The 113,476-nt window shown below is 73.4% G+C and carries 109 protein-coding genes, 2 pseudogenes and 1 riboswitch (2 of these 112 running past the window's edge); of the genes and pseudogenes, 57 read left to right on the top strand and 54 right to left on the bottom strand.

The genetic code is table 11. The features are described 5' to 3' along the window. The 4 genes from EV384_RS14955 to EV384_RS14940 form a co-directional block, all read right to left on the bottom strand. A protein-coding gene (locus tag EV384_RS14955) for a glycosyltransferase family 4 protein (RefSeq protein ID WP_130333898.1) crosses the window boundary here: on the bottom strand, positions 1-430 show its 5' end (the start). The gene continues 1,115 nt to the left of window position 1, outside the view; the window shows 430 of its 1,545 coding nt (coding positions 1-430); the start codon lies at positions 428-430; its stop codon lies beyond the left edge, outside the window. Positions 431-726: 296 nt separating this feature from the next. Further along, positions 727-2,196 (bottom strand): glycosyltransferase family 39 protein, encoded by a 1,470-nt coding sequence (locus tag EV384_RS14950; RefSeq protein ID WP_130333896.1) that lies wholly within the window; start codon positions 2,194-2,196, stop codon positions 727-729. A 99-nt stretch (positions 2,197-2,295) separates the two neighbouring features. Next, a complete protein-coding gene (locus EV384_RS14945; RefSeq protein WP_130333894.1) occupies positions 2,296-2,745 on the bottom strand; it encodes a hypothetical protein in 450 nt (149 codons plus the stop codon). Next, positions 2,693-2,986 carry a hypothetical protein gene (locus EV384_RS14940; protein ID WP_130333892.1) on the bottom strand — a complete coding sequence of 98 codons (294 nt, stop codon included), beginning with the start codon at positions 2,984-2,986 and terminating at the stop codon, positions 2,693-2,695. The genes EV384_RS14945 and EV384_RS14940 overlap by 53 nt, the downstream gene beginning before the upstream one ends. Before the next feature lie 488 nt (positions 2,987-3,474). Here EV384_RS14940 and wecB point away from each other — a divergent pair, with 488 nt between their 5' ends. Then, the gene (gene wecB / locus EV384_RS14935; protein WP_130333890.1) at positions 3,475-4,563 is read left to right on the top strand and encodes a non-hydrolyzing UDP-N-acetylglucosamine 2-epimerase; all 1,089 of its coding nucleotides are present in this window, start codon (positions 3,475-3,477) and stop codon (positions 4,561-4,563) included. 61 nt (positions 4,564-4,624) lie between these two features. Here wecB and EV384_RS14930 read toward each other — a convergent pair whose 3' ends face one another. Genes EV384_RS14930 through EV384_RS14915 form a run of 4 tightly spaced genes read right to left on the bottom strand, consistent with a single transcriptional unit; the run spans position 4,625 to position 8,338 of the window. Continuing rightward, the gene (locus EV384_RS14930; protein WP_130333888.1) at positions 4,625-5,236 is read right to left on the bottom strand and encodes a hypothetical protein; all 612 of its coding nucleotides are present in this window, start codon (positions 5,234-5,236) and stop codon (positions 4,625-4,627) included. Then, complete coding sequence (locus EV384_RS14925; protein WP_165439942.1) at positions 5,233-6,621, bottom strand: glycosyltransferase; 1,389 nt, start codon at positions 6,619-6,621, stop codon at positions 5,233-5,235. The genes EV384_RS14930 and EV384_RS14925 overlap by 4 nt, the downstream gene beginning before the upstream one ends. Beyond that, entirely contained in the window at positions 6,618-7,184 is a 567-nt protein-coding gene (locus EV384_RS14920; protein ID WP_130333886.1) for a hypothetical protein, read from the bottom strand. The genes EV384_RS14925 and EV384_RS14920 overlap by 4 nt, the downstream gene beginning before the upstream one ends. A 29-nt stretch (positions 7,185-7,213) precedes the next feature. Beyond that, entirely contained in the window at positions 7,214-8,338 is a 1,125-nt protein-coding gene (locus EV384_RS14915; protein ID WP_130333884.1) for a glycosyltransferase, read from the bottom strand. 224 nt (positions 8,339-8,562) lie between these two features. Here EV384_RS14915 and EV384_RS14910 point away from each other — a divergent pair, with 224 nt between their 5' ends. Further along, positions 8,563-10,215, top strand: coding sequence for a glycosyltransferase (locus tag EV384_RS14910; protein WP_242624068.1), 1,653 nt, complete (start codon positions 8,563-8,565; stop codon positions 10,213-10,215). Positions 10,216-10,270: 55 nt separating this feature from the next. Here the strand turns inward: EV384_RS14910 and EV384_RS14905 are convergent, their stop codons facing one another. The 3 genes from EV384_RS14905 to EV384_RS14895 all read right to left on the bottom strand — a co-directional run bounded on the left by EV384_RS14905 (position 10,271) and on the right by EV384_RS14895 (position 13,215). Next, positions 10,271-11,314, bottom strand: a complete 1,044-nt coding sequence (locus EV384_RS14905; protein ID WP_130333880.1) for a Gfo/Idh/MocA family protein — start codon at positions 11,312-11,314, stop codon at positions 10,271-10,273. Further along, entirely contained in the window at positions 11,311-12,420 is a 1,110-nt protein-coding gene (locus EV384_RS14900; RefSeq protein WP_130333878.1) for a DegT/DnrJ/EryC1/StrS family aminotransferase, read from the bottom strand. Before EV384_RS14900 ends, EV384_RS14905 begins: the two co-directional genes overlap by 4 nt. Before the next feature lie 162 nt (positions 12,421-12,582). Continuing rightward, entirely contained in the window at positions 12,583-13,215 is a 633-nt protein-coding gene (locus EV384_RS14895) for a TetR/AcrR family transcriptional regulator (RefSeq protein ID WP_130333876.1), read from the bottom strand. A gap of 166 nt (positions 13,216-13,381) precedes the next feature. Here EV384_RS14895 and EV384_RS14890 point away from each other — a divergent pair, with 166 nt between their 5' ends. The 4 genes from EV384_RS14890 to EV384_RS14875 all read left to right on the top strand — a co-directional run bounded on the left by EV384_RS14890 (position 13,382) and on the right by EV384_RS14875 (position 18,474). Then, positions 13,382-14,284 (top strand): ABC transporter permease, encoded by a 903-nt coding sequence (locus EV384_RS14890; RefSeq protein WP_130333874.1) that lies wholly within the window; start codon positions 13,382-13,384, stop codon positions 14,282-14,284. After that, positions 14,277-15,077, top strand: coding sequence for an ABC transporter ATP-binding protein (locus EV384_RS14885; RefSeq protein WP_130333872.1), 801 nt, complete (start codon positions 14,277-14,279; stop codon positions 15,075-15,077). The genes EV384_RS14890 and EV384_RS14885 overlap by 8 nt, the downstream gene beginning before the upstream one ends. Before the next feature lie 139 nt (positions 15,078-15,216). Continuing rightward, positions 15,217-16,728 (top strand): bifunctional cytidylyltransferase/SDR family oxidoreductase, encoded by a 1,512-nt coding sequence (locus EV384_RS14880; RefSeq protein ID WP_130333870.1) that lies wholly within the window; start codon positions 15,217-15,219, stop codon positions 16,726-16,728. Positions 16,729-16,758: 30 nt separating this feature from the next. Further along, on the top strand, positions 16,759-18,474 hold the full coding sequence (locus tag EV384_RS14875) for a CDP-glycerol glycerophosphotransferase family protein (protein ID WP_130333868.1): 1,716 nt from the start codon (positions 16,759-16,761) through the stop codon (positions 18,472-18,474). A gap of 39 nt (positions 18,475-18,513) precedes the next feature. On the opposite strand, the gene uppS is transcribed toward EV384_RS14875, so the two are convergent. The 7 genes from uppS to EV384_RS37245 all read right to left on the bottom strand — a co-directional run bounded on the left by uppS (position 18,514) and on the right by EV384_RS37245 (position 24,877). Further along, positions 18,514-19,296: a polyprenyl diphosphate synthase gene (gene uppS / locus EV384_RS14870; protein ID WP_341273633.1), complete on the bottom strand. Its 783-nt coding sequence runs from the start codon at positions 19,294-19,296 to the stop codon at positions 18,514-18,516. A 44-nt stretch (positions 19,297-19,340) separates the two neighbouring features. After that, positions 19,341-20,093, bottom strand: coding sequence for an alpha/beta fold hydrolase (locus EV384_RS14865; protein WP_130333866.1), 753 nt, complete (start codon positions 20,091-20,093; stop codon positions 19,341-19,343). A 122-nt stretch (positions 20,094-20,215) separates the two neighbouring features. Further along, positions 20,216-21,037 (bottom strand): C39 family peptidase, encoded by an 822-nt coding sequence (locus tag EV384_RS14860; RefSeq protein ID WP_130333864.1) that lies wholly within the window; start codon positions 21,035-21,037, stop codon positions 20,216-20,218. Between the two features lie 228 nt (positions 21,038-21,265). Continuing rightward, positions 21,266-21,407, bottom strand: a riboswitch (cyclic di-AMP (ydaO/yuaA leader). A 287-nt stretch (positions 21,408-21,694) separates the two neighbouring features. Continuing rightward, complete coding sequence (locus EV384_RS14855) at positions 21,695-22,486, bottom strand: hypothetical protein (RefSeq protein ID WP_130340566.1); 792 nt, start codon at positions 22,484-22,486, stop codon at positions 21,695-21,697. 151 nt (positions 22,487-22,637) lie between these two features. Then, positions 22,638-23,195: a hypothetical protein gene (locus EV384_RS34805; RefSeq protein ID WP_165439830.1), complete on the bottom strand. Its 558-nt coding sequence runs from the start codon at positions 23,193-23,195 to the stop codon at positions 22,638-22,640. A gap of 178 nt (positions 23,196-23,373) precedes the next feature. Further along, complete coding sequence (locus EV384_RS14845) at positions 23,374-24,576, bottom strand: acyltransferase family protein (protein WP_130333862.1); 1,203 nt, start codon at positions 24,574-24,576, stop codon at positions 23,374-23,376. 124 nt (positions 24,577-24,700) lie between these two features. Then, complete coding sequence (locus tag EV384_RS37245) at positions 24,701-24,877, bottom strand: hypothetical protein (protein WP_242624066.1); 177 nt, start codon at positions 24,875-24,877, stop codon at positions 24,701-24,703. 51 nt (positions 24,878-24,928) lie between these two features. Between EV384_RS37245 and EV384_RS14840 the strand changes: the two genes are divergently transcribed. The 3 genes from EV384_RS14840 to EV384_RS14830 all read left to right on the top strand — a co-directional run bounded on the left by EV384_RS14840 (position 24,929) and on the right by EV384_RS14830 (position 27,412). Then, positions 24,929-25,330: a hypothetical protein gene (locus EV384_RS14840; protein ID WP_242624065.1), complete on the top strand. Its 402-nt coding sequence runs from the start codon at positions 24,929-24,931 to the stop codon at positions 25,328-25,330. A 10-nt stretch (positions 25,331-25,340) separates the two neighbouring features. After that, entirely contained in the window at positions 25,341-25,976 is a 636-nt protein-coding gene (locus EV384_RS14835) for an alpha-ketoglutarate-dependent dioxygenase AlkB (RefSeq protein WP_130333860.1), read from the top strand. A gap of 92 nt (positions 25,977-26,068) precedes the next feature. Continuing rightward, a complete protein-coding gene (locus EV384_RS14830; protein ID WP_130333858.1) occupies positions 26,069-27,412 on the top strand; it encodes a uracil-xanthine permease family protein in 1,344 nt (447 codons plus the stop codon). A gap of 75 nt (positions 27,413-27,487) precedes the next feature. On the opposite strand, the gene EV384_RS14825 is transcribed toward EV384_RS14830, so the two are convergent. The 6 genes from EV384_RS14825 to EV384_RS14800 form a co-directional block, all read right to left on the bottom strand. Further along, on the bottom strand, positions 27,488-29,977 hold the full coding sequence (locus EV384_RS14825; RefSeq protein WP_130333856.1) for a DNA gyrase/topoisomerase IV subunit A: 2,490 nt from the start codon (positions 29,975-29,977) through the stop codon (positions 27,488-27,490). Positions 29,978-30,009: 32 nt separating this feature from the next. Further along, positions 30,010-32,067, bottom strand: coding sequence for a DNA topoisomerase IV subunit B (locus tag EV384_RS14820; RefSeq protein WP_130340564.1), 2,058 nt, complete (start codon positions 32,065-32,067; stop codon positions 30,010-30,012). Positions 32,068-32,335: 268 nt separating this feature from the next. Further along, on the bottom strand, positions 32,336-33,055 hold the full coding sequence (locus EV384_RS14815) for a nucleoside/nucleotide kinase family protein (protein ID WP_130333854.1): 720 nt from the start codon (positions 33,053-33,055) through the stop codon (positions 32,336-32,338). Between the two features lie 267 nt (positions 33,056-33,322). After that, on the bottom strand, positions 33,323-34,123 hold the full coding sequence (locus EV384_RS14810; protein WP_130333852.1) for an alpha/beta fold hydrolase: 801 nt from the start codon (positions 34,121-34,123) through the stop codon (positions 33,323-33,325). Positions 34,124-34,231: 108 nt separating this feature from the next. Beyond that, positions 34,232-34,864, bottom strand: a complete 633-nt coding sequence (locus EV384_RS14805; RefSeq protein ID WP_130333850.1) for a class I SAM-dependent methyltransferase — start codon at positions 34,862-34,864, stop codon at positions 34,232-34,234. A gap of 52 nt (positions 34,865-34,916) precedes the next feature. After that, the gene (locus tag EV384_RS14800) at positions 34,917-35,354 is read right to left on the bottom strand and encodes an RrF2 family transcriptional regulator (protein ID WP_130333848.1); all 438 of its coding nucleotides are present in this window, start codon (positions 35,352-35,354) and stop codon (positions 34,917-34,919) included. A gap of 162 nt (positions 35,355-35,516) precedes the next feature. Here EV384_RS14800 and EV384_RS14795 point away from each other — a divergent pair, with 162 nt between their 5' ends. The 6 genes from EV384_RS14795 to EV384_RS14770 all read left to right on the top strand — a co-directional run bounded on the left by EV384_RS14795 (position 35,517) and on the right by EV384_RS14770 (position 40,818). Further along, the gene (locus EV384_RS14795; protein WP_242624064.1) at positions 35,517-36,737 is read left to right on the top strand and encodes a globin domain-containing protein; all 1,221 of its coding nucleotides are present in this window, start codon (positions 35,517-35,519) and stop codon (positions 36,735-36,737) included. Between the two features lie 243 nt (positions 36,738-36,980). Continuing rightward, positions 36,981-37,241, top strand: coding sequence for a hypothetical protein (locus EV384_RS14790; RefSeq protein ID WP_130333846.1), 261 nt, complete (start codon positions 36,981-36,983; stop codon positions 37,239-37,241). Further along, a complete protein-coding gene (locus tag EV384_RS14785) occupies positions 37,226-38,443 on the top strand; it encodes a glycosyltransferase (RefSeq protein WP_130333844.1) in 1,218 nt (405 codons plus the stop codon). The genes EV384_RS14790 and EV384_RS14785 overlap by 16 nt, the downstream gene beginning before the upstream one ends. A gap of 94 nt (positions 38,444-38,537) precedes the next feature. Further along, a complete protein-coding gene (locus EV384_RS14780) occupies positions 38,538-39,401 on the top strand; it encodes an alpha/beta hydrolase family protein (protein WP_130333842.1) in 864 nt (287 codons plus the stop codon). 238 nt (positions 39,402-39,639) lie between these two features. Beyond that, positions 39,640-40,269 carry a hypothetical protein gene (locus EV384_RS14775; protein ID WP_130333840.1) on the top strand — a complete coding sequence of 210 codons (630 nt, stop codon included), beginning with the start codon at positions 39,640-39,642 and terminating at the stop codon, positions 40,267-40,269. Between the two features lie 153 nt (positions 40,270-40,422). After that, entirely contained in the window at positions 40,423-40,818 is a 396-nt protein-coding gene (locus EV384_RS14770; protein ID WP_130333838.1) for a hypothetical protein, read from the top strand. A 166-nt stretch (positions 40,819-40,984) separates the two neighbouring features. Here the strand turns inward: EV384_RS14770 and EV384_RS14765 are convergent, their stop codons facing one another. Both EV384_RS14765 and EV384_RS14760 read right to left on the bottom strand, forming a co-directional pair. Continuing rightward, the gene (locus EV384_RS14765) at positions 40,985-41,245 is read right to left on the bottom strand and encodes a hypothetical protein (protein WP_130333836.1); all 261 of its coding nucleotides are present in this window, start codon (positions 41,243-41,245) and stop codon (positions 40,985-40,987) included. A 70-nt stretch (positions 41,246-41,315) separates the two neighbouring features. Next, positions 41,316-42,215, bottom strand: coding sequence for a DUF72 domain-containing protein (locus EV384_RS14760; protein WP_130333834.1), 900 nt, complete (start codon positions 42,213-42,215; stop codon positions 41,316-41,318). Positions 42,216-42,348: 133 nt separating this feature from the next. Between EV384_RS14760 and EV384_RS14755 the strand changes: the two genes are divergently transcribed. Together EV384_RS14755 and EV384_RS14750 are read left to right on the top strand one after the other, a co-directional pair. Then, the gene (locus EV384_RS14755; protein WP_130333832.1) at positions 42,349-42,855 is read left to right on the top strand and encodes a DinB family protein; all 507 of its coding nucleotides are present in this window, start codon (positions 42,349-42,351) and stop codon (positions 42,853-42,855) included. A 116-nt stretch (positions 42,856-42,971) separates the two neighbouring features. Next, the gene (locus EV384_RS14750; protein WP_130333830.1) at positions 42,972-43,727 is read left to right on the top strand and encodes a hypothetical protein; all 756 of its coding nucleotides are present in this window, start codon (positions 42,972-42,974) and stop codon (positions 43,725-43,727) included. 91 nt (positions 43,728-43,818) lie between these two features. Here the strand turns inward: EV384_RS14750 and EV384_RS14745 are convergent, their stop codons facing one another. After that, complete coding sequence (locus EV384_RS14745) at positions 43,819-45,036, bottom strand: S8 family peptidase (protein WP_130333828.1); 1,218 nt, start codon at positions 45,034-45,036, stop codon at positions 43,819-43,821. Positions 45,037-45,321: 285 nt separating this feature from the next. Between EV384_RS14745 and shbA the strand changes: the two genes are divergently transcribed. From shbA to EV384_RS14730, 3 genes are read left to right on the top strand one after another with little or no spacing between them, the layout of a single operon-like run. Beyond that, on the top strand, positions 45,322-45,894 hold the full coding sequence (gene shbA / locus EV384_RS14740; protein WP_130333826.1) for an RNA polymerase sigma factor ShbA: 573 nt from the start codon (positions 45,322-45,324) through the stop codon (positions 45,892-45,894). Beyond that, a complete protein-coding gene (locus EV384_RS14735; RefSeq protein ID WP_130333824.1) occupies positions 45,891-47,183 on the top strand; it encodes a hypothetical protein in 1,293 nt (430 codons plus the stop codon). Before shbA ends, EV384_RS14735 begins: the two co-directional genes overlap by 4 nt. After that, positions 47,180-47,959, top strand: a complete 780-nt coding sequence (locus EV384_RS14730) for a Pr6Pr family membrane protein (RefSeq protein WP_130333822.1) — start codon at positions 47,180-47,182, stop codon at positions 47,957-47,959. Before EV384_RS14735 ends, EV384_RS14730 begins: the two co-directional genes overlap by 4 nt. A gap of 40 nt (positions 47,960-47,999) precedes the next feature. On the opposite strand, the gene EV384_RS14725 is transcribed toward EV384_RS14730, so the two are convergent. Continuing rightward, on the bottom strand, positions 48,000-50,057 hold the full coding sequence (locus tag EV384_RS14725) for an amylo-alpha-1,6-glucosidase (RefSeq protein WP_130333820.1): 2,058 nt from the start codon (positions 50,055-50,057) through the stop codon (positions 48,000-48,002). After that, positions 50,054-50,431, bottom strand: a complete 378-nt coding sequence (locus tag EV384_RS14720) for an SCP2 sterol-binding domain-containing protein (RefSeq protein ID WP_130333818.1) — start codon at positions 50,429-50,431, stop codon at positions 50,054-50,056. The genes EV384_RS14725 and EV384_RS14720 overlap by 4 nt, the downstream gene beginning before the upstream one ends. Before the next feature lie 229 nt (positions 50,432-50,660). On the opposite strand from EV384_RS14720, the gene EV384_RS14715 reads away from it, so the two are divergent. Further along, positions 50,661-50,975 (top strand): hypothetical protein, encoded by a 315-nt coding sequence (locus tag EV384_RS14715; RefSeq protein WP_242624063.1) that lies wholly within the window; start codon positions 50,661-50,663, stop codon positions 50,973-50,975. On the opposite strand, the gene EV384_RS14710 is transcribed toward EV384_RS14715, so the two are convergent. After that, entirely contained in the window at positions 50,959-51,468 is a 510-nt protein-coding gene (locus EV384_RS14710) for a mycothiol transferase (protein ID WP_130333816.1), read from the bottom strand. The genes EV384_RS14715 and EV384_RS14710 overlap by 17 nt on opposite strands. Positions 51,469-51,549: 81 nt before the next feature. Here EV384_RS14710 and EV384_RS14705 point away from each other — a divergent pair, with 81 nt between their 5' ends. The 4 genes from EV384_RS14705 (at position 51,550) to EV384_RS14690 (ending at position 54,575) form a co-directional block, all read left to right on the top strand. After that, positions 51,550-52,065: a 2'-5' RNA ligase family protein gene (locus tag EV384_RS14705; protein WP_130340560.1), complete on the top strand. Its 516-nt coding sequence runs from the start codon at positions 51,550-51,552 to the stop codon at positions 52,063-52,065. A 99-nt stretch (positions 52,066-52,164) separates the two neighbouring features. Beyond that, on the top strand, positions 52,165-52,662 hold the full coding sequence (locus EV384_RS14700; RefSeq protein WP_130333814.1) for an SRPBCC domain-containing protein: 498 nt from the start codon (positions 52,165-52,167) through the stop codon (positions 52,660-52,662). Between the two features lie 126 nt (positions 52,663-52,788). Then, complete coding sequence (locus EV384_RS14695; protein ID WP_130333812.1) at positions 52,789-53,616, top strand: MEDS domain-containing protein; 828 nt, start codon at positions 52,789-52,791, stop codon at positions 53,614-53,616. Further along, a complete protein-coding gene (locus EV384_RS14690) occupies positions 53,613-54,575 on the top strand; it encodes a sensor histidine kinase (protein ID WP_130333810.1) in 963 nt (320 codons plus the stop codon). Before EV384_RS14695 ends, EV384_RS14690 begins: the two co-directional genes overlap by 4 nt. Positions 54,576-54,616: 41 nt before the next feature. Here the strand turns inward: EV384_RS14690 and EV384_RS14685 are convergent, their stop codons facing one another. Genes EV384_RS14685 through EV384_RS14675 form a run of 3 tightly spaced genes read right to left on the bottom strand, consistent with a single transcriptional unit; the run spans position 54,617 to position 57,496 of the window. Continuing rightward, on the bottom strand, positions 54,617-55,243 hold the full coding sequence (locus EV384_RS14685) for a LutC/YkgG family protein (protein WP_130333808.1): 627 nt from the start codon (positions 55,241-55,243) through the stop codon (positions 54,617-54,619). Continuing rightward, a complete protein-coding gene (locus EV384_RS14680) occupies positions 55,240-56,694 on the bottom strand; it encodes a lactate utilization protein B (protein ID WP_130333806.1) in 1,455 nt (484 codons plus the stop codon). Before EV384_RS14680 ends, EV384_RS14685 begins: the two co-directional genes overlap by 4 nt. Before the next feature lie 25 nt (positions 56,695-56,719). Next, complete coding sequence (locus EV384_RS14675; RefSeq protein WP_130333804.1) at positions 56,720-57,496, bottom strand: (Fe-S)-binding protein; 777 nt, start codon at positions 57,494-57,496, stop codon at positions 56,720-56,722. Positions 57,497-57,617: 121 nt separating this feature from the next. Between EV384_RS14675 and EV384_RS14670 the strand changes: the two genes are divergently transcribed. Then, the gene (locus EV384_RS14670; protein ID WP_130333802.1) at positions 57,618-58,892 is read left to right on the top strand and encodes an MFS transporter; all 1,275 of its coding nucleotides are present in this window, start codon (positions 57,618-57,620) and stop codon (positions 58,890-58,892) included. 180 nt (positions 58,893-59,072) lie between these two features. Then, on the top strand, positions 59,073-60,488 hold the full coding sequence (locus tag EV384_RS14665) for a coiled-coil domain-containing protein (RefSeq protein WP_242624062.1): 1,416 nt from the start codon (positions 59,073-59,075) through the stop codon (positions 60,486-60,488). 65 nt (positions 60,489-60,553) lie between these two features. Here EV384_RS14665 and EV384_RS14660 read toward each other — a convergent pair whose 3' ends face one another. From EV384_RS14660 to EV384_RS14650, 3 genes are all read right to left on the bottom strand, one after another. After that, positions 60,554-61,138 (bottom strand): hypothetical protein, encoded by a 585-nt coding sequence (locus EV384_RS14660; protein ID WP_130333800.1) that lies wholly within the window; start codon positions 61,136-61,138, stop codon positions 60,554-60,556. 77 nt (positions 61,139-61,215) lie between these two features. Beyond that, the gene (locus EV384_RS14655) at positions 61,216-62,544 is read right to left on the bottom strand and encodes an MFS transporter (protein ID WP_242624061.1); all 1,329 of its coding nucleotides are present in this window, start codon (positions 62,542-62,544) and stop codon (positions 61,216-61,218) included. A gap of 126 nt (positions 62,545-62,670) precedes the next feature. Beyond that, complete coding sequence (locus tag EV384_RS14650) at positions 62,671-66,090, bottom strand: ATP-binding protein (protein ID WP_130333796.1); 3,420 nt, start codon at positions 66,088-66,090, stop codon at positions 62,671-62,673. A 133-nt stretch (positions 66,091-66,223) separates the two neighbouring features. Here EV384_RS14650 and EV384_RS14645 point away from each other — a divergent pair, with 133 nt between their 5' ends. Both EV384_RS14645 and EV384_RS14640 read left to right on the top strand, forming a co-directional pair. Beyond that, positions 66,224-67,102, top strand: a complete 879-nt coding sequence (locus EV384_RS14645) for an alpha/beta fold hydrolase (RefSeq protein ID WP_165439940.1) — start codon at positions 66,224-66,226, stop codon at positions 67,100-67,102. Between the two features lie 163 nt (positions 67,103-67,265). Beyond that, complete coding sequence (locus tag EV384_RS14640; protein WP_130333794.1) at positions 67,266-68,522, top strand: MFS transporter; 1,257 nt, start codon at positions 67,266-67,268, stop codon at positions 68,520-68,522. Between the two features lie 33 nt (positions 68,523-68,555). Here EV384_RS14640 and EV384_RS14635 read toward each other — a convergent pair whose 3' ends face one another. The 10 genes from EV384_RS14635 to EV384_RS14590 form a co-directional block, all read right to left on the bottom strand. Next, on the bottom strand, positions 68,556-69,314 hold the full coding sequence (locus tag EV384_RS14635) for a hypothetical protein (RefSeq protein WP_165439939.1): 759 nt from the start codon (positions 69,312-69,314) through the stop codon (positions 68,556-68,558). A gap of 193 nt (positions 69,315-69,507) precedes the next feature. Further along, positions 69,508-70,683, bottom strand: a complete 1,176-nt coding sequence (locus tag EV384_RS14630; protein WP_130333790.1) for a zinc-dependent alcohol dehydrogenase — start codon at positions 70,681-70,683, stop codon at positions 69,508-69,510. A 7-nt stretch (positions 70,684-70,690) separates the two neighbouring features. Then, a complete protein-coding gene (locus tag EV384_RS14625) occupies positions 70,691-71,638 on the bottom strand; it encodes an SRPBCC family protein (protein WP_242624060.1) in 948 nt (315 codons plus the stop codon). 215 nt (positions 71,639-71,853) lie between these two features. Then, entirely contained in the window at positions 71,854-73,488 is a 1,635-nt protein-coding gene (locus EV384_RS14620; protein ID WP_130333786.1) for an MFS transporter, read from the bottom strand. Then, complete coding sequence (locus tag EV384_RS14615; protein WP_130333784.1) at positions 73,482-74,177, bottom strand: SDR family NAD(P)-dependent oxidoreductase; 696 nt, start codon at positions 74,175-74,177, stop codon at positions 73,482-73,484. The genes EV384_RS14620 and EV384_RS14615 overlap by 7 nt, the downstream gene beginning before the upstream one ends. 276 nt (positions 74,178-74,453) lie before the next feature. After that, entirely contained in the window at positions 74,454-75,017 is a 564-nt protein-coding gene (locus tag EV384_RS14610) for an alpha-ketoglutarate-dependent dioxygenase AlkB (RefSeq protein ID WP_130333782.1), read from the bottom strand. Between the two features lie 94 nt (positions 75,018-75,111). Continuing rightward, entirely contained in the window at positions 75,112-75,693 is a 582-nt protein-coding gene (locus EV384_RS14605; RefSeq protein WP_130333780.1) for a type 1 glutamine amidotransferase domain-containing protein, read from the bottom strand. Between the two features lie 130 nt (positions 75,694-75,823). Beyond that, on the bottom strand, positions 75,824-76,606 hold the full coding sequence (locus EV384_RS14600) for an FkbM family methyltransferase (RefSeq protein ID WP_423202896.1): 783 nt from the start codon (positions 76,604-76,606) through the stop codon (positions 75,824-75,826). A gap of 69 nt (positions 76,607-76,675) precedes the next feature. Beyond that, entirely contained in the window at positions 76,676-77,773 is a 1,098-nt protein-coding gene (locus tag EV384_RS14595) for a DNA glycosylase AlkZ-like family protein (RefSeq protein WP_130333778.1), read from the bottom strand. Positions 77,774-77,948: 175 nt separating this feature from the next. After that, on the bottom strand, positions 77,949-79,403 hold the full coding sequence (locus EV384_RS14590) for an MFS transporter (RefSeq protein WP_130333776.1): 1,455 nt from the start codon (positions 79,401-79,403) through the stop codon (positions 77,949-77,951). Positions 79,404-79,725: 322 nt separating this feature from the next. On the opposite strand from EV384_RS14590, the gene EV384_RS14585 reads away from it, so the two are divergent. The 4 genes from EV384_RS14585 to EV384_RS36725 all read left to right on the top strand — a co-directional run bounded on the left by EV384_RS14585 (position 79,726) and on the right by EV384_RS36725 (position 83,380). Next, a complete protein-coding gene (locus tag EV384_RS14585; RefSeq protein ID WP_130333774.1) occupies positions 79,726-80,307 on the top strand; it encodes a TetR/AcrR family transcriptional regulator in 582 nt (193 codons plus the stop codon). Between the two features lie 303 nt (positions 80,308-80,610). Then, positions 80,611-81,177 (top strand): sigma-70 family RNA polymerase sigma factor, encoded by a 567-nt coding sequence (locus EV384_RS14580; protein WP_130333772.1) that lies wholly within the window; start codon positions 80,611-80,613, stop codon positions 81,175-81,177. Between the two features lie 89 nt (positions 81,178-81,266). Then, positions 81,267-82,022, top strand: coding sequence for a zf-HC2 domain-containing protein (locus EV384_RS14575; RefSeq protein ID WP_130340554.1), 756 nt, complete (start codon positions 81,267-81,269; stop codon positions 82,020-82,022). Between the two features lie 386 nt (positions 82,023-82,408). Further along, entirely contained in the window at positions 82,409-83,380 is a 972-nt protein-coding gene (locus EV384_RS36725) for an intradiol ring-cleavage dioxygenase (protein ID WP_278045600.1), read from the top strand. A gap of 38 nt (positions 83,381-83,418) precedes the next feature. Here EV384_RS36725 and EV384_RS36720 read toward each other — a convergent pair whose 3' ends face one another. Both EV384_RS36720 and EV384_RS14565 read right to left on the bottom strand, forming a co-directional pair. Beyond that, positions 83,419-83,553, bottom strand: a complete 135-nt coding sequence (locus EV384_RS36720) for a hypothetical protein (RefSeq protein WP_278045599.1) — start codon at positions 83,551-83,553, stop codon at positions 83,419-83,421. Between the two features lie 17 nt (positions 83,554-83,570). Then, positions 83,571-84,062, bottom strand: coding sequence for a DUF998 domain-containing protein (locus EV384_RS14565; protein WP_242624059.1), 492 nt, complete (start codon positions 84,060-84,062; stop codon positions 83,571-83,573). Between the two features lie 131 nt (positions 84,063-84,193). Here EV384_RS14565 and EV384_RS14560 point away from each other — a divergent pair, with 131 nt between their 5' ends. After that, entirely contained in the window at positions 84,194-85,486 is a 1,293-nt protein-coding gene (locus tag EV384_RS14560) for a sensor histidine kinase (RefSeq protein WP_130333770.1), read from the top strand. Next, positions 85,474-86,157: a response regulator gene (locus EV384_RS14555; RefSeq protein WP_130333768.1), complete on the top strand. Its 684-nt coding sequence runs from the start codon at positions 85,474-85,476 to the stop codon at positions 86,155-86,157. The genes EV384_RS14560 and EV384_RS14555 overlap by 13 nt, the downstream gene beginning before the upstream one ends. A gap of 77 nt (positions 86,158-86,234) precedes the next feature. Here EV384_RS14555 and EV384_RS37240 read toward each other — a convergent pair whose 3' ends face one another. Continuing rightward, positions 86,235-86,603 (bottom strand): alpha/beta hydrolase fold domain-containing protein, encoded by a 369-nt coding sequence (locus tag EV384_RS37240; RefSeq protein ID WP_130333766.1) that lies wholly within the window; start codon positions 86,601-86,603, stop codon positions 86,235-86,237. On the opposite strand from EV384_RS37240, the gene EV384_RS14545 reads away from it, so the two are divergent. The 6 genes and pseudogenes from EV384_RS14545 to EV384_RS14520 all read left to right on the top strand — a co-directional run bounded on the left by EV384_RS14545 (position 86,506) and on the right by EV384_RS14520 (position 91,559). After that, complete coding sequence (locus tag EV384_RS14545; RefSeq protein ID WP_130333764.1) at positions 86,506-87,435, top strand: hypothetical protein; 930 nt, start codon at positions 86,506-86,508, stop codon at positions 87,433-87,435. The two genes, EV384_RS37240 and EV384_RS14545, sit on opposite strands and share 98 nt — an antisense overlap. Beyond that, the gene (locus EV384_RS14540; RefSeq protein WP_130333762.1) at positions 87,432-87,887 is read left to right on the top strand and encodes an ABA4-like family protein; all 456 of its coding nucleotides are present in this window, start codon (positions 87,432-87,434) and stop codon (positions 87,885-87,887) included. The genes EV384_RS14545 and EV384_RS14540 overlap by 4 nt, the downstream gene beginning before the upstream one ends. Before the next feature lie 4 nt (positions 87,888-87,891). Then, positions 87,892-89,157: a sensor histidine kinase gene (locus EV384_RS14535; RefSeq protein ID WP_130333760.1), complete on the top strand. Its 1,266-nt coding sequence runs from the start codon at positions 87,892-87,894 to the stop codon at positions 89,155-89,157. Then, complete coding sequence (locus EV384_RS14530; protein WP_130333758.1) at positions 89,154-89,780, top strand: response regulator transcription factor; 627 nt, start codon at positions 89,154-89,156, stop codon at positions 89,778-89,780. Before EV384_RS14535 ends, EV384_RS14530 begins: the two co-directional genes overlap by 4 nt. 68 nt (positions 89,781-89,848) lie before the next feature. Then, positions 89,849-90,378 (top strand): annotated as a pseudogene (locus EV384_RS14525) (GNAT family N-acetyltransferase). Between the two features lie 113 nt (positions 90,379-90,491). Then, complete coding sequence (locus EV384_RS14520) at positions 90,492-91,559, top strand: zinc-dependent alcohol dehydrogenase family protein (RefSeq protein WP_130333756.1); 1,068 nt, start codon at positions 90,492-90,494, stop codon at positions 91,557-91,559. Here EV384_RS14520 and tnpB read toward each other — a convergent pair. After that, complete coding sequence (tnpB, locus tag EV384_RS14515; protein ID WP_130333754.1) at positions 91,542-92,969, bottom strand: IS607 family element RNA-guided endonuclease TnpB; 1,428 nt, start codon at positions 92,967-92,969, stop codon at positions 91,542-91,544. The genes EV384_RS14520 and tnpB overlap by 18 nt on opposite strands. Continuing rightward, positions 92,966-93,541 carry an IS607 family transposase gene (locus tag EV384_RS14510; protein WP_130333753.1) on the bottom strand — a complete coding sequence of 192 codons (576 nt, stop codon included), beginning with the start codon at positions 93,539-93,541 and terminating at the stop codon, positions 92,966-92,968. The genes tnpB and EV384_RS14510 overlap by 4 nt, the downstream gene beginning before the upstream one ends. A gap of 264 nt (positions 93,542-93,805) precedes the next feature. Here EV384_RS14510 and EV384_RS14505 point away from each other — a divergent pair, with 264 nt between their 5' ends. Then, the gene (locus EV384_RS14505; RefSeq protein WP_130333751.1) at positions 93,806-94,099 is read left to right on the top strand and encodes a hypothetical protein; all 294 of its coding nucleotides are present in this window, start codon (positions 93,806-93,808) and stop codon (positions 94,097-94,099) included. 17 nt (positions 94,100-94,116) lie between these two features. Here EV384_RS14505 and EV384_RS14500 read toward each other — a convergent pair whose 3' ends face one another. Together EV384_RS14500 and EV384_RS14490 are read right to left on the bottom strand one after the other, a co-directional pair. Beyond that, the gene (locus EV384_RS14500) at positions 94,117-94,374 is read right to left on the bottom strand and encodes a hypothetical protein (RefSeq protein ID WP_130333749.1); all 258 of its coding nucleotides are present in this window, start codon (positions 94,372-94,374) and stop codon (positions 94,117-94,119) included. A gap of 358 nt (positions 94,375-94,732) precedes the next feature. Next, positions 94,733-95,764 carry a sensor histidine kinase gene (locus EV384_RS14490; RefSeq protein WP_242624058.1) on the bottom strand — a complete coding sequence of 344 codons (1,032 nt, stop codon included), beginning with the start codon at positions 95,762-95,764 and terminating at the stop codon, positions 94,733-94,735. Between EV384_RS14490 and EV384_RS14485 the strand changes: the two genes are divergently transcribed. Continuing rightward, positions 95,757-97,052, top strand: a complete 1,296-nt coding sequence (locus EV384_RS14485; protein ID WP_165439937.1) for an IS256 family transposase — start codon at positions 95,757-95,759, stop codon at positions 97,050-97,052. The genes EV384_RS14490 and EV384_RS14485 overlap by 8 nt on opposite strands. 427 nt (positions 97,053-97,479) lie before the next feature. Here the strand turns inward: EV384_RS14485 and EV384_RS14480 are convergent, their stop codons facing one another. Further along, a complete protein-coding gene (locus EV384_RS14480) occupies positions 97,480-98,697 on the bottom strand; it encodes a PP2C family protein-serine/threonine phosphatase (RefSeq protein WP_242624057.1) in 1,218 nt (405 codons plus the stop codon). A gap of 475 nt (positions 98,698-99,172) precedes the next feature. Here EV384_RS14480 and EV384_RS14475 point away from each other — a divergent pair, with 475 nt between their 5' ends. From EV384_RS14475 to EV384_RS14410, 14 genes and pseudogenes are all read left to right on the top strand, one after another. Further along, positions 99,173-99,388, top strand: a complete 216-nt coding sequence (locus EV384_RS14475; protein WP_130333745.1) for a hypothetical protein — start codon at positions 99,173-99,175, stop codon at positions 99,386-99,388. Positions 99,389-99,531: 143 nt separating this feature from the next. Continuing rightward, a pseudogene (locus EV384_RS14470) lies at positions 99,532-99,974 on the top strand (phage holin family protein); the annotation flags it as partial. 71 nt (positions 99,975-100,045) lie between these two features. Continuing rightward, positions 100,046-100,171 (top strand): hypothetical protein, encoded by a 126-nt coding sequence (locus EV384_RS35960; protein WP_242624056.1) that lies wholly within the window; start codon positions 100,046-100,048, stop codon positions 100,169-100,171. Positions 100,172-100,579: 408 nt separating this feature from the next. Further along, complete coding sequence (locus EV384_RS14460) at positions 100,580-101,623, top strand: fatty acid desaturase family protein (RefSeq protein WP_130333743.1); 1,044 nt, start codon at positions 100,580-100,582, stop codon at positions 101,621-101,623. A 760-nt stretch (positions 101,624-102,383) separates the two neighbouring features. Then, the gene (locus EV384_RS14455; protein ID WP_130333741.1) at positions 102,384-103,208 is read left to right on the top strand and encodes a DUF5994 family protein; all 825 of its coding nucleotides are present in this window, start codon (positions 102,384-102,386) and stop codon (positions 103,206-103,208) included. Then, a complete protein-coding gene (locus tag EV384_RS14450; RefSeq protein WP_130333739.1) occupies positions 103,205-104,215 on the top strand; it encodes a glycosyltransferase family 4 protein in 1,011 nt (336 codons plus the stop codon). The genes EV384_RS14455 and EV384_RS14450 overlap by 4 nt, the downstream gene beginning before the upstream one ends. A 194-nt stretch (positions 104,216-104,409) precedes the next feature. After that, positions 104,410-105,549, top strand: a complete 1,140-nt coding sequence (locus EV384_RS14445) for a glycosyltransferase (protein ID WP_130333737.1) — start codon at positions 104,410-104,412, stop codon at positions 105,547-105,549. Then, complete coding sequence (locus tag EV384_RS14440; protein ID WP_207232326.1) at positions 105,546-106,601, top strand: glycosyltransferase; 1,056 nt, start codon at positions 105,546-105,548, stop codon at positions 106,599-106,601. Before EV384_RS14445 ends, EV384_RS14440 begins: the two co-directional genes overlap by 4 nt. Next, a complete protein-coding gene (locus tag EV384_RS14435) occupies positions 106,598-108,076 on the top strand; it encodes a glycoside hydrolase family 130 protein (RefSeq protein ID WP_130333735.1) in 1,479 nt (492 codons plus the stop codon). The genes EV384_RS14440 and EV384_RS14435 overlap by 4 nt, the downstream gene beginning before the upstream one ends. 392 nt (positions 108,077-108,468) lie before the next feature. Continuing rightward, positions 108,469-109,134, top strand: a complete 666-nt coding sequence (locus EV384_RS14430; protein ID WP_130333733.1) for a response regulator transcription factor — start codon at positions 108,469-108,471, stop codon at positions 109,132-109,134. Next, complete coding sequence (locus tag EV384_RS14425) at positions 109,131-110,195, top strand: sensor histidine kinase (protein ID WP_130333731.1); 1,065 nt, start codon at positions 109,131-109,133, stop codon at positions 110,193-110,195. Before EV384_RS14430 ends, EV384_RS14425 begins: the two co-directional genes overlap by 4 nt. A 447-nt stretch (positions 110,196-110,642) precedes the next feature. Further along, positions 110,643-112,166: a threonine ammonia-lyase gene (locus tag EV384_RS14420; RefSeq protein WP_242624055.1), complete on the top strand. Its 1,524-nt coding sequence runs from the start codon at positions 110,643-110,645 to the stop codon at positions 112,164-112,166. Further along, complete coding sequence (locus EV384_RS14415) at positions 112,163-113,293, top strand: D-alanine--D-alanine ligase family protein (RefSeq protein ID WP_130333729.1); 1,131 nt, start codon at positions 112,163-112,165, stop codon at positions 113,291-113,293. Before EV384_RS14420 ends, EV384_RS14415 begins: the two co-directional genes overlap by 4 nt. Further along, positions 113,290-113,476, top strand: partial view of a M15 family metallopeptidase gene (locus EV384_RS14410; protein ID WP_130333727.1) — the start only. 449 nt of this gene lie beyond the right edge of the window; the window shows 187 of its 636 coding nt (coding positions 1-187); the start codon lies at positions 113,290-113,292; its stop codon lies beyond the right edge, outside the window. Before EV384_RS14415 ends, EV384_RS14410 begins: the two co-directional genes overlap by 4 nt.

The raw sequence follows: 113,476 nt of genomic DNA, 5'->3' as shown, positions 1-113,476 counted from the left end.
TGCGCCGGGTCCGCGCGTTGGTGAGCGACCAGTACCGCAGGGAGACCCACCTGCCGGTCGCCTTCGCGGCCAGCTCCTGGGCGGTCAGCGCCGCTTCGCGCAGCCCGCCACGGCCGGCGACCGCGAGCTGCGCCCGCCGCACGGCGAGGTCGGCCTGCCACGCCTTGACCGCCTGCGCGCGGTGGGCGGCGATCCCGGTGGGCGGGTATGCCAGCGGCCAGCGCAGCCAGGCCCTGCGGAACTCGTGCCGCCGCTTGGCCAGCGGATTCGGCATCTTCAAGAGGCGGACCTGGGCCTCGCCGAGCTGCCAGTGCCGTTCCTCACCGACCGGGGAGCGGCCGAGCAGGATGACCTCCCAGCCGGCGTCGGCCGCCGAGCGGGCGGCCTTCTGCACCCGGGAGTCACCGTTGACCCCGTTGTCGACCAACATGACGACCCGACCACGCGCGTGTGGCCGGGCGGCAGCCCCGTCAAATGCCATCGTGCCCGTATCCGCCTCTCTGCGGGCTCTGGTGCGTTTCGGAGTGGTTCGTACCGGAGCGCGGCCGCCAGGTTCGGCGCGGAGCCCCGCCCAACGAGCCTCCGCGAGTCTACGACAGGACAGCGCCCACCCACCGCCGCCTCACCCTCGGCCGGGCGCCCCGTCGCCGTCCGTCCGCTGCCACCGCGTCTCTGCAGCTCAGTGACGTCGGACACGACTCGACGGGCGAGGTTCCCGGCGAGGGGTCAGAAGAAGTTGTTGTAGAGCCCCTGAATCAACACCGCCTGTCCGACCGACAGCAGCACCAGGCCGGCGACCACGGCCCCACGTAGCCAGCGCCGGCCGAACCCGGCGGTCCACCGGTCGACGACCAGCCCGGCCGTGGCGGCGACCAGTGGGTACAGGAACGTCCAGGTCCGCTCGACCTCGCCGGGGCGCAGCTTGGTCAGCTCGGATGGCAGCGCGGCCCACAGGACCATGAAGAGGACCAGCACCACCAGGAGCAGCGGCCGGCGGGCGCCGGGCACCCGGCGGAACAGCCCGGCGACCCCGAGGGCGGCCAGCGGCAGGCCGGCGTAGATCAGCCACGCGGCCGGGCTCGCCACCATCCAGTACGTGGTGGAGTAGCCAGAGACCCGGGGTGAGGCCTGGTACGAGGCGAGGACGTCGAAGCCGAGCGTCAGCCAGGCCAGGCCCAGCACGGCGGCCCCGCCGGCCGCGGCGGCGCCGAGCAGCCGCGCCCCGGTGCGGACCCCGGTCTGGATCACCACGGCCACCGCCGCCGAGATGACGATGAAGGAGGTGGCGAACGTCATCAGGGTGCCCAGGCCCAGCACCGCACCGGCGGCCGCCGCGACCGGCACCGATCGCCGGTGCACGGCGAGCACGAAGAGCGCCACGCTCATGGTCATCGGCACCGCGAAGACGGTGTCGAGGTTGCTGTAGGCCAGCATCAGCGGCCCCGGGGCGGCAGCGAACAGCACCGCGCCGATCCGGCCCGCCCGCTCCCCGCCGAGTGTGCGACCGATCAGCCAGGTAGCGACCGCCGAGCTGGACGCCACAACGGCGATGACGACAGCGATCCACATCTCGTGCGAGGCGCCGAAGATCCGGAACAGCAGGTAGAGGAAGACCAGCACGCCGGCCGGGTGGGTCCGGGAGTTGTACGAGTGGAACAATTCGCTCAGCTCCGCGTGCCGCTCGACGAAGTCGCGCAGCCCGAGCTCGTAGACGAAGTGCAGATCCGAGGTGTAGTAGGGCGACTTCGGGCCGGTCGAGATGCCCCGGGTGAGGTCGCCGACCTCGCCCCGGACCAGGGCGATCGTGGTGGCGGCTGCCGCCCCGGCCAGCACCACCAGGAGCAGGGCGGCCCAGGTGGGCAGGCGGCGCCACGAGGTGATCAGCCAGGCGACTCCGGCGAGCAACACACCGGCGGGGATCACCCAGAGCGCCAGTTCGTCCCAGATCGGAATGAACTTTCCGTAGATGGGCCGCCGAGCGAAATAGCCCCATCCGAGCGGCGGCAGGGTCTGGCTCCACCACCAGAAGGCGTAGAGGCCGGCGCCGACGGCCGCCATTGCGAGCACCGGCCACCAGCGCCAGCGCGGCGCGGCCGCCTCCCTGACCTCCGGGCGGGACGCAGCCAGCACGGTGGTGACGGACCCGCCCTGCCCGTCGCCGCCTGCGGCCACGTCGTCAGCGCGCCGTTCGTCCACGTCAGCTCCCCTGTCATCGAATGGTGGTGCCGACCCACCAGCACCACCGGTCACTCGGCGCTGAACACTGTAGGGGACCGAGCTGGGCAGCGGGGAACGTCAACCACTCTGCGTCGATGTCCACGGCGGCTCGGCCCGCCGGCCCGGTCCGGCCGGGTGTCCCACGCGGCGCTCCGCCACCCGGTCGAGCGCCGCGTCGAGCGCGCCGAACACCAGGAGCAGCAGGCTGATCCGCAGGTAGAGCGATTCCTGGATGCCGAACCGACCGAACTCCCCCGCCGACAGCATCAGGCTGGCCACGACGCTGGCGAGGCTGGCGAGGCTGACCGCCATACCGAGCACGCCGGCCATCATCAGCCGGCGTCGGTGCCGCCACGCCCCGGCGGCCGAGCCGGCGAGCAGTGCCAGCAGGCCGACGGCGGCGAGCAGCGCCAGCGCCAGCGCCAGCCGCGGTACGGGTGCCCCACCCGGCGGACGTTCCAGGAGGTCTGGGCGGTCACCCGCTCCAGCGGCGGGCAGACCGGCATGCCGAGCTCTTCGTAGCCGCATCCGCCGGTCGTCCATCACCCCGCGTCCGGTAGAGGAACGTCAGCCCGGCCACCACCGCCCGCCGATGCGGACGGCTGCGTCGGGCGAGCCCGGCGAGGACCAGCAGGACCAGCCCGACGAACAGCAGCACGTCCTGCCGCGTGAACATCCACCAGAGGGCGGTCACCGGCATCGCGGCGGCGGCGACCACGGAGCGGGTCCGCACCCAGATCGCCAGCAGTCCGAACGTGAGGAGGCCCATTCCCCCACAGTCGCGGGGCGTGCCCGGTGAAGGAGAGGGTGGCGGTGGGATCGGGTCGATCCAGCATCCCGGCGTACGACCGGGAGTCGAAGGTGCGGAACGGCTCCGCCCGGGCCGCTATGCTCGTCCGGGCGGCGACGTACGCGACCACCAGCGCGGGGAGGACGAGCTGCCGCGGCCGCCCGGGAAACCTCAGCCGCAGCTTGTCGGCTACGGGAGGACGGCCTCCCGTAGCTGGTTCGGCGACAACCTGTCGCTCAGTGGCCACGGGCGGTCCTCATGCTCTCGGGGAGAGCGGCCTTGCCGCCGTGCGGCAGGACGACGCGGTGTTAGCCTAAGCCGCCTCCAACCCGACGAGACGGACACCACGCCCGATCTGACTCCTGGTCAGCGGGGTGCCGACGGTCGTCGACGGCCGATGCGGTGAACTGGGGGCGCTGGGGCCGCACCGGCCGACCGCGGACAGGAAAATCGGAGGAACCATCCAGATGAAGGTCGTCAGCATCGTCGGGGCCCGGCCGCAGCTGGTCAAACTCGCGCCGATCGCAGCGGCGTTCGCCGCCACCGACCATGAGCACGTCATCGTGCACACCGGCCAGCATTACGACGCGGACCTCTCCGACGTCTTCTTCTCCGGTCTGGGCATTCCCGACCCGGACGTGCACCTGGGCATCGGCTCGGGCAGCCACGGCGTGCAGACCGGCCGGACCCTGGCCGCCCTCGACCCGGTGCTGGCCGAGGAGAAGCCCGACTGGGTGCTGGTCTACGGCGACACCAACTCGACGCTGGCGGGCGCGCTCTCCGCGGTCAAGATGCACCTGCCCGTCGCCCACCTGGAGGCCGGACTGCGCTCGTTCAACCGGCAGATGCCCGAGGAGCACAACCGGGTGCTCACCGACCACTGCGCGGACCTGCTGCTCGCCCCCACGGAGGAGGCGATGCGGCACCTGGCCGCCGAAGGGCTGGCCAAGCGGGCGGTGCTGGCCGGTGACGTGATGGTCGACGTCTGCCTGCGGGTCCGCGAAACCGTGCTCGCCACCGGGCACCCCCGCCCCGAGCTGCCCGAGGGGATCGACCCGGACGCGCCCTACCTGCTCGCCACGCTGCACCGGGCGGAGAACACCGACGACCCCCAGCGGCTCGCCATGCTGGTCGCCGCCCTGGCCGACCTGCCCGTGCCGGTCGCCCTGCTGGCCCACCCCCGGCTGCTGGCCCGGGCCGAGGAGCACGGCATCAAGCTGGCCGGCGGGTCGCTGCACGTCGGGCGGCCGCTGCCGTACGCCGGCATGGTCGCCGCGGTGCTCGGCTCGGTCGGCGTCGTGACCGACTCGGGTGGCCTGCAGAAGGAGGCGTACCTGCTCGACCGGCCGTGCACCACGCTGCGGCCGGAGACCGAGTGGGTGGAGACCCTGCACGACGGCTGGAACCGGCTCGTCCCGGACCCGACCGCGCTGGGCCGGTCGGGCTGGCTGGAGACGGTGACCCGGCCTGCGCCGAGCGCCACCCGGGGCACCCCGTACGGCGACGGCCGGGCGGCCCGGAACGTGGTGCGGATCCTCGCCGAGCACGCCCGCTGAGCCGGAGACGACGTCCGGGGGGTGGTCGCGACTGCGGCCACCCCCCGATTCGTCTGCGCCGTCAGGGCCGCGACGCCAGCTCGGCGACCGGGGGCGGGTCGAGCGAGGTGGTGGCGATCGCGTGGGGGAAGCGGCGGGCCAGCTTCCAACCGAGCGTCACCGAGAGCGCGTCGGAGGCCACGATCATGTCCACGTTGTCGAGGCCGAACGCCGGCAGGCGCTTGTCGAAGATCCGGGACAGCACCAGCGGCCGGAAGTTGGCGTAGGTCTTCATGAAGACCCGGCGGTGGAACGCCCTGCTCACCCGCGTGTGCCCGCGGCTCAGGACGCGCACCGGGCGGCCGGCGGCACCGTCCCCGGTGAGCCGGCCGAGCCCGTTGAGCACCTTCTCCGGGGCCCGGGTGACCAGGATCCGCTCGACCCGCAGCACCGGGTGCCGCTTCTCCGCGCCGTTGAGGGCGAGAACACGCAGACCGGGACGGTCGGCGAAGTCGGCCCAGTTCTTGTCGCTGAGCACCAGCAGGTCGACCCGGGCGCCCTCGTCGAGCAGCCGCTCGGCCAGCGCCACGACCCGGTCGTGCGGACGCATGTTGAACGAGAGCAGCAGCACTCTCGGTTGCCGATCGACCGCCACCTCTGCAGACCTCTCCTCGTGTTCCTGGACGGTGGTCACGATGCCGTCCCTCCACCCGCGACGCTCCGCTTGACCATGCCGCGCAGCCGCGCCTCCAGCGGGGTGGTCACCGCCTCCCGGGTGAAGGTGGCGGCGTGCGCCCGGGCCACGGCCCGCTGCTCCGGGGACATGTCCCGGGCGGCCTTGCCGGCGGCGATCATCGCCTCGGCGATGTCGTTCACGTCCAGGCTGTTGGGGTTGAACCAGAGTGGATAGCCGGCGAGCACATCCTGGGCGGCGATGCCGGGGGCGTGCACCGACACGATCGGGCTGCCGCTGGCCATGTACTCGAAGATCTTGCCCGAGGTGACGTACCGGGCACCGCCGGCGAGGAAGACCAGGACGTCGCTGTCCTGGTAGACCGCGCCGACCTCGGTCTTGGAGACCGGGCCGCGGTAGTGGATGCCGGTGTCCGGCACGGAGCGCCCATGCTCCCCGCCGGGCAGTCCGAGCCGGCCCATCAGCTCGGCCTGGCTCTGCTTGAAATAGCCCAGGTGACCGTAGATGTTCAGCTCGGCGTCGGCCAGGTCAGGGTGGCGGCGGGCCAGCTCGAAGGCCTCGGCCAGCTGCTCGACCGGCTGGGTGTTGTTCATGGTGCCGAGGAAGCTGAAGCGCAGCGGGCGGGAGTCGTCCTGAGGCGTCGTGGCGCCGCCCGGCTCCAGCTGGGTGAGCAGGTCCGGGTCCCAGCCGTTCGGCACGACCATCATCCGGTCCGCCGAGTCCGGGTAGCGCTCGGCGTACCAGGTCCGCAGCGCCTGGTTCACGAAGATCGACGCGGAGGCGTCGCGCATGATGCGCTTCTCCCACTTCCAGGCCGGGTGGTCCGGCTCGTACGCGTCCTCCTCGGTGAACATGTTCAGCGTCCAGGCGTCCCGGTAGTCGACCGCGAACGGCACGCCGGTGATCTTGTGGATCACCCAGGCGGCGGCGAACGACGCGAACGGGTTGCCGGTGGCCAGCACCACGTCGAACCGGCGCCGGGCGTGCATCTTCAGCGCCTTGCGGACCGCCGCGGCAGCCCAGGAGAGGTAGTGCTCGGGGAAGATCTTCTTGAGCCCGAAGTTGTAGATGTTGCGGGCCAGGATCGGGGACATGCCCCGGAACCGGCTGAAGTGCCGCAGGTCACGTTCCCAAGCGAAGTGGCTCAGGTTGGGTCGCTCCACCTGGATGCTCGGGTCCACCGTCTCGGCGAGCTGCTCGTCCACCGAGCCGATGACCTTGTGCAGAAACTTCAACGGCGAGGCGAACGCCGTGACCTCCCACCCGTGCGCCGCCAGGTAGTTGGCGGTGGCGCGGGCGCGGTAGACCCCGCTGGCCCGCGACGGCGGGAAGTAGAACGACAGGTAGAGAATGCGTGGTCGGCGCGGTTCCCGCGTCCGATTCATGAGTTGTCCCCCTGGACGGCATCCGGAACTGACCGGTGCTGACGTTTCGGCCCCTCACCAGAGTAGTCGTAGCTGAAGCAGACCCTCGGCGCCGACGCGGCGGGAGCGCCGGTCACCAGGCGGGCGGCGTACGGCATCGCCACCGGATCCGTGACAACCAACACGTCCACCGGCCTACCCCGCCGGACCAGCGCGTCCACCAGCCTGGGACGGGCGTCACCCCGCATCCGGAGGAAGGCCCGGTGCGCCCGTGCGGCGATCCGTCGCTCGTACGACTTCTCCGCCCGCTTGGCGAGGCGGCGCAGTGGACCACGGCCGACCGTCCGCAGCACCTTGCGGGGCGCCTTGTACAGCACGGCCTGCTCGACTCGCAGCGCCGGCTGGCGCTGCTCGAGCCGGGCCAGCTCGACGACCGTCACGCCCGACGCGAAGGTCTCCCTGGTCCAGGTCGCGGCCCGGTCCACGACCACCGTCGCCGCGCCGCCGTCGGCGACGACCTGCGCCGACTCCTCCACCACCGCGCGCCGTCGGGTCCCCCCGACGGACAGGAAAAGAACGTGCATCTCACTCCATCAGCTGTGGTCGCGTCGGCTCAGGCCGGCGGGGCCGCCTCGTCGGAGAACCAGAGACGGTGGTGGGTGCGGGCGACCGCACTGTACCCGTACCGGTCGGCCAGCACCTTGCGGGCGAGTGCAGAGTCGAGAGCGTGCGGGAGCCGGGAACGCAGCGTCCGGTAGCCGGCCACGATGGTCTCGGGATCGTCCGTCACGTCGATCATGACCCCGGCCGCATCCTCGACGCCGGCCAGCGTCCGCTCCGGGCCGCCGCAGCGGGTGACCAGGATCGGCAGCCCGGCGGCGACCGCCTCGATCACCGCGACGCCGAAGGTCTCCCTCCGGCTCGGATGCACCAGCAGGTCGTGCTGGCGCATCAGGCGCAGCGCCTCGTCCGGCGGGATCGCGCCGGTGAAGGTGACCGCGTCGGCCACCCCCAGCTCGGCCGCCCGCGCGGTCAGGCCGGCCTGGAGCACCCCCTCACCGACCAGGGTGAGGGTGAGCGCGGGGTCGTCCGCCCGGCACCGGGCGAACGCCTCCAGCAGCAGGGGTACGCCCTTGAGCTCGGAGAGCGCGCCCACGAAGAGCCAGCGGCGCAGCTCGGTGACGGGCTCGGGCCTCGGCTGGTCGAAGGCGATCGGGTTGGAGATCGCGCCGATCCGCTCGGCGTGGTGCGGGAACGCCTCGACCAGCGGCCGGCGCACCCCCTCGCCGACGGCCAGGAAGCCGGTGCAGCGGTGCAGCACCTCGTCGTACATCTCCCGGCCGCGCGGTGTCTCCAGCACCTTGTCGAGGAAGCTGGCGTGCTCGGTGACGAAGATTTTCGCGTCGGGACGGGCGTTGCGGATCGCCGCCCAGCCACTGGGCAGCCCGACGTGCGCGTGGACCACCGGGGCGTCGATCGGGCGGCCGCCGAGGGCGGAGCGCAGCGCCACGTCGTGCCGGTCGGCGATCTCCGGGTGCCCCTGGCCGCGCGGTACCGGGACCGGCACGAAGACCAGCTCGGCCCCGCCCACGGTCGGGTTGCGGGGCAGCGCGTGCGGCATCAGCGCGCGGTGCGCGGCGAGGACCGCCCGGTCGGCGGGCTCGTCGAGCGCGGCCACCCAGGCGTCGCAGTGATAGACGGTCATCCGGTCGCAGCCGGGGGCGGTGGCGTCGACCATCGCTCGGACGAACGCACCCCGGAACGGGAGCTCCCGCGTCGGGTACCAAGGGGTGAGAACAGCGACGTCCCGGTCAGATGATGCAGGCACCCGAACCTTCCCTGCCGTTTTGTCCAGACCGATTGACGTTAACATGCACGCTGTCGATCACGCTCAGCCGGCCGCGCCCGGCGGGGCCCTACGCCAAGCGACCGGAGATGCCCCGTGACCCGAGACGGCCAGCCATGAAGGGCCCGCTGGATCCGGTGCTGCGCCGGGTCACCTCGCCCGCGGTCGTGCGCCACCGCGTCGCGGCCCGATTGCTGCGCGGGGTCGCTGCCGCGCCGGTGCTGCCGACCCGGGCCCGGGTCACCCTGGCGAAGCGGCTGCGGAGCGGGATGACCCGGGCCGGCTGGCCGCCGGCGGAGGCCCGGGCGGCGCTGGCCGCGGTGGCCCGCACGGTCGATCCCGACACCCGGGCGGACCTGCTCATGCAGGAGGCGACCGGCGAGCTCAAGGCCGGCCGGACGCCTCCGCACCTGACCGAGGCGGTCCGTGCCGAACTGGACGCGGCCGACGCCGCGTACGCCCGGGGCGACCGCCCGGCGGCGGCCCGGCGGCTGCACCGCGCGCTGCGCACGCTGTTCCACCGGGCCCTGCACTTCGACCACCTCACCTCGCCGCTGGCCGACGATTCGGCCGCGTTCCTCGCCCCGCTGCGGGACAGCGTGGTCGGCCGGCGCCTGCTGGCGCCGCGGGGCCGGTCCGTTCCGGCCGCGCCGGCCCCGACCGACCGGCCGCTGCGGCTGCTGCTGATGACCAACGGCAACGACCACTTCCTCCGGGAGATCCGGGACCGGTACGCCGACCACCCCGGCGTGGAGTTCCGCTACCTGCACCTCGCCGACGACCCGGTCGCCGCACCGCTGACCCGCCGGCCCGACGCGATGGCGGCGGACCCGGTGCTCGGCGGCTCGGAGTACGGCGAACAGGTGGAGCGGTGGCTGCGGCCGCACCTCGACTGGGCGGACACGCTCTTCGTGGACTGGGCGGTGGCGACCGCGGCGATGGTCACCCTGGTCGACCCCGGCGACACCCGGATCGTGGTGCGGCTGCACAGCTTCGAGGCGTTCAGCTTCTGGCCCCACCTGATCGACTTCACCCGGGTCGACGACGTGGTCTTCGTCTCCGACCACCTGCGGGACCTGGCCACGGCGGTCTCGCCCGACCTGGTCGGCGACCACGCACCCCGGCTGCACGTGATCAGCAACGCGATGGACCTGCACGCCTATCCGCGGCCGAAGGAGCCGTCCGCCCGGTTCACCCTCGGGCTGGTGGGGATCAGTGCCGTGGCCAAGGATCCGCGGTGGGCGATCGAGGTGCTCCGGCTGCTCCGGGCGGAGGACGAGCGCTACCGGCTGCTGCTGGTCGGCGACGGCCCCAACCCGGCGGCGGGCGAGGCGGTCCGGCAGTACCAGGAGGCGCTCGACGCCGACCTCGCCGAGCTGGAGCCGGCGGGCGCGGTGGTCCGGGTCGGCCAGGTCACCGACGTGCCGGAGGCGCTCACCGGGATCGGCGTCATCCTGAGCACCTCCGTCCGGGAGAGCTTCCACTGCGCGGTGGTGGAGGGGGCGGCGAGCGGCGCGGTGCCGGTGATCCGGGACTGGCCGTTCTTCGCGGCGCGGGAGCACGGCGCGCACACCCTCTTCCCGGCCGGCTGGGTGGTCCGCACCCCGGCGGAGGCGGCGGCCCTGATCCGGGCCGAGACCGCCGACGAGGGGCGCTGGCTGGCCGCCGGGAAGGCGGCCGCCGGGCACGCGATCGCGACCTGGGACTGGACCGTCACCCGCCGCGGGTTCGACGCGCTGCTCGGCCTGGACGACCCGACCGCTCGGTGACCGCGAAAAGGGCCGGACCGCCGTGCGGTCCGGCCCTTTTCGGGTACGTGTCGGGTCAGCCGACGGCGACCCGGCCGCTCCGCTCGCTGTTGTCCAGGGCGGACGAACCGACGTTGACCGTGACACCGTCGGAGGCGGACTCCAGCAGGCCCGCGGCCACCTGCACGGTACGCAGGCCCTGTCGCAGGGTGACGATGTCGCTCTGCTTGCCCTCGACCGCGTCGCGGAACCGCTCGTGCTCGACGAGCAGCGGCTCCCGCTTCGGGATCGCGTAGCGGACCATGTCGCCCTCGGCCACCCCGCGGAACGCGCGCAGCGCCTCCCACTCGGTGTCGATCGCGCCGTTGGCGTAGAAGGTCAGGTCGGCGGTAAGCGTGTCGGCGACGAAGCAGCCCCGGTCACCGGTGATCACCGTCGACCGCTCCTTGAGCGGGCTGAGCCAGTTGACCAGGTGGTTGACCATCGTGCCGTCGGTGAGCTGGCCGACGACGGCGACCATGTCCTCGTGCAGCCGGCCGCTGCGGGAGACCGTGCGGGCCGACACCGAGCTGTATTCCTGGCCGGTCACCCAGCTGGTCAGGTCGATGTCGTGGGTGGCCAGGTCCATCACCACGCCGACGTCGGCGATCCGGTGCGGGAACGGCCCCTGCCGCCGGGTGACGACCTGGAAGACCTCGCCCAGCTCGCCGGCCTCCAGCCTGGTACGCAGGTTCTGCAGGGCCGGGTTGTAGCGCTCGATGTGCCCGACGCCGGCCACCAGACCGGCGGCCTCGAAGGCCTCGACCAGCCGGGTCGCCGCGGCCACCGACTGGGCCAGCGGCTTCTCGATCAGCGCGCAGACACCGTTGGCCGCCAGCTCCAGGCCGACCTGCTCGTGCAGCGCGGTCGGGCAGGCGACCACGGCGTAGTCGATGCCCATGGCCAGCAGGTCACCGAGCTGCGGCACCACCGGGGCGCGCAGCGTGCCGGTCACGTCGCCGGCCGGGTCGACGATGCCGACCAGCTCGACGCCGTCCAGGTTGGACAGCACGCGGGCGTGGTTGCGCCCCATCGCGCCGAGGCCGATCAGGCCGGCGCGCAGCTTGCGTCCGCCGCTCATCGGGCACCCCCGGCGAGGTTGGCGGCCTCGGCGATCCGCTCGAGGTCGGCCTGGCTCAGCGACGGGTGGACCGGCAGCGAGACCACCTCGGCGGCGGCCCGCTCGGTCTCCGGCAGCTCCCACGGGCCGGGCTTGCCGTCCGCGGTGAGGTACGGCTTGAGCCGGTGGATCGGGGTCGGGTAGTAGACGGCATTGCCGATGCCCAGCTCGGTCAGGCGCGCCTGGGCGGCGTCCCGGTTGCCCCGCACCCGCACCGTGTACTGGTGGTAGACGTGCTTGGCCGCGTCCGCCACCGGCGGGGTGACCATGCCGGTGATGTTGGAGTCGAGGTACTTGGCGTTGGCCCGGCGCTGCTCGGTCCACTCGCCGAGCTGACCGAGCTGCACCCGGCCGATCGCGGCGGCCACGTCGGTCATCCGCATGTTGGCGCCGACGATCTCGTTGGCGTACCGCTGCTCCATGCCCTGGTTGCGCAGCAGCCGCAGGGTGCGGGCCAGCTCCGCGTCGGCGGTGGTGACCATGCCGCCCTCCAGGGAGTGCATGTTCTTCGTCGGGTAGAAGCTGAAGCAGCCGGCGGTGCCGAAGGCGCCGACCGGGGTGCCGTGCAGGCTGGCGCCGTGGGCCTGGGCGGCGTCCTCGACGACGGCGAGGCCGTGCTGCTCGGCGATGGCCATGATCCGGTCCATCGCGGCCGGGTGGCCGTACAGGTGCACCGGCATGATCGCGACGGTCCGCGGGGTGACCGCGGCGGCCACGGCCTCCGGGTCGACGCAGAAGCTGCCCGGCTCGATGTCCACGAAGACGGGCTCGGCGCCGACCAGCCGAACGGCGTTGGCGCTGGCGGCGAAGGAGAACGAGGGCACGATGACCTCGTCGCCCGGGCCGAAGCCGAGCGCCATCAGGGTGAGCTGGAGAGCGGACGTGCCGGAGTTGACGGCCACGCAGTGCCGGCCGCTGACCAGCTCGCCGAACTCCTCTTCGAACGCCGCGACCTCCGGGCCCTGCACGACCCGGCCGCTCCGCAGCACCCGGACAGCCGCCTCGATCTCGGCCTCACCGATGATCGGTCGTGCTGGGGGGATGAACTCTGAGTGCGGCCCAGCCATGGGGCTTCCTCCTGTCGACGATGTGCTCATTGGGGGGTTCCGGCTTCCGAGGGGGATAGTAGCTGGTTCACGTGAATTATCGCTGGTCGCCGCATTTGTCCGACCAGGCAGGTGGATCAACGTGCGTTCGGTGCGGCTGGTCGCGGACGACGGCGCCGGGGGTCAGATTTCCACCTCGTCGCGGACAGGCCCCACGCATGCTACCCGGAGCGCCGCGACGATCGCGGCGGCCATTCGGGGCACCTCGTCCATGCTCAGCGGCGCCCGGGCGATCGCCAGCCGCCAGTAGATCGGACCGACGATCAGGTCGACCGCGGCCCGCGGATCGGTCTCCGCGGCCAACTCTCCGCGTTCGACCGCCCGGCCGATCAGGATCCGGCCGACTGCCTGCTGGTAGTCGTCCAGGGCCAGCTGGAGCTTCTCGCCGATCTGCGGATTGCGGGCCGCCTCGGCCAGCAGGTCCGGGATGATCTGCGAGGCCAGCCGGTGCCGCAGCGCCCGGGCCATCACGTGCAGCAGGATCTCCAGATCGCCCAGGAGGCTGCCGGTGTCCAGCAGGGGCAGGTTGCGACCCGCCACCGCGGAGACCATGTCCAGCACCAGGTCGAGCTTCGAGCGCCAGCGGCGATAGATCGCCGTCTTGCTCACGCCGGCCCGGCGGGCCACCGCCTCGATCGAGAAACGGCCGTAGCCGACCTCGGCCAACTCCTGCATGACGGCAGCGCGGATGGCCGTGGTGATCTCGCCGCGCAGCACCGCCGCACCGGCCGGCGCACGCCTCTTCTCGGTCGTCACGTGGAACAATGTAGCGCAACGACGGTACGGTTGCGTCCCGACGTGTTTTGGACTACCTTCCACGCAGCAGCGAGGCGGCCTCGCCGCCCCGGCACGCTAGATTTCATCGCTGCGACACCTTCCCTTCACTGCTCCCCATCGGCACGAAAGATCGGAGCACCTGACCATGGCCAACACCGCGGTGGCCGACCCCGACTCCGGGCTGAGCCAGGCTCAGCTCGCCGAGCGGTACGGGCTGCGGATCGCCGGGGAACGCCCGCCCCTGGCCGACTACACCCGCAAGCTCTGGGCCTACCGGCACTTCATGACCGCGTACTCGCGGGCCAAGGTCGCCTCCTCGTTCAGCAACACCCAGCTCGGGCAGCTCTGGCAGGTGCTGACACCGCTGACCAACGCGGCGGTCTACTTCCTGATCTTCGGGCTGATCCTGAACCAGCACCGGAACGTGTCGAACTTCATCGCGTACCTCTGTACCGGTGTCTTCATCTTCATGTTCACCCAGACCGCGGTGACGAACGGCACCAGCGCGATCACCTCGAACCTGGGGCTGATCCGGGCGCTCCAGTTCCCCCGGGCGGCGCTGCCGATCACGGTCACCCTGGTCCAGTTCCAGCAGCTGCTGATGTCGATGGTCGTGCTGGCCGGCATCGTCCTGTTCACCGGCGAGCCGATCACCTTCCGCTGGCTGCTGATCGTCCCGACGCTGCTGCTCCAGACGGTGTTCAACGTCGGGCTGACCATGGTGATGGCCCGGGTCGGCGCGAAGGTCACCGACCTCAAGCAGGTCATGCCGTTCGTCATGCGCACCTGGCTGTACGCCTCCGGCGTGCTCTATCCGGTCGCACTGTTCCGGGAGCACCTGCCCCCGTGGGCGGCCACCATCCTGGAGGGCAACCCGGCGCTGGTCTACATCGAGCTGGCCCGGCACGCCCTGCTGGAGTCGAACCAGCAGAACCTGGTCTCCTCCCCCACCCAGCTGTGGCTGCTGGGGACCGCCTGGGCGGTACTGGTCGGCATCGGTGGGTTCATCTACTTCTGGCGCGGAGAAGAGGAGTACGGCCGTGGCTGAGCAGACCCAGGCGGCGGGCGCCGCCGTCGCGGCGGACACCGGACGCGTCCCCACCGTGGTGGTGGACGACGTGCACGTGGTCTACCGGGTCCACAAGGGGGCCACCGGTGGCGCCAGCCCGGTCTCCGCGCTCAAGCGCATCGTGAACCGGACCAACGCCCCGAACATCACCGAGGTGCACGCGGTCAAGGGGGTGAGCTTCACCGCGTACCAGGGTGAGGCCATCGGCCTGATCGGCAGCAACGGCTCCGGCAAGTCGACCCTGCTGCGGGCCATCGCCGGCCTGCTGCCGGTGAACAAGGGCGCGGTCTACACCCTGGGCCAGCCCTCGCTGCTCGGCGTGAACGCCGCGCTGCTCAACGACCTCTCCGGTGAGCGCAACGTGGTGCTCGGCTGCCTGGCCATGGGCATGCAGCCCGAGGAGGTCAAGCGGCTCGCCCCGGAGATCATCGAGTTCTCCGGGATCAACGAGCGGGGCGACTTCGCCTCGCTGCCGATGCGCACCTACTCCTCCGGCATGGGCGCCCGGCTGCGGTTCGCCATCGCCGCCGCGAAGAAGCACGACGTGCTGCTGATCGACGAGGCCCTCGCGACCGGTGACCGGAAGTTCCGTCGCCGCAGCGAGCAGCGGGTCCGCGAGCTGCGCGAGAGCGCCGGCACCGTGTTCCTGGTCAGCCACTCGCTCAGCTCGATCGTCGACACCTGCGAGCGGACGATCTGGCTGGAGAGCGGCGTGCTGAAGATGGACGGCCCGACCGACGAGGTCATCGCGGCGTACGAGAGCCAGCAGTAGGGCCGTGGAGCGCACCAGCCGGGCTGCCCGGTCGGTGCGCTCCGTCGTACGCGTTAAGGTTTTCTGGTTGCCGGCGAAAGTTCACCACCCGGTCATCCACCCGTAAACCCACCATCCCCCGCAGAAGTGAGGAACGGCAATGACGCAGGACCGCACCACCGCACCGGACGCCACGCCGGCGAGCCCGGCGCCCTGGCGCCCCTCGCGGACGGTGGCCGTGATCCTCGCCGGGGGGACCGGGACCCGCCTCGGGCTGGGCATCCCGAAGCAGCTGCTGAAGATCGCCGGCAAGCCGATCATCGAGCACACGCTGGCCGTCTTCGACGCCGCGCCGGAGATCGACGAGATCATCGTGCTGATGGCCACCGGCCACGTCGCCGACGCCCAGCGGATCGTCGCCAACGCCGGGTTCCGCAAGGTCAGCCAGGTGATCGAGGGCGGCGACACCCGCAACGCCACCACCCGCATCGCGCTGGACGCGGTCGGCGAGGGCGACGTCAACATCCTCTTCCACGACGCGGTGCGGCCGCTGGTCAGCGCCCGGATCGTGCGGGAGTGCGTGAACGCGCTCTGGAGCTACTCCGCGGTCGACGTGGCCATCCCCTCGGCCGACACGATCATCCAGGTCGACGAGGACGACTGCATCACCGACATCCCGGTCCGCGCCACCCTGCGCCGCGGGCAGACCCCGCAGGCGTTCCGCTCCGGCACCATCCGGGAGGCGTACCGCCGGGCCGAGGGCGACCCCGATTTCGCCGCCACCGACGACTGCGGCGTGGTGCTGCGCTACCTGCCCGGCACGCCGATCAAGGTGATCGACGGCTCGGACGAGAACATCAAGGTCACCCACCCGGTCGACGTGCACCTGGCGGACAAGCTCTTCCAGCTCGCCGCCGCGCAGGCGCCCCGGCTGACCGACCACCGCAGCTACACCGAGGAGCTGACCGGCCGGACCATCGTGGTCTTCGGTGGCAGCTACGGCATCGGCCACGACCTCGCCGAGCTGGCCCGCCGCTACGGCGCCCAGGTCTTCCCGTTCAGCCGCTCCACCACCGGCACCCACGTCGAGCGGGCCGAGGACGTGGCGGCCGCGCTGAAGACCGCCTTCGAGGCCACCGGCCGGATCGACCACGTGGTGGTCACCGCCGGCATCCTGGAGAAGGGCGCCCTCGTTGAGATGGACGAGGAGACGATGGACCGGCTCCTGCACGTCAACTTCGTCGGCCCGGTCACCATCGCCCGGCAGTCGCTGCCGTACCTCCAGCAGACCAAGGGTCAGCTGCTGCTCTACACCTCCAGCTCGTACACCCGGGGCCGGGCCCGGTACGCGCTCTACTCGGCCACCAAGGCCGCCCTGGTCAATCTGACCCAGGCGCTCGCCGACGAGTGGGCGGAGTTCGGCGTACGGGTCAACTGCGTCAACCCGGAGCGCACCGCGACCCCGATGCGCACGAAGGCGTTCGGCGAGGAGCCGGAGCACACCCTGCTCTCCTCCGAGGCGGTCGCCCAGGCGTCGCTGGACGTGCTGATCTCCGAGCTGACCGGCCAGGTCATCGACGTCCGCCGGGCGCCCGGCGAGCAGGTCGCGGCGGTGCCCGCCCAGCCGGGCGCGCACCCGTCCGAGCAGCTCCCCGCCGACGTCGACGCCTGACCCACCCGATCCGCGGAACGGACGACCGACATGCGTGGTGACCTGGTCCGGAAGCTGCTCGCCCGGGTGCTGACCACCGGGCTGGCGGTGCTGGCGTTCCTCGTCGTGGCACTCACCGGGGCGACCGGGTGGGGGCTGGCGATCGCGGTGGCCGCGCTGGCCGCCGCCGCGGTGGAGCGCCGGATCCGGCCGGGCGCCGACGGCGTCGCCGAGTCGGTCCTGATCGCCGCTGGCATCCTGGTCGGGTACGCCCGCCGGCTCGACGACGGCTTCGACCCGGCGCTGGCCGCCACCGCGCTGATCCTGCTCGGCCTGGTCCTGCTGGCGGGGCCGCTGCGCGCCGCGGGCGCTCTGGAGATCCGCGCCGCGAACCTGCCGGTGCGCACCTGGGCGCCGCTGGTCACGGAGCGGCTCGGCGACGCGCTGCTGGTGCTGCTCGGGCTCGTCGCGGTCGCCGCCGGCGCCGCCCTGCCCGCGTGGCTGCCGCTGGTCGCCGCCCTGCTGGTCGGGGCCGGCTGCGCGGCGGTCGGCCTGGACCTCGCCCGACGGCGGTTCCGGCCGCCGGCCGGCGGCGGTCCGGTGGGCCGGGCGCTGCGTCGCCACCAGCCAGAGTTCGTGCTCTACTTCTCGGCCCCGCCCGGGTCCGAATACCAGGTCACCATGTGGCTGCCCTACCTGGAACGGATCGGCCGACCGTTCCTGGTGCTGCTGCGCGAGCCGGAGTTCCTGCCGACCGTCGCGGCCGCCACGAGCGCCCCGGTCGTCTTCTGCCCGACGCTGAAGACGATGGACGAGGCACTGGTACCGAGCCTGCGGGCGGCGTTCTACGTCAACCACGGCGCGAAGAACAGCCACTGCATCCGTTTCCAGCAGCTCACCCACGTCCAGCTGCACCACGGCGACAGCGACAAGGCCCCCAGCGCCAACCCGGTCTCGGCGATCTTCGACCGGATCTTCGTGGCCGGGCCGGCCGCGATCGACCGGTACGCCCGGGCCGGCGTGGAGATCCCCGCGGAGAAGTTCGTCGTGGTCGGCCGCCCCCAGGTCGAGGCGATCGAGGTACGCCGGGAGCCGGCGCGCGGCCTGGCCGCCCCGACGGTCCTCTACACCCCCACCTGGACCGGGCACCACGCCGACGCCAACTACTGCTCGCTGCCGGTGGCCGAGGCGGTGATCCGCCGGCTGCTCGACCGGGGCGCCACGGTGATCCTGCGGGCCCACCCGTACACCTCGCAGAACCCGACCTCGGCCCGGCAGCTCGCCCGGCTGACGGAGCTGCTCGCCGCCGACCAGGCCCGGACGGGCCGGGCGCACCTGTGGGGCGCGGCGGCCGCCCGCGAGCTGACCCTGACCGAGTGCGTCAACCGCTCCGACGCGCTGGTCTCGGACGTCTCCGGGGTCATCTCGGACTACCTCTACTCCGGCAAGCCGTACGCGGTCACCGACATGGGCGTCGACGGCGAGCACTTCGTCGAGCGGTTCCCGCTGGCCGGCTCCGGTTACGTGCTGCGCCGGGACATGTCCAACGTGGACGAGGTGCTGACGCAGCTGCTCGACACCGACCCGAAGGCGGCCGACCGGTCGACCACCCGGAGCCGCTACCTCGGCGACTTCCCGGCCGACTCGTACGCGGAGGCGTTCCTCGACGCCGCCCGCCGGCAGCTCGAACCGGACTGGAACCCGCCGGCGCCCCGGACCGCCGACGCCGTCGCCCAGGACGGGTCACGCCTCTCCCCCACGCCCTGACCACTCAGGGGCAAGGTCCGACGGCGCCCGTCGGGGTCGTCACGCTCCGAACCGTCGACCGCGAGCGGAGTAGGAGCGCAGGGCGCGGAGGAAATCGATCTTCCGGAAGCCGGGCCAGTACACGTCACAGAAGTACAGCTCGGAGTAGGCGGCCTGCCAGAGCAGGAACCCGGACATCCGGCGTTCGCCACTCGTGCGGATGACCAGATCGGGGTCGGGCTGGCCGCCGGTGTACAGACGCGCCGCGATGGCGTCGGCGGTGAGGCGTTGCGCGACGTCGTCGAGGGTGGCGCCCGCTCTCGCCTCGTCCTCCAGCAGGGCACGAACGGCATTGACGATCTCCTCGCGGCCGTCGTAGCCGATGGCGACGGTGAGGTGGAAGTCGGTGGCCCGCTCACGGGTGGCGTCCTCGGCGAGCTTCAGGGCGTGGCGGGTCGAGTCGGGCAGCACGTCCGCGCGGCCGGCCAGGTGGAGCTGCCACGGGTTGGCCGGACGCAGGAGTGGCTCCGCCACGACGTCCTCGATCATCCGCATCAGGTTCGCCACCTCGTCGGAGGCTCGTTTGCGCATGTTGTCGACGGAGGCGACGAACAGGCTGACGTGGCGGATACCCAGCTCGGCACACCAGCCCAGCACCTCGTGGATGTGCTCCGCGCCGTACCGGTGGCCCAGCCCGGGGTCGTCGAAGCCCATCTGCCTGGCCCACCGGCGGTTCCCGTCCATCACCATCGCGACGTGGCGCGGCAGCGACGTGTGGGCCAACTGGGCGCGGAGACGGCGGGCGTAGAGCCGATAGGCCGCGCGGCGGACGGGCTGCATCATGATCAGATCAAACCACCGCGGCGAGCCCCCTACCGGCCCGCGGGTCAGTGGTACGGGTCGAGGAGGGCCAGGACGGCCTCCGGGTCCTCGACGTGGGCGTTGTGCCCGAGGCCGGGCAGGGTGGCCACCGGGACGCCGAACTCCTTGAGCTGGGCATCGGTCACCATCGGATCCTGCTCGCCCCGGGCGAGCAACACCGGCACGTCGGTCGCCGCGAGCAGGGCCGCCAGCTTCGGCTCCCCCACCCCGAACGCGGCCGGGTCCATCGCCAGCCGCCAGCGGCCGTCCTCCCGGCGCAGCCCGGCGTCGACCACCGGATGGTCCGGGGCGAAGAGGCCGGCGAGGCCGGAGACGCGCAGGTAACGGCGGGCGGCCTCGTCCCGGCTGGCTAACCAGGTGACCGGCCGCTCGGCCAACTCCCGGGCCTTGTCCAGCTCGGCGGGTGACCAGACCGCCTTGATGCCGAGCCCGACCACCGCGTCGACGGGCAGGCCGAGCTGCCGCGCGGCCAGCGCCAACGCCACCACCCCGCCGAGCGAGTGCCCGAGCACCACGAGGCGGTCCCGCGGCCCCAGCCGGTCGGCGACCGGCCCAAGGCCCGCCACCACCCGTTGGGCCAGCGCCGCGAAGGTGTACGCCGGTAGCGGCGGCGACCAACCGTGCCCGGCCAGGTCGGGGGCGAGCCAGCGCCCCGCCCAGCGGCGCTCCAGCAGCGGCGCCCAGGGCAGCCACACCTCGCCGGTGGCGCCCAGGCCGTGCAGCAGCAGCAGCTGGCGGGTACCCGTCTCGTCGCCCATACGGCGCAGTGTGCCACCGGTCGGACACCAGGCGCGAGAGCCGGCGGCGGCCCGGTGCGTCGGGCATACGACGTCGGGCACCGGCTCAGAGAGCCGGTGCCCGACGGGTGACGCGGAGTGGATCAGGCGGAGTAGCCGCGGGTGGACATCCAGTTCGCCAGGTCGATGGTGGTGACCCAGTACGCCGGGTATGCCGGGTTCGCCGAGTCGGCGATCCGCACGGTCCGGCCGTCGTTCTTGTAGCCGACCACGGCGATGTAGTGGCCGCCCGGGAAGGAGTGCCAACCGCCGTCGGTGTCGGTGGCGTCGCCCGCGATGTTGGCGACGACGCCCCGCCCGTCGGTGATCGCCTTCACCACGTCGGCCTGCAGCTGGTCCATCTGTGCGGGGGTGGCCGCGCCCGGGATCATGTGCGTCCGGTACGGGTTGCCCTTGACCATCTGGTTCAGCCCTCGGGTGGTGTCCTCGGCCGAGTTGGTGCCCATCTCGGTGGTGCCGAGCGGGCCGGCCAGCGCGTCCTGGGTCGTCTCGATGCCGGTCGCGCTGAGCGCGTTCCGGACCGCGGCCGGGCCGCAGTTGTAGTAGTAGAGCTGCGCCTCGTAGTTGTAGTCCAGGACCTTGGTCGACGGCGGCTTCGGCGCCGCCTTGCGGGTCAGGTCCGGGTCCGGCTTCGCCGAGGTCGCCTTCGGCGACGGCTTGGCGCTGGGCGAGGTCGACGGGACGGCGGCGATCCGCTCCTGGCTGCGGGTGGCCACGTCGCCGAGGCGCGGGGCCAGCTCCGCGACGGCGGCGGCGGTCTCCTGGCGGACCGGCGCGTCGCCGGTGCCGGTGAGCAGGGCGCCGGTGCCGGAGGCCAGCACGAGGGCGGCGGCGGAGCCGGCGACGATCTGGTACGGGCGCTCGGTGGCGAGGCGCCGCAGCTGCCGCTTCAGGGTGTGCTTCACGTTGGTCCTCCACGGGGCGGGAGCGGCGCACGCCGGCCCGACGCGCGGAGTTCACGCGCGATGACAGGTCGTGGGCGGGGGTGGCCGCGGAAACGGGGGGCGCGCCCGGGTCAACCGGGCGGCAGGGCGGATACCGGAATCGGCTCACCGGTCAGGCGAGCGACGGCACCGCGGCGCCGTGGAGGCGGGGGGACGAACGAGGGGTGGGATCAGGTTGCACGAGGATGGAACTCCTTCCGACACCGCCTACCGGGTTAGCTGACGGATTCGGGCGGGAAGATCGCCCTACCGCGAGCCGTGGCTCGCGGATTCACCCCGGACGTGCACTGGGTCCCCGGTTCGTGAGATCACGATTGAGCGGGTCGGCGCGGCGTCGCCTCTTGCGATCGGAAACCGCACCGGACGCGATGACACTACCGGCGGGTACCCGCCCTGCCAAGCGCTCCTAGCTGCGTAAACCTCGGTCACCATTACTGTGACCGGAACAGCCCGTCACTGACGTCACTCAATGGGACGAGCAGTTATGAGGGAACCGCCGGGCGACAATCGGACATCGGGTGGCGAGCGGCCGGAAATTGCGGTGCTCGATCACCCCGACTGACCCCGATGACCGTTTCCCGATTCGCGTGACCAGGCTCACCGAATTCAGGTCACAATTCAGCCAACCCGCGCCGGGCGCCAGCGCGCCGGCCGGGCCGGGGCGGCGCCGGTCGCCACCGGGGCGAGGGTCTGGGTGGGCGCCTCCGCGCGGCGTCCCGGGACCGGGCCGGGGCGCAGCGCCGCCGCGGCGGCGTACGCCTCCACGGCCAGCGCCCGGGCCGCCTCGGCGGCCAGCTCCGCGTCCCCCCAGGCCCGCTGCTCCCGCTCGGTCGCCGCGCGGTAGCCGGCCAGCCGGCCGTCGCGGACCACCCGGGCGAGGACGATCTCCTGCTCGGCCGGGTGCCGGCGCGGGTCCCACCCGTTCCGGTGCGCGAGGACGTCGGCGAGCTGCCGCGCCGACAGGTCGCCCCGCCAGTGCGCCGCCATCGCGGCGTGGCGCAGCCACCGTTCCCGGGCGGCGTACTCCGTCGGCGTCCGCGGGGTACGCGGCGCGGGCAGCACGGCGGCGCCGGCGAGCCGACGGGCGGCGCTCTCCGCCTCGTCGTACGCCCGCCAGGCCCCGTCGACCTCGTCGTGGGCGCGCAGCCACTGCTCCCGCCGTCGGCGCGCGGTCTGCGCGGCCCCGGCGGCGGCCACCGCCACCTCGTCGGCGTACCGCCGCAGATCGGCGAGGCGGGCCGCCTCCTCGGCGGCCGGGTCGGGGACCGGCTCGGCGTCGGACGGTGCGTCCCGCTCCGGGCGGGCGACCAGCACGGCGAGCACGGCCAGGGCGAGCAGGAGCAGGGCCGACCAGATGGCGGCGGCCTGCGGAACCTCGATCAGGAACTGGTAGAGAACGGTCTGCATGATCGGCACCTCACGGGAGCGATGTGGCGGAGGAGAGGTCCGCACGCCCCGGTGCGGCGGGGCGCGACCGGAACGGGCGCCACCGGGCCGCCGTCGGGCGGGGTGCGGGGGTGAGGTTCGGTGGAGAGCGGCTGCGGGCGTGGTCCGCGGAGGGTCAGCGGGCGGGCGGGGCCCGGGAGCCGAGGGCCGCCGGGACGGTCCCGCCCGGGGCGCGGTCCGCGGCGGCCGCGACGATCACGGCCCGCGGAGCTGCCGCCGGGGAGCCGACGCCGACCGGCTGGGCCTGCTGGCCCGTCCCGGCCACGAGGTCGCCACCGGCCGCGCCGACCGACCCCCGCACGGCACGCCCCCGGTCGGCGGTCGCTCCAGGCATTACGCGGCCCGCGTCGAGGACAGCAGAGCCGTTCGTGACCCGGCCCGGGTCGAGTGCGGCTGCGCCGATCAGGGCGGGGCCCGCGGCCCCGGACTGGTCATCGGGCTCGGGAACGGCGCGGGCCCCGACGCGGAGGGCCGGTGCGGCCGCCGACCGGGAGGCTTCCGGGGCGGCGGGGGTGAACGCCTCGACCGGGGCCGCCTGGGCGGCGGCGGCCGCCCCGACGGGCAGGGTGGCGGCGCCGAGCGAGCAGGCGACCACGACGGCGAGACTGGCCAGCATGCGGGCGGTCCAGCGCGCCACCCACCACATGGGACAGGTGAGCGCGACCGGGAGCACGGTCCCACGCTACCGCCGACGGCACCCCGCCGCATCGCCGCCGGGCGTGTCGCCCCGCTCCGGATCGCGGCACCGACCAGGGTGGACACAGCGCGGCAGCGCATCCACGCCAGCACCACGACAGGCCCGGCGAGCTGGTGACGAAGACGAGTCACCGGCGCCTCGCCCGCCGGTCGGCTCAGGCCGGGTCGCGCCGCCCGGCGTACTCGATCGGTCTGGCCTGCCCGGCGCGGGCGGCGGCGGGTCCGACCTGGCCCGGCACGGCGGCGGCCGGGGCGGTCCGCGCGCGGGCCCGGCGGGGCGGTCCCAGCCGGCGCATCATCGGCGTCTCGACGTACCGGTGCAGGGCGCCGGCGAGCACCAGGTTCACCAGCAGGAAGCCGAGCACGGCGAGGGGGCCCCACCAGCCGCGCAGACCGACACCCCAGTGGCCGGTCAGCCGGAGCACGGTGACCATCACGAAGACGTGCACCAGGTAGAAGGCGAAGGAGACCTCACCGAGCCAGACCATCGGCCGGGACCGCCACGGGGTCCGCCGGCCGCGCACGTCCGCGTCGGCCGCGGCCGTGATGACCAGCAGGTACGCCACGGCAAGCAGGCCCGCCCAGAGCTCCGACCGGATCCACTGCGCGGCCACCGCCCAGGTGGCCACGAAGAGCAGGCTGGCGGCGGTCAGGCCCGGCCCCCGCCAGCGCCCCCGGCGCATCAGCTCGGCGGCGGCCACGCCCATCCAGAACTCCAGGGACCGCACCAACGGGAAGACCTGGGTGAACCACCACCGGCTCTCCTCGGGCAGCAGGCGCTGCCCGGGCCAGAGCGCGACGATCAGCAGCGGCGCGGCGACCACCACCGCCCACAGCGCTGCGGGGCGCAGCCGGCGCAGCACCGGCAGCACGAACGGCAGGCAGAGGTAGAAGAAGAGCTCGCAGGAGAGCGACCAGCTGACCGTGTTGACGCTGTAGAAATAGCCGGGGGTGGGGTTCCAGGCTTGTACCAGGGCCAGGTTGCCGAGCGCCGCCCAGACGTTGACCGGGTCGGCGAACCAGAGCCCGACGAGGAGCACCACCCCGAACATCAGCAGATGGTTCGGGTAGATCTTGGCGAGCCGGCGGCGCAGGAAGGTCCTCCGGCGCTCGCCGTCCCGGTACGACCAGACCAGCACGAATCCACTGAGGATGAAGAAGAACTCCACGCCGGAGAGGCCGAGGGTGAACAGCCAGTCGACGACCGCCTTGTAGTCCGGCTCGGCCACGATCCGCATGGTGCCGACGTGGAAGCCGAAGACCAGCAGGGCGGCCACCCAGCGCAGCCCGGTCAGGGACGGCAGCCGGCCGGCGATCGCGGGAGTCGGGGCGGCGGCGGTGGTCGGGGCGCCGGTCATGCGGGGGAACCGACCGTCACCAGGGTCACCAGCACGCGCGTCTCCTCCTCGGCGGGGTCGTCGACGGGCGGACCACCGGGACCACCCACGACGGCGCCCAGGGTCGACGCCGCCGCCGGGCACCCTACCGGTTGGTACCTCCGACCGCCTCCGGGCCGACCTGGCGGTCGGCACGCGGGATGTTCGTGGACCCGTGGACCTGGATGGAGTACCTCTCCGGGTTCGACTTCGCCTTCGGCACCCGGATCCACGGCACCAGCACCGCGCTGGTCTCCGAAACCCCGGGTACCTCTTCGCGCACGACTCGCGCACCCTGGAACTGGCCCGCTACTTCGGCATCCCGCACCGGGCGATGCGCGACGTCCCCGCCGACGTCGACGCGGCCCGGCTCTACGAGGAGGCCGACTACACCGCGCTCAACGACGGCCACAAGGCCCGCTTCGAGGCGATCACCGGGTTCCTCGCCCGGCACGACCTGGGCCACTCGTTCGCCGACGGGGACAGCGCCGCGCGCTTCGACCGGCGGGTCCGCGAGACCACGTTCCCGCCGGCGGTGCGGCCGGCCACGGCGACCGCCCCGCCGGACCTGCTGACCCGGATCCGGTGGCTGCGCGACCAGAACCGGACGCTGCGGGAGACCGTCGAGACCCACCGCGCCCAGCAGCTGCGCGAGCGGCTGCGCCAGGCGGTCGGCGGCCGGGTCCGCCGGATGCTGCGCCGCCGACCGTCGTACGCCTGTTCGAAATGTTGGTAGGATCTGCGTCGTGTCCGACGTCGCCTACCAGCCCTCGATGCTGGACTTCGCCGAGCAGGGCGCCAGCCTGGGCCCGCTGGCCGGCCGGCTGCGCCGGCACGAGCTGAGCCGGGGCGCCTGGGTCGACCACCTGCCCGGCTGGGTGCGGGGCTCCGACACGGTGCTCGACATCCTGCTGCACGAGGTGCCCTGGCGGGCCGAACGCCGCACCATGTACGACGCCGAGGTCGACGTCCCGCGCCTGCTCTGCTGGTACGCCGCCGGCCGGCCGCTGCCCCACGCCGTGCTGACCGGGGCGCGGGAGGCGCTGACCCGACACTACGCGCCCGAGCTGGGCGAGCCGTTCGTCACCGCCGGGATGTGCCTCTACCGCAGTGGGCGGGACAGCGTCGCCTGGCACGGCGATACCATGGGCCGCTCCGCGCACACCGACACGATGGTCGCCATCGTCTCGTTCGGCTCGCCGCGTCCGCTGCTGCTGCGCCCCCGGGGCGGCGGGGCCAGCCTGCGCTTCCCGCTCGGCCACGGCGACCTGGTCGTGATGGGCGGCTCCTGCCAGCGCACCTGGGAGCACGCCATCCCCAAGACCAGCCGCCCGGTCGGCCCCCGGGTCAGCGTCCAGTTCCGCCCCACCGGTGTCTCCTGACCGGCCGATACCGGGCGGCGGCCGGGTTCGTGCTAGAAACAACTCTCAGGGTCGATCACGCCCCCGTCACCTGACGACGCGAAGGGCGCACCATGACCCAGTCCCCCACCGCACCGCGGTCCCGTCGGTCGCCGTGGAGCCTGCACGGCGACGGCCGGTCGATCCGACCGGGCGACGTGGTCCACCCCGGTGAACGGCTCTCCTGGCCCCGTACGGTCGGGGTCGGCGTGCAGCACGTGGTCGCGATGTTCGGCGCCACCTTCACCGTGCCGCTGATCACCGGCTTCCCGCCGGCCACCACGCTCTTCTTCTCCGGGATCGGCACGCTGCTCTTCCTGCTGATCACCGGCAACCGGCTGCCGTCGTACCTCGGCTCGTCGTTCGCCTTCATCGCGCCGGTGCTGGCCGCGAAGGCCGGCGGCGACATCGGCCCGGCGCTCGGCGGCATCGTGGTGGCCGGCGCGGCGCTGGCGCTGGTCGGCGTGGTGGTGCAGCTCGCCGGGGCCCGGTGGATCGACGCGCTGATGCCGCCGGTGGTCACCGGCGCGATCGTCGCGCTGATCGGGCTCAACCTCGCGCCGGTCGCCTGGGACGGCGGCGGCAACGGCGGGGTGAAGGCGCAGCCGCTGATCGCGGTGGTCACCCTGGTCGCGATCCTGCTCGCCACGGTGCTGTTCCGGGGCTTCCTGGCCCGGCTCTCCATCCTGCTCGGCGTGCTGGTCGGCTGGGTGCTCGCCGCCGTCCTCGGCGAGCTGGACCCGAAGGCGGTGACCGGGCTGAAGGAGGCCGCCTGGGTGGGGCTGCCCGAGTTCCACGCGCCCAGCTTCAGCCTGCGGGCGGTGGTGTTGGTGATCCCGGTGATCCTGGTGCTGATCGCGGAGAACGCCGGGCACGTCAAGGCGGTGGCCGCGATGACCGGCAGCAACCTGGACCGGGACATGGGCCGGGCGTTCCTCGGCGACGGCATCGCCACCGTGCTGGCCGGCTCGGGCGGCGGCTCCGGCACCACCACGTACGCGGAGAACATCGGGGTGATGGCGGCGACCCGGGTCTACTCGACGGCGGCGTACTGGGTGGCCGGGGTGGCGGCAGTGCTGCTCGGGCTCAGCCCGAAGTTCGGCGCGCTGATCCTCACCGTGCCGGCCGGCGTGCTGGGCGGGGCCACCACGGCGCTGTACGGCCTGATCGCCATCCTCGGCGCCCGGATCTGGATCGAGAACCGGGTCGACTTCCACGACCCGGTCAACCTGATGACCGCCGCCGTGGCGCTGATCATCGGCGCCGCCAACTACACCCTGACGGCCGGCGACCTCTCCTTCAACGGCATCGCCCTGGGCACCGTCGCCGCCCTGGTGATCTACCACGGCATGCGCCTGATCGCCCGCCTGCGCGGCACCACCCCCGACTCCCGCCGAGGCCCCGAACCCGAACTCTGACCCGGTGGTCAAGAGGTTTGCGTCACCAGAGAGCCTCTGGATGACGCAAACCTCTTGATCGACACGGGCCGGCGGTCAGTCGCGGTCGACGCGGTGGCCGACAACCGTGGGGCCGAGCATGACGGCGAAGCCGGAGCCGTCGCGGCGCGGGTCCGCCGGGGGCAGCTCGACCGGGTCGCCGGTGGCCGTCGCGCCGACCGGGCGCGAGCCGATCCAGGCCACGGCCAGCTCCAGCTCGCCCTTGAGGAACCGCTGCGCGCGGACCCCGCCGGTCGCCCGCCCCTTCGCCGGGTACGCCACGAACGGCGTCACCTTCACCGTGGCCCCGGTCGAGGTGACCACCATCGGCTCACCGTGGCCCGGGTCGTCGGTGCGGACCGCGCCGAAGAAGACCACCCGGGCCCCGTCCGGCAGGTTGATGCCGGCCATGCCGCCGCCCTTGACGCCCTGCGGCCGGACCACGGAGGCGGCGAAGCGCAGCAGGGACGCCTCGGAGGAGACGAAGGCGAGGGTCTCCGCGCCGTCGGTGAGCCAGGTCGCCCCGACCACCTCGTCCCCCTCGCGCAGGGAGATGACCTCGAACTCGTCGGAGCGGACCGGCCACTCCGGGGCGCAGACCTTGACCACGCCCTGCCGGGTGCCCAGGGCCAGGCCCGGCGAGCCCTCGGCGGACGGCCCGAGCGGCGCGAGGCCGACCACCGTCTCGCCCGGCTCCAGCGGCACCAGCTCGGCCGCGGACATGCCGCCGCGCAGCGACACCGTGCCGGACTGCTCGGGCAGCACCGGCAGCGGCAGCACGTCGATCTTGAACGCCCGGCCGGCGCTGGTCACCACGAGCACCCGGCCGCGCGCCGTGGAGTGGACGACCGCGCGTACCGCGTCGTGCTTGACCCGGCCGCTGCGTCGCCGCCCCTCGGCGGCCTCCTCCGACTCGGCCGCGGTCCGGGCGACCAGCCCGGTCGCGGAGAGGATCACCTGGCACGGGTCGTCGGCGACCTCCAGCGGCCCGGCCGGCGCGGAGGCGGCCAGCACCTCCTTGAGGTCGCCGTCGACCAGGGTGGTCCGGCGCGGGGCGCCGAACTGCTTGACCACGGCGGCCAGCTCGTCGGAGACCAGCTTCCGGAGGACCTTCTCGTCGTCGAGGATGGTGGAGAGCTCGGCGATCTCGCCGCGCAGCTTCTCCTGCTCGGCCTCCAGCTCGATCCGGTCGTACTTGGTCAGCCGGCGCAGCGGAGTGTCCAGGATGTAGGTGGCCTGGATGTCGGAGAGCTTGAACTGGCGCATCAGGCCGTCCTTGGCGGCCTGGGCGTCGTCGCTGCCCCGGATCAGCTTCACCACCTTGTCGATGTCGAGCAGGGCGATGAGCAGGCCGTCAACCAGGTGCAGCCGCTCCTCGCGCCTGCGGCGGCGGTAGGAGGTGCGCCGGGTCACCACGTCGTACCGGTGGGCGAGGAAGACCTCCAGCAGCGCCTTGAGCCCGAGGGTCTGCGGCTGTCCGTCGACCAGGACCAGGTTGTTCACGCCGAAGGACTGCTCCAGCGGGGTGAGCCGGTAGAGGTCGGCCAGCAGCGCCTGCGGGTTGACACCCACCTTGCACTCGATGACCAGCCGGGTGCCGTTCTCCCGGTCGGTCAGGTCCTTGACGTCGGCAATGCCGGTGAGCCGCTTGGTCTTGTTGACCTCGTTGGTGATCGCCGCGATGACCTTCTCCGCGCCGATGCCGTACGGCAGCTCGGTGACCGTGATGGCCTGTCGGCCGCGGCTGCCCTCGAGCGGGCCGATCTCCACCCGGCCGCGCATCCGGACCACGCCGCGCCCGGTCTCGTACGCCCGGCGCACCTCGTCGAGGCCGAGCAGCAGCCCGCCGGTGGGCAGGTCGGGGCCGGGGACGAACTCCATGAGCTTGTCCAGGTCGGCGTCCGGGTGGTTGATCAGCCAGCGGGCGGCGGAGACCACCTCGCCGAGGTTGTGCGGGATCATGTTGGTCGCCATCCCGACCGCGATCCCGGACGCGCCGTTGACCAGCAGGTTGGGGAAGGCGGCCGGCAGCACCGTCGGCTGGGTCAGCGAGCCGTCGTAGTTCGGCTCGACGTCGACCGTGTCCTCGCCCAGCTCGCCGACGAGCAGCATCGCCTCGCGGGACATCCGCGCCTCGGTGTAGCGCGCCGCAGCCGGTCCATCGTCCGGACTTCCAAAGTTGCCGTGCCCGTCGATGAGCGGCGCGTTGAGCGAGAAGTCCTGGGCGAGGCGGACCATCGCGTCGTAGATGGCGGTGTCGCCGTGCGGGTGGTACTTGCCCATCACGTCGCCGACCACCCGGGCCGACTTCACGTGGCCCCGGTCCGGGCGGTAGCCCTGCTCGTACATCGACCAGAGGATCCGCCGGTGCACCGGCTTGAGGCCGTCCCGGGCGTCGGGCAGGGCCCGGGAGTGGATGACCGAGAAGGCGTACTCCAGGTAGGAGTCGGAGACCTCGGTGACCAGCGGGTTGTCGAAGACCCGCGCGCCGGCCTGGTCGAAGGCGGACAGGTCCGCCTTGGTGCGGTCTTCCTTGCGGCGTGCCATGACTCAGCTTTCCTTCCGAACGAACCCGGTGGTCATGCGTCGATCGCCTCGCGGTCGACCCGGTCGGCCGAGTCGATCAGCCAGTTGCGGCGGGGTTCGACCTTCTCCCCCATCAGCAGTTCGAGGATCCGCTCGGCCGCCTCGACGTCGTCGAGGGTGATCCGGCGGACCGCCCGGGTGGCCGGGTTCATGGTGGTCTCCCAGAGCTCGTCGGCGTCCATCTCGCCGAGGCCCTTGAACCGCGGGATCGGGGTGACGATCTGCTTGCCGGCCTTCTCCAGCTTGCGGACGGTCGCCGCCATCTCCGCCTGCGTGTAGGTGTAGATGGTCTGCGGGTTGCGCCCCTTGGTGGTGATCTTGTGCAGCGGCGGCATGGCGGCGAAGAGCCGGCCGGCCTCGATCAGCGGGCGCATGTACCGGGCGAAGAGCGTGATCAGCAGGGTGCGGATGTGCGCGCCGTCGACGTCCGCGTCGGCCATGATCAGCACGCGGCCGTACCGCAGCGCGGAGAGGTCGAAGGTCCGCCCCGAGCCGGCGCCGAGCACCTGCACGATCGCGGCGCACTCGGCGTTGTCCAGCACCTGCTGGAGGTTCGCCTTCTGCACGTTGAGGATCTTGCCGCGGATCGGCAGCAGCGCCTGGTACTCCGAGGAGCGGGCCATCCGGCTCGTGCCGAGCGCGCTGTCTCCCTCCACGATGAACAGCTCGCTGCGGTCCACCCCGGTGGCCCGGCAGTCGACCAGCTTGGCCGGCATCGACGCGCCCTCCAGGGCGGTCTTGCGCCGGGCCGCGTCCTTCTGCTGCTTCTGGGTCAGCCGGACCCGGGCCGCGTCGACGATCTTCTGCAGCACCGTCCGCGCCTCGGCCTTGGTGCGCCGGTCCTCCAGCCAGGCCTTGAGGTGCTGCTCGACCAGGCCCTGGATCACCTTCGTGATGCCGGCGGTGGAGAGCTCGTCCTTGGTCTGCGAGGTGAACTGGGGCTCCGGAATGCGGACGTGCACCACGGCGGTCATCCCCTCGAGGACGTCGTCCAGGGTGGGCGCGTCCTCCTTGGGGCGGAGCATGCCGCGGGTGTTGCGGGCCGCCTCGGCCAGGGTGCGGACCAGGGCCCGCTCGAAGCCCTTGCGGTGGGTGCCGCCGTGCGCGTTGCGGATGGTGTTGGTGAAGCACTCCACGGTGCGCTCGTAGCCGGTGCCCCAGCGGAACGCGACCTCGATCTCGGCCCGGCGCTGCACGTTGGACTGCATCACGCCGTTGGCGTCGGCGGCGTTCTCCCGGTACGTCCCCTCGCCGGTGATCAGCAGTGTGCCGGAGACCGGCCGGTCGCCGGCCGGGGCGAGGAACTCCACCATGTCGCTGAGGCCGTTGGGGAAGTGGAAGCCCTCCTCGGTGGGCTCCTCCCCCGTCTCGTCGCGCAGCCGGTAGGCCACGCCGGGGACGAGGAACGCCGTGTTGCGGAGCTTGAGCCGGACCGCCTCGGTGTCCAGCCGGGCGCCGGTCTCGAAGTAGCGGGTGTCGTGCCACCACCGGATCGAGGTGCCGGTCCGCTGGCCGCGCTTCATCGCGCCGACGATCTGCAGGCCCGGACCGGGGGTGAAGGGCGCGTCCGGGCCGGGCCCGTCGAAGATCCCCGGTACGCCGTGCCGGAACGACATCGCGTGGACCTTGCCACCGCGCCGGACGGTGACGTCGAACCGCCGGGAGAGGGCGTTGACCGCGGAGGCGCCCACGCCGTGCAGCCCGCCGGAGGTCTTGTAGCCCGAGCCGCCGAACTTGCCGCCGGCGTGCAACCGGGTGAGCACCAGCTCGACGCCGGAGATGCCGGACTTGGCGTGCACGTCGGTGGGGATGCCCCGGCCGTCGTCGTCGACCTGCACCGAGCCGTCGGCGTGCAGGATCACCTCGACCTTGGTGGCGTGACCCGCGACACCCTCGTCGGTCGAGTTGTCGAGGATCTCGTTGACGAGGTGACCCACGCCACGGCTGTCGGTCGAGCCGATGTACATGCCGGGGCGCTTGCGGACGGCGTCCAGCCCCTCGAGGTGCGTGAGGTCGTCGGCCCCGTACAGGGTCTCAGGCTGTGCGGTCAACTGGTCGTACTCCCAGGTCTCGGCGGTGTGGTGCCGCTCACGTGTCGATCTCACCCACTCGACCGCCACGCGCGGCGCGCCGCAGCGAGCCTAGCCCGGCGCTGTGACAACGCCGTGGCACCCGCCGGGTGTGCCGTTACGTCACCCTCGCACGGGGCCTGCGCCGACCCGCGGCGGGGCGCGGGCGGGGCGGGCGTCCGTGGACGACAACGACCTGCCCCACCGGTTGTCTTCCCGACCCGCCCGGTCCGCGGGCAGGGAATACGGCTCAGCCGTGCAGCAGGCGCGGTCGGCCGAAGTCGCTGTTGTCGACGACCACGTCGGCCCGGCGGACCGGGTCCGCCTCGGCCAGGTAGACCTGCTCGGCGGCGAGGTAGCGGTCCCGGTGCAGCCGCTCGGCCGCCTCGGCGCCCTCCCGGTCGGCGTCCCGGGCCACGCCCCGGCGCACCGAGAGCTCGGCCGGCACGTCCAGCCAGATCCGGTGCTCCCAGAGGTCGTCCAACTCGGGACGGAAGGCGAAGACGCCGTCGACGACGAGCACCGCGTCCGGCGCGGCCGGCGTGACGACGTCGGCGTGGTCGAGCTGGGTGAGCGGGTCGCGCAGGCAGAGCACGCAACGCCCGGAGCCCGCCTGGCCGGCCGGCGCCAGCAGCAGGTCGCGGATCGCGGCCAGGTCGAAGGCGTTGCGGTAGTAGCCGGGGCCGGAGAAGCGGTCGTACCGGTGCCGGTCCCGCCAGGGACGCTTGAAGTCGTCGAGGCTGGCCCGCAGGACCGGGCGGCCGGCGACGGCGATCCGCTCGGCGAGCTCGTGCCCGAGCGAGGTCTTGCCGGCGGCGGTGAAGCCGTCGACGCCGATCCGCAGCCGACCGGGGCCCGACTCCAGGATCCGCGCCGCGAGCAGGTCGACCAGGGCCTGCCGGGCCGGTGACGCGACCGGTGGCAACGGCTGCTGCCAGGTGGAGACCGATTGGTGCACGAGGGCTGCCATCGACCGATCGTATGTCCGGCCGTTGACGGCCGGCACACGCGCGTTGGCCCGATCGCCGCCCAGAGGATTCCATGGCTGGACGGAGGCCGCGCATGTCCGTGCTCCGTCGAACCGTGCTGGCGGCGGCGCTCGCCGTCGCCTCGGCCGCGCTGTCGGCCGCCGTCGCCCCACCCGGGGCCGCAGCGGCCGCCCTGCCCACCGCCGCCGTCGCGCTGGCCGACAGCTTCATCAGCGGCGGCGGGCGGGCCGGACGGCCGCCGCTGACCGTCAGGCGCTTGCGGGCGCGGCCACGCCGAGGAAGTCGTCCACCATCGCGGCGATCCAGTCGGCCCGCTGCATCATCCCTACGTGGCTGGTGCCGGGGAGCATCGCCAGCCGGCTGCGGGGCAGCCCCACCGCGTCGCCGGCCACGCCCCCGCCGAGCAGCCGGAAGAGCTCCACCGCGTGCTCGGGGCGGACGATGTCGGAGTCACCGACCACGATCAGCACCGGGGCCGCGAGCCCGCGGACCTCGTCGGCCGGCACGTCCGGCAGGTTGCGGTCCATCTCCTTCACCTTCGCCACCAGAGTGGGGAAGTCCTCCGGTCGCGGGGCCAGCCGCAGGTACCCGGCGTGGTACGGCGAGCCGTGCAGGTGCTCGGGCTGGAGCTGCTCGATCCCGTCGAGCAGCCCGGGGTGGAAACCGGCGCTGTCGTACGTGATGGAGGCGAGCACCAGGCGGTCCACCAGGTCGGGGTGGCGCAGGCCCAGTTGCAGGGCGACGCCGGCGCCGACGCTGAAGCCGAAGACGTCGACGGGTCCGACGTCGAGGTGACGGAGCAGCTCGGCGCAGTCCGCGGCCAACTGCTCGATGGTCAGCGGACGGTCGATGTCCGCGGTGCGCCCGTGGCCCTGGAACTCGACGGCGATCACCCGGCGGCCACGGGCGAGCAGCGGCAGCAGGTCGCCGAAGTCGGTGGTGATGTCGGAGAAGGCGCCGTGCAGCAGGAGCAGCGGCCGACCCTCGCCGTGGATCTCGTGGTACATCCGGAGCCCGTTCACCGGCGCGTACCCGGTCGTCGCGGTCATCCCCGTGTCTCCTTCCGGTCGACGGCGCCGGAGCCCCCGCCCCGGGCCGGCGTGCTGTCGGCCGCCGTGCCGCCCCGGGTCACTGCGGTACCGCCGCGCCGCCCCGGGTCACGGCCGCACCGCCGAGCCGAGCACGTGCGGCGAGGCCGGCATCGTGATGCCGGTCGGTGGGAAGCGGAACCGGTCCAGCTCGACGACGGTGAAGCCGGCGGCGCCGATCGCGCCGATGGTGTCCCGCCCGGTGTGGCAGCCGCCGCAGACGGCGGGCCAGATCGTCGCGTCGGCCCAGCGCTGCGCCCGGCGCAGCCCCGGGGTCTCCGCGACCACGTGCTCGTAGAAGCGCAGCTGCCCGCCCGGGCGCAGCACCCGGCGCGCCTCCCGCAGGGCGACCGCCTGGTCCGGCACCGAGCACAGCACCAGCGACAGCACCACCGCGTCGGCGGCGGCGTCGGCGGCCGGCAGGGCCTCGGCGAGCCCGGCCACCACGCTGACCGGCACCGGGGCGTCGGCCGCCGCGGCGTGGGCGGCGGCCCGCAGCCGGGGCTCCGGCTCGACGGCCAGCACCTCGGCCACCGTCGGCGGATAGTGCGGGAACATCCGGCCGTTGCCGGCGCCCACCTCGACCACCTTGCCGGTCAGCCCGGCGACCAGCCGATGCCGGTGCTCGGCGGCGCCGGCGCGGTCCATTGCGACGCTGGCCCGCGCGAAGACCCGCGCGAACACCGGATGCGAGACGGACATCGATCCTCCCCACCGCCGGGACCAGTCATCCCGCAGCCTATGCCGGGCGGCCTCAGCCGTGTGCCCCCGGCGCGCCGAGGGTGAGCAGCAGGGGGCCGGCGGGGCCGTCGACGAGGTCGCCGAGGCGGACGCCGTCGAGGACGCCGAGGAAGGCGGCCTGGGCGCGGCGCAGCTCGCCGCGCAGCCGGCAGCCGGCGAGCAGCGGGCAGGCCGGCTGCTCGCAGGCGACCACCTCGGCGTCGCCCTCGAAGGCCCGGACGACGTGGCCGACGGTCAGCTCGCCAGCGCGCTCGGCGAAGGCCACCCCGCCGGAGCGCCCCCGGATGGTGACCAGGACGCCGATCCGCTGGAGCCGCTGGACGACCTTGGCGACGTGGCTGCGGGGCAGCGCGAGCTGGGTGGCCAGCTCGTCCACCGTGGTACGCGCCGAGGACGCGGCGGTGAGCATGGCGATCCGCATGGCCATGTCGGTGGACCGGTTGAGCTTCACGGCACCGACCCTAGCCAGCGCGAACGGCTCGCGACACGGGCCGATGAGCCGGTCAGCGGATGTGATTCAGACGACCCCGGACCCGGGACCTTCGACCTAGAAGGGGACTTTCAGATTCCTGTTCAGTGGTGATCGCCAGAACGGATCACTGAAGGAGTAGTCGTGCTCTCGGAATCATCAGCAGCAGTGGTGAAGGCGACCCTGCCCGTCGTGCAGGCGCATGGAGAGGCGATCACCGGCCGTTTCTACCAGCGAATGTTCGACGCCCACCCGGAGCTGCTCAACATCTTCAACCGCGGCAACCAGGCGACCGGGCAGCAGAAGGCCGCGCTCGCCGCCGCCGTCGTGGCGTACGCCGAGCACCTGGCCGGCCCCGGGACGATGCCGTGGGGGCCGATCCTGGACCGGATCGCGCACAAGCACGTCTCCCTCGGCATCACCGCCACCCAGTACACGATCGTGGGCCGGCACCTGATGGCCGCGATCGGTGAGGTGCTCGGCGACGCCGTCACCCCCGAGATCGCGGCGGCCTGGGACGAGGTGTACTGGCTGCTGGCCTGCGAGCTGATCGCCCGGGAGGCACGCCTCTACACGCAGGCCGGGGTCCCCGAGGACGGCTCGGTGTGGCGGGACTGGCGGGTGACCGGGAAGGTGCGGGAGACCGCCGACGTCGTCTCGTTCACCCTGGTCCCGGTCGACGGCGGCCCGGTGCCCGGCTTCACCCCCGGCCAGTACACCTCCGTCGCCGTCGACCTGGACGCCGGGCGCGGCCAGCAGATCCGGCAGTACAGCCTCTCCGGACGTCCCGGCGCCGACCACTGGCGGATCACGGTGAAGCGGGTACGCGGCACCGGGGACGCACCGGACGGGATGGTCTCCGGTTTCCTGCACGACCGGGTCGCGTTCGGTGACACGCTGCGGCTCAGCCCGCCCTTCGGCGAGGTCAGCGCGGTGGCCGGCGACGGCCCGCTGCTGCTGGTCAGCGCCGGCATCGGGCTCACGCCGGCGATGGCCGCGCTGGAACACCTCGCAGTCGCCGAGCCGGAACGCCCGGTGGTGCTGGTGCACGCCGACCGCACCGGGGCCGCGCACGCCCTGCGCGACGCCCTCCCCCGGCTCCAGGAGCGGCTGCCCCGGCTGCGGCTGAACCTCTGGTACGAGGACGCCGCCGACGGGGAGCTGGCCGGGCTGAAGGCACAGGTCGCCACCGGCCTGGTGGACCCGGAGCTGATCCCGCTCTCCCCCGACGCGCACGTGCACCTCTGCGGGCCGCTGCCGTTCATGAACGCGGTCCGCGGCGGCCTGCTGCGCCGGGGCGTACCGGCGGACCGGATCGCCTACGAGGTCTTCGGCCCGGGCATGCTCCGCGACGAGCGGGTCTGACCCACCGGAGGTGCCCGGCGGCGGGGACGCCGCGCGCCTGCCACCGGATCCCTGCGCCGGAACAGGCCCGCCGGCGCAGGGATCCGGCGTGACGGAGAGTGGACGACCGTGTACCGGCCGGCCGGGCGCGGGAAGCCGGCGACGGTCAGCCGCGGGCGACGAATTTCCACAGCCGACGATCGGCTCCCGGCAGAAGTCGATGACGCACAGGTTAGGGCGCGGAGGCGGGGGTAGGGACTGCTCATGCGCGTCCTTGGCATCAACGCGATCTTCGACGACCCGGTCGCCGCCCGGGTGGTCGACGGGACGGTGGCCGCCGCCGACGAGGAGCGGTTCGGCCGCCGCAGGCACGGCAGGCGACCCGTGCCGTGCTCCGAGGACCGCGACGCGGCGTACCGGCTGGGGGCGCGGGCACGTGAGGTGACGAAGGAACGCTTCGGGCTCGACCGGTTCCGCGCCCACCGGGACCGGCTGATGGAGGAGGAAACATGCGCATCGCGATGATCTCGGAGCACGCCAGCCCGCTCGCCGTCCTCGGCGAGGAGGACGGCGACGGGCAGAACATCCACGTGGCGGAGCTCGCGTCCGCGCTGGTCGGCGAGGGGCACGACGTCCGCGTCTACACCCGCCGGGACTCCGCCCGGCTGACCGAGTCGGTGTCCACCCCGGACGGCTACCAGGTCTGGCACGTACCGGCCGGGCCGGCCAAGCGGGTGCCGAAGGACGAGCTGCTGCCGTACATGGGCGAGTTCGGCGGCTGGCTCGCCGACCGGTGGCGGCACGGGGACTGGACCCCGGACGTGGCGCACGCGCACTTCTGGATGAGCGGCCTGGCCACCGTGCACGCCGGACGGCGTACCGGGGTGCCGACCGTGCTGACGTACCACGCCCTCGGCACGGTGACGCGACGGCACCAGGGCGGCCGGGACACCAGCCCACCAGGGCGGGTCGGCTACGAGCGGGCGCTGGGCCGGGCCGCCGACCGGGTCGTCGTACAGTGCGCGGACGAGGTCGCCGAGCTGGTCCGGATGGGGGTGCCCCGGTCCCGGATGGCGCTGGTGCCCTCCGGCGTCAACCAGGACGTGTTCCGCCCGGACGGCCCGGTCGCCCCGCGCGACCCGGCCCGGCCGCGGATCCTCACCGTCGGCCGGATGGTGGAGCGCAAGGGCTTCCTGGAGGTGGTCCGGGCGATGCCGGCCGTGCCGGACGCCGAGTGCGTGGTGGTCGGCGGCCCACCGGCCGAGCTGCTGCCCGCCGACTCCTTCGCCCGCCGGCTGTCCGCCCTCGCCGAGTCCTGCGGCGTGGCCGACCGGGTCAAGCTGGTCGGCGGCGTGCCCCGCGAGGAGATGGCCTCCTGGTACCGCTCGGCCGACGTGCTGGTCGCCGCCCCCTGGTACGAGCCGTTCGGGCTCGCCCCGCTGGAGGGCATGGCCTGCGGGGTACCGGTGATCGGCACCAATGTCGGCGGCATCGCCGACACCGTCGTCGACGGGCTCACCGGCGACCTGGTCCCGCCGCGCGACCCCCGCGCCCTGGGCGCCGCGATCCGCCGGCTGCTGGCCGACAAGGTCCGCCGCTTCGCGTACGCCACGGCGGCGCTGGACCGGATCCGCAGCCGCTACTCGTGGAAGCGCTGCGCCGAGCAGCTCGGGGCGATCTACGCGACGGTGGGCACGGTAGCCCGTCCGGCCACGGCGGCAGCCTGATCACCGGGCAGCTCGCACACTCCGGCCGTGGAGCGGCGGGGACCTGTCCACACCCCTGCTACCCGCCGGTAGCTTCCGGCCGTAGGCTGGGCCGGTGAGCGGGGAGCCCGAGTACAGCCAGGAGTACATCGACGTCGACGGCACCCGGATCGGCGTGCAGACGTACCCGGATCCGGACGGCGCGCCGGACGCGCCGGTGGTGGTGATCTGGCCGGCGATGGGCGTCCGGGCCCGCTACTACCGGCCGTTCGCCACCGCGCTGCGCGCCGCCGGCCTCGGCGTCGTCGTGGCCGACCTGCGCGGCACCGGCGCGAGCACCCCGGTCCCCAACCGCTCCTGCCGGTACGGCTACGCGGAGCTGGCCGGCGATGTCGGCGCCGTGCTGGCGGCGCTCAAGCCCCGGCTCGACGGGCGGACCCGGCTGCTGCTCGGGCACTCCCTCGGCGGTCAGGTGGCGGTGCTGCACCAGGCGCTGCACGACGCGGACACCGTCGACGGGCTGGCCCTGGTCGCGGTCGGCGTGCCATGGTGGCGCGGCTATCCGGGCCTGCGCGGCTGGGGCGTGCTGCCGTACACCCAGGGGATCGCGACGACCGCGCGGCTGCTCGGCGTCTGGCCGGGTTGGGGGTTCGGCGGCCGGCAGGCGCGCGGGGTCATCCGGGACTGGGCGTACACCGCACGGACCGGCCGCTTCCCGATGCTGGACGGGGTGGACGTCGAGACGGCCGTCGGGTCGGTGCGTACCCCGGTGCTGGCGGTCAGCGTCGACGACGACCAGTACACCCCGCACGCCACCCTGGACCACCTCTGCGCCAAGCTCACCGCCGCGCCGGTCATCCGGCACCGGTACACGGTGGCGGAGGCGGGCGCGCCGCTGGACCACTTCACCTGGGTCCGCGCCGCCGCGCCGCTGGCCGCCCGGGTGGCCGGGTTCGCCGCCGGGCTGCCCCGGCGCTGACCCGCCCGGCGGCCCCCGGCGCCGGCCGGTGACCCGCGGGGCCAGCAGGGCGATGGCGGTCGCCCGGTGTGTCGACCCACCCTCGTCCGTTCCCGGCACGTCGCTGTTCCCCCGTCCCGATCGTGCCCGCTTGCCCGGCGCGCCGACCCGGCATGCCTCGACATGGGCGATCCGCCGTGCGTAGCGGCCCGGATGGTGGGTAAGCCGCACCGCCCGAACACGGCGGAGGGGGATCCAGATGTCAGAACGGCACACCGCACTGCGCTCGATGCACGACCTGGGCCTGGCGGCCTGGTTCGGCGGCTCGCTGATGGGAGCGCTCGGCGTCAACGGCGCGGCGGCACAGGTCAACGATTCGACGCAGCGGCTGCCGGTGGCCTCGGCCGGCTGGGCCCGGTGGACCCCGGTGAACGCCGCGGCGATCGGCGCCCACCTGGCCGGCTCGGTGGGCGAGCTGGTCACCGAGAGCCCACGCGTGGCCGCCCAGTCCGGGGTGGCGAAGATGAGCGCGGTGAAGACGGCGCTGACGGTCGGCGCGCTCGCGGTGACCGGGTACAGCCGGTTGCTCGGCATGCGGTTGCAGAAGGCCGGCGGCCCACCCGTTGAGGGGGCCACCGAGCCGAGCTACCAGACACCGGCGAACGTCGCGTCCTGCCAGCGGCAGATGAAGATGCTGCAGTGGGCGATCCCGGCGCTGACCGGCGCGCTGGTGGTGGTGACGGCGTACATGGGCGAGCAGCAGAAGCCGGGGCAGGTGTTCCGGGGGATGCTCGACCGGGCCGGTGGCCTGATGGCCGCGCCGAAGACGATGGGCAAGGTGGCCGCCGTGGCCACGGCCAAGCGGCGCATGGCGATGTCCGGCCGCTGACCCGACCGGGCGCAACGGCCGGCAGCCCCGCCGGGATGCCGGCCATCCGGCGCTGCGCCGCCGCCCGCGATCCGCCGTCGAGGTGGGCGGCATGACCGACGCGGTGGCGGGCAATCAACGCCGGCACGGGCTGACCGACCAGGCGAGGTGGCCATGACCAGCAACGACGGATCGGGCAAGGGTGACAAGCGGCGGGGGCCGGAGTCGACCGAGCCGTGGGGCACGACCGACGGGTTCGACGCCGACGCGCCGTGGGGCGCGGGCGAGGACTCGCCGATGGACGAGGGCAGCGAGGAGAGCGCGGTGCCCGAGGGCCGGCGCGGTGAACGCCGGGCCGGCGCCCCGGCCCCCGACGGGAACCCGGCCGGGCGGCACGGTTTCGGCCCGGTCGAACCGACCCGCACGCCGGAGGCGGGGCCCGGCGGTCCGCCCGACCCCGCGCCGAGCGCGCGGACCTTCCCGGACGACCGGGCCGGCGAGGACCTGCCGGACAACGCCCTGGAGGAGTCGACCGGCATGCACCCGGAGGGGGTCAGCTGGCGCGGCTGAGGTCCCGGAACAGGGCAACGGCCCGACCGCACCGGCGGTCGGGCCGTTGTCGGGTACGTCAGCGCTGGCCGGCGTCCGGCTCCGAGGCGACGGGCCCGGGTCGTGCAGCCCGGCCTGGGTAGACATCGGACGCCGGGCGGTGACGACCCCTCCGTCGTACCGCCGGTCAGGAGCCGGTCCCGTCCTCCCCCGGCGTCCCCATCGCGGACGGCTCGGGCGCGGTCTGCGGCGCGGGCGGCTCGGGCGCGGTCTGCGGCGCGGGCGGCTCGGGCGCGGTCTGCGGCTCGGGCGGTCCGGTCACCGGGTGACCGGTGTCGTCCACCAGGCCGGGTGCCATGCTGCCGCCGTGCGCCTCCTCGGCCTCCCGGGTCGCCCGGGGGTCCCGGTCGTCCGGCCGGCCCGTCGCCGCCTCGTCCCGTTCGCTCACGCGTTTCCCCTCCGTCGTGCCTCGGCACCGCCGGTACCCGACCCGGAACCGGGGAAACCTCCGGCGACGGTCAGGAGGCGGGGGCCGGCGCCCGGGCGACGTCGACGCCGAGCAGTCCGGCGAGCCGGGCGGCGTCGCGCTGGGCCTGGTCGCCGCAGCAGTTGTTCATCAGCACGTGCAGCTCGGCGCACTGGTCGGCCAGCTCGGTCAGCAGCACCGCCCAGCGGCGCAGCTCCTCCTCGCCGTAGGCGTACCGGAACTTCTCCTGCTTGTCGCCGCTCTCCCAGGCGGTGCTGTGCCCGTGGAACCGGATGACGGCGAGGTCGGCGGTGGCGATCAGGATCGGCGGCACCGAGGAGACGTGCCCCTGCGGCATGTCGACGCAGACGTAGGTCAGCCCGTGCTCGCGCAGGAAGGTCACGGTCTCCACGACGGCGTCCTCGGTGAACCAGGAGGAGTGCCGCAGCTCGACGCTGACCCGCCAGGGTCGGCACCGCCGGGCCAGCTCGACGATCCGCCGCTTCGCCGCCGCGCTCCGGGCCAGCCACGGCGGGAACTGCAGCAGCACCGCGCCGAGCCGGTCGGCCGCCGCGATCGGCGCCAGCGCCGCCCGGAACCGGTCCCAGAGCTCGTCGTATGCCCCGGCGGGCAGGTCGCGCCAGCGGATCCGGCTCGGGCCGCCGACCGGGCGCAGGTCCGGCGGCAGCGCCGCCACGGGCGTGTGGTGGCCGGTGAAGAGGCTGAACGCCTTGACGTCGAAGGTGAAGCCGGGCGGGGTGGCCGCCACCCAGCCCTCGGTGGTCTCCGGCAGCGGGATCGCGTAGTAGGAGGTGTCCACCTCCACCAGCCCGAACCGCTCCGCGTACCAGCCGAGCCGGCCGGCCGGGGTGTTGACCGCCCGCGGGTACCAGCCCGAGCGCACCAGCTGCTGGTCGGCCCAGGACGAGGTTCCCACCTTGACTACACCCATGTAGTTCAGTGCACCGCGTACCGGGCGGATCGGCAACCGCTGGGGACGGCCGGGCGCGTCCGCTGTGGAACGGACCGGGACTGTCGGTGGCCGGTCCTATCGTGGTCGCAGTCGTCACAGAAGGGCAGGCACCATGAGCATCTCCGACCAGGTCGTCACCGGTGAGCGGGCGGATCTGCTCGCCACGCTACGTCGGCACCGCGGCTTTCTCCGGCAGACCGTCGACGGGCTGACCGACGAGCAGGCGGCGCGACGCAGCACGGTCAGCGAGCTCTGCCTCGGCGGCCTGATCAAACACGTCGCGGTCGTCGAGGAGCGCTGGATGCGGTTCGCCGCCGGCGGCGCCGAGGCCATGCAGAGCCAGCCGGTCGACTGGGCGGGCCAGTTCCGGATGCAGGAGGGCGAGACGCTCGCCGGCCTGCTCGATGAGTTCGACCGGGTGGCCCGCGCGACGGACGAGCTGCTCGCCACGCTCGACCTGGACACCGCGCACCCGCTGCCGACGGCGCCCTGGTTCGAGCCGGGCGCGAGCTGGTCGGTGCGGCGGGTGCTGCTGCACCTGATCGCGGAGACCGCCCAGCACGCCGGGCACGCGGACATCCTCCGCGAGTCGATCGACGGGGCGAAGACCATGGGCTGAGCCGGGGCCAACCGCCCGTTCCGGGGCCCAGGTGATCCATTTCACCTGCGCGATCAGGGGCGTACGCAGGGTTCCGATGTGACGTCGCGTGGAGCGGCGGCGCTGAGGGACACGAGATGAACGCACACCGCATGGACCAGGAGACCGTCGAGCGACTGCTCGTCGGTCCCGTCGCCGACCCGCAGAACGGTCCGGAGGCGCTCGTCCGACTCCTCACCGCCGTCCGGGCCGCCCCGCGCCCGCACGAACTGACCGGCGAGCGGGCCGCCATGGAGGCGTTCCGAACGGCCCGGGCCGGTGCCGTTCCGGCGCCGGCCGCCCGCCCCGAGCGGCGGATCCTCGCCGGACTGCTCAACGCGAAGGTCGCCCTCGCTGCCCTGTTGGCCGCCGCCGCCACCGGCGGCGTGGCGCTGGCGGCGGCCACCGGCAACCTGCCAGGCTCCCTGGGCGGCGCCGACGACAGCACGACGGCACCGAGCGCGAGCGCCGGTGGGCATCCCACGCCGACCAGCGGCCCGGGGGTCTCCCCCACCCCGGACGTCGGCGCGTCCGCCCGGCCGACCGGCTCACCCGCCCTGGTCGGGCTCTGCACCGCCTACCAGGCGGAGGCGAACGGCAACCGGTACCGGGCGCTGGAGAGCCCACGCTTCGCGGAACTGGTCTCGGCCGCGGGCGGCCGGGAGAAGGTGCCCGGGTACTGCGACGGGGTGCTCGACCCTGGAAACAACCAGGGCGGCCGGACGACCGGCCCCGGTGGCAGGCCCGGCGGCGAACCGACCGGCCGGGTCACCGGCCGCCCGGACCACGCACCGTCCACGCCGGACACCCCTGAGGACCCGGCCGGGCGGCCCACTGGCCCGACCTCGCACTGAGCCGAGGCGGGTCGGCCGCCCGTCGTGCGGACGGCCGACCCGGATGGTGCGGCCCGGCCTGCCGGCACGGTCGCGCCGGCGCGGTCGAGGATCAGAACGTGGCGACGTTCAGCAGCTTCTCCTGGATCCCGTCCGGGTCGCCGGCCGAGCTGTAGTTGGTCGTACCGGCCGACTGGAGGGCCGACTTGACGGCGCTCGGGGTGGCCGTCGGGTGGGTGGCCTTGTAGAGGGCAGCGCCACCGGCGACGTGCGGGCTGGCCATCGAGGTGCCGGAGATGGTGTTGTAGGCGCCGCCCTTCCAGGTGGAGTAGATGCAGACACCCGGGGCCATCAGGTCGACGTCGGCGCCGTAGTTGGAGAAGTCGGCGATGGTGTCGTCCACGTCGCTGCGGCAGGTGGCCGCCGCGCCGCCGCCGGGCAGGCCGTTGAAGTCGGCGAGCGCGCTGACCGTGATGACCTCGTCGTACGCGGCCGGCACGTGGTTGGCGGCGTTGTCGGTCTCGTTGCCGGCGGCGACGACGTACGTCACGCCGGCCGCGACGGAGTTGCAGATCGCCTCGTGCATGGCGTCCTTGTTGCTGCCGCAGGCGCTGTCGGTGCCGGAGCCGCCGAGGCTCATGTTGGCGACCTCGATCTCGCTCGCGTGCGCGGTCACGTAGTCGATGCCGCAGATGATGGCCGAGAACGTGCCGCTGCCCGCGTTGTTGAGCACCCGGACCGGCCAGAGCCGGGCACCGGGGGCCATGCCGACCACGCCGACGCCGTTGTCCAGCGCGCCGATCGTGCCGGAGACGTGCGAGCCGTGGCCGTTGCCGTCGTTCGCGCTGGTGCCGGTGGAGCAGTTCTTGGCCCCCACGGTGTAGACGTTGAGGTCCGGGTGGGTGAGGTCGATGCCGGTGTCGATGACCGCCACGTCCACGTTGACCCGCTCGTCCGCGCCGTTGATCTTCGCGGTCGGGCTCAGCTCCGCGTCGGCCCGGTTGATGCCGGTCGGCGTGGTCTGGGCGTCCGCCGTCACCACCCCGTCGGGCTGGACGAAGAGCACCCGCGAGTCCCGGGCGATGCGGGCGGCGGCCGTCGCGCTCATCTGGGCCGAGTAGCCGCGCAGGGCGTACTGGTAGATATGGCCGACGCTGGCGCCGTTGGCCCTGGCCTGCTCGGCGGCGACCGACGACGAGTTGGCGTCGGCGCGGAGGACGACGATGTAGCCGCTCTGCGCCTCGGCGCGCGGCGCGGCGGTGGCGCCGGTGGCCGAGGCGGCGGCGACGACGATGCCGGTGAGCATCGCGACGCCCAGTGTCTTGCGCATGGGGGTTCCTCTCCACGTGCGGTAGGGGCGGGTTGGCCCATGCCGAGGTTGTCGCAGCCGGCGCTGTCCGGACCAGGGGATGCAGCCATTCGTTATTGGAAATATATAAATTAGTAGGAAAAGCCGCATACCGACTGACCCGACGTCGATGACGCCAGGTCGTCGGGCGACCGCCCTCCTGCCGGGTTATCGCCGCCGGGCGTCGCGGTGTTTCACCCCCTTGGCGGTACGGCGGACGGCGGATACCGTCGATCCATCCACAGCGGAAGGGCCTCGTTGACCTCGATGGACACACCGGACCCCGACCTCGTGCGTCGGGCCGTCACGGGCGATACCGGGGCGGTGTCCCGGGTGCTGGCGCAGATCAGGCCGATCGTCGTGCGCTACAGCCTGGCCCGGTTGGGCCATGTCGGCGCCGGGGGCGCGACCGCGGAGGACGTCGCCCAGGAGGTCTGCGTCGCGGTGCTCCGCGCGCTGCCCCGCTTCACCGACCAGGGTCGGCCCTTCCTCGCCTTCGTCTACGGCATCGCCGCCCGCAAGGTCGCCGACGCCTGCCGCGCGGCGAGCCGGGACCGGACGGACAGCGTCGCCGACGTGCCGGACACCGCCGACCCCACGCCCGGGCCGGAGCCTCGGGCCCTCACCGCCGACCTGGGCGCCCGCCTCGGCGAGCTGCTGGCCCACCTGCCGGCCACCCACCGGGAGATCCTGGTGCTCCGGCTGGCGGTCGGCATGACCGCGGACGAGGTCGGTACGGTGCTCGGCATGACCGGTGGTGCCGTACGGCTGGCGCAGTACCGCGCGCTCACCCGACTGCGCGCCGTCGCCGGGGACACCCTGACTGCGGTGATCCGGTGACCGCCGACCTTCCTCCCCCACCCGACGACCCGGTGCGGCGGGACGACGAACTGCTCGACGCGATCCGTCGCGGCGAGCCACCGTCCGCCGACGACCCGGTGGCCGCCCTGCTGACCGGCTGGCACGCCGAACTGGAGGCCCGGGCCGCAGCGCTCGACGCCGCCGCGCCGGAACCCGTCGCCGGACCGGACCAGCTGCCGGCGAGCCGGGAGACCGCCAGGGCGGCTGGAGGGAGGCGCGACGACGCGACGACGGCGGGCGCGCGACCCGACCCGACGCGCGGTCGGCGGGGCCGTACGCCTGCCCTGCCACCCGCCACCGGCGTGGTGCCGGCGGCGGGGCGGGAACGACCGCGCCCCGGGCGGGCGCCGCGACGGCACGGGCGGGTCTTCGCCGGATCGGCGCTGGCCCTGCTGACGGTGACCGGCGGTCTCTGGCTCGGCTCGGCCAGGGCGGAACCGGGCGGCCTGCTCTGGCCGATCACCGAACAGATCTGGACCGAGCGGGCCGAGTCGCTGCGCACCGAGCAGGAGATCGGGAGGATGCTGGACCAGGCCCGACGCGACCTGACCGCCGGCCGGTACGCGGACGCCCGCGCCCACCTGGAGCGGGCGGCGGCGCTGCTCGCCGCACTCGGCGACGACGAGCACCGGGCCCGGCTCCGGGTCGACATTGACGACCTGCGGCGACGACTGCCCGCGGCCGACTCCCCGACGCCGTCACCGAACGCCCCGACACCCTCCGCGTCGGCGACACCGCCCGGCGCCCCGTCGAGCCCGGCGACGACCGGGCCGGACGACGCGGGCGGCGACACCGGCGCACCGCCCATCGTGATGATCCCGTCCGCCACCGAGCCCTCGGCAGAGCGGACGCAGCCGGCCCTGCCGACGCGGCCCGACCGCCCGTCCCGGCCCGCTCCGGCCACACCCGGGGCGGCGCCGGGCGCGACGACGCCGGCGAGCGGAGGTGCCGCGCCGGAGCGGAAGCCCCCGGCGACCCCGCGGCGGCGCCCACCGGCCGCGTCGGAGCGAACTCCTTCGACGGCAACGGGCGGTACCGACCGTTCCCGCCGGTCGAGCACGCCACCGGCGCCGTCCGGGCCGCCGCCGTCAGGCCACCCGACCGCCGGCCGAGCCTCGGCCGGGACCGGAACGGGGAACCGTACGACGGCCGCTCCGGCCACGACGGGGACCCGGCACGCCGGTACCGGGACCGGCGGAACCGCGCCCCCGAAGGCCGGGACCGGCAGCGCCGATGCCGGCGCAGCGGCTGATAGCTTGCCCCGATGAGCGTGCGGCGTCGACGGTTGGCGGTCAGCTTCCGCCTGACGATCGTGATCAGTGTGCTGGCCGGGATCGTGCTCACCGCGCTCGGCCCGGCCACGGTGGCCGGCCTGCTGCCGTACTTCACCATCCAGAGCAACGTGGCGGTCGGGCTCTTCGCCGGCTACGCCGCCTGGCGGGCCTGGCAGGACCGCCCCGAACCGCCCACGGCGCTCAAGGGCGCGGTGACCCTCTACATCACCATCACCGGCGTGGTCTACCACCTGGTGCTGGCCAACCCGGCCAGCCCGTTCGCGATGGTCCAGCCGGACCGCGCGCTCGGTGAGGCGCTGGGCAACCAGTTTCTGCACACCATCGTGCCGCTGCTCGCGGTCGCGGACTGGACGCTGTTCGACCGGCGCGGCCGGCTACGCCCGCGGTACGCGGCCTGGTGGCTCGCCTTCCCGCTGGCGTACCTCGGGTTCGCCCTGGTGCGCGGGCTGATCGTGCACCGCTACCCGTACCCGTTCATCGACGCCGGACAGCTCGGCTACCCCGGTGTCGGGCTCAGCTCGCTCTTCTTCGCGGTCGCGTTCTGGCTGCTCGGTCTGGTCTTCGTCGGCGTCGACCGGGGGCTGGCCCGGCGCGGCGCGAACCGCCCGGCGGCCGTCGCCGACGAACCGGCGCCGGTGGCCGCCGCGCCCGGCCCGGCCGCCGCCCCCGACCTGGCCGCCGCGCCCGGCCCGGCCGCCGCGCCCACCGCCCGGTCGGAGTCCGAGGAGACGGCCGCCGGGCAGCGGTGACCGCCGTTCTCGTGCTCGCCGTCGAGGGCTGACCGACGGCTCAGCGCATCCGGGGTCGGCGGCCGGGCGCACGGTCCCGCCCGTAGGCGTCGGCGCGCCCCCAGCGGCCCGGCACGTCGAGCAGCTCAAGCTGGCCGAACCCTGCCGGCATCGCCGGGTTGACCAGCAGGTTGTCCCCGCACGGACGCAGCCCGAGGATGGTGCCCAGCAGCATCAGCAGCGCCCCCGACGACCACGACTGCGGCCGACCGGCGGTCGGGAGCTGGACCGGGTACTTCGTGACCTGGCGGGGATACCCGGCGACCACCTCGGGCAGCGAACCGCCGAGCGTCTCCGCCACCGCGAAGATGCCGGCCGCGATCCGGGCCGCCTCGGCGTCGTACCCGTAGCGGCGCAGGCCCGTCGCGATCAGCGCGTTGTCCGCCGGCCACACCGCGCCGAGGTGCGCGCCGACCGGGTTGTACGGACGCTGCCCGTCGGCGTACGTCCGCACGCCCCAGCCGCTGAAGAGTTCCGGCCCGGACAGGTGGGCGGCCAGCGCTCCGGCGCGTTCCGGCTCCACGATCCCGCTCCAGAGCAGGTGGCCGAGGTTCGAGGTGAGCGCGTCGACCGGGCTGCCGTCCGGCTCCAGCGCCAGCGCGTAGTACTCCCGATCCGGCAGCCAGAAGTCCCGGTTGAACCGCTGCCGCAGCCGCGCGGCGTCGGCCTCCAGCCGGTCGGCGTACGCCGGGTCGTCCCAGACCTCCCGGGCGAGCCGGGCCCCCCGGATCTTCGCGTCGTACGCGTACCCCTGCAGTTCGCAGGTGGCCCGGGGGAAGGCGGGCTGCCGCCCGTGCCGGTCCACGATCGCGTCGGGCGAGTTCCGCCAGCCCTGGTTGACCAGCCCGTTGCGGGTGTTGCGGCGCTGGTAGCGCAGGTAGCCGTCGCCGCACGCATCGCCGTAGTCGTCGATCCAGTCCAACGCCATCCGGGCCGGGTGGCGCAGTTGCCGGACCAGCGCGGCATCCCCGGTCCACCGCTCGTACTCGTCGAGCAGAATGACGAAGAGGGGGGTGGTGTCCGCGGCGCCGTAGTAGGGCCCGGTGGGCTGGTCGCCGAAGGCGGCCGCCTCCCCGTAGCGCAGCTCGACCAGGATCTTGCCCGGCTCCTCGTCGTGCTGGTCGTCGAGCTGGCCGCCCTGGGCCAGGGCGAGCAGCCGGAGCGTGGCCGGGGTCAGTTCCGGGGTGAACGGCAGCGTCTCCAGGCAGGTGATCATGGCGTCCCGGCCGTAGAGCGCCATCGCCCAGGGCAGTCCGCCCACCGGCACCCGCTCGGCGTACGCCAGCGGCGTGTAGCGCAGCACGGCCAGGTCGCCCAGCGCGCACTCGTACGCCGACGCCACCGAATCGCGTTCGGCGACGAGCTGTGGCGCCCGGTCGAGCCAGCGCGCCAGGTCCTCCCGCCTGTCCGGACGCACGGCGCGCCGCTGGGACTGCAGGCTGGCCCGCAGGTCCCGACCGCCGGCGCCGTGGATCACCGTGTCGACGTGCAGGTCGGTGCTCCACTCGCCGTCGGCCGCGACCCGGATCCGGAACGTCATCCCGCCCTGGTCGACGCTTCCGGACGTGGTGCTGGAGACGACGGTCTCCCGGGTGAACCGCTCCCGTTGGTAGCACAGCCGTAGCTCGCCCCGGTCGGAGTCGACCTCGGTCATGACCCGGCGGGGCGCCGGGTTGCGGATCTCGGCGGTGTCGGCGAAGTCGCTGGCGACCTCCATCCGCAGGACGAACTCGGCGGGCTCGGCGGCGTGGTTGAGCACGGTGATCCGCTCGTTGAAGCCGTCGTTGATGGACCGGTGCCGGATCACCGACACGTCGGCGTCGACGTAGTGGCTGGCGGCGCCGGGCACCAGCACGAACCGGGTCTCGAAGTAGGCCATGTCGTCGCGGGAGAGGGCGTGCAGCCGCTGTCCGTCGAGGGTGAGCACCCAGCGGGACAGGAACCGGGTGTCGAAGGAGAAGAGCCCGATCGGTGCGTGTGGGTCCACCTCCATGTCGCCCTGCGCGTCGCTCAGCGCAAACGAGTTGCCGGCGATGACGTGCACCAGCTCCTGTTTCATGCCGTGCCACCCCGCCCGCAGGCCGCGTCGCGCGGGTGCCGGGCGCCCGGCGGGCCCGGGAAGAGCCGGCGCAGCGTCAACAGCAACCGGAGGTTTCCCTGCGCGGTGAGGTCGTTGCGCAGCAGCCCCGCCACCACGTGGAGCTGGCCGGCCGCCAGCCGGTCGAAGACCTCGCGGTCGGCGCGGACGATCAGCTCGGCCTCGTCGGGGGAACGGGCCACCTCGACGTTCTGGTGGTCGATGGTCAGGTACCAGTGCTCGGTGTGCCCGCCGTCGCGCAGGTCGAGGCGGAGCGTGCCGGCGGTGTTCTCCGGCAGCTCGGGATGCCGGCCCGCGACCCGCCGTTCCAGGTGCTCAACCGCCGAGACGCCCATCCGGTCCCCTCCCGTCCCCGGTCGTCCCCGCAGAGTCCCCGGCGGTGGGGTGAGTCCAACTCACCCGATCCGGGTGAGCCGGACCGTCCGGCCTCGCCGGTCGGGCAGCTCCCCGACCAGCTCGGTGGGACCGGCCACGGCCACCGCTCGCGTTTCGGCCGGGGTGGTGGAATCGTCAGGCCGGAGGTAGTGCGAGGGATGCGATGACCGACGGGCGACCACCGACCGGGTGCTGACCGCGCTGCTCGCCATGCAGCGCCAGTCGTGGGAGCAGGGGGTGGCCGGGCCGGCGCTGCTGGACCTCGGCCTCGACGAGTTGGCCGTGCTGATCGCCGACGGCTGGCTCGCGCCGTCCTGGCTGGACGTCGGGGCAGACCTGCTGGCCGCGGCGGACCGGCGGGTCGACCGGTACGGCCGGGTGACCGGGGTGAGCGGGGCGCCGGAGTTCGCCGGGCCCGGCACCTCCCCCGAGGCGCAGGCGTTCCACCTGCTCGCCCACGCCGCGCTGGACCGCGCCCGGGCGGCGGTCAACCCCGCTCGATGAGCCCCCGCACGTAGCCGGCCTGACCCGCGTGCTGGAGGTCGTCCTCCAGCAGGCTGACCAGCCGGACGCCGACGGTCACCGGCGGGTCCCAGTTCTCGTCCACCACCCGGTCCAGGTCCGCCGGCCGCAGCCCGCGCAGGTACGCCCCGGTCCGCTCGGCCACCGCCCGGTGGTAGTCGACGAGCGCCCGCCCGCTCTCCGGGCGGACGGCGAGGACCTGCTCCGCCGTGTACCCGAAGCCGGTGTCGCCCGGGTCGGCGGTCAACCCGAACCGGCCCGCCCAGTCCCCGGAGACCCAGACCTGCTCCGCACCGAGCAGGTCGGCGACGCCGCTGTCCTGCATCCGGGTCAGGTGCCAGACCAGCCAGCCCACCGTGGTGGCCCCCGGCGCGGGAGGCTGCCGCAGCTGTTCGGGACCGAGCCCCTCGACCGCCGAGTCGACCAGGTCGGGCAGCCGACCGTACGCCTCGGCCAGCAGGTCGTTCACGTCCACGGTCCACGCTCCTCCACCTCGGTGCCACCTGGGCAGTACCGCCCACCGGGCCGGGCAAACCTCACCTCTAGGGTGAGCGACGTGGTCGCGGCGCTGGAGCTGTATCTCGACACCGACGCCACCCGGCGGATCCGGGTGCTCTGGGACGCGTTGGAGTCCGAGGGCGTGCAGAGCATGCGGTCGCTGCTGGAGCAGCGGCACCGCCCGCACGTCTCGCTCGCCGTCGCCGCCCGCTTCGACCCCGACCAGGTCGCCGACGCCCTCGCCGGGATGGTGGTGGCCGCGCCGCTGCGGCTGGAGTTCCAGCACGCCGGCCAGTTCGTCGGCCGGGTGCTCTGGCTCGGGCCGACGCCCACCGCCGAGCTGCTCGCCCACCACGCCCAGGTGCACCACCGGCTGGCCCGCGCCGGCATCACGCTGGTCGAGCACTACCAGCCGGGTCGCTGGGTGCCGCACTGCACGCTCTCCATGCGGGTGCCGAACGTGCTGATGGCCGCGGCGGTGCGCCGCTGCCTGGAGGTGCTGCCGCTGACCGCCACGGTGGTCGGCGCGGCGATCACCGACCACGCCCGGGGCATCTCCCACCCGCTGCCCTGAGCGTCGCCCGCCCCCGCCGCGTGCATCACCGCGATTCGAAGTCGAGGACGAAGGTCGGACACGCCGGCTGCTTGCGACGTACCGGGCCACTACCCGGGAATGACGCACTACGGGGTGGACTGCTGTTCGCGGGACACCTCGACGTACTGGACGGCGTTCCGGATGTTCGGCCTGGCGTTCGGCAAGGTCCGCGCCGCGTACCCGGGGATCCGGCTGCTCGTCCCCGAGAACGGGCTGAGCCGGACTCACCACCGACCTCACCGGCGGCGGCCGGGCGCAGGCGCTCCGGGACCACGTCACCTGTGGGAGGAGAACGACTCCGGCGAGGTCTGCACGTGGGGCCGGGTCCTCACCTGGGACCCGCCCCGCACCTTCGCCTTCACCTGGCTGCTCGGCCCCGACTGGCAGCCGCCCGCCGCGGACGCGGCCGGCAGCCGGGTCACCGTCACCTTCACCCCCGTCGACGGGGGCACCCGGGTCGACCTGGTGCACGACCGGCTGGAGGCGCACGGCCCGGGCTGGGAGCGGGTCCGCGACGCCGTGGCCGGCGACGGCGGCTGGCCGGGCCTGCTGCGGCAGTACGCCGCCACGGTCTGACCCCGGGGGCTCCGGCCCGGCCACCCCGGCCGGACCGGAGCCCGCCGGGCGGGACCGGGCCGCGGCCCACCGCACGAATGGCCCTTCCAGCAGGGCCGCCTAGACTGGCGCCATGAGGACCCCCGCTTGACCGGCGACGCCGCGCCCCCGGCGTACGGTCACGTCTGCTGGGCCTACGACGACCCGGCGGTGCTCGACTCCCGCGCCATGGCTTTCCTCGCCGCCGGTCTCGCGGCCGGCGAGCGGGTCTGGCTCGCCGCGCCGAGCACGCCCGACTCGCTGACCCGCCGCCTGGACGGCCACCCCGGCCTCGCTGACGCGCTGCGCAGCGGGGCCGCCCGGATCGTGCACGTCGACGACGCCTACCGCGTCGACGAGGTCATCGACCCGGAGACCCAGGTGCGGCACTACGCGGCCGCCACGGCGGATGCGCTGGCCGACGGCTACACCGGGTTCCGGGTGGTGGCCGACGCGACCTCACTGGTCCGCACTCCCGCCCAGCGGGACGCGTTCACCCGGTACGAGCACCTCATCGACCGCTACATGCGCGCTCATCCGATGTCGGCCGTCTGCGCCTACGACCGGCGCGAGCTGGGCGAGCCGGCCATCGCCGAGCTGGCCTGCCTGCACCCCGAGACCAACGCCGACGTGCTGTTCCGCCTGCACGCCGCCGACCCGGGCGAGGCCGCCTTCGCCCTCGTCGGCGAGCTGGACCCGTCCAACCCCCGGCTCTTCGCCACCGCGCTGGACCGCGTCGACCCGCACCCGGTCGACGGCCGGCTGGTGGTCGACGGGGCCGGCCTCCAGTTCATCGACCACCGCTGCCTGATCCACCTGGGCGAGCACGCCCGGCGGCGCGGCGCCATCGCCGTCCTGCGCACCACCCGGTCGGCCGCGGCCCGGCTGGCCGAACTGCTGGAGCTCCCCCACGTGCGGGTCGAGGTCACGCGATGAGGACGGGTGCCGCCGCCGGCCACGTGGGCTACTACCACGAGGCCGTCCTGTTCGACTCCGACGAGCACCTGCTCGCCGTGGTGCTGCCCTTCCTGCTGGGCGGCGTCGAGGCCGGCGAGCCGGCCGTGGTGGGCTTCGGCGGGCGCCACGCCGAGCTGGTCCGGCGGGCCCTGCCCGCCGGTTCGGGCGTGACGTTCCTGCCCGGCGGCGACCTCTACGCCCGGCCGACCGCCGCGATCCGCTCCTACCGCAACCTGCTCGCCTCGTACCTGGCCGACGGCGCCCAGCAGATCCGCATCGTTGGTGAGCTGCCCCCCAGCGCGCTCGGCTCGACGTGGGACTGGTGGGCCCGGTACGAGTCGGCCATCAACCACGCCTACGACGACTTCCCGCTCTGGAGCATGTGCGCGTACGACACCCGGATCGCCCCGGCCCGGGTGCTGGCGGACGTGGAGCGTACCCACCCCCGGGTCGCCCGGCCGGACGGCAGTCACGTCCCGACCGGCGTCTACACCGAGCCGACCAGCTACCTGACCGAGTCGCGGCCGATGCTGCCGGACCCGCTCCAGCGGACGGCGCCGGTGGTCGAGCTGACCGACCCGACGCCCGCGGAGGCCCGCGCCGCCGTCCACGCCACCGACCGGGGGCAGCTCCCCGCCGACGACGTCGAGGACCTGGTGGTGGCGGTCAGCGAGATGGTGACCAACGCGCTGCGGCACGGTCTCCCGCCGGCCCGACTGCGGCTGTGGAGCGGCGCCGACCGCATCGTGGCCACGGTGAGCGACGGCGGCGACGGGCCGAAGGACCCGTTCGCCGGCCTCCTCCCGGCGACCACCGGCTCGGCCGGTGGGCTGGGCCTGTGGATCTCCCACCAGTCCCGCAACCACGTGGTGCTGCACCGCGGTCCGGACGGCTTCACGGTCCGGCTGACGGCGGGCAACCCGCACTTCCCGGTCTGATCCGGGCCGTCCGGCGCAGCCGCTCGTCCGGCGCCGACCGGTCAGCCGTCGGTGACGACGACGTGCAGGCGGCGCGGGCCGTGCACGCCCTCCACCCGGTTCAGTTCGATGTCGCTGGTGGCCGAGGGGCCGCTGATCCAGGTCAGCGGGCGGTCCGGGGTGAGCCGGGCGAGGGCCTCCGGCACGGTGGCCACCACCTGCTCGGCGCGGACCACGCAGACGTGCCGGTCGGGCAGGAGGCTGATGAGCCGCCGGCCCTGGTCGGCGGCGGCGTCGAGGACGATCGTGCCGGTCTCGGCGACGGCGACCGCCGCCGCGGTGACCACGCCGTCCAGCTCGGCCAGCCGGTCGGCGGGCAGGTCGTCGTCGACCACCAGCTCGACCCCGCCGGGCCGCCAGCCGGCGGGCAGCCCGGGCGGCACCACGACCGCGGCGGCGCCCTCGGCGGCGAGGATGCCGGCGACCGTGTCGGCGACGGTGGCCTCGGTGGCCCGGTGCACCTGGGCCCGGTAGTCGGTCAGCCGCTCGGCGAGCAGGTCCACCAGCTCCGGGTGGCCGGGCGGCAGCTCCCCCTGCCGGCGGTGGCCCGGCCGGTGGTGTACCGGCGCGGGCGGCGCGCCGGCCAGGGCGGCCCGCAGCCGGGCCAGCACGACGTCGCGGGCGGTCATGACCGGCTCCGCTCCGACCACCACTGACGGAAGGTCTGCGGCGGCGCGGCCGGCACGTCCCGGCTCGCGGTCCAGCCGTTCAGCGGCGGTGGCAGGGCGCGCCCGGCGATCCGGCCCAGCCCCGCGGCGCGCTGCGCGGCCGCGTACAGCCGGGGATGGTCCATCGTGTACGCGGCCGCGGCCATCGCGACCGCCTCGGCGCTCGGCGTCCGGCGCGCCGCCCGCTGCTCGGCCACGTGCCGGGCGCGCAGGTGGACCAGGACGGACGGAATGTCGATCATCACCGGGCAGGCGTCGAAGCAGGCCCCGCAGAGCGACGACGCGTACGGCAGGGAGGCATTCTCCTCGACCCCGGTGAGCTGCGGGGAGAGCACCGCCCCGATCGGCCCCGGATAGACCGACCCGTACGCGTGCCCGCCGGTGCGCTCGTACACGGGGCAGACGTTGAGGCAGGCGGAGCAGCGGATGCAGTGCAGCGCCTGGCGGCCCACCTCGTCGGCGAGCACCGCGCTACGGCCGTTGTCCAGCAGCACCAGGTGCACCTGCTGGGGGCCGTCGCCCGGGGTGACCCCGGTCCACATCGAGGTGTACGGGTTCATCCGCTCCCCGGTCGACGCCCGGGGCAGCAGTTGCAGGAAGACCCCGAGGTCGTCCCAGGTGGGGATGACCTTCTCGATGCCCATCACGGTGATCAGGGTCTCCGGCAGGGTGAGGCACATCCGCCCGTTGCCCTCGGACTCGACGACCGCGAGGGTGCCGGTCTCGGCGACCGCGAAGTTCGCCCCGGAGACGGCCACCTTCGTGCTGAGGAAGGTCGCGCGCAGGTGCCGGCGGGCCGCGGCGGCGAGCGCGGCCGGCTCGTCGGTCAGCGCCGGGTCCACCCCGGGCATCTCGCGCAGGAAGACCTCGCGGATCTCGGCCCGGTTGCGGTGGATCGCCGGAACCAGGATGTGGCTGGGCCGGTCCCGTCCGAGCTGGACGATCAGCTCCGCGAGGTCGGTCTCGACCGGTTCGATCCCGGCCGCCTCCAGGGCCTCGTTGAGGCCGATCTCCTGGGTGGCCATCGACTTGACCTTCATCACCCGGTCGGCGCCGGTGGCCCGGACCAGGTCGGTGACGATCCGGTTCGCCTCGACCGCGTCGGTCGCCCAGTGCACGGTGCCGCCGGCCGCGGTGACCGCCGCCTCCAACTGTTCGAGCAGCTCGGGCAGGCGGGCCATGGTGTCGCTCTTGATGGCCCGCCCCGCGGCCCGCAGCTCCGGCCAGTCGGGCACCTCGCCGATCACCGCCGCCGACTTGGCCCGGATGGTGCCGGTGGCGTGCCGCAGGTTGCGGCGGAGCTGGGCGTCGGCCAGGGCGCGGCGGGCGGCGACGGGAAACGGCTCGTCGCCGCGCAGGTTGCCGACCCCGGCCGGGGCGGTCGCCGGCATGCCGAGGAACGTCTCCGTCATCGCCGCGCCTCCCGGTCCGTCGCCCTCACCGGGCCACCCCCTCGGTCCGGCCGGTCCGCTCGCCGGCCCGCCCCGCCTCGGTGCTGGCCAGGATCTCGGCCAGGTGCACGGTGCGTACCCCCGCCCGGAGCCGGGACAGCCCGCCGCCGATGTGCATCAGGCAGGAGGCGTCCCCGGCGGTGCAGACGTCGGCCCGGGTGGCCAGCACGTGGCGCATCTTGTCGGCCAGCATCGCCGTGGAGGTGTCCGCGTTCTTCACGGCGAAGGTGCCGCCGAAGCCGCAGCACTGCTCGGCCTGCGGCAGCTCCACCAGGTCGAGGCCGCGGACCTCGCGCAGCAGCCGCAGCGGCCGGTCCCCCACCCGGATCATCCGCAGGGAGTGGCAGGTCGGGTGGTAGGTGACCCGGTGCGGGTAGTACGCGCCCACGTCGGTCACCCCGAGCACGTCGACGAGCAGCTCCGACAGCTCGTAGGTGTGCCGGGCGACCTCCTCGGCCAGGCTGGCCAGCCGCTCGTCGCCGGCCCGGCGGGCCACCATGGCGTGCTGGTGCCGCACCGAGCCGACGCACGAGCCGGACGGGGCCACCACCACGTCGTAGGGGGCGAAGGTCCGCACGTGCCGGCGCACCAGCCGCAGCGCGTCGTCCGGGTAGCCGGTGTTGACGTGCATCTGGCCGCAGCAGGTCTGCTCCTCGGGAAAGAGGACCTGGTGACCGAGGCGTTCCAGCAGCCGTACCGTGGCCTTGGCCGCCTCCGGGAAGAGGGTGTCGGCCAGGCAGGTGACGAACAGGGCGATCCGCATGTCCAGCCCTCCCAGGTCGCGTCCCGGTGGCCCGGCGCGCGGCGGTCCACGCGACCCGTCGAGTGTCCCCCAGGGACCCGGCGGGCGCCACCGGTTGCGGCCCGGCGATTAGCCTCGGGTGGTGAGCCCGCGCCCCGGTCCCGGCCCGGCCCGGCCCTCCCTGGGGCGGGACCGCTCCTTCGTCACGTACTGGATCGCGCAGGCGGTCTCCGCGGCCGGGGACTCCTTCGCCTACCTGGCGGTGCCGCTGCTGGTGCTGCACGCGACCGGCTCGGTGGCCCGGATGGGCCTGCTCACCGCGGTGGCCGGGGTGGCGTCGGTCGGCGCGGGCGTCTTCGGCGGGGTGCTCGTCGACCGGTTCGACCGGCGGACCCTGATGATCGTCGCCGACCTGGTCCGGCTGGTGCTGTACGGGCTGATCCCGCTGGTCTGGCTCGCCGGCCCGCAGGTGTGGCTGCTCTTCGTGGTGCTGCCGGTCTGCGAGGCGGTCGGCATGGTCTGCCAGGTCGCCTCGGTGACCGCGGTGCGCAACCTGGTCGACCGGGAGCGCATCACGGAGGCCAACGGGCGGCTGCACGCGACGTACGCGGCGGCCGCGGTGGTCGGGCCGCTGCTGGCCGGCCTGGTGTCGGCCCGGTTCGGTCCCACCGCCGCGGTCGGCGTCAACGCGGCCAGCTTCGCGCTCTCCGCCGTCTGCCTCCGGTTCGTCCGGCTCCGGCCGGCGGACCCGGACGTGGCCACCCCGGCGCGGGAGCGGCCGCTGGCCGAGTTCCTCGCCGGTGCGCGGTTCCTCTGGCGACAGCCGGTGCTGCGGTCGCTGACCGTACTGCTGTCGGTCTTCGTCTTCCTGACGTTCGGCCTGACCGACGTGCTGATCTACCACGTCAAGCACGACCTGGGCGGCTCGGACCGCACCGTCGGCACGGTGCTTGGTCTGGCCACCCTGGGCACGGTCGCGGGGGCGCTGCTGGTGGCTCCGCTGCGCCGCCGGCTCGGCTTCGGGGCCACCTGGATCGGCGCGACCGGCCTCAGTGGCGTGGCCGTCGCCGGAATCGGGTTGGCCGGCACCGTCCCGGCGCTCACCGTGGTGGCCGCGGTCCACCTCTGCTCCGTCAGCGTGGGTGGCATCTGCTCGATGTCGCTGCGCCAAGAGATCACGCCCGACCACCTGCTGGGCCGGGTGACCTCCGCCTTCTGGAGCACGCATTTCTCGCTCGGGCCGGCCGGCGCCGCCCTGTTGACCTGGGCGGCCGGCCGGTACGGCGCCGCCGCGGTCTGCCTGGTGGCGGGAGCGGGCTGCCTGCTGGTGGCCGTCGGCGGGTGCTGCGGCCCGGTCCGCCGGGCGGGATCGACGCCGGTGGCCGGCGCGCGGGACCTGCGGCCGGTGCCGGGCTGAGCGGGACCCGACCGATAACGGGCCGAGCGGGACCGGCCGAACGGCCACGGCATCCCACCGGGACGGTTGGTGGGGCACGCCGCCGGGCCGTTACGGGGTGGCGGTACCGTTGCGCCTCATCATGCCCTGCGGGGCGGTCATCCGCCGGCCTGGCGCTGGCGAACCGACGGAGGATGGCGCATGTCCAACGGCGAGGACGCGTTCGCACCACAGGACGACGTGTCGGCCCGGCCGAGCTTCGAGCTCGCGCTGCGCGGCTACGACAAGCGGCAGGTGGACCGGTACGTCAAGCGGCTGGACGGCGAGGTGTCCACGCTGACCGCCGACCGGGACCGGGCGTACCGCCAGGTCCAGGAGCTGACCGTGCAGCTGCAGCGGGCGGAGACCGAGGTGGCGGAGCTGCGGCAGCGCCCGGCGCAGGTGGACCGGGCGTCCTTCCGCGACCTGGGCCCCATGGTCGAGCAGATCCTCGACCTCGCCGAGAAGCAGGCCGGGGTGATCAGCGAGACCGCCGCGAAGCGCGCCACCGAGCTTCATGTCCAGGCGGAGAAGGCCCTCACCGCGGCGCGGGAGCAGGCCGCCCGGGAGCTGCGGGAGCTGGACGAGGAGCTGGACGCCCGGCGCGCCGAGCAGGAGCAGGCGCACGAGGAGCGGCGGGTCGCCGCGCAGGCCGAACTCACCGCCACCCGCGAGCTGGCGGAGAAGCTGCGGACCGAGGGTCAGGCCGCCCACGAGCGTGCCCAGCAGGAGGCGAAGCGGATCGCCGAGCAGAGCAACCAGCAGGTCGAGCAGGCCCGCTCCGCCTCCGAGGCGCTGGTGAAGGCGGCCCGGACGCAGATCCAGCAGGAGGTGCAGGCGAACCGCAGCAAGGCCCAGCAGGAGCTGGCCCAGTGGCAGGCCAACATGGCCCGCGAGCTGGAGGAGCGGCGGGCCGCGGCCGAGCAGGAGCTGGCCGACCGGGCCACCGCGGCCGAGCGGGACATCGCCGCGCTCGTCGCCGAGGCCCAGCAGTACGCCACGGAGGTCCGGGAACGCGCCGACGCGCAGACGAGCGCGCACCAGGAGCAGCTCACCACCGTGCAGCAGGAGCTCCAGCAGCGGCAGGAGGCGCTGACCCAGCTCCAGGCCGAGCTGGAGACCGCCGGCCAGCAGCTCGACCGGTCCCGGCAGGAGATCGCCACCATCGAGGAGGAGGGCGCCGAGCTGGAGGAGCGCCTGGTGGAGGTGCGCCGCGACCTGACCGCCGAGACGAAGCGGCTGGAGGACGCCCGCCGGGCCGGTGACCTCGCCGAGCAGCACGCCAAGGAGGTACGCGCCCGGGTGCAGCGCGAGGCGAAGCGGGTGGCCGACCTGGCCGCCGCGGCGGTGATGGCGGCCGCCGCGGGCGGCGGGGAGACCGCCGAGTACCCGCAGGTGGGCGCCCGAGCGGCCACCGAGGCCTCCCCCGTCCAGCCGGCCCTCGTCGAGCGGGTCCCCGCGCCCCGGGAGCCCTTCGACGCCTTCGCCGTGCGGACGCCCGCCGAGGGGAAGTCCGCCGGGCGGACCGCCGAGGAGCCGGCCGAGCAGCCCGACGCGGAAGTCCCGGCCACCGCCTGAGCCCGGGATCCGCACGGGTGGGGTCGGTCCCGGGTCGGGCCGCCGTCCGGCGGGCGGGGCGCCGGTCAGGAGTCGGCCGGCACCCCGGCCTCGAGCTGCCCGATCAGCGGGGCGAGCAGCGCATCCAGCTCACGGGTCAGCACGACGACGGCCCGGCGCGCCGCCGGCGCGACCTCGTCGCCGGGACCGTCCGGCGCCGGAGGCAGGTGGTCCAGCGGGACGGGGACCTCGGCCCGCAGCATCGCGCGCAGGTGCGGGGCCCGGGTCAGGTCCTGCTCCGACGGCGTGACGTACTGACCGAACAGCTGGGGCCAGTCGCGCCAGCCACGGTCCTGCTGCCACTGCCGGGTCCAGGTCAGCTCGGCCGGCCACCGGGACACCAGGGTCACCGCGCAGGTCAGGCCCCCGTCCCACGGGCTGCGCGCGCAGGTCGCCGAGACGACGCGCCGGTGCCAGCGCACGTACGGGGGTGACAGCGCCGAGGCCAGCCGCCACGCCGCCACCGCGAAGCCGACCGGGGCGATGTCGCCCCAGGTGTCGGCGAACTCGTCGGGCCGTGCCGACACCTCGGTCTCGTAGCGACCGCGCCCGCCCGCGCCCCGCTCGCGGTCGACCTGCTCGTCCAGCCAGAACGCGCGTTCCGGGGTCATGCCGACTCCCTTCCGCCGTAGACCGTCCCATCATGACGCCCGGCGGCCCTCGACGTGCCGGCGCCGCCTGCCGCCGCCTAGTCGGGTGCCGCGGAAACGGGCGGTGCGGCCGGAACATCGGCGAGCGGCTCGATCCGCGCGGCGAACCGGACGACAACCGGCATGACCAGGCCCACCACCACGAAGACGCCGCCCAGCAGCAGCCACCCGGGTATGCCCCAGGTGATGCAGCACAGGGCCAGGACCGAGGGCGCCGCCACGTTCGCCAGGCCCGTGCCGAACCCGAAGAGCCCCGAGTACTGCCCCTGGGCGTGGGCGGGAGCGAGGCTGAACCGCAGTTCCAGCGAACCGGCGGAGTGCCAGAGCTCCCCGACGGTGTGGACGCCGATGCCGAGGACGATGACGGCGGTGGCGAGCCACCCGGGCAGCCCGGCCGCGGCGGCCATCGCCGCCATGCCGACGAGGAACGCCACGCCCGAGCGGCGGATCGCCCGACCGGCCGAGGTGCTGTCGTCGACTCGTCGGCTCGCCCGCACCTGGAGCAGCACCACCAGCGCGGTGTTGACGAGCGCGGCCATGCCGATGAGCCAGCGGGGGGCGCCGGTGGACCCGACGATCCACAGGGGCAGCGCGAAGAGCAGCACCTGGTGGTGAATCGACATGACACCGTCGAGCGCGGTGACCGCGACGTATCCGCGGTCCTTCAACACTGCCCACCGGCTGCCCCCGGCGGGTGCCGGCACCGGTGGTTGCGGCGGCAGCACGGCGACGATCGCGGCGCAGGCCACGAAGCTGACCGCGTTGCCCAGCACCAGGGTCAGGTACGCCGACCGGGTGTCCAGCTGGAGCGCGAACCCGGCCGCGACCGCGGCGGCGCTGCCGGCCAGGTTGGCCACCGAGCGCAGGTACGCCCGGTACCGGGTGAGCTGCCGGCCGCCGACGACCCGTACCAGCGGCCCACGGGCCGCCACGCCGGCCGCGCGGGCGAGTTCACCCACGCACAGCACTGCCACCAGTGGCCAGAACGAGTGGACGAACACCAGCGCCGCCATGGCGATGCCCTGGACGCCGAGCATCAGCAGGTAGACCTCGCGGGGTCCGCGCCGGTCGGCGACGTGCCCGACCGGGACTCCCGCGAAGAGTCCGACCACGGCGGCGATGCCCATGCCGAGCCCGACCTGCGCCACGGAGAGCCCGACCGAACGGGTGAAGAAGAGCGCGGCGCTCACCATGAACACACCGCTGCCGACCATGTTGACGAAGGTGGCCAGCGCGAGTACGCGCTGCGGTCGCGATTCCGGAATCAGGCCCCGGTGGATCAGCCAGGATCCCTTCTGTGCCGGCGCTTCGGCCGTCGCGTGCTCCGTGCTCCGCTTGTTCGCTTCCCTCTGCGCGGTCTCTGACAAGTCGTGTTCCTCCCCGTCGGCAACGAGCGCCGATCCTGCCATTCGGGGCGGGACCGACGGATCGGTCCGACGGTGGATACCAGAACGAAACCGGCAAGGGTAAAATTCTTTCAGCGGGGGCGGAGGTCACCGGTTCCCCGGCACGCGCAACTCCCGAGCCGTCCGCTGATGGGCCTTCGCCTCGTCGTGGCGACCGAGCGCCGTGGCCAGCTCGCCGAGATGCCGGGCCACCGGGCCGATGGTGAGCGCCCCGCTCCCCGCCCCGGCCAACTCGCCCGCAGCGGGCAGCAGTTCGGCGAGGAGGCGCTCGATCCGGGGACGGTCGTCGAGGGCGAGCGCGGCGCGGGCGGCCAGGCACAGGCGCGCCTCGCGCAGCAGATCGTGCGGCGTCTCCGGCAGGACCCGCAACGCCTCGGCGGCCTCGGCGCGGCGGCCGGCGGCGAGCAGGGCCAGCGGGCGCACCCACGGCTCGTACGGCCCCCAGTCCGCGTCCGCGGTGAGCAGGGGACGCTCGTCCTCCCCGGTGGACAGCCGGAGCCCGAGCAGGGCGAGGGGCAGCAGTCCGTGGGCCATGCCCGGCATCCCGCTGTCGGCGAGCCGGGCGTCGGCGGCCCGGTAAGCGGTCTCGGCCCCGACGCGGTCCCCGTCGACGGCCGCACGCAGGGCGGCGTACCAGCGGGTGAAGACGCCGACGAGCGGCAGCTCGTACCGCTCGGCCAGCCGGTCGGCGGCGTGGGCGTGGCCGTCGGCGGCGGCGAGGTCGCCGAGCCCGCACCGCGCCTGCAGGCCGATGAGGTGCCCGAGCACCTCGAAGGTCACCAGGTCGTGCCGGGCGGCCAGGTCGACCAGCTCCGCGCCGAGGCGGGCGCGTTCGGCAGCGAGGCCGGTGCGCCGGAAGCTGTGCATGAAGCGGGCGTTCAGGGCGAAGGCCAGCAGCGCCGGGTCGCCGAGCCGCCGGGCGATCGCCTCCGCCTCGATCGCCGCCCGATGACCGCGGTCGGTGGTGGTGCCGCGCAGCTCCAGGGCGAGGGTGCTGAGCAGCCGGCTTCGCTGTTCCGCCCGATCGGCGGGGAGCACGGCCAGCACGCGCTCGGCGGCGCGGACGACGCGGCGGGAGAGGTCCTCGTCGTCGTTGCGGGTCCAGACGGCCGGTACGTCGAAGGCCGTCAGCACGGTCCCGGTCAGCGCCGGGTCGTCGAGCCGCTCGACGCTGGTGACCGCCTCGGCCCGCAGCCGGCGGGTGTCGGCCAGGTGTCCGGTCACGGCCAGCGCTCGGCCCAGCCCCATCACCGCGGCCAGCCGCCCGCGTACGTCCTGCCCGCCGGCACGGTCGTGGGCGGCGACCGCCTGCTGCCAGAGGCGGGCCGCCTCGTGCGGGTTGCGGCGCCGTTCGGCCTCTTCGGCGGCCGCCCGGGCGTAGCGGGCGGCGCGCGCGGCGGTGGCGCGGCCCCCGGCCTGGGTGAAGTGGTGCGCGAGGGCGACGACGTCGTCCGGGCGCAGCCGCTCGATCGCCTCCCCGACCTCGGTGTGCCAGCGGGCCCGGCGCGGCGCGGACAGATCCCCGTAGAGGGTGTCGCGGACCAGGATGTGGGTGAACCGGGTGCCCGGCCCGGTCAGGAAGCCGGCCGGCACGGCCCGGTCCAGCGCGTCGAGCATGGCGTCCTCGCCCGCGAGGGCGGCGAGCACCTCCGGGTCGACGTCCCGGCCGATCACCGCGGCCTGCCGCAGCACGGTCCGGGTGGTCTCCGGCAGCTGCGCCAGGCGGTGCCGGATGACGTCCCGCACGCCGGCCGGGACCGCCGCCAGGGCCGCGTCGCCCTCGGCCGCCAGCAGCCTCGCCAGCTCCCGGACGAAGAACGGGTTGCCGCCGCTGCGCCGGTGGAGCAGCCGCACGGTCGGCCCGTCCAGCTCCCGCCCGGCGAGGGCGCCCACGATCTCCCCGGTCGCCGCCTCGGACAGGCCGCCGAGGTAGATCCGGACGGGTTCGGTCCGGGCGAGCCGGGCCAGGGTCGCGGTCAGCTCCGGGGAGATCTCGGTGGCGCGGAACGTGCCGACGACCAGCACCGGCCCGGTGACCGGCTCCGGCCCGCTGAGCAGGGCGGTCAGCAGGTCGAGGGTGTCCTCGTCGGCCCGGTGCAGGTCGTCGATGACCACGAGCACCGGCCGCCGGCCGGCCGCCGCGGTCAGCCGCGTCGCGGCGGCCCGGTGCAGCCGGAACCGGGCCACGGCGGCGTCCGTGGCGGCGAGGGACGGTCCACCGGTCCGGTCCGTCGGCGCGTCCTGGGCGGATCCGGCGTCCGCCCCGGTCGTCGGCGAACCGGGGTCGCGCGGCGCAGAGCCGCCGGTCAGCGCGGCGGTGACCTGCGCCCACGGCCAGGCGACCGGCGCGCCGTCGTACTCGGGGCTGCGGCCCCACGCCGTGGTCCAGCCGGCGGCGGCCAGCCGGTCGGTGAGCGCCTCGGCGAGCGCGGTCTTCCCGCCGCCCGCCTCCCCGGAGACCAGGGCCAGTCCGGGCCGGCCGCGCCGGGCCACGTCGTCGGCCGCGCGCTCCAGGCCGGCCAGCTCCGCGCCGCGGCCGACGAACGGACGCCGCTCACCGGTCACCGGCGTCGGCACCGCACCGCCGGCAGGCGTCGGCACCGCACCGCCATCGGGCGAGGGCGTCGGCACCTCACCGCCGGCGGGTGCCGACGCCGGCGTCGGCAGCCCGTCGCGCGCTTGCGCGGGCGGCGGCGCCCCGCCGGCCACGGGCGCGGCGGCCGGTGCCGGGCGCAGGTGCGGTGCCTGGGCGAGGATGTCGGCCTCGAGCTGCCGCAGCCGCGGGCCCGGGTCCAGCCCCAGCTCACCCACCAGCGTCTCCCGGGCCCGGCGCAGCGCGGCCAGCGCGTCGCCCTGCCGGCCGGCCCGGTAGAGCGCGACGGCCAGCAGGTGCCAGGCATCCTCCCGCAGCGGCTGGGCGGTCGTGTGCGCACGCAGATCGGAGGCGGCCTCGGCGGCCCGGCCCAGGGCCAGCAGCGCCTCGGCTCGCCGCTCCACGGCGAGCATCCGCAGCTCGTCCAGCCGGTTGATCTCCGCCCGCGCCCAGCCCTGGTCGGCGAACTCCGCGTACGCCGGCCCACGCCAGAGGGCGAGCGCCGCGTCCAAGCCGGCGAGGGCCGGGCCGGGGCGCCCCGCCGCCAGCAGCTCGCCCGCGCCGCCGACCGCCGCCTCGAACCGCCAGGCGTCGACGGCGTCGGGCGCGGCGGCCAGCGCGTACCCGGGCGGGGTGGTGACCAGCAGCCGAGCCGGCTGTCGCGGCGGCCGGTCGGGCTCCAGGGCGCGGCGCAGGTCGGCGACGAACGTGCGGATGGCGGCCACCGCGCCCTCCGGCGGCTCCGCCCACAGATCGCCGACGAGCCGGTCGACCGGCACCACCCGTCCCCGGGCGACGAGCAGCCGGGCCAGCACGGCGCGCTGCCGCGCCCCCTTCAGCGGTACGCGGCCGCGATCGCCGACCGCCTCCACCGGCCCCAGCACGCCGAACTGGACCGGGGTGTGGCTGGTCATGTCGCCCACTCTAGGCACGGCAGGGGTCGCCGCACCGGCGCGCCGACCAGGCCACTCATCGGACGCTGATCCGCCGCTGATCTCCCCCGCGCAGGCTCGCTGTGTACCGGACATCCGAAGAGAGAGGCCTCCCGTGGATCCCAGGATCAGTGGGTTCGACTACCAACGCGTCACCGTCGCCGACGGCGTGACCCTGAACACCGCCGTCGGCGGCTCCGGCAGCCCCATCGTGCTGCTGCACGGCTTCCCGCAGACCCACCTCATGTGGCGGCACGTCGCCGCCGACCTCGCCGCCGACCACACCGTCATCTGTCCCGACCTACGCGGCTACGGCGCCAGCGACAAGCCCGCGGAGACCGACGGCGCGGCGTACGCGAAGCGCACCATGGCCGCCGACGTCGTCGCGCTCGCCCGTGAGCTGGGGCACGACCGGTTCGCCCTGGCCGGGCACGACCGCGGCGCCCTGGTCGCCGTCCGCGCCGGCCTGGACCACCCCGGCCTGGTCAGCCACCTCGCCGCGCTCGACGTGCTCCCCACCCTCGACATGTGGGAGGTCATGCACGGCACCAGCGCCGCCGTCGGGTTCCACCTCTACCTGATGGCGCAGCCGCCCGGCCTGCCCGAGCGGTTGATCGGCGCCGACCCGGACGCCTTCTTCGGCCACTTCCTCGACATCTGGACCGGCGACCCGGAGGCGATTCCGGCCGACGTGCGGGCCGCTTACCTGCGGGCCTCCCGGGAGGCGATCACCTCCATCGTCGCGGACTACCGGGCGTCGGCGGGGATCGACGTCGAGCACGACCGGGCCGACCGCTCGGCCGGGAACCGGCTCCGGATGCCGGTGACCGTGCTCCAGCAGGACTGGGGCGCGGCGCTCGGCTTCGACGCCGCCGGTCGGTGGCGGGCGTGGGCGCCGGACCTGGTGCACGTGCCGGTCACCCACGGCCACTTCATGGCCGAGGAGGCGCCCGCCGAGGTGGTGAAGTCGCTGCGCGCGCTGCTGGACCGGTAACCGCGTTGACCCGCGCCCGGTCGGCCAGCATGCTGCCCGGCATGACAGCGACGCGCAGCCTCCCGTCCCCCGGTGCCGTGCGTTCCCGCCAGGGCCGCTGACCTCTCAGTAGCGGAACGCACCTCCGGCGCCGGGCTCCGATCGGCAGCCCGGGAGTTCCCGCGTGTCCGCGTACCGTCTCTTCCTCGTCGCCTACGGTGTCGGCGCCTTCGCCGGCAACACCGCCTTCACCCTCAACCTCGTCTACCAGAGCCAGGTGGTCGGCCTGGGCCCGTGGCAGCTGATCCTCGTCGGCACGCTGATGGAGGTCGTCTGCTTCGTGGCCCAGGTGCCGACCGGCGTCCTCGCCGACCTGCACAGCCGCCGGCTCGCGGTGGTGACCGGCCAGCTGCTGATGGGCGTCGGGTTGCTGCTGTGGGGCCTGCTGCCCAGCTTTGCCGCGCTGCTGCTGGCCAACGCGGTCTGGGCGGTCGGCGCGGTCTGCGTCGACGGCGCCCAGGAGGCGTGGGCCGCCGACGAGATCGACGCCGGGCGGGTCGGCCGGGCGTTCGTCCGGGCCGGCCAGTTCGCTCAGGCCGGCACGCTGCTCGGCATCGTCGCGGCGGTCGCGCTGGCCGGCGTCGACCTCGCGCTGCCGATCCTGGTCGGCGCCGGCTGCACGCTGGCCCTCGGCGCGACGCTGGCCCTGGTCATGCCGGAGCGCCGCTGGACGCCGGCGCCCGCCGGGGAACGGACCACCCTCGGCTCGATGCGGGCCCAGGTGGTCGCGGGCGTCGACGCCGCGCGCCGCGTCCGGACCATCCGGTACGTCCTGGTCGGCACCCTCTTCCTCGGCCTGAGCAGCGAGGGTTTCGACCGGCTGGGGCAGCCCCGGTTCGTCGCGGAGCTGACCCTGCCGGCGGCCCTGAGCCCGCCGGCGTGGCTCGGCGCGTTCGCGGTCGTGGCGGCCCTGGGCTCGATCCTGCTCACCGGGCTGGTCGGCCGGTGGGTGGACGCGACGCGCCCGCATCAGGTCGGGTCGCTGCTGGTAGCGGTGGAGGCAGCGGCGGCGGCCTCGACGATCTGCTTCGGTCTGACCGGCGCGATCTGGCCGGCCGTCGGGGCGTACCTGGTGGCGTCCCTGCTGCGGCACACCGCCGCGCCCCTGCTGGCCGTCTGGCTGGTCGCCGGCACCTCGTCGGGTACGCGGGCCACGGTCTTCTCGATGCAGTCGCAGGTCGACGCGCTGGGCCAGATCGCCGGCGCCCCGCCGGCCGGCTGGGTCGGCCAGCGGGTGTCGATGGGCGCGGGGGTGGTGACCTCCGGCGCGTTCCTGCTGCCGGCGGTGCTCTGCTTCGCGCTCGCGGCGCGCCGGAGCCGGGCCGTCGCCGGGCCGCCGGACGCCGAGGCGACCCGGGCCGTCGCCCCGGTCACCCCTTGATCGGGACCGCCGCCCGGCCCATGGGCGATGCGGCTAGGCCACCAGCAGGTCCCGGACGGCGGCGCCGATCACCGGGTCCACCGGGAACCGGGCCTCCAGCCAGGCCAACGTGGCCCGGGCGGCCGCCCGGTTGGCCCGGTAGCCGGGCACCATCTCGGCCAGCGGCAGCACCTCGGGCGGGTACGCCTGCTCCACCCGCCGGCTCGGGTCGAACGGGTCGCGCCGGTGCGCCGCGCCGGGCGAGGTGAGCCGCAGCAGGGCGAGCACCCGGTCCACCGCGTACGACTGGATGAACCGCGCCGCGGTCAGCCGTTCGCCGCGCAACTCTCGGTGCAGGCCGACGTAGAGGTTGGTCAGCGCCTCGTTCAGGTGGAACTCGACGGTGTCGTACGGCGTCGCCGGCCGTGGCGGGGGCCCGCACTCGGCCAGCCCGGTGGGCGCGTCGGGCCGCTGCCAGACCACCCGCGCGCCGGCGACCGGCAACCCGGCCAGCTCGTCGACGGTGAAGACCGCGTACTCGACGAAGATGCCGTCGGTGTAGAGCGCCTTGCGGCCGTTGCGCTCGTTGGCGAAGCTGTACGCCACCGGGCAGGGCGCCGCCAGCCAGTCCGGCGAGTCGACGTAGCGGGCCACCGCGCCGTCCGCGACGACGACGAAGAAGTCCAGGTCGGAGTGGGCGTCGAGGCGGTCGTGCTCGGCGCCGGCGGAGCCGAGGCCGAGCAGGGCCACGGCGTCCGGCCGGGTGGCGAGGTGGGCGGCGAGGTCGTCCAGACGTCGGAGCATCGGGTGCATGCCGTCGTCCCTTCCGTGAAGAGTCGACGTTTCAGCCCGCGCGGCCTGAGCTCCGCCGGGGTCGCGACACCGATGCCGTCATTGTGCGGGTCGCAACGCGGGTGGACCAGACCGGGCGGTGCGGTGGGCGGTCAGCGCCGACGCGCCGGGCAACAGGCCCGGCGCGACGGTGGCACTGCCCCTCCTGGTTGCGCTACGGCTTGAGCACGACCTTGACGCACTCCTCCTGCTTGTTCTTGAAGATGTCGTAGCCGTGCGGCGTGTCGTCGAGCCGCATGGTGTGGGTGATGATGAAGCTCGGGTCGATCTCGCCCTTGCGGATCCGTTCCAGCAGCGGTCGCATGTAGCGCTGCACGTGGGCCTGCCCGGACCGCAGGGTCAGCGACCGGTTCATGAACGAGCCCATCGGGAACTTGTCGATGAAGCCGCCGTACGAGCCGATCGCCGAGATCGTGCCGCCGTTGCGGCAGGCCAGCACCGCCTCCCGCAGCGCGTGCGGCCGGTCCGTCTCCACCTTCGCCGCCTGCTTGGCCTTGTCGTACGCGTGCAGCGCCGCGGAGGCGTGGTGCCCCTCCATGCCGACGGCGTCGATGCAGGCGTCCGGTCCGCGTCCGGCGGTCATCTCGCGCAGCGTGTCCAGGACGTCGGACTCCTCGTAGTTGATGGTCTCCGCGCCGGTGTTCTCCCGCGCCATCCGCAGCCGGTACGGGAACCGGTCGATGACGATCACCCGCTCGGCGCCGAGCAGGAACGCGCTGGCGGCGGCGAACTGCCCGACCGGCCCGGCGCCCCAGACGGCGATGATGTCGCCGCTCGTGATGTCGCACATCTCGGCGGCCATGTAGCCGCTCGGCAGCACGTCCGACAGGAACAGCACCTTCTCGTCCGGCAGGTCGTCCTCGATCTTCAGGGCGCCGACGTCGGCGAAGGGCACCCGCACGTACTGCGCCTGTCCCCCGGCGTAGCCGCCGAGCAGGTGCGAGTAGCCGAAGATGCCGGCCGGCGAGTGGCCCATCGCCGTCTCCGCGATCGCCGCGTTGGGGTTGGAGTTCTCGCAGATCGAGTAGAGACCACGCTGGCAGGAGGTGCAGTTGCCGCAGGCGATCGGGAAGCCCACCACGACCCGGTCGCCGACGCTCAGTCCGTCCCGCGAACCCTGGCCCAGCTCGACGATCTCGCCCATGAACTCGTGGCCGAGGACGTCGCCCTTCTTCATCGCCGGGATGTACCCCTGCAGCAGGTGCAGGTCGGAGCCGCAGATCGCCGACGAGGTGATCCGCACGATGGCGTCCCGCGGGTTGAGGATCTGCGGGTCCGGGACGTCCTCGACGGCCACGTTGTTCGGCGCGATCCAGCAGTTGGCTTTCATCGTTCCCTCACCTCCCGGCCCCACGCGTCGCCAGCGGTCGCGCCGGACGCTGCTTCATCTGCTGTTGCACGGCGCTGCCCTCCGGGCTGGCGTCGGAGCGGACGATCTCGCCCGTCTCGATCACCTGCTTGAACCGCCGCAGGTCGTCGCAGACCTGCTGCTGGGGGTCCTCGCCGAACAGCTTGGCGACCCGCGCGCCGAGCATCCCGCCCGGCGCCCGGTAACCGAGCTGCACCCGGACCTCCGTGCCCCGGCCACCGGCGGCCCGCATGAACCGCACGGTTCCCGCGTTGGGCACCTTGGCGCGGGGCACCGAGCGCCAGCTGATCCGCTCGTTCGGGCGGTCGTCGACGACCTCCGCGTCCCACACGACTCTCCTGCCGGCCGGCGCCTTCGCGGTCCACCGCGACCGCCGATCCCCCGTCATCCGCACCGACTGCAGGTGGTGCATGAAGCGCGGCAGGTTCTCGAAGTCGTGCCAGAACCGGTAGACGTCCTCGACGCTCCGGTTCACCGTCACCGCCGCGTGCACCTCGTTACCCTCCGGCCGCCGACGCCGGGCGACCCGTACGGCGGTGTAGAGGTCGACGGCGGTGATCCCGGCGACCGCGACCGTCGTGTAGGTCAGCCGCCGTCGCCGTTCCCCGCGCCGACCCTGCAGCGCCCGACCGCAGGCGGCGAGGTCCATCGCGTCGCCGGCGACCCGGGTCCACGCCCCCCACCCCGCCCGGCGCGGGACCAGCAGCGCCGCGGCGTGGCCCAGCTCCCGCACCCCGGCGATGCGCAGCACGGTCTGCGCCGTCGGGGAGCCGTCGATCCCGGAGAGTCGACCGACGCGCGACCGCGCGCCGAGGGCGGCGGCGCCCAGCCCGAGGCTGAACCAGCCCAGGAGCCGGGCGAGGCCCTCGGACGGGCGATCCTGGCTCGCCCGTTCGATGCCCAGGGTGTCCGTCACCGACCGCATACCCGTCGTGCTCCTGCGAGCCATCCTTCTCACTCCATCCCCCGAAATGCCCGGCTTGCCATCCGCCATCGACCGTCCGCCTGCCCCGCGCGCCCGGCGCGGCCCGTCATTCCCGAAATGCTCGCGATCAGGCCTGGCGGCCGAGCCGCCGAATCCTGGTGGCCCGCCGTGCGACGACACCGGCCCCGGCGGCCGGCGGGGCGGGGTCACGGGAGGTCACGATTGTCGGCCAACGTCGGGCCGGAGGCGGCCGGCAGCAGGTGCCGCACCGCCGGTTCACCCTCGGCGAGTTCCTTGGCCCGTTCCTCGGCCTGCTGGTCGGCGCCCGTCAGCCGGCCGCCGTGCTGGCGCAGGTGCTCGTCCCAGGACGGCACCAGGTAGACCTCGGCGAACTGGGCCGGGCTCTCGCCCTCGCGGAACAGTCCCCACCGCATCGCCCCGGTGCGCTGCCGCGACCCACGGACGTGGTCCATCGCGTCCAGGAACGCCGCCTCCCGCTCCGGCCGGACGGTGTACGTGACCACCACCAGCACCGGGCCCACCCTGGGATCCGGTTCGAGCGCCAGTTCCAGGGGCGGCCGGTAGGTGGTCGGGTCCTTGGTTGTCCCGCGCAGGTCGGGCAGCGGCCAGATCTGCGACGTCACCGCGCCGATCAGCATCAGCGCGGCCGCCACGAGGAACGCGGTGACCAGCCCGGCGGTGTCGGCCACCACACCCCAGGCGAACGCGCCCACGGCCTGCCCGCCGCCCTGGACGACCTGGTAAACGGCGAGACCGCGGGCGCGTACCCAGCCGGGCAGGAAGAGCTGGATCTCGGCGTTGACGTTGGCGAGGACGGTCACCCAGGCCACCCCGGCCGGCAGCAGGGCGAGCAGCACCACCGGGACGATCCGCACCGACGCCACCACGATCAGCGTCCCGCCGTAGAGCGCCCCGGCCACCAGCAGGAACAGGTTGGCGGACATCCAGGTCCGGATCCTCGGCAGCAGCAGGCCGCCGGCGATGGCGCCCACCCCGAGCGCGGCCAGCAGCAGCCCGTACCCGCTGGAGTCCATGCCGAGCCGGCGGGCGGCCACCAGCGGCAGCAGCGCCCACAGCGCGCTCGCCGGGATCACGAAGACCAGCGCGCGGCGCAGCAGCCGGCGCACGATCGGCGAGTGCCGCACATACCGGCCGCCGGCCCGCAACGCGGCGGTGAACCGCTCGGGCACCTCGACGGCGCGGGCGTCGCCGGGCCGCCACCGGAACAGCGCCAGCGCGAAGACCAGGAACGCCACCGCGTTGAGGGCGAAGACCGGGGCGACCCCCACCCGGGCGATCAACACGCCGGCCGCGGCCGGCCCGACCGCCCGGGCCACGTTGACGCTGATCGAGCCCAGCGCCGAGGCCGCCCGCAACTGCTCCCGGGGCACCAGCTCCGGGATCACCGCCGCCCAGGCCGGCAGGGTCAGCGCCTGCCCCACGCCGAAGGCGAAGGTGAGGGTGAGCAGGAGCGCCGGTGGCATCCGGCCGGTCGCCGTGAGGAACGTCAGCGCCGCGGCCACCACCACCAGGAAGAGCTGCACCGAGATCAGCAGGTGCCGCCGGTCGAAGGTGTCCGCGAGCGCGCCCGCCGGCAGGGCCAGCAGCAGCATCGGCAGCAGGCTGGCGGTCTGCACCAGGGCGACCAGCGTCGAGGCGTTCGAATGGTGGATCAGCAGCCACTGGGCGCCGACCGTCTGCATCCAGGTGCCGATGTTCGCGCCCAACAGGGCCAGCCACAGGCTGCGGTAGACGGCGGTGCGCAACGGCGCCCACGCCGAGACCGTGATCTCGGCCGTGGCGCCGCCAGGCGTCACCACCGCCCGTCCGCGCGTAGCACGCGCTCGCCGGAGACGTACAGGTCGTCGGGGGCGAGCAGCAGCAGCCGTACGACCTCTTCGGCGACCTGGTCGGGCAGCGCGTAGATCTCGTCGAGGAAATGGTCGCCGACCCGTTCCTGCAACCGGGTCGGCATCGGTCCGGGATGCAGCTGCATCACCTTGATCCGGTTGCTGTGCTGGGCCTCGGCCAGCGACTCGACCAGGCTGCTGCCGTAACTCTTGGTGGCCCGGTAGATCGGGATGCCCGGCCGGGGCTTCGTCACGGCGAGCGCCCCGATGTACACCAGGTTGCCGTGGTCCTGCCGGCGCAGGTGGTACAGCGCCTCCTTGAACACGTACGTGGTGCCGAGCGCGTTGATCTCCACGGCCCGCCGGATCCGCTCCGCGGGGAGGTCCGCCAGGTCACCGCCCGCCCACATCGAGGCGCACGCCGCCACCCCGTCGATCACGTCGTACCGGTCGACCACCTCGGCGAACGCGTCCCGGACCTGCTCGTAGGAGGAGACGTCGCAGACCACGCCGGCGCAGCCCAGGTCGTCGGCGACCGCGGCGACCTCGTCGGGCACGTCGCCGAACACGGCGACCTGGTACTCGTCGACGAGCAGGCGGGCCACCGCCAGGCCGAGACCGCTGGTGCCACCGACCACCACGAAGGTTCTGGCGCCCATGTCCCTCCCGCTGCCGGCTGGCCAACGGCGCTGCCTTCCCACAGCCGGAGCTTCCACACGTCGCGCCGCCAAACGGCGCGCCCGTCCGGCCACGGCCGAAGTATCCGGTTACTGATCGCGGCCGCCCGCGCCAGGAACAGCCTGGCGGAGCAGCGGTACCTGCGGGCGAAGGCGGCCGCGGTCGTAGCCGACCGGCTGCCACCGTCCTAGCCGGGCGACGTACGCCCGCGGCTCGCGGCGGCGCCGGGCGGCGCCGCGATGCCCTTGGTCGGGGCGTCAGGATGCCCGCAGTTGCCGGAAGGTGATCGAGTAGCGCAGCTCCGGCACCGGCGGGATGCTGTGCTGCCACGCCGACCGGGCCGCCCCGGCGAGCACGTACGCCGAGCGGGGCGCCAGCTCCACCTCGTACACCCGGCGCTCGTCGGCCCGGCCGCGCTGGAACCGCAGCAGACAGGCGGAGCCCAGGGAGATCCCGGCCACCGTCGGCCCGAACGCCGGGGCGTCGCGGTGCCAGCCGATGACCGAGCCGGGCGGATAGCGGGTGACCAGGGCCTGCGCGAGCGTGGCCGCCGGTACGCCGGCGAGCCGGGCGCACCGCTCGCGCACCTCGTGCAGCTCCACCGGCAGCGCCTCCGCCTCGGTGAGCTGGAACGAGCCGTAGTCGTAGTCGAAGCCGAAGTGCCGGACCGTGCGCCGGGCGATCCGTCCGTGCATCCGGACCTCGTGGGAGTCGTACGCCGCCAGGGCGGTCAGCAACGACCGCTCCTCGTCGCGGCTCACCAGCTCGGGTTGGTAGGTCAGCCCCGCCGGCCGCTCGTGGGTGCCCCGCATCCGCCCCATCAGGCCGACGGTAGCGCCGGCCGGCCGGTGGCGTGGCGGCATCGCCGAGCCGGCTCCGGACCGGACCCGCGGCCCGGTCCGGAGCCCTGGGGCGTCAGGCCGTGGCCGTCTGACGCACGTGCCGATCCTCGGCGAACTCCTCGACCATCTTGGCGCAGAACGCCGGCAGGTCCTTGGGGTTGCGGCTGGTGACCACGCCGTTGTCCACCTGGACCTGCTGGTCGACCCAGTTGCCTCCGGCGTTGCGGATGTCGGTGCGCAGGCTCGGGTACGAGGTGACGGTCCGCCCGTCGACCATCCCGGTCTCGACCAGCGACCACGGGCCGTGGCAGATCGCCGCCACCGGCTTGGCCTGCTGGAAGAACCCCCGGACGAAGTCCATCGCCGCCGGGTTCATCCGGAGTCGGTCCGGGTTGACCGTTCCGCCGGGCAGCACCAGCGCGTCGTAGTCGGCCGGGCTGGCCTGGTCCACCGTACGGTCGACCGGGTGCCGGTTGGCCGGGTTCATGTCGTGGTTCATGGCCTGCACCTGGCCGGAAGCGAGGGACACGAGGTGCACCTCCGCACCCGCCTGCTCCGCGGCGGACCGGGGTTGGGTGTATTCGACCTCCTCGACCCCGTCGGCGGCGAGGAACGCGATCCGCTTACCGGCCAGCGACTGCTGGTTGTCACCCATGATGTGCGGCCTCCTTCGCGGCGCCGCCCTCGTGCGGCGCACGGCTGGTCCCGCACGCGTTCCCGGCACCGGGACGAGCAAACGGTCCCGTCGACGCCCCCGGATCAGGAAGAATGCCGGGGCGCCCGGGTCATCCGGAACGCTTCCCGACGCAGTACACGTCGCCGGAGTTGACCCGGTGCGGCAGCGACAGCAGGTGGGCGGTGATCCGCTCCGCCGACACCCACTCCCCGAAGGCGAACGACGTGTCGTCGCCCAGCGCGACGTCGAAGCCGTCGAAGCCGAGCGACGTGAGCCGGTCGACGCAGCGTCGGGCCAGCGCGCGCTCGATGGTGGTGAACTCGAAGGAGAGCGCGGGCAGGGGGCGGTTCAGGCCGGTCAGCACGGCGTCCTCGAAGCCCTCGACGTCGATCTTCACGAAGGTCGGTACGCCGTACCGGCTCAGGAGCGAGTCGAGGGTGACGCACGGTACCTCGATCTCGGCGTCCCAGACCTCGTCCTCCCAACCGCCCGCACCGTTCGCGGCCTGGAGGAAATGGGCGGAGACGGTGGAGACCGTGGGGTTCCGGGAGTTGACGTGCAGGCGGACGTTCCCGGCGTACGCCCCGCACGCCGCCTCGACCAGCGTGACCTCGTCGTCGCCGGCATAGATGGCCCGGATGGCGCGCGTGCACAGCGGTTGGGGCTCCACGGCCACGACCCGTGCCCCCAGGCGGCGGAAGCTGCCGATCCGGTCGCCCACGTGCGACCCGATGTCGAAGACAAGGTCTCCCGCGGTCACGAACCGCGCGTACAGCTCGTCGAGCGCGGCCCCGCGCGCCGGATCGCCGTAGGAGAAGTCCAGCGAGCGGTGGAGGGAGGACATGGTGGGATCGGCCTTGAGTGCCTGAATTGAGCGGGTATGGGCGCTCACCGGCCGACTCTAACCTGACCCAGGCGGACGGTCTCCCGCTTCCGCGTCGCACCGCTCCCCCGGCTGCGACTAGCGGGCGCTTCCCGGCTCCTTGAGGTTCAGTCGCAGCCAGTACGCGAGGTCCTCGAGTTCGTGGCGCACCGCGTCGGTCATCGCCGGGGTGAAGGGGACATCCTGGTGGATGGCGTGCACGAGCAGTTCGCCGCTCCTGCGGTCCGCCGTGGCGTCCACCTTCCCGACGAGTCTGTCCTGGTGCAGCACCGGCAACGCGAAGTAGCCCCAGCGCCGCTTGGCCTTCGGCTTGTACATCTCCAGCGTGTACTCGAAGTCGAACAGGTCCAGCGCCCGGACCCGGTCGTGCACCAGGCGGTCGAACGGGGACAGCAGGGCCGTACGCCCGGTGAAGGGCTGGCCGATCGCCTCCGGGTCCACGCGCCACGTCCCGCTGACGCCCTCGACGGTCGCCGGTTCGCCGACATCGCCCACATCGGCCGGCTCGTTCGGGAGGGCGGTCCCCCGGGCCCGCGCGATGCCGAGGGCCCGCAGCCGGCGTTCGTTCCGGAGCCGGCGCGCCTCGTCCACCGTCAGCTCCGGCAGGTCGGCCGGGTAGACCCGCTCGGCCAGATCCCACCGGCGCTGGCGGCCACGGCGACCGGCGATGGCGACCTCGCCGCGCATCATGAGGAACTCCAGCATCTGGGTGACGTTGCGGTTGTTGGCCCACCCCGTCGACGGCCACGCCACCACGCTGGTGTCCGGGATGTCCCGGGACAGCAGCGGACCGGAGCGACCGAGCAGGTCGAGGACGTCGCGACGGAACGTGTCGTTGGCCCGCAACCACTCCCGTTGCGACGCACGGTTGGGCCAGTCGGCGGCCCCCGCGAGGTAGAGCCCCAGGTCGGTCATCGGCCGCACCATCGCGTTGTGCTCGAAGAGCGTCCGCTCCTGCTCCAGCGCCCGCTGCAGCTGGTCCGGCTGGTACGACGCCCCGAGGCGACTCCAGGCGACCAGGTCCGCGTTCGGTGCGATGGCGGCTGTCGGGTCGATCTGCAGGAGCGTCAGTCGCCGTACCACCGCCACGAGGTCGGTGGGCCGCGGCGCGTCCAGCAGTTGGGCGCGCACGGCGATGCGGCGCGCCTCCGTTCGATCGAGTCGGTGGACCTCCACGGCCTGAGGCTAAGCCGCTGTCCGCGACGGGGCCCAGCCGGCGGGCGCGCGATCTCGCCGGCGACGGGACCCGGCGGGTCACCGGAGCAGGCGGGGCGGGCAGCCGGAAAGCTGCCCGCCCCGCCTCATCACCTGCCACGCGCGACGCGCTGTGGACCGCCCGGGCGCCGATCGGCTAGCGCCCGGCGGAAACGCTCACCAGTTCCCCGACCGGCTCCGCCGCGGGGGCCGGACGTCGGCCGGCCGCCGCGCGCCGGGCGGACGGGACGGCCAGGGCCGCGAGCGCGGCGGCCAGGGCGAGGCCGGTGAGGACCAGAAATCCCATCGTGAAGCCGGCCTCCCGGGGCAGGCCGTTCGCCTGCGGGTGGGCGGTGATCACGCCGCTGACCACGGCGGCGCCGATCGCGCCGCCGATGGTGCGGATGTTGGCGTTCATGCCGGTCGCCACGCCCGTCTGCCGGGCCGGCACGTTCCCGACGATCAGGTTGGCCATGGACGCGAACGCCAGCCCGATGCCGAGGCCCACGAGGCCACCGGCGACGCCGATCTCCCAGCGGGTGTCGTGCGCGACGGTCAGCATCGCGGAGGCGAGCACGTTGAAGGCGGCGCCGGTGGCGAGCTGCGCCTTGGCGCTGAACCGCGACTCCAGCCGACCGGCGACGATGCCGGCGACGAACATGGCGACCAGCATCGGCAGCATCAGCAGCCCCGCCTGGCTGATGCTGGCGCCGAAGCCGTAGCCGGCGACGGTCGGGGTCTGCACGAACTGCGGCAGGAACGCGTAGACGGAGAACATCGACGCGCCGTAGAGCAGGGCGACCAGGTTCGTCGTCCAGACGCCGGGCAGCCGCATCATCCGCATGTCGATCAGCGGGTTGGTGGAGCGGACCTCGGTGACCAACCAGCCGACCAGCAGCACCGCGGCGAGGGCCAGCAGGCCGAGCACCCGGCCGGAGCTCCAGCCCCAGGCCGACCCCTTGCTGATCGGCAGCAGCAACGCGACGAGCCAGCCGGAGAGGAGAAGGGTGGCCCGCCAGTCGATCCGGCCGGGGGTGCGGACCGGCGACTCGGGGACGAACAGGTGCGCGGCGAGGGCGGTCAGCCCGACGACGACCATGGGGATCCAGAACAGCCACCGGTAGTCGAGGGTGGTGACGATCGGACCGGCCAGCACGACGCCCAGACCACCGCCGGCCGCGACGATCGCCGAGATGGCGGCGACGGCGGAGCTCACCCGCGCGGCGGGGAACTCGTCGCGGATGATCCCGAACGAGAGCGGGAAGACGGCCCCGCCGATGCCCTGGATGACCCGGGCGAGGATGAGCACGCCGATGCTCGGCGCGACGGCGGCGAGCAGGCAGCCGAGCGCGAGCGCGGCGAGGGAGACGACCAGCATCCGCTCCTTGCCGACCATGTCGCCGACCCGGCCGAGGATCGGCGTGAAGATCGAGGCGGACAGCAGGTAGGCGGTCAGCACCCAGGTGACGGTGTTCTGGGAGGTGTGCAGGTCGTGCTGAATGGTCGGCAGCACCGGGGTGATCAGCGACTGGAGCATCGCGAAGAACCCGGCGCCGGCCGCCAGGACGAAGAAGGTGAGCCGGCGCGAGCCGCGCCGAACGGTCTCTGTCACGGAGAAAACTCCATCTGGTACGGGGCGAAGAGGCTGGTTACCGACGAATCAGGGGCGGGCGGTCGGCGCGGCGGCCGATCCGGCCTGCCGCGCGGATCCCGTGGCAGCGCCGGGGCGCGCCGGTGATCGACAGGGTCGGGGCATGGCAGAGCTCCCTTGGTGGTCGTGCCGGGGCTGGGTGCCGGTCACCGCTCCGCCGGATCCGTCAGAGGGATCGGGGTAAGCTATCCGGAGGCATGGCTCCGGACCTTCCGGAGGGATTCCTCCGCTAAGTTACCGGAGGCTTGCCTCCGGATGCAACCAGGGTGAGGTGACGCACGTCATGACCAGCGCGGGGCAGCTGCCCGACGTCTTCGCAGGCCGACCCAAACGGGCCGACGCCCGGCGCAACTATGAGTCACTGATCGCGGCGGCCCGGGAGACGTTCGCCGAGAACGGCGCTTCGGCCTCGCTGGAGGAGGTGGCCCGGCGCGCGGGCGTGGGCATCGGCACCCTCTACCGGAACTTCCCCGGCCGGCGCGAGCTGTTCGAGGCCGTCTACGTCGAGGAGGTCCGGGCGCTCAGCCAGTCCGCCGCGGAGCTGGCCGACCTGCCCCCGTGGGACGCCCTCGTCGCCTGGTTGCGGCGTTTCGTCGGGTACGCCGCCACGAAGCGGGCACTGGCCGAGGAGCTGCTGCACGACTCCGAGGTCTTCCGCAGCTGCCGGACGGAGATCTACAGCGCGGGCGAGCCGATGATGCGCCGCGCCCAGGCCGCCGGGGCGGTACGCGACGACATCAGCTTCGACGACGTGGTCCGGCTGGTCAGCGGCCTCACCATGGCCCAGTTCCCGGAGCCGGCCCAGCGCGACCGGGTGCTCGGCGTCGCCCTCGACGGCCTGCGCCCCCCAGCCGGTCCCCGCTGAACGCCGGAGGGTCGCCCGGCACCAGCAGCGTCGAGGGCACGGTCCTACCCGGGCGCTGACCCCGAGCTGAGGAATCGGGAGGTGCTCATGCCGGCACCCGTCCTGCCGGTGCCGTCGGCATCGGTCGGGGACGACGGCAGGGCACGGGACACCTAATTGTCGTTGATCCGATGCGCCCCACGCGACGTACCGGTGGGAAGGTCGGCGGCGCCGCTTGCGGTACGCTACCGCCCAGTTACTACTACGACTTGTCGTGGCTGCCGGGCCCTCCACCCGGCGGCGGGCCTGAAGCGGAGGTGCCGGATGGCGGCCGACGACGCGGAGATCACCACGTGGGCCCTCGCGGCTCGCCGCGGTGACCGGGACGCCGCAGCCCGGTTCGTCCGGGCGACGCAGCAGCAGGTCCGGCGTTTCCTCGCCGCGCTGATCTCCCCGGCGGAGGCGGACGATCTTGCGCAGGAGACCTTCCTGCGGGCGATGCGGTCCCTGCCGTCGTTCGCCGCGCGGTCCTCGGCACGGACGTGGCTGCTCGGCATCGCCCGCCGGGTCGCCGTCGATCACGTCCGGACCGCGACCACGCGTCCCCGCACGGTGCCGATGTCCGACGGATACGACGCCGCCGACGTGCGCAGCGGCTACGACCGGCAGGTCGTGTTGCAACAGCTCGTCGAGGCGTTGCCGGTCGAGCGGCGGGAGGCTTTCGTCGCCACCCAGGTCCTCGGCCTGTCCTACGCCGAGGCGGCGGAGGTGTGCGGCTGCCCGGTCGGCACCATCCGCTCCCGGGTGGCCCGGGCCCGGGAGGACCTGGTCGCCGCCGTCAACGGCCGGTCCGGGCTCAGCACGCGCCGGGGCGGCTACGCGGCCGGCTGACCCGGCGCACCCCGTGTGAGCTGCGCCGAGGCGGCAGTCCGCGGAAAGTACGCGGGAACCAACGCCGCCGGTTGACCGACTACCGGTACATGAGGTGTGAGCAGTGGCGTGAGGTGCTGTCGGCGCAGTTGGACGGGGAGGAGACCCCCGCCGAGCGGGTGGCTGCGCAGGCTCACCTGGCCGGCTGCGGCGACTGCCGGACGTGGTTCGACCAGGCCGCGGCGGTGACCCGCCGGGCCCGGCTGTCGGTCACCGTCGCCGGTGACGACATCGCCGACGTCGTCCTCGACGCCCTGCCCGCGCCGGCACCGCGACGGGTGCGGGATCGGGTCGTGCTCGCCCTGCGGGCGGTGCTGGGCCTGATCGGGGCGCTGCAGCTCGCGCTGGGCCTGGCACAGATCGGCCGGGGTGTCGCCGCCGCGCACGACCACGCCACGTCCGGCGTCCTGTCATCGGGGCACCTGTGGCACGAGTCCGCTGCCTGGAACGTCGCCGTCGGCGCCGGATTCCTGTTCGTCGCGGCGCGGCGCACGGCCCCGACCGGGCTGGTGCCGATGCTGAGCGCGTTCGTCGGCACGCTGGTGCTGCTGTCGGTCAACGACCTGGTGACCGGGCGGGTGGACACCAGCAGGCTGGTCAGCCACGGATTCCTGCTCGCCGGCTACGCGGTCGTCGTCGCCCTGTCCCGCCCCGGGCTGCGCCTGGACGGACCGTCGAGCCCTAACCGCGCGGACCGGCCGCGCTGGCACCTTCCGGCGCAGGAACCCGCCGAGTCTCCCCGGCTGCGGCTGCTGCGATCGCCGTACCCGGGTTCGGCCCGGGTCCCCGACCGGTGGGCGGCCTGATCCCGGTCGGACAGGCGGGATCCGGATCACCGCGACACCTACCGCGCTGAGCACCGATACGGCAACCACTGCTCCGGCCAGCCGGCACCCTGGTCCCGGTCGGGGTTGACCGCCCCATCGTCGCCCTCGGGCTGCCACGGGCGGCGTACCCCAGGCGGCGCCGGACCGGCCCGCGACGGTGACCATGATCGCGGTCGTGGGTGCGGCCGTGCAGGGTTATCGACGCCGCGACCTCCTGATCTGACGCGGGCGATCGCGGGACCTCCCGGCGGTCGCCGGCCGGCACCCGCACAGCTCATTCACAAGCTGGGCACGGCTGATTCCTCGCGTCGTGGTCCAGGGTTGAGCCAGCCGGGCAGGCCGGGCGTCACGATCGGGAGGAACCAGTGCCGGAAAACCAGAGCGGCGAGCGGGCGTCGACCTACGAAGGGCGACCGCTGGCCAGGCCCGACGAAGAGCTTGTCGACCAGGGTCTCGGCTTCGACCTCGGGATCCTGATGGGGCGCCGGCAACTGCTGCGGGCGTTCGGCCTCAGCGCCGCCACGCTCGGCCTCGCGGCGTGCGGTGGCGGTTCGGGCAGCAGTCCGTCAGCGTCGTCGTCTTCGTCCTCGGCGGGCGCCGCGTCCGGTGAGATTCCCGACGAGACCGCCGGCCCCTACCCGGGCGACGGATCGAACGGCCCGAACGTGCTGGAGCAGAGTGGCGTCGTCCGTAGTGACATCCGTTCGAGCTTCGGGGACGCCAGCGGTACGGCAGCGGGTGTCCCCATGACGCTCGAGCTGACCATCAAGGACCTGGCCAACGGCGGTGCGCCCGTCACCGGAGCCGCCGTCTACGTCTGGCACTGTGACCGGGAGGGCCACTACTCGCTGTACTCCGACGGCGTCACCGACCAGAACTACCTGCGCGGCGTCCAGATCGCCGACGCCGACGGGAAGGTCCGCTTCAGCAGCATCTTCCCCGCCTGCTACTCGGGGCGCTGGCCGCACATCCACTTCGAGGTCTACCCCGACCGGGCCAGCATCACCGACGCCGGCAGCGCCATCGCCACCTCACAGGTCGCCCTGCCCAGGGACGCCTGCACCAAGGTGTACGCGGAGACGGGTTACCAGACCTCAGTGACCAATCTCGCCCACGTCACGCTCCAGAACGACAACGTGTTCGGCGACGACGACGGCGCCAGCCAGCTCGGCACCGTGACCGGAGACGTCACCAGCGGTTACGCCGTCTCCCTGGTCGTCGGCGTCGACCCGACCACCAACCCGGGAGGGGGGCAACTCCCCGGCGGCGGCGCACCGGCCGGCGGCCCCGGCGGGACCCCGCCCAGCGGACCTCCACCGAGCGGCGCTGCGTCGTGACGCGTTTCCACCCGCCGCCGTTCCGGGGAACGACCGGCTCACCGACGGCCGTCGGGTTGGCGCGTCACCAGCCGAACCCCCAGTTCGACAGTCCACAAGAGCAGCGGGAACACCGCCAACCGTTCCATCCCGCCGACGCCGAAGCCGAGGGCGACCTGGGCCAGGAACAGCACCGTGCCGGCCACCCCGGTCAGGCCCAGGGCGAGACTGAGACCACGTATTGAGCCCAGCACCGTCGGTCGTCGGGCCAGGCTCGCCACGAGCAATGCGGCATTGCCCGACCGAAGATCAGCAGCGCGGCGAGGAAGTGGTTGTTCTCGTCGACATCCGCCGGGTACGCCCCGGCCAGGACGTACCCGCCCGCGCCCCCGAGGGTCAGCACCTGGGCGGCCCGGGCGGCCGCGCCGTGACCGAGTGTCGACCAGGTGAACAGCACTCCGATCGCGAGCAGCAGGCCGGTGGCGACGAGGGCGCTGTTCATCGCGACGTGCCACGGTGAGCAGACGTCGCGAGGCCGGTTGGTGTCCCAGCGGCCGCAGGTCACGTTTCCCAGGTCACTGATGTTGTTGACGGCCGAGCTGAACGGCGGATCCCGCCACGCCAGGCCGGTGATGACGTTACCGGCGAGGAACAACGGCGTAGCGAGCAACCACAGCAGGGCGCCGACGCGGTGGACAGGCATCCCGTTACTTCAGCGGACCTCGGTGGGCCACGCACTGGGGCTGCTCAGCCAACTCAGGTAGTGCTGGCCATACCCGGGAAGTACGTCCACCCGGCTGGGTGCACGGGTCTCCCCTGATTAGCGTCTGCGCCATGACGTCCGCTCCGCCGCCGCACCTGACCGACGCCCTGCGCCGACGCGGCTACCTGCTCACCTCGTGGCCGTGGCGCGCCGTGGCCTACCTGGTGACCACCGTACCGATCGCGGGGGTGCTCTCCATCGGACTGCTCGTCCTCGGGGCTCCCCTGCTGGCCGCCGTCAACGCGGCACGACAGCACGGCCGCCCGATCCCGCTCGCCCTCGTCCTGTTCCTCGCCGTCGGCAGTCTGATCACGCTGGCGTCGGCCCCGCTGGTGAGTGTCGCGGTCACCGCGATCGAACGGTGGCGACTCCGCCTGGTGGACGCGCGTCCGCTGCCCGTGCAGCGCTGGCAGGGCGTGGCCGGGCGCTACACCACCGCCACCGCCTGGCGGGAGGTGGCCCACACGTTCTGGCTGGGCAGCGTCGTCCCGCTCGGCTACGGCATGTTCGCCCTGCTCCTGCTGCTCGACCTCACGCTGGTCGCCAGCCCCTGGCTCGCCGGTGACGCCGACCAGGTTATCGTCGTGTGGACCACCGTGGACACACCCCGCCAGGCCGTCCCGTACGCGATCCTGGGGGTCCTGCTCGTCCCGGTGTTCTGGTACGGGCTGGGGGTGATCGCCGCGGTCCAGGCCGCCGTGGCCAGGTGGCTGCTCGGCCGGCCCACCGACGGGGCCGCGCTGCGGGAGGTCACCCGGTCACGGACCCGGCTGGCCAACGCCTACGAGGCCGAACGCCGCCGCATCGAACGCGACGTGCACGACGGTGCGCAGCCCCGGCTGACCAGCCTCACTCTGCAACTGGGCCTGGCCAGGCTGGACGTGCCGTCGGACTCCCCCGCCGCCAGGCCGCTCGCCATCGCCCACGAGCAGGCCAAGGAGCTGATGACGACGCTTCGACAGATCGTGCACGGCATCCGTCCGCAGAGCCTCACCGACCTCGGCCTGGCCGGCGCGGTCCGGGAACAGGCTGACGAGGCCACCATCCCGGTCACCGTCCACGCCGACATCGGGCGGTCGCTGCCCGACGTCATCGAGATGACGGCCTACTTCGTCGTGTCGGAGTGTCTCGGCAACGTCGCCCGTCACGCCCGGGCCACCCGCGCCGAGGTGCGGCTCACCCAGGCCGGCGACCAACTCGTCGTCGAGGTCTCCGACGACGGCGTCGGCGGCGCGGACCCGGCACGGGGCACCGGCCTGACCGGCCTCGCCGACCGGGTCGCCGCCGCCAACGGGCGACTGCTGCTCGCCAGCCCGCCCGGCGGCCCTACGCTGGTGCGGGTGGAGCTGCCATGCCGGACGTGACGCGGGTCGTGCTCGCCGAGGACGAGGTCCTCCTGCGCGAGGGCCTCGTCGGTCTGCTGGCCAGGTTCGACTTCGACGTACTCGCCGCCGTCGGCTCGGCGCCGGCGCTGCTGGACGCGGTCCGGGAACACGAGCCGGACCTGGTGGTGACCGACATCCGGATGCCGCCGGATCGTCGCGACGACGGCCTGCGTGCGGCCGTCACACTCCGCGCCGAACGGCCGCAGCTCGCGGTCGTGGTGCTGAGCCAGCATGTGCAGGCCGAGTACGCCTCCACCCTCCTCGACAGCGGCGACGGTCAGCGCATCGGTTACCTGCTCAAGGATCGGGTCGCCGACGTCACCGAGTTCGTGGCGAACCTGCGCACCGTCGCCGGGGGTGGCACCGTCATCGATCCCGATGTCGTGCGGAGACTGCTGCACCGCCCGCGCGACCCGCTCGCCGCCCTGTCGGCCCGCGAGCGGGAGGTGCTCATGCTGATCGCCGAGGGTCGCTCCAACGCGGCCATCGCCTCGAAGCTCCACATCACCGAAGCGGCGATCGGTAAACACGTGGGCAGCATCCTGACGAAGCTCGGCCTGCTACCCAGCGACGACACCAACCGCCGCGTGCTGGCGGTGCTCACCTACCTGCGCGCCGGCCCATCCTACCGAGGAGTGTCGACGGACTGATGTGATCGTGTTGGCGTGACGTCAGGGGTTCGCTGAGGCTGCTCCTGCGGTGTCTCGGAGCCGTGCCACGCCGGCCGTCATCCGATGATCTTGGGTCCTCGTGTGGCCGGCACGCAAGCGGCCTGCAGGCGGGTGCACCACTCGCCGCCCTGGCTCTGCAGCACGTCGCGGTCGGTGGTCATGACCAGTGTCGACGGAAGGCCGGACAGGTCCTGAGCGGGCAGAGAGAGCAGGTCGATCCTGGGTTCCGCCTCCTCCCCAGGGAGGAGACAGCGCTCCGACCACCGGTCGGAACCGGGGCTCAAGGTCGGGCGCGGCCCAGGGGTCGGCTCACCAGCATCTACAGGTATGACTACCGCACTGCACCGGGCGGCACACTGGCACCGCCCACTGATGGTCTTCGTCTCGGCGATGGCGGTGCTCGCCGTCGTCTCCGCGGTCGGCATCTTGGCCGACCCGCGCGTCCTCACCGGCGCGCCGATCTGGCTCAAACCGTTCAAGTTCTCGGTCTCCTTCGTGCTGTACGGCACCACCCTCGCCTGGATGCTCTCCCTGCTGCCGCGACGCAGCCGGATCGCGGAGTGGGCGGGCACGGTCATCGTCGCGATGTCGCTGGTCGAGATGGTGGTGATCGTCGGGCAGGCGCTGCGCGGCACGACCAGCCACTACAACGAGACGACGCCGCTGAACGCCGCCCTGTGGCAGGCGATGGGCGCGTCGATCCTGGTGCTGTTCATCGCGCACTTCGTCATCGGGATCGTGGTGCTGCGTCAGCCGATCGCGGACCGGGCCGCCGCGTACGCGGTGGGGCTGGGTCTCGGCCTGTCCCTGCTGGGCATGCTGACGGCGGTGCCGATGGTGCTGCCCAGCCAGGCCCCGGGGATCGAGGGGATCACCGGGGCGCACAGCGTGGGCGTACCGGACGGGGGGCCCGGGCTGCCGCTGGTCGGCTGGAGCACCACCGGCGGGGACCTGCGGATCGGGCACTTCGTGGGGCTGCACGCCCTGCAGGCGCTGCCGATCCTGGCGATCCTGCTGAGTCGGTTCCTCGGCGCGAGGCTGGACGAGCGCACCCGCGTACGGCTGCTGGTCGTCGCGGGCGGGGCTTACGGCGTACTCACGATGCTGTTGACCTGGCAGGCGCTGCGCGGGCAGCCGCTGCTGCGTCCGGACGCAGTCACCCTGGCCGCCGTAGCGGCCCTGGTGGTCGCGACCGCGACCGCCGCAGGCGTGGTCGTGGCTCGCCGACGGCGCCCGGAACTGGCGCTGGCCGCATGACCAGGGCGCTGTTCACGCTGACGTTCGCGGTGGCCGCGCCGTTCTGGGCGCTGATGCTCCTGCTGCCGCACTGGTCCTGGACCGCCCGGATCATCAGGTCGCCGCTGATCGTGCTTCCGGTGCTGGTGATCTACGCGATGCTGGTGATCCCGGCGCTCGGCGACGTGCTGCCGGCCGTGCTGTCGCCGACCCTGGGCGGCGTGCGGGACCTGCTCGGCACCACGGACGGCGCGGCGGCGGCCTGGGCGCACATGATCGCGTTCGATCTGTTCGTCGGCCGCTGGGCGTGGCTCGACAGCCGGGAACGGGGGGTGCCGGCGCTGGTCATGGCTCCGGTGCTGGTGCTGACGATCCTGCTCGGACCGCTCGGCCTGGCCGCCTACCTCGGGGTTCGGACCAGGTGGGCCCCGGCGGCGGCCATTCCGGCCGGCGAGCCGCAGCGCCTAGGCTGATCCGGTGGGGTGGGTGGGACGACTGTTCGACGCGCGGGACACCGTCGCGCGGATGCTGCTGCTCGACCTCAGCGGCGTCGGCTACCTGGTCTTCGGCACCCAGGCCGGCCGCTCGCCGACAGGCACGCAGTGGATCTTCGCGGTGGTCGCGTTCGCCGTCGCGCTGGTGTTCCATCGCCGGCCGCTGGTCAACCTGGTGGTGCAAGCCGCGCTGCTGGCGGTCGCGTTCCAGGTCATCGACGACACGACGATCAATCAGGTGGGCGCCAGCTGGGCGCTGCTCGAGCTGGCCCTGTGGGCGCGCCGGCCGCGGACCATCTGGCTGGCCGCCGGGCTGCTGGTGACGGTCGACCTGACCGACTCGATCGGCGATCCGCTCGGCCGGCTCCTCTCCGGCGTCTTCGGGCTGACCGTGGAGGTCGGCGTGCCGCTGCTGCTCGGCCTGGTCATCCGGACCACCCGGGAGCTCGGCCGGCAGGCCGAGGAGCGGGCGGCGGCGGAGCAGCGCCGGCGCGAGTCGGAGAGCCGTGCCGCACGCGCCGACGAACGCAGCGCCATCGCCCGGGAGCTGCACGACGTGGTCGCGCATCACGTGGCGTCGATGGTGCTGCGGGTCGGCGTGGCCCGGCACGTGCTCACGGACCTGGATCCGCGGGTGAGCGAGGTCTTCGACGACGTGCACGGCACGGGGACGGCGGCCCTGGCGGATCTGCGCCGGCTGGTCGCGGTCCTGCGCAACCCCGACGGGGTACGCGGTGACGCGGCGCTGACCGCGATCGAGCCGTCGGCGCTCCCGGCGGCACTCGGCGCGGCGGTCGACCGGGCCCGCCAGGCCGGTGTCACGGTGGAGGCCGACATCGACCCGGAGGTCGGTGCGCTCGACGCGGTCCGGGGCCTGGCGGTGTTGCGACTGACCCAGGAGGCGCTGACCAACGTGGCAAAGCACGCGGGCACGTCCGCGCTGGCGCGCCTGTCGGTCGCCGTGGTCGACGGGGCCGTCCACTGGGAGGTCTCGGACAACGGGCGCGGCCGGGAGCCGGCGGCGGTACCGCCCGGCGGCGGCCACGGCATCACCGGCATGCGCGAGCGCGTCGAAGTCCTCGGCGGCCAACTGGAGGCAGGTCCGACCGGCGCGGGTTGGCGGGTCCGTACCGTCCTCCCGGCCGCGACCGCCGCCACGCCGCCGGCCGCTCCCCTCTCGCCGGCCGTCACGCCGGCGCCCCGCGAACGCGAGGCCCCGGCCGGACCGCACGCGCCGGAGCTGGCATGATCCGCGTCCTGCTGGTCGACGACCAGCACCTCATCCGCGCCGGCCTGCGCATGCTCTGCGACGCCCAGCCCGACATCGAGGTCGTCGGCGAGGCCGACAACGGCCGCGAGGCGATCTCCCTCGCCGCGCGGCTCATCCCCGACGTCGTCGTCATGGACCTGCGCATGCCCGGCGTCGACGGGATCACCGCGACCAGCCGCATCCTCGCCGACCGCCCCGCCACCCGCGTCCTGGTGCTGACCACGTTCGGCGACGACGACCACCTCTATCCGGCCCTGACCGCCGGCGCCTGCGGGTTCCTGCTCAAGGACGCACCCCCCGCCGACCTGCTGGACGGCGTCCGCCGGGCCGCCGCGGGCGACAGCCCGTTCAGCCAGGAGGTGCTGCAGCGCCTGGTCCAGCGCGCGATGCACGCCCGCGCCGAGACGCCGCAACCGGCCCAGGGGCTGACCGCGCGCGAACAGGACGTGCTGAACCTGGTCGCCGAGGGCCTGTCCAACACGGAGATCGCCGACCGGCTGCACATCGGCGTCACCACGGTCAAGACCCACATCACCAGCCTGATGACGAAGACCAACAGCCCCAACCGGGTACGCCTGGCCCTGTTCGCCCGCAGCGCCTGAGGGTTGATGCTCTTGGGTGCCACTTACAAGTTGAGGCGCGTCGCTCGGCACTGACTAGATTCGGTCGCATCCGCACCATCACGAGCGACCGCCTCCTGCTGCGGGCTTGGCGCGATGACGACGCCGACTTCCTCCTGGATCTCGAGTCGCGCTGGGAGGTCGTGCGCTTCCTGGGCGCGCATCCCACGACCACGCGCACCCGCGAGGACGCACTCGCCTCGATCGCACGCCGGCGCGCCATCGACGACCCGATCCACGGAATCTGGGCCATCACCACAGCCGTGGACGTCCGGCTGGTGTGAAATCTCCTGCTCAAGCCGATTCCCCTGTCGGCCGGAGAACCCTCGGGCGGGCCGAACGACGTGGAAATCGGCTGGCACCTGCATCCGGACGCCTGGGGACACGGCTACGCCACCGAAGCAGCAGCGGCCGTCCTCGACGACGCGTTCAGCCGGGGCCTGGCGAAGGTGCTCGCCGTCACGGACCCCGACAACCATGCCTCCCAGGCCGTCTGCCGGCGGCTCGGCATGACTCACCTGGGCCGTACGACGAGGTACTACGACACCCGAACGAACTCTTCGAGAAGCTGCCCGGCTGACTGGCCGGACGGCCCCGATGGCCCTCGTCGCGCCCGGCTCTCGACGGCGGGTGCCGCAAGTCCGACGGGGGTGGAGCGCGCCGGCCGGTCCGTGGCATGTGAGGATGCGGCGCATGCGTGCGGTGATCTTCGACGAGTTCGGTGCCCGACCCGAGGTCCGCAACGTCCCGGACCCGGTGCCGCCGTCCGGCGGCGCGGTCATCCACGTCGAAGCGACCGGGTTGTGCCGCAGCGACTGGCACGGTTGGCAGGGACACGATCCCGACATCCGCCCGCCACACGTCCCCGGCCACGAGTTCGCCGGCGTCGTCACGGCGGTCGGCGCCGGCGTGCACGGCTGGCGGCCCGGCGACCGGGTCACCGCGCCCTTCGTCTGCGCGTGTGGGCAGTGCCCGGCCTGCCTCGCCGGGGACCAGCAGGTCTGCGAGCGGCAGACGCAGCCCGGCTTCACCCACTGGGGCTCGTTCGCCGAGTACGTGGCAGTGCAGAACGCCGACGTCAACCTGGTCCGGCTCCCCGACGAGCTGGACTACCCGGCCGCGGCGGCGCTCGGCTGCCGCTTCGCCACGGCGTTCCGGGCCGTCGTCAGCCAGGGGCGGGTCGCCGCGGGCGAGTGGGTGGCGGTGCACGGCTGCGGCGGCGTGGGGCTCTCCGCGGTGATGATCGCGGCGGCGTGCGGCGCGCAGGTGGTGGCGGTCGACATCGCCCCCGGCGCGCTCGAGCTGGCCAGGAGCTCCGGGGCCACGGTCTGCCTGGACGGCAGCACCCTCACCGGCCCCGGCGCGGTGGCCGCGGCCGTACGGGAGGCGACCGGCGGCGGCGCCCACCTCTCGCTCGACGCGCTGGGCAGCCACGCCACCTGCACCGCCTCGATCGAAAGCCTGCGGCGACGCGGACGGCACGTGCAGGTCGGGCTCCTCCCCGCCGCCCAGGGCCGCCCGGCCCTGCCGATGGAGCTGGTGATCGCGTTCGAGCTGGAGCTGCGGGGCAGTCACGGCATGGCCGCGCACGCCTATCCGGAGCTGCTCCGGCTGGTCACCGCCGGCGTACTGCGCCCCGCCGAGCTGGTCACCCGCACCATCGGCCTCGACGAGGTGCCCGACGCGTTGGCCGCGATGGACCGGCCCGCTCCCGGCGGCGGCGGGATGTGTCTCATCCACCCGTTACCTTTCAGTGAGTAAACGTGACTCACGATTGGCAGCCGTCCGTTGCCGGGCGGCGTTGACCGGATGAACCGGTCTTGACGCTTCACGGCCCGCTGCCCCGCCTGCGGGTGCAGGTCTTACGGGTCTTACGTGGGCTCCACGTCCTGTTTTTGCGTCGCCCAGCAACTCCAGGTCGACGTGCCGAACTAGGCCGGCAAGATTACGTGCGGCGTTGACGTCCCGGTGCAGGGACAGTCCGCACGTGGTGCAGTTGAAGGTGCGTTCGGCCAGCGACAGCTTGGGTTTCACCGTTTGACAGCCTGAACAGGTTTTGGAGCTGGGGTACCACCGGTCGGCGACGTGCAACACGCTGCCGTACCAACCGGTCTTGTAGCCAAGGTGCCGGCGTAGGGTCGCCGGGGCGGCGTCGATCAGAGCCCTGGCCAGCTTACGGTTGCGGACCATCCCGGCCACGTGCAGGTCCTCGACCACGACCGTGGTGAACTGTTGCGCCAGCCGGGTGGTGAGTTGGTGCCACGAGTCGGCGCGGACAGCGGCGACGGTGGTGTGCAACCGGGCCACGGTGTCCTGCGCCCGCTGCCACCGATTGGACGCGGTCCGCTTACGCCGGCTGGCCGGGTCGTACGGGCCGATTCGGCGGGCGGCCCGGCGTTGGGCCTTGCCGAGTTTCTTCAACGCCGCCTTGAACGGTGCCGGGTTGGGCACCAGCTCGCCGGTGGACAGCACCGCCAGGTGCTTGATGCCGGTGTCCACGCCGACGATCCGACCGGCTTTCGGCGTGTGCGCCGCACGGCCCACGGCGCGTTTGACCGCGACCTGGAACGAGCAGAACCACCTGGCGGCGGTCTCGGTGACGGTTACGGACAGGATCGTCGCGGTGCCAGCCTTCACCCGCCGGGCCAGCTTACGGGTGGACTCGTGGGTGCGGATGCGGCCCAGCCGTGGCAACACCACGTGCCGGTAGCCGGGGTCGACCCGGATCGCGCCGGTGGTGAACCGGGCCGACCTGCGGCCGTGCTTCCTCTTGGTCCGGGGCCAGCCCATCCGGCGGCCCTTGCGGGCGCCGGTACGTGAGGCGTGCCAGTTGCCCAGCGCCGCCGACAGGTTGGCCAGGCCAGTGTTGAACGCCTCTTTGGAGCATTCCGCCCACCACGGCGCCACCCACGTCTTGATTTCGTTCCAGGTGCGGCGTAGGTCCGGTAGCGACCAGCCCTGCCACGGGGTCAGGTCCGCCTCGGCCACCCCGTAGCTGGCCTCGGCGGCGCGTTGCGCCTTGACCGCGCTGACCCGCCGCAGCATGTGGTGGTATACGAACCGTGCCGCGCCGGTGTTGCGGCGCAGACCGGCCACCTGCGCGTCGCTGGGGTCGAGGGCGAACTTGTACGCCTGAACGGTCCAGCCGGCAGGCGACTCGTACCGTTTCACGAAAGGTCCCCGGCGGTGGCGGCGGCCACCGCGCGGCTGGCCCGGCCCGCTGCGCCGCGGCGGCCGTACAGCCGCGCACACAGGCTGGTCAGGATCTCCGTCACGTCCCGCACCAGGTCGTCGTCCACCCCGGCCGGGTCGACCACCAGCAGCCGACGTCCCTGCGCAGCTAGCGCCGCCTCGACGTACTCGCCACCGAACCGGGCGAACCGGTCCCGGTGCTCGACCACGATCGTGGTCACCTTCGGGTCGCGCAGCAGCCCGACGAACCTCTCGCGTCCGCCGTTCAGCACGGACCCGACCTCGGTCACCACGCGGAAGACGACCATGTTCTGCCCGGTCGCCCATGCGGTCACACAGGCTACCTGCCGATCCAGATCGGCTCCCTGGTCGACCGACGACACCCGGGCGTAGACGACCACCCGGCCCTGGATGTCACCACCGGCCACATCCACCATGATCGTGCCAGACGGAAGACGCCGAGCGGGCACCGGCATGGTCCCCTCGCGGAACCATCGGTACGCGGTCTGCGGGTGCACCCCGCTGCGACGCGCCCACTCGGCAAGCTTCACCAGACCGACACTAATACCCACAGATTCGGTACGCCTGCCCACAGATGAGTGAACTGCTCACTACCCCGATGATTGGAACGACACATACAGCCTCGCCGTACGGCCCTGGTGCGCCGACGCCAGTGTGGCCCTGGGCCGCCGCAGCCGCTGTGCCGCTCACGTTCGGTACTGGCACCACCGCCGCCGTTACCGGCGGCGGGCAACCTGCCGCCGGCACAGATCAGTGGTCGGCCAGCCCCGAGCTTTGTGGTGTCCGGAGCGGTGGTGATCGCCGACAGCGACGGCGAGTCGTTCAGACGCGACGGGCGCGGAGGCTGCGTCGGCACAGGTGACTACGCCAACATCCACGATGGCGCACCGGTCGTCGTCTTCGCCGGTGGTCGAAACTCCGCCGACGGACGGGCTCTCATGGACGGGACGTGCCGGTACCGGTTCGCCGTCGCCGAGGTACCGACCGGGCATGAACACTATTACCTCCAAGTCTCCGACCGGGACGGTGCGCTCTACTCCGAGGCGGACCTCAACGGCAAGCTGGTGACCATCCGTCTCAGCGACTAGAGCCACGTCCCGGCCCCTCACGCAGTCCAACCGAGCCAGACGTCACCGGCCGAAACGACCGCCAGCCAGATCAGCCCCGCCGACAGCGGCACCAACGGCACGAGCGCCGGCCGCTGACGCAGAAGCCGGATCGCCACCGCCAGGAGCACCAGCCAGACCAACAGGAGCCCCGCGACCGCCCAGGCCGGAACGACCAGCCCGCTCGCCGCATACCAGATTGCCAGGGCCAGGTGTGCGGCCAGGCCGAGCCACCCAACCACGCGCGCCGTCTGCATCCGTCCATGTTCCGGCTTCGGTGGGCTCCCCCGCCTCACCGCGCCGCCAAGTAGGTCAGTAACGGTAATCGGCGTAGTGGCAGATAGCCCCCGCCAGCCGAGCAGCACCTGACCATTAGAGCGCACAGGGGTCTGACAACGTCGGTGTGAAACGCGTCGAGGCGACCGGGCTGTGCCGCAGCGACTGGCACGGTTGACAGGGACTCGATCCCGACATCCCCCGCCACAGGTCCTCGGCCACGAGTAACCGGGCGTCGTCACGGCGGTCGGCGCCGGGGTACGCGGCTGGGCCGGCGACCGGGTCACCGCTGGGTCAAAACGATCCCGGGCGTGGGTGACCGCACCGCCCGGACGAGCGTTAGCGGTGCATGTGAAGGCGGATCGTGGTGGCACCGGGCCTGGTGTGGACGCGCACGAGATCGCATAGTTGGTTAACCAGGACGAGTCCTCGGCTGCCGGGCTGCTGCGGTGGCACGGGGATCCGGCCGGCGAGCGGATTCGTGATGTGCCCGGTGTCGGTGAGCTGGCAGATCAGGCGGGTGCGGTCGGTCCAGAGCGCAAGGGTACCGCCGGCGGCGGTGTGTTTGACCGTGTTCGCAGCGAGTTCGTTGACCGCCAGGGTCAGGTCGGAGACTCGGTCCGGGGGCAGGCCGGCCGCGATGGCCTCGGCGGTCACGACCCGGCGGATGGCCGGGAGGGCATGTAAGTCGATGGTGATGGTGGTCGCCTGGGCAGGCGGGTCCTCCAGCGGCAGGTTGAACCCGGCGGCCACCACGACCGGGTCGGCGTAATGCGGGCTCTCCCATACCGCGCTGCCCGTCTGGAGGATCGGATGGGTGCGGTAGGCGTCGTCGAGCCAGCTCCGGTCCAGACGACTGGTGTCGTAGGGACAGAGGATGGTGGCGCGCCGGCCAGCGAACGCCGCGTTGATCAGGGCCTCGTGCTGGGCGCAAGCGGGGTATTCAGTAGCGGTACGGCCGGCCCAGATGGGTTCGCCGATGATGCGTACCCGCTTTCCGAGGTGGGCGGCGGCGAAGGCGAGCAGGACGCCCGGAATGATTCGCCCGGGGTTTCGCCCGGTCACGCTCATGTCGTGCAGCTGGATCCTGTCCGCGTCGATGCCAAGCGCGGTGCGGATGTGGTCGAGGTTGTCCCCTGGTACGGCGACCATGACCGGCTCATCGGCGTCGAGGCCGGCTTGGATGAACGGCACCGTGCCGGCCAGGTACTCCTCGCGGTCGGCGTAGAAGAGGGCGGGGTGAACAAAGAGCAATGCTTGAAACCTGTGGATGACCTTGGGAGGGGCGTACCTTCCCGGGGATAGCCGATGAAGGTTTCCAGCAAGGCCCGCGCCTGCCAGCGCGGGTCGGGAAGGTACGCCCGTGCTCACGGTAGTCAACCCTGATGACCCCACGCCAGCGACCGGATCGGTCCCGGCCGGGACGGGTGGGTCGTTGATCGACGAGATCGTGCGGGACGGTGCCCGCAGGATGCTCGCCGCTGCCCTCGAAGCCGAGGTCGCTTCGTATATCGCGGCGCACACCGGCGACGTCGACGATGCCGGGCGGCGGTTGGTCGTGCGTAACGGTCACGCCCAGCCGCGGAAGGTCCTGACCGCGGCCGGGGCGGTGGAGGTCGCCGCGCCGCGGGTCAACGACAAACGCGTCGACGATGCCGGCGAGCGTCAGCGGTACTCGTCGGCGATCCTGCCGGCGTGGTGCCGTAAGTCGCCGAAGATCACCGAGGTGTTACCGCTGCTCTACCTGCATGGCCTGTCGTCGCAGGATTTCGCCCCCGCGCTGGAGAACTTCCTCGGCACCGGCTCGGGACTGTCCGCGGCGGTGATCACCCGGCTGACGGTGAAGTGGCAGGACGAGGCCCGCCAGTTCGCCGACCGCGACCTCTCGGGTGTGGACTATGTCTACCTGTGGGCGGACGGGGTGCACCTCAACGTGCGCCTCGACGAGGAGAAACTGTGCCTGCTCGTCATGATCGGCGTCCGCGTCGACGGCACCAAGGAACTCATCGCCCTGGCCGAGGGCTACCGCGAGTCGTCCGGCTCCTGGGCGGACCTGCTCCGCGACTGCAAACGCCGCGGGATGCGCGCCCCGGTCCTGGCCGTCGGCGACGGCGCGCTCGGCTTCTGGTCGGCGTTACGTGAGGTGTTGCCCGAAACCCGTGAGCAGCGCTGCTGGTTCCACAAGATCGGCAACGTCCTCGCGGCGCTGCCGAAGTCCGCGCATCCCGGCGCGAAGAAGGCCCTCGCCGAGGTCTGGAACGCCGAGGACCGCGACCACGCCCGCCGCGCCGTCGCCGCGTTCAAGCTCGCCTACGGCGCCAAGTTCGCCAAGGCCGTCGCCAAGGTCACCGACGACCTCGACGAGCTCCTCGCGTTCTACGACTACCCCGCCGAGCACTGGGTGCACCTGCGCACCACGAACCCGATCGAGTCGACGTTCGCGACCGTGCGGCACCGCACGAAGGTCACCAAGGGCCCTGGATCGAAGGCCGCCGGTCTGGCCATGGCGTTCAAACTCATCGAGGCCGCCCAGGCCCGGTGGCGGGCGGTCAACGCACCACACCTTGTCGCCCTCGTCCGCGCCGGCGCCCGCTTCGAACGCGGCCACCTCGTCGAACGGACAGATCAGGAACCCACCACCATCACTGCCGCAGCCTGATCAAAGATTTCTCATCCACAAGTCTTGACGATTGCTCCGAACAAACCATCCGTCCTGGCGGCGGCGGAGATGATCATGCGGCGGCCTCCGAGGTGCGTGGTCCAGCCGCCTCGTCGGGCCACAGCAGGGTCAGTCCGGGGACCTAATTGGCACCGGTCAGGTGCAGTGTACGGGCGACCGCCTTGGAACAGCCGGTCAGAGTGAACCCGTCCGGGGCTGCCGCTGCGGCCCGGGCGAGCAGGTCCCGCATCGGCAGTTCGGCAGGCTGCACGCCGGGCGGGCCCTCAAGCGCCACGCCATGTTGCCGACCATCCGCCAGCCGGAGCCAGCAACGCAACCGGGACCAGTGAAGAGTCGAAGGACAAGAGCCGCTGTCGCCCGCGTAGGCCGCGGTGCACAAATCGAGCCATCGGCGCCAGCGCCCGACCTAAGGGTGCCATTTGCTGGTTGCGTGGATGGCGAGTAGGGCGATGTCGTCGGTGGCCTGTTCGGCGGCGAGTGTGGCCATGAGGCGGGCGCAGACCGTTTCGGCGGGACCTGGCTCGACGGCTGAGCAGAGCCGTTCGATGCCAACGTCAATGATTTCGCCACGGCGTTCGACGAGCCCGTCGGTATAGCAGATCAGTACCGCCCCGGAAGGGAACGCGACCTCGGTGTGCTGGCGGGCCGGTTGATGCGGGCCTATACCTAATGGAAGATCAACTGGAATGTTCAGCGTGTCGGCCGGGTGTCCTGGTGTGGCCAGAATGGGTTGCAGGTGGCCGGCGAGAGAAATCTGGATGGTGGCACGGTCCGGGGAGATCATGGCGTAAAGGACCGTGGCGAGGTTCCCGGTCTCGAAATGGTGGATCTTACGATCAAGCAGCGTCAGCGCGTCGGCCGGGTCGTCGCAGACCAGGGCGTAGGCGCGCAGCGCACTGCGGAGGCGTCCCATCACAACTGCCGAGCTCAGTCCGTGTCCGGACACATCGCCGATGACGACGCCCAGCCAGCCGGAGGGGAGGGTGAACACGTCGTACCAGTCGCCGCCGACGCCGGCGTCGTGGCCGGGCACGTAGCGGGCGGCCATGTCCACACCGGGCGCGTCGGGTAGGTGGGTGGGTAGCAGGCTGCGTTGCAGTGCGAGGGCGGCAGTACGGTCGATGCTGCTGGCCCGGTTTCGGCTGGCAAGGCTGGCCCGGTCGGCGGCGAGTTGCAGCAGTTGCACGTCTTCGCCGGTGAATCGGTGCGGCCGCAGGCAGCCGACATGCAGTACGCCAATCACCTCGCCGCCAGCGAACATTGGCACACCCAATAGCGAGCGGGCCCCCCTGTCGAACAGGATCGGGTCGTCGGCGGCAGTGACGTTATTCAGTACGACGGGCTGCTTCTCCCGAGCGATCCGGCCGGCGAAGCCGCGGCCGACGGGGATCCGAGAGCCTTGCCGGACCTCTTCCTTCAGCCCCTTCGCCGCAGTGGCCACCAACTGCTGGGCGTGCACGTCCAGCAGCAGGATGGCGGCAGTGTCAACCCGCAGCACCTCTCGGACACGGTCGAGGAGCTCTTCGAGAAGGTCGTTGACGTCAAGCTGGGACAGCGTGGCGTCTGTGACCGCCTCGATACGAGGCAGCCGCTCGTGGCTCCCGCTACCCCGCACGCCAATCACGGCAGAAGCGTAGCCCCTACCAGGCCCAGGGCAGCCGCTCAAGAGCGTCCCGTCTCGGACCAGGACGTCGAGCACCCACCACCCAACTTGATCCGGCGCCCCGCCGATGCCGCGCACCACCGGCTCGCCGACGCCCACGCCGTGCACCGCCCCGAGCCGCACCGCCGTCCCACGCCGACCCGCGACGCGGAGGCGGTCGCCGTCGAGCTCGCCGAGCAGGGGCAATGGGCGGGCCACGCCCACCGACGGTCCGGCGTCGGCGCTCGGCTCGGCGCCGCATCAGATCCGCTCGTGATCGTGCCCGACCCGCGCGCACTCCCGCCAGCGAATTGGCGGCGAAATGACCCGACCGTGTCGAATGCGCCGAACAGACCCCACTGCCACTGCGTTGTCTTCACGATGAGAACAAGGTTGGACTCGAAAGTGAGAGGGACGGTGCGGCATGAGGCGTCGACGTAGCAGAAGGGTACCGCTGATGCAGGCGGCAGCGATGTCCCTGGCAGCGGTGGCGGCGGCGGTGGCCGTCGTACGAGCCAGCCGTCGCCGCGCCATAGGTGAAGCGACTCCCGGTGATCTTCCTGCCCTGGGCGACAGCGCGTTCGTCGATGCGGGCATGGGCGGGTCGCCGATCGCCGGCGACACGGCCGGCCGGGCCAAGGAAACGGCGTCATCGGCAGCCGCAGCGCGGTGAGGACGGGCAGCGCCGCCGCGCGAGCCTTCAGGCACGGCGCCGGCCAGGCTTGGCCAAGCGGCGCCCGCTGGGCGGCGGCCGGTGGCTGCGTCCTGCCGCAATCCGATGCGAGGTGCTGAATCTGTCTTTGGAGGTGACGACGCATGGGTGACCCGCCCAGCGGAGGCCGGGCGGGCGGCGGGCCACAGGAGGAAGCTACTGTCGCGCAGCTTGTGCAGCGTGCGACCGATCAGATCACCCGGCTGGTGCGCGACGAGCTGGCGCTGGCCAGGGCGGACCTGACTGCCAAGGGTAAACGCGCCGGCGCTGGCGCGGCGATGGTCGGTGGCGCCAGCGGGACGGCACTTGTTGGTACAGGTGCCTCGTCGCCGCGTTCATCCTGGTCCTCGCCGAGTTCATGCCGGCGTGGGTGGCGGCGCTGGTCGTCGCGGTGATCCTCCTCGCCGTGGCCGGCCTGCTCGCGCTGCTCGGCAAGAAGGAGGCCAAGCAGACGATGCCCGTCAAGCCGGAGGCGACGCTGCATAGCGTGCGCTCGGACGTGGAGTCGCTGCAGCAGGCCGCCAAGGAGGGACGAGGGCGATCACGACGAACGGGAGCAGCGACCCGGACCGCACCCGCGAGGACATCGAGAAGACACGAGCTGAACTCGGTGCCACCGTGCACGCCCTTGCAGCCAAAACTGACGTGAAGACCCGGGGCCGAGACAGGGCCCTCGAGATCAAAGGTCGGGCCCGGCAGCGGCTGACCAGCTCGACCCAGACGATGCGGGGAAAGACGGCATGAGCAGTTCAGACAGCCCGACAACGGGCCGGCAGCACAGGTCTCGACGGAATAGCCCGTGCCGCGCAGCAACGCGGGGCCGCACTGCGCCGAGGCACGTCAGGCAAGTTAGCCGCCCTTCGCGGCAGAGTCACAGACAGTTCGGTGGCCCAGAGGGGGCCGGCCGCTGCCCGTCCACTCTGCGGCCGGCTGATCGGGATTCGATCGGCAGCCCGCCGCCCCCCGTCCTGATCGTCGCCGCCACCACCACCGTTGGCGCCGCAGTGGCAATGCGCCAGCACAGCGTGGGCCGAGGTGTTGCTGCTCTCCGTCGACCCTGACGCGGGCCAGCTGTTCACCTCGCTTGTCTTGAAGGACCACCTATCGGCGACATCGACAAGCCGACGACCCCACATGCACGGAGCCGCGACCATGAGCGATGCAACCCTGGATACCGAACGTCATGGCGGCAGTCCGTACGCGGATCTGTCGCGCCTGATCCGCCGGGCGGGCCTGCTCGATCGGAGGCGTGGTTACTATTCGCTGCGCATCAGCGCCCTCGGCGGGTGCTACGTCGGGGCGTGGACGCTGTTCGGGTGGCTCGGTGAGTCGTGGTGGCAGCTGGGCGTCGCGGCGGCCCTCGCGATGGTCTTCGGGCAGGCCGGGTTCATCGGTCACGACGCCGGTCACCGCCAGATCTTCCGATCCCGTCGCGCCAACGACCTGGTCGGCCTTGCCCACGGCAACCTCCTGATCGGCATCAGTTACGGCTGGTGGGTGGACAAGCACAACCGGCATCATGCGCACCCGAACACCGAAGGCCGGGACCCGGACATCGTCGTCAGGCCGCTGTCGTTTACCCCCGGGCAGGCGCGGAAGCGGCGTGGGCTGGGCGCACTGGTGGTCCGGTACCAGGCGTACCTGTTCTTCCCGCTGCTGCTGTTGGAAGGCCTGCACCTGCACGCCAACAGCGTCAGGGCTGTCGTCGGCCCGAGCAGCATCAAGCGACGCCCCGCAGAGGCCGCGCTGCTGGCTCTACACGCCACCGGATACCTGGGTGCCGTGGTCCTTGTGCTGAGCCCCATGCAGGCCGTCGCGTTCATCCTCGTCAACCAAGGCCTACTCGGCCTCTACCTCGGCAGCGCCTTCGCCCCCAACCACAAGGGCATGCCAATCCTCGCCCCCGACGAGCGCCTCGACTACCTCCGGCGCCAGGTTCTCACCTCCCGCAACGTACGCGGCGGCTGGTTCATCGACACCCTGCTCGGCGGTCTCAACTATCAGATCGAACATCACCTTTTCCCCAGCATGCCGCGACCCAACCTCCGCCGCGCTCGACCACTGGTCCACCGGTTCTGCGCCGAACACGACATCACCTACCACGAAACCACGCTGATGCGTTCCTGGGCCCAAGCGCTGAAGCACCTACGCGAGGTCGGGTCAGGTCAGCCAGCCGACGACGCCGGCTCAAGCTGAGCCACGGCCAGCTCGCTGGTCTCGCTCCGGTGACCGCGGCCGCCGCGACGAAGCGGTCTTCGCCGAGCTAAGCCGACTCGCACCGCGCCTGCGTCGCCCGTTGGGCGGCTACCCATGGGAACGCAAGGACGAGTCATTCCCGGTGTGGCGGTGGGTCAACCACGAGGCCGCCCTCGAGCCGGAGGTCCCGCTCGTGTTTCAGGACATCGCGGACGTCTTGCTCGGCCACGTGCCATTTGTATCTGAGGCTGGCCCTGACAGCGCTCGACCCGGAAGGCTCGGGTGAGCCTCGGCCCCTGTCGCGGCGGCACCGAGCAGCAGCCCGGCCCGGAGAGGCGTAGGCTGGGGCTATCCCGGAATCGACGACATCCCATTTTCGAGGTGCCCGCCACGCCGGCTCCGCCCGAGGGGATGCCATGTCCGTACCCGATCGCACCCGATCTGCAGTGGCCCGCCCGGACGACCTCTCGTCGTCGGAGCATCGGGACTGAGTCCCCACCTCCGACCGGCCCGGGTGCCGTTGACGCGCCGGCTCGGCCCGGATCGGCGGCTGGACTGCGGCGCTCGCGTTCGTCGCCATGGTGATCGGCACAGTCCGCTTCACCCACCTGCACCGGCTCCACCTCCGAGGCTGAGCTGAGCAACCGACGACCCGGCCCCCGGGTGGGGGTCGGCGAACTGGCACCGCGCCCGGCGCATGACGCGATTTCCGGCGCATCACCCCACCGCCACGCCGCGGTCACGGCGATAAGGATCCGACATGACGCCACGTACCAGCCCCGTCGTTCCCCCATCGACGCCGCGCCTACGGATCGAACCGACCCGGTCCCCGCGCACTCTGCTCGACGGGGGCTGGTGGCCCCGCTCGACCGATCCGCATGCGGAGCTGCCCGGCCTCGTCCTCGCCATTGACCTGCTGCGCGGGCCGATCATCCGGCTGGTCCTCAACGCCGGGATCTGGGACGGCAATCCGCGCCTCCTGGCCGTCGGCGGCAGGGTTCTGCGGTTGGGCTACTTCTCCAGTCAGCCCGCCAGCCTGCTGACCGCGATCTGCCTCAACAACGAACGGGTGGACCTGCTGGTCGTCCCGCCGGAAACCGCGGTCGACCTGGCCGAGGCGGCGATGGCGCTCGCCGCCACCGCCGGCAACCTGGTCCATACCCCGCAGCTGCTCACCGCCGCGGGCAAGCTGTCCGACGCGAGGGTCGACAGCGCAGTCAGGCGCACCTGGGAGGCGGAGGGCGGCAGTCTCCGCACCGCCCCCGACGCCCGTGCCACCGTGGCTTCCCGCAGCGCCGACGCCAGACGGGTCGGGAAGTTCGCGCCGGTGGAACCGGCGCCCGCGCCGACAGCACTCCGGCCGAGGCAGCAAAGGACCGACGACGTTCCCATCACCACCGAGGAGCAGCCCATGACAATCGCCCGGCACACCATCATCTCCGCACTGCGTCGGCGCGGCCAGCACGCCAGGGCCGACTGGGTCGAGCGGGAGCTGCCGGAGCGGGTCGACACCGCCCGACACGCCGGGCTACTCGCAACCCTGCGTCTCGATCCGACCGAACTCGCCGAGCCGACTGCCCGGTGAAGGTGGCCCTGCTGGGGCCAGTGGCATGGCGGACCCCGCCGCGCCACTACGGCCCCTGGGAACAGGTGACCGGTCTGCTCGCAGATGGGCTCGCCGCGCGGGGCGTACAGGTGACGCTCTTCGCCACGCTGGACTCGATCACCTCCGCCACTCTCGACGGGGTGTGTCCGCGCGGGTACGCCGAGGATCAGAGCATGGACGGGCGGGTCTGGGAGGCGCTCCACGTCTCCCACGCGCTGGCCCGGTCTGCCGAGTTCGACCTCGTGCACAGCCACCTGGACTGGTTGCCGCTGGCCTTCGCCGAGCACTGCCACGCCCCGCTGCTGACCACTGTGCACGGCTTCTCCGGGGCGGGGATCCTGCCGGCGTACGAGAAGGGCCGATCGTCCTACGTCTCCATCTCCGACGCCGACCGGATCTCCGGGCTCGAGTACCTCGCCACGGTGCACCATGGGGTCGACCTGGACGGGTTGCCGTTCACCCTGGACCCCGGCCCCGGGCTGGTGGCCTTCGGCCGGATCCACCCCGACAAGGGCACCCATGCCGCCATCGAGATCGCCCGGCGGGCCGGCCGGCCGCTGACCATCTGCGGCATCGTGCAGGACGAGCGCTACTTCAGCGAGCAGATTGCCCCGCACATCGATGGGGAGAGGGTCACCTTCCACGGCGCCGTGGGCCCACGCCGCCGCGGCGAGATCCTGGGCGGCAGCACGGCGCTGCTGCACCCCATCGCCTTCGACGAACCGTTCGGCCTGTCCGTGGTGGAGTCGATGGCCTGCGGGACGCCGGTCGTGGCGTACGGACGCGGGTCGATGCCCGAGGTGGTCGACGAAGGGGTGACGGGGCTGCTCGTGCAGACCGTCGAGCAGGCCGTCGAGGCCGTCGGCCGGGTCGCGTCGATCGACCGGGCGGGCTGCCGGGCGCGGGCCCGGCAACGCTTCGGCGCCGACCGGATGATCACCGACTACCTGGCCGTCTACGACGGCATCGGTCGGCCGGAACGCTAATATTGTCCATTGCCGACGATTCCCTGCGAATCCGGCCCCGCCCGATCCAGGTTCACTGCCGCCCCCTCCCGCTGACGCGGCGGCCGCCCTGAAACCCGTTCCGTCGGCCATTCACGCTGGCCGACGTGCGCCGTTACCTCGTGAGGCCCGCCCCGTCCCCGGTGGCGGCCGACAACCGGAAGGCACGGCACCCTATGTCCGCCAGCTACGGCTTCCTGAGCACCCACCCACCGACCCGGTGCGGACTGGCCACCTTCAACTCCGCCCTCGCCGCCCACCTCACCGTCGGCGGTCCGCCCGGCGGCGTCGTTCGGGTCACCGCCCCCGGCGACGACCAGCGCCCCGAGCCCGGCGTCGTACACACCTGGTCGGCGCGGAACGCGGCCGGCTGGCGGGGGGCCGCCAAGGCTCTCAACGCCTTCGACGTGGCCGTCGTGCAGCACGAGTACGGCATCTACCCCGGGACCGACGGCGAGGACGTCCTGCCGATGCTCCGCCGGCTCACCGTACCGAGCATCGTGGTCCTGCACACCGTGCTCCGTCAGCCCTCGGCCCGGCAGAAGACGCTGCTGGAACAGATCGTGGCCGCCGCCGGCGCGGTCGTCACGATGACTGACACCGCCCACGACCGGCTGATTGTCGGCTACGCGGTGGACCCGGCGAAGGTCTCAGTCATCCCGCACGGCGCCGCCGACCACGTCGGCGCACCCACGCCGAGGCGTACCCGCCCGCACCTGCTCACCTGGGGACTGCTCGGTCCCGGTAAGGGGATCGAGTGGGCGCTTCGGGCACTGGCCCGGTTGCAGGACCTCGACCCGACCCCCACGTACACCGTCGCCGGCCGGACCCATCCGAAGGTGATCGAGCATCAGGGCGAGGCGTACCGGGCGGGCCTGCACCGCCTCGGCGCCGAGCTCGGCGTCGGGCACGCCGTGGACTACCAGGCCGCGTACCACGACCAGGCCACCCTCGGCGCGCTGGTCCGCTCTGCCGACGTGGTCGTGCTGCCCTACGACTCGCGGGAACAGGTGACCTCCGGCGTCCTGATCGAAGCGGTGGCCGCCGGCGTCCCCGTCGTCGCCACGTCCTTCCCGCACGCCGTCGAGCTGCTCACCGGCGGCCCCGGGTTGGTCGTACCCCATCAGGACCCGACGGCGCTGGCGGCCGCGATCCGGCGGATCCTGACCGAGCCCGGCCTGGCCGCCGGCCTCGCCGGACGGACCCGGCCGATCGCCGCGGAGCTGCGCTGGCCAGCGGTGGCGGCGCGGTACGACGCGCTCGCCGGACGGCTCATCGCCGGTCGGTCACCCGCGGTCGCCCCGGTGCCGGCGTGACCACGACGCGCGATCGGCCCGGCGACGGCCACCGCCGCACCGCCGAGCGGGCGGCACCCGCTCCGAGCTTCACCCACCTGGCCCGACTCAGCGACGACACCGGCCTCTTCGAGCACGCCCGGCACGCCATCGTCCGCCGGGAACACGGCTACTGCACCGACGACGTCGCCCGGGGTCTGCTGGTCACCAGTCGGGAGCCGGAGCCGTCGGCGCAGGTGCTCGGGCTGGCAGAGTGCTACCTGGCCTTCCTGACCCACGCCCAGGACACTCTCGGCGCCTTCCACAACCGTCTCGGCCACGACCGGCGCTGGGCCGACCAGCCCGGTCTCGGTGACTGGTGGGGACGGGCACTGTGGGGGCTGGGGACGGCCGCCGCCCGCCACCCCGCCGCCTGGATCCGTGCCGAGGCGCTCGTGGCGTTCAGCCTCGGCGCCGGCCGGCGGTCGGCCGCGCCGCACGCGATGGCCTTCGCCGGGCTGGGCGCCGCCGAGGTGCTACGTCGTCATCCCGGGCACGCCGCCGCGGCGGCGCTGCTCGACGACGCCGCCAGCGCCGTCGGCCCCGCCGGCCCCGATCCGCGTTGGCCTTGGCCGCAGCAGCGGCTCAGCTACGCCAGCGCCGCCCTTGCGGAAGTCGTCATCGCCGCCGGTCAGCTGCGCGGGGATGCCTCGCTGATCGCCGCCGGGCTGCGGATGCTGACCTGGCTGCGCGAGGTCCAGATGTTCAACGGGCGGCTCTCGGTCGTGCCCGCTGGCGGTTGGCGGTGTGACGGTCCCCGCCCACGCCATGACCAGCAACCCATCGAGGTCGCCGCCCTCGCCGACGCCTTCGTCACCGCCGCCGCGGTCACCGGCGATCCGGCGTGGGAGATCGGGCTCGGCCAGGCCGTCGGGTGGTTCCTCGGGGACAACGACCTCGGCATGGTGATGTGGGATCCGGCGACCGGCGGCGGCTACGACGGGCTGACCACGCACGGGCCCAACCTCAACCAGGGCGCCGAGTCGACCCTGGCGCTGATCTCCACCCTGCAGCACGCGCGGCGGTGGTCGTGACCGGGACTCTGGCCACCCGCCTGGGCCTCACCCTCGCTCCCGATCCCCGTCGCGTCATCGTCAAGCTCTTCGTCCCGGGTGAGGATGCCGCCGTGGCGCACACCCGCGCGCACGACCTCGTCGACCGGATCGCGGACCTCGACGCGGACGAGACGGAGATCCTGCTCCGACGGACCCTGGGCGACTTCGGCGACCGGCACCGCGACCTGGCGGGCACCTTCCAGCATCACTACGAGCTCGTCCGGCACCGGGTTGCCCGCACCCGGCAACTCTCCCCCACCGCCCGGCTGTTGGTGGGCGCCTATTTCAGCCACGAGTACGCCGTCGAGGCCGCGGCGCTGTGCAATCCGTCGATGGTGGCCCACCCCGACCAGTCCGAGCTGCGACCCGGGCAGCTGCGGGTAGCGGTCAGCCTGCGCCAGATCGGTGAGGGTCACCTCTCCTCCATCGGGTTCGCCAGCGTCGTGCTGGGGCCCGGGAGCCACCTCGCCGTGCAGGGGCGGTCGGGGCCGCTGGTGACCGGCCGCCCCGGTCACGTCCAGCACCGACGGGACCTGCTCGCCGCCGGGCTGCGCGAGGAGGGCTGGGACAACGAGGTGTGCGCCACCGTGCTGGCCGCCCTGCCGGAACACTACGACGAGGCCGATTTCGAACGGGTCCTGGCCGCTCTGCCGCCCGATCTGCTCTACCGCAGCACCACGCCGGACACCCTGGAACAGCTGCGCCGGACCGCCGCGGCCAGCTACGCCGTCGCCTTCCCGGCCGACACCCTCCTGCATGAGCGGGTGCTCTGGCCGGCCACCGCGGCGGAGAGCAACGGCATGGAGGACGCCCGTTTCGTCAAGTTCGTCGACGACGCCGGCGTCCCGACGTACCGGGCGACGTACACCGCCTACGACGGTCGACGGATCGCCCCCCGGACGGTGATCAGCGAGGATCTGCGGCACTTCCGGATCGATCCGATGCGCGGACCGGGTGCCCGGAACAAGGGCATCGCGCTCTTTCCCCGGGCCGTCCACGGCCGGCACCTCGCGCTCTGTCGCTCCGACGGTGAAACCATCGGCCTGACCGCCCTGGCCGACGACAACGCCTGGCGGGCCCCGGTACCGCTGCACGGCCCGCGCCGCAGCTGGGAGTTGATCCAGGTCGGCAACTGCGGGTCGCCCATCGAGACCGAGGCGGGCTGGCTGGTGCTCACCCACGGCGTCGGCCCGATGCGCCGCTACGCCATCGGAGCCCTGCTTCTCGACCTGCACCGACCGGAGCAGGTGATCGCCGAGCTGCCCGGGGCGCTACTGGCCCCCGATGACACCGAGCGCGAAGGTTACGTGCCCAACGTCGTCTACTCCTGCGGAGCGCTGCTCCACGGCGACCTGCTCTGGCTGCCGTACGGCGCCAGCGACGCCCGGGTCGGCTTCGCCACCGTACCCCTCGCCACGCTCGTCGAGGTGATGGTCCGGGGCCGGTCCAGCTGAAGCCCATCCCACCGAGCACACCACGCCCTGGCTGGCCGGCCTCATTCCCGGCGGGCCCGCATTGTTCCTGGCCGGACCGAAAACCGCACCCGGGCAACACCTTCTGCGGTGCAGCATCCCGGGCCGAACTCCACGGCGAGCCACGGGTTCAGGGGTCGGGCGACCGCTCGGCCCTGTCGTGACGCAGCTCACCCACGGTCGCCAGCGGCCCGCTTCCCCAGGGGACGGATGCCACAGATCGGGCCGGTCGGGAACGAAAGCGGCGGCCAGGCTTGCGGCGGTTTGTCCGTCGAGCGCCGCCGTGGAGGATGGCTCCTGCGGGTGCTTACAGAACCCTTAACCCCGGCCTGCAACGGTGTGCCGGACGACGAGGAACCACGGGGAGCGGAAGCGTGCGGGTGCTGGTGGCGGACGACGAGCGGTTGCTGGCGGACACGGTCGCCGAGGGGCTGCGGCGCCTCTCGATGGCCGTCGACGTCTGCTACGACGGCGACGGTGCGCTGGAGCGGATCAGGGTGAACCGGTACGACGTAGCCGTGCTGGACCGGGACATGCCGGGGCAAACGGGTGACGAGGTGTGCCGGAGCATCGCCGGGTCCGAGGTCGGTACCCGGGTGCTGCTGCTCACCGCGGCCGCCGGGATCCGGGACCGGGTGGAGGGGCTCGGCCTGGGCGCGGACGACTACCTGACCAAGCCGTTCGCCTTCGCCGAGCTGGTGGCCCGGGTGCAGGCCCTCGGCCGGCGGTCCGCGCCGGCCGTGCCACCCGTGCTGGAGCAGCACGGCGTGGTGCTGGACGTGGCTCGGCACGCCGCCACGCGGGACGGGCGCGGCCTCGGCCTCAGCCCCAAGGAGTTCGCTGTGCTGCACGTGCTGATGCGCGCGGGCGGCCGGGTGGTGAGCGCGGAGGAGCTGCTGGAGCAGGCCTGGGACGAGTTCGCCGACCCGTTCACCAACGCCGTCCGGGTCACCGTGATGACCCTGCGCAAGAAGCTCGGCGAGCCGGCGATCATCCATACCGTGCCCAAGGCCGGCTACCGGATCGGCGGCCCGGCGTGAACTGGAGCCCCCGCCGCCGCATCCTGCTGGTCGGCGTGCTCGCCCTGCTCGTCGGATACTCCCTGCCCGGCCTGGCGAAGCAGCTGCTGGGCGCCGTGTGGGTACGCGGCCAGCAGTTCTGCGACGTGCCGCTGCCCGGGCTGCAGCAGGCCTGCAGCCTGGCGCGCCCGGCCGCCGAAGGGCTGCTGGCGCTGGGCCTGCCGCTGGTGTTCCTGGTCGCCGTGGCGGCGCTGGCGTGGGCCACCCGGTGGTGCCTGCGCCCGGTGCGCGACCTCGCCGAGCCGATCGCGCACGTCGGGCCGCAGAACCTCGGCCACCGGATCCGACCCAGGGGGCGCGACGAGCTGGCCCGGCTCGCCCGGGCGATCGACGAGATGATGGAGCGCATCGCCGCCGGCTACGAGGGGCAGCGGCGGTTCGCCGCGAACGCCTCGCACGAGCTGCGCACGCCGCTGGCCGTGCAGCGGACGCTGATCGAGGTCGGCCTGGGCCGGGCGGTCACCGGCGACCAGCTAGAGCTGTTGACCGCCCAGCTGCTGGAGACCAACGAGCGCAACGAGCGGCTCATCGACGGCCTGCTCGCGCTCAGTGAGAGCGACCAGGGGCTGCGCTCCAGTACTCCGCAACGGCTCGACGAGATCGTCACCGGGGTGCTGGCCGCGTACCAGGAGCGGGCGACGCAGGCCGGCGTGACCGTCGAGTGCCACCTCGCTCCCCGCGTCGTGCTCGGCGAGCGGGTGCTGCTGGAGCGCCTGGTGACGAACCTGGTGGAGAACGCGATCAAGTACAACCGGCCCGGCGGCACCCTCACCGTCACGGTCGGCGGTGAACCGGCGCTGACCGTGGTCAACACCGGCCAGGTGGTGCCGGCCGAGGCGGTGCCCGGCCTCTTCGAGCCGTTCCGGCGCTTGGCCAGGGACCGCACCAACCAGGGCGGGGGCGCGGGCCTCGGCCTCGCCATCGCCCGCTCGATCACCCAGGCGCACGACGGCATCATCGCGGCCCGACCCGCCGAGTACGGCGGTCTGCGGGTCGACGTCCACCTGCCCGCCCGGCACTGACCCGGCCGACCGGCCGGCCACATCACCCACCTTCCCCGGGATCCGCGTACCGCGGCATCCCCACCCCCGGCATGCCCGGAAACCGACCGGTCCCGCATCCGGGACCCGGAACCGGCGCTGTCCGGAGCTGGAGAGGAGAGAACTGTGACGACCCGTACGGACCCGACCGCGACGACGGCGGCGGTCGCCCCGACGCCGGCGGACCGCGTGGCGTGGGCCGACGTGGCGCGTTGTCGGCCGTCACGGCGGCCGGGCTGCTCGACACCCCGGGCAACCGGGGCGGGGTCTACCAGAACCTCGTGTTCTTCCTCGCCGGCCTGCACCTGCGGCCGCACGTCCAGCGGTGGGCGGCGACCCCGACGGACCGCCGGCTGTTGCCGGCCTTCGTCGGGTACGCGGCGGCACTGGCCGGCATGGCGCTGGCCGGCGCCGAGTGCTGCCCGGGGTGTGGCTGCTGGTGTCCGTCGCCGCGGTGGCGTTCGGCGTCACCGCGGCGGCCCGGCTCTCCCGGCGGCGGGTGGTCGCCGGGGCGCGCCCGCCACCCTCGGCCGCCGGACGCTGCCGATCTACGTCATCCACGTGCCGGTGCTGGCGCTGCTGCACCGGCTGCTCGCCGGCCCGGTCGCCGACCTGAACGGCCCGAGCCGGGCGCTCCTGGTGACCTGCTATCCGGTCCTGCTCACCGCGGTGGTGCTGGCGCTCAGCCTGGCCGTCCACCGCGCGCTGCCGGCGGCCGGCGGGACCTGGCTGTTCGACCTGCCCTCGCGCCGCCGGCGCTCGAACACAACCGCAATCGAAGGAGAAGCGATGGCACGCACAGATCCCCCGGCCCCGGCCGGCCCGGCCCGGGCCGACGTCGAGGAGGCCGCCCGGTGGTTGTCCGGCCGGGTGGTGCGTACCCCCGTGCTGCGCTCCCCGGCGATCGACCGGCTGGCCGGCGCCCGGGTCCTGATGAAGGCGGAGAACCTCCAAGCCGGCGGCTCGTACAAGATGCGCGGCGCGCTGCTCGCGGTCGGCCGGCTCGCCGCCGCCGGGCACGCCGGGGTGGTCGCGCAGAGCACCGGCAACCACGCGGTGGCGGTGTCGCTGGCGGCCCGGGGGCACGGGCTGGCGGCCACCGTGGTGCTGCCGGTCGACGCGGCGGCGACGAAGGTGGCCCGGGCCCGGGCGGCCGGGGCGCACATCGTGCTCGCCGGCACCACCGTCGAGGAACGGCTCGCGGTGGCCCGCCAGCTCAGCGACGCCACCGGTCACCCGCTGATCGACGCGTATGACCATCCGGACGTCATCGCCGGGCAGGGCAGCGCGAGCCTGGAGCTGATCGCCGAGGCCGAACGTGCCGGCACCCCGCTGGACGCGCTGGTGGTGCCGGTCGGCGGTGGCGGCGGGGTCGCGGGCGCCTGCCTGGCCGCGTCCGACAGCGCGATCGACGTGTACGGGGTCGAGCCGGTCGGTTGCGACTCGCTGGCCCGCAGCCTGGCGGCGGGCCGGCGGGTCCCGGTGGTGCCGGGACCCACGATCGCCGACGGGCTGCGGCCGTCCTGCGTCGGTGAGCTGCCGTTCGCCGTGCTGCGCGACGGCGTGCGGGGCGTCGTGCGGGTCGACGACGAGGAGATCGCCGAGGCGTTCCGGCTGCTGCTGCTGGAGCTGAAGGTGCTCGCCGAGCCGTCCGGGGCGGCCGGCCTGGCCGGCGCGTTGCGCCTCGCGGCCGGCCGGACCGACCTGGGCCGGCAGGAAACGGCCGGCGCGGGCGGTCCTGAGCCGGCCGGTGCGGCCGTGCTCGAGGCGGCCGGCGCGGGCGGGTTCGCACCGACCCTCGTGGGCGGGCTCGAAACGACCGGCGTGGGCCGGCGGAGGTACCGGACGGTCGGCGTCGTGCTGACCGGCGGCAATGTCGAGGCGACGCTGGTCGCCCGGTTGGTGGGCGAGCGGCTCGCCGACGTGACGAGTGTGGAAGGGGTGGCGGCATGAGCGCGCCGATCCGGATCGGAATTCTGTTCGGGGGCCCGTCGGCGGAGCACGAGGTCTCCTGCGCCTCGGCGCTCGGCGTGGCCCGGGCGCTGGCCGGTGGCGGGTATCGCACCGTCGCCATCGGCGTCACCCGCGCCAGCGGGTACCGGCTGGTGCCGGATGCCGTCCTGGCCGAGCTGCGGGACCGGCCCGCCGCCGACCGGGCCATCGACGACCGGCTGACGGTGACCGGCCCCGCGGTCGAGCTGCGGGCCGGCCCCCGCCCGGGGACCGTGCTGGTGTCCACGAGGAACGCCCCCGGCGCGGTGCACGCCGAGCTGGACGTGGTCTTCCCGGTGCTGCACGGCCCGTTCGGTGAGGACGGGGTGGTGCAGGGACTGCTGGAGTCGCTGGACGTGCCGTACGTCGGATGCGGCATCCTCGCCTCCGCCGTCGGCATGAACAAGGTGGCGATGAAGCGGGCCCTGCTCGCCGACGGCATCCCGATCACCCCGCACGTAACGTTCGACGCGCAGACCTACCGGCAGGCCGACGACCCGGAGAAGCTGGTGCTGGGGCTGCGCCGGCCGCTGTTCGTCAAGCCGGCCAGCATGGGCTCCTCGATCGGCATCTCCCGGGTCGCCGACGGCGACGACCTGGCGGCCGCGGTGGAGGAGGCGCTCCGGCACGACCAGCTCGTCGTGGTCGAGCAGGGGGTCGTCGGGCGGGAGCTGGAGTGCGCTGTGCTGGGCGGCTGGCGCCCGGAGGCGTCGGCGGTGGGCGAGGTGCGGGTCGCCGGAGGCTGGTTCGACTACCGGCAGAAGTACTTCGGCGACGCCGACCCGATGGTGGTCCCAGCCGTACTGCCCGACGAGGTGACCGAGCGGGTCCGCGAGCTGTCCCTGCGCGCGTTCGCCGCGATCGGCGGCTGGGGCCTGGCCCGGGTCGACTTCCTCTACGAGGAGACGACCGGCGAGCTGTACGTCAACGAGCTGAACACGATGCCCGGCTTCACCGCACACTCCATGTACCCGAAGGTCTGGGCAGCGGCGGGCGTCGGCTACCGGGAGGTGGTGGACCGCCTGGTCGAGCTGGCCCGCACCCGGCACGCGGAGCGCGCCGCGACCGCCACCCGGAGCGCCCGATGATCCTGCTCTCCGATCCCCGCGTGGCGGCGGTGCGGAGCGCCGACGACGGCGAGCCGCTGGTGGACCTGCGCGACCTGCCCGAGCTGCGGCTGGACGGGCGGGCGGCCGACCCCGCCGGGGCGTACGCCCGGCTGCGCCGCGGGGTCGCGGACCGGCTGCTGACCGCGCAGCGCTCGCTGCCCG

Origin of the sequence: Micromonospora kangleipakensis (genome assembly GCF_004217615.1) — a bacterium.
In the GTDB taxonomy this organism is placed as follows: Bacteria; Actinomycetota; Actinomycetes; order Mycobacteriales; family Micromonosporaceae; genus Micromonospora; species Micromonospora kangleipakensis.
Note: the sequence above shows the minus strand (reverse complement) of the source record. Positions and strands in the feature narration are given on the sequence as shown.

Excerpts from the sequence above, each read along its gene's own strand:
- EV384_RS14945 (WP_130333894.1), bottom strand. The coding sequence starts at position 2,745 with ATGCGGCTACGAAGAGCTCGGCATGCCGGTCTGCCCGCCGCTGGAGCG.
- EV384_RS14940 (WP_130333892.1), bottom strand. The coding sequence starts at position 2,986 with ATGGGCCTCCTCACGTTCGGACTGCTGGCGATCTGGGTGCGGACCCGC.
- wecB (WP_130333890.1), top strand. The coding sequence starts at position 3,475 with ATGAAGGTCGTCAGCATCGTCGGGGCCCGGCCGCAGCTGGTCAAACTC.
- EV384_RS14925 (WP_165439942.1), bottom strand. The coding sequence starts at position 6,621 with ATGAATCGGACGCGGGAACCGCGCCGACCACGCATTCTCTACCTGTCG.
- EV384_RS14920 (WP_130333886.1), bottom strand. The coding sequence starts at position 7,184 with ATGCACGTTCTTTTCCTGTCCGTCGGGGGGACCCGACGGCGCGCGGTG.
- EV384_RS14915 (WP_130333884.1), bottom strand. The coding sequence starts at position 8,338 with ATGGTCGACGCCACCGCCCCCGGCTGCGACCGGATGACCGTCTATCAC.
- EV384_RS14910 (WP_242624068.1), top strand. The coding sequence starts at position 8,563 with ATGAAGGGCCCGCTGGATCCGGTGCTGCGCCGGGTCACCTCGCCCGCG.
- EV384_RS14905 (WP_130333880.1), bottom strand. The coding sequence starts at position 11,314 with ATGAGCGGCGGACGCAAGCTGCGCGCCGGCCTGATCGGCCTCGGCGCG.
- EV384_RS14900 (WP_130333878.1), bottom strand. The coding sequence starts at position 12,420 with ATGGCTGGGCCGCACTCAGAGTTCATCCCCCCAGCACGACCGATCATC.
- EV384_RS14890 (WP_130333874.1), top strand. The coding sequence starts at position 13,382 with ATGGCCAACACCGCGGTGGCCGACCCCGACTCCGGGCTGAGCCAGGCT.
- EV384_RS14880 (WP_130333870.1), top strand. The coding sequence starts at position 15,217 with ATGACGCAGGACCGCACCACCGCACCGGACGCCACGCCGGCGAGCCCG.
- EV384_RS14875 (WP_130333868.1), top strand. The coding sequence starts at position 16,759 with ATGCGTGGTGACCTGGTCCGGAAGCTGCTCGCCCGGGTGCTGACCACC.
- uppS (WP_341273633.1), bottom strand. The coding sequence starts at position 19,296 with ATGATGCAGCCCGTCCGCCGCGCGGCCTATCGGCTCTACGCCCGCCGT.
- EV384_RS14865 (WP_130333866.1), bottom strand. The coding sequence starts at position 20,093 with ATGGGCGACGAGACGGGTACCCGCCAGCTGCTGCTGCTGCACGGCCTG.
- EV384_RS14845 (WP_130333862.1), bottom strand. The coding sequence starts at position 24,576 with ATGACCGGCGCCCCGACCACCGCCGCCGCCCCGACTCCCGCGATCGCC.
- EV384_RS14840 (WP_242624065.1), top strand. The coding sequence starts at position 24,929 with ATGCGCGACGTCCCCGCCGACGTCGACGCGGCCCGGCTCTACGAGGAG.
- EV384_RS14830 (WP_130333858.1), top strand. The coding sequence starts at position 26,069 with ATGACCCAGTCCCCCACCGCACCGCGGTCCCGTCGGTCGCCGTGGAGC.
- EV384_RS14825 (WP_130333856.1), bottom strand. The coding sequence starts at position 29,977 with ATGGCACGCCGCAAGGAAGACCGCACCAAGGCGGACCTGTCCGCCTTC.
- EV384_RS14815 (WP_130333854.1), bottom strand. The coding sequence starts at position 33,055 with ATGGCAGCCCTCGTGCACCAATCGGTCTCCACCTGGCAGCAGCCGTTG.
- EV384_RS14810 (WP_130333852.1), bottom strand. The coding sequence starts at position 34,123 with ATGACCGCGACGACCGGGTACGCGCCGGTGAACGGGCTCCGGATGTAC.
- EV384_RS14805 (WP_130333850.1), bottom strand. The coding sequence starts at position 34,864 with ATGTCCGTCTCGCATCCGGTGTTCGCGCGGGTCTTCGCGCGGGCCAGC.
- EV384_RS14790 (WP_130333846.1), top strand. The coding sequence starts at position 36,981 with ATGCGCGTCCTTGGCATCAACGCGATCTTCGACGACCCGGTCGCCGCC.
- EV384_RS14785 (WP_130333844.1), top strand. The coding sequence starts at position 37,226 with ATGCGCATCGCGATGATCTCGGAGCACGCCAGCCCGCTCGCCGTCCTC.
- EV384_RS14775 (WP_130333840.1), top strand. The coding sequence starts at position 39,640 with ATGTCAGAACGGCACACCGCACTGCGCTCGATGCACGACCTGGGCCTG.
- EV384_RS14770 (WP_130333838.1), top strand. The coding sequence starts at position 40,423 with ATGACCAGCAACGACGGATCGGGCAAGGGTGACAAGCGGCGGGGGCCG.
- EV384_RS14760 (WP_130333834.1), bottom strand. The coding sequence starts at position 42,215 with ATGGGTGTAGTCAAGGTGGGAACCTCGTCCTGGGCCGACCAGCAGCTG.
- EV384_RS14755 (WP_130333832.1), top strand. The coding sequence starts at position 42,349 with ATGAGCATCTCCGACCAGGTCGTCACCGGTGAGCGGGCGGATCTGCTC.
- EV384_RS14750 (WP_130333830.1), top strand. The coding sequence starts at position 42,972 with ATGAACGCACACCGCATGGACCAGGAGACCGTCGAGCGACTGCTCGTC.
- EV384_RS14745 (WP_130333828.1), bottom strand. The coding sequence starts at position 45,036 with ATGCGCAAGACACTGGGCGTCGCGATGCTCACCGGCATCGTCGTCGCC.
- shbA (WP_130333826.1), top strand. The coding sequence starts at position 45,322 with ATGGACACACCGGACCCCGACCTCGTGCGTCGGGCCGTCACGGGCGAT.
- EV384_RS14730 (WP_130333822.1), top strand. The coding sequence starts at position 47,180 with ATGAGCGTGCGGCGTCGACGGTTGGCGGTCAGCTTCCGCCTGACGATC.
- EV384_RS14725 (WP_130333820.1), bottom strand. The coding sequence starts at position 50,057 with ATGAAACAGGAGCTGGTGCACGTCATCGCCGGCAACTCGTTTGCGCTG.
- EV384_RS14720 (WP_130333818.1), bottom strand. The coding sequence starts at position 50,431 with ATGGGCGTCTCGGCGGTTGAGCACCTGGAACGGCGGGTCGCGGGCCGG.
- EV384_RS14700 (WP_130333814.1), top strand. The coding sequence starts at position 52,165 with ATGACGCACTACGGGGTGGACTGCTGTTCGCGGGACACCTCGACGTAC.
- EV384_RS14690 (WP_130333810.1), top strand. The coding sequence starts at position 53,613 with ATGAGGACGGGTGCCGCCGCCGGCCACGTGGGCTACTACCACGAGGCC.
- EV384_RS14685 (WP_130333808.1), bottom strand. The coding sequence starts at position 55,243 with ATGACCGCCCGCGACGTCGTGCTGGCCCGGCTGCGGGCCGCCCTGGCC.
- EV384_RS14680 (WP_130333806.1), bottom strand. The coding sequence starts at position 56,694 with ATGACGGAGACGTTCCTCGGCATGCCGGCGACCGCCCCGGCCGGGGTC.
- EV384_RS14675 (WP_130333804.1), bottom strand. The coding sequence starts at position 57,496 with ATGCGGATCGCCCTGTTCGTCACCTGCCTGGCCGACACCCTCTTCCCG.
- EV384_RS14665 (WP_242624062.1), top strand. The coding sequence starts at position 59,073 with ATGTCCAACGGCGAGGACGCGTTCGCACCACAGGACGACGTGTCGGCC.
- EV384_RS14660 (WP_130333800.1), bottom strand. The coding sequence starts at position 61,138 with ATGACCCCGGAACGCGCGTTCTGGCTGGACGAGCAGGTCGACCGCGAG.
- EV384_RS14650 (WP_130333796.1), bottom strand. The coding sequence starts at position 66,090 with ATGACCAGCCACACCCCGGTCCAGTTCGGCGTGCTGGGGCCGGTGGAG.
- EV384_RS14635 (WP_165439939.1), bottom strand. The coding sequence starts at position 69,314 with ATGCACCCGATGCTCCGACGTCTGGACGACCTCGCCGCCCACCTCGCC.
- EV384_RS14630 (WP_130333790.1), bottom strand. The coding sequence starts at position 70,683 with ATGAAAGCCAACTGCTGGATCGCGCCGAACAACGTGGCCGTCGAGGAC.
- EV384_RS14615 (WP_130333784.1), bottom strand. The coding sequence starts at position 74,177 with ATGGGCGCCAGAACCTTCGTGGTGGTCGGTGGCACCAGCGGTCTCGGC.
- EV384_RS14610 (WP_130333782.1), bottom strand. The coding sequence starts at position 75,017 with ATGGGGCGGATGCGGGGCACCCACGAGCGGCCGGCGGGGCTGACCTAC.
- EV384_RS14605 (WP_130333780.1), bottom strand. The coding sequence starts at position 75,693 with ATGGGTGACAACCAGCAGTCGCTGGCCGGTAAGCGGATCGCGTTCCTC.
- EV384_RS14585 (WP_130333774.1), top strand. The coding sequence starts at position 79,726 with ATGACCAGCGCGGGGCAGCTGCCCGACGTCTTCGCAGGCCGACCCAAA.
- EV384_RS14580 (WP_130333772.1), top strand. The coding sequence starts at position 80,611 with ATGGCGGCCGACGACGCGGAGATCACCACGTGGGCCCTCGCGGCTCGC.
- EV384_RS14575 (WP_130340554.1), top strand. The coding sequence starts at position 81,267 with ATGAGGTGTGAGCAGTGGCGTGAGGTGCTGTCGGCGCAGTTGGACGGG.
- EV384_RS14565 (WP_242624059.1), bottom strand. The coding sequence starts at position 84,062 with ATGCCTGTCCACCGCGTCGGCGCCCTGCTGTGGTTGCTCGCTACGCCG.
- EV384_RS14560 (WP_130333770.1), top strand. The coding sequence starts at position 84,194 with ATGACGTCCGCTCCGCCGCCGCACCTGACCGACGCCCTGCGCCGACGC.
- EV384_RS14555 (WP_130333768.1), top strand. The coding sequence starts at position 85,474 with ATGCCGGACGTGACGCGGGTCGTGCTCGCCGAGGACGAGGTCCTCCTG.
- EV384_RS14545 (WP_130333764.1), top strand. The coding sequence starts at position 86,506 with ATGACTACCGCACTGCACCGGGCGGCACACTGGCACCGCCCACTGATG.
- EV384_RS37240 (WP_130333766.1), bottom strand. The coding sequence starts at position 86,603 with ATGCCGACCGCGGAGACGACGGCGAGCACCGCCATCGCCGAGACGAAG.
- EV384_RS14540 (WP_130333762.1), top strand. The coding sequence starts at position 87,432 with ATGACCAGGGCGCTGTTCACGCTGACGTTCGCGGTGGCCGCGCCGTTC.
- EV384_RS14530 (WP_130333758.1), top strand. The coding sequence starts at position 89,154 with ATGATCCGCGTCCTGCTGGTCGACGACCAGCACCTCATCCGCGCCGGC.
- EV384_RS14520 (WP_130333756.1), top strand. The coding sequence starts at position 90,492 with ATGCGTGCGGTGATCTTCGACGAGTTCGGTGCCCGACCCGAGGTCCGC.
- EV384_RS14500 (WP_130333749.1), bottom strand. The coding sequence starts at position 94,374 with ATGCAGACGGCGCGCGTGGTTGGGTGGCTCGGCCTGGCCGCACACCTG.
- EV384_RS14475 (WP_130333745.1), top strand. The coding sequence starts at position 99,173 with ATGCAGGCGGCAGCGATGTCCCTGGCAGCGGTGGCGGCGGCGGTGGCC.
- EV384_RS14460 (WP_130333743.1), top strand. The coding sequence starts at position 100,580 with ATGAGCGATGCAACCCTGGATACCGAACGTCATGGCGGCAGTCCGTAC.
- EV384_RS14455 (WP_130333741.1), top strand. The coding sequence starts at position 102,384 with ATGACGCCACGTACCAGCCCCGTCGTTCCCCCATCGACGCCGCGCCTA.
- EV384_RS14445 (WP_130333737.1), top strand. The coding sequence starts at position 104,410 with ATGTCCGCCAGCTACGGCTTCCTGAGCACCCACCCACCGACCCGGTGC.
- EV384_RS14415 (WP_130333729.1), top strand. The coding sequence starts at position 112,163 with ATGAGCGCGCCGATCCGGATCGGAATTCTGTTCGGGGGCCCGTCGGCG.